The following is a 110,981-nucleotide window of genomic DNA, read 5'->3' as shown; positions in this document are numbered from 1 at the left end:
TTTGTCCAGTTCATGGCTGACATCCCGCACTACCCGCTGGAAGCGGTTGAAGGTATCGCCGATGGGCACCATGCGCAGACGCAGCGCCCCATCCCGGATCTCTTCGACCAGCATGGCAATGGTGGAGTTGGCCTCCTGCAACTGGCTGTCCCGTGAACGCTGAGCCAGCAGGTTGGCTCCCGAGCTGGCGACCACCAGTTCGCCCACCAGATTGATCAGATCATCCAGCTTGTCGGCATGGACCCGGACATAGCGCCCCTCCTTGTTTTTGCTCTCCTTGTTCTGGCTCTGCTTCTTGAGCGCGGCATCCACCACCACCTCGCTGACGGCACCCTGAGCAATCAGGATCTCTCCCAGTTTACCGGCGTCGGTCTGCGGCTGTTCATGCTGGGCTTGCAGCCCGAGTACCAGCTCGCTGGCCGTCAGGGCGCCGGTCTTGACCAGCAGCTGCCCCAGCATCTCGTTGTCTTCCGGCAGGGCATTGATGAGGTCGATGTACTCGGCCAGCTTGCTGTGGGGCGGGATAATGGTGATTCGGCAGTCATCGCGCACGAATTCGAACACATCGCTCAGGGCATTCTTGTCGGCCTGGGTATCCAGATCGAGTTCATAGCCCAAGTAGCAGCTCTCCGGATCGAAATGTTCCCAGTCGGGCAGAGCATGGTGAATGGTCTCGATGGCGCAGAGGGTACCCATGGTGCCGAGGTAGCGCAGAAAAGAGGTGGGATCCATGCCGTTGCGCAGCACATCCGGGCCAAAGCGCAGGGAGATGTGCCACAGAGACGTGGCGCTGACATGACCCTCCTCCTTGCTGACCGGGCTGGTCTCGGCCGGTGGGTTGTGTTCCGGCAGGCCGGCTTGGCTGGTGGTTTGATGGCGTGCCAGGTTGCTTCTCAGTTGCTCATCCTGAGCCTGCTCATCCGCACCGAGCGCTTCCCCTTGTTCGGCCACCAGGCTGACCAGGCGTTCGATGTGATCCCGGCTCTCCAGCAGATCCTTGATGAGTGCTTCACTGATCGCCAGCTGCTGGTTGCGCACCTGATCGAGCAGATCCTCGACTATGTGGGTGAAGCTGACGATGGGTTGCAGGCCAAACAGGCCGGCGGAGCCCTTGATGGTGTGGGCCGCCCGAAAGATGGCGCCGATGAGCTCGTTATTGTCCGGCTCGTTTTCCAGCGTCAGCAGTGCGGACTCCATCTCCTCGAGCAGCTCACGCGCCTCGGCGATGTAGGTTTGCAGGGCCTGATCAAGATTGATGCTCACGAATGACTCCTTGTCCGCGAAACCGGCTAGGCGTGATCGGGGTGGGGGATGAGGGTGGGATCGCCGAAGAAGGTTGCCAGCTGGCACAGCTCAAGGGCATCGAGTACCGCATGGCTGTGCATGACCAGATGCAGTGGATAGCCACCCAGCAGCGCCGTCTTCTTGGCGGCCATCAGCAGTTGCAGGCCGGCACTGTCCATTTCGCTGACCTGGGAGAGATCCAGCTCCAGCTCTTGCTGGCGATAGAGCAGGGGTGTGAGCGCCTGTTTGAGTTCGGCTGCGGTATAGATGGTCATCTCACCCGCAATGGCCACAACAGTCTTCTCTTCGCCCGTTTCGATATGCAGCGGCATGAATGCCTCCCGACTCAGGGCATGATGAGCTTGGCGACGGCAGCCAGCATCTGGTCCGGCTGGAACGGCTTGACCACCCAGGCCTTGGCTCCCGCAGCCTGTCCTTCCTGCTTCTTGCTGTCCTGGGATTCGGTGGTAAGCATGATCACCGGGGTGAACTTGTAGCTGGCCAGTTTCTTGGCCTCCTTGACGAAGCTGATGCCGTCCATGTTCGGCATGTTGACGTCACTGATGATGAGGTTGATCTTCTTGCCGTCGAGTTTCTTGAGGGCATCCTTGCCGTCGCAGGCCTCCATCACCTCGTAACCGGCACCCTTGAGCGTCATGCCGACGACCTGGCGTATGGTTGCCGAGTCATCCACGATCAGGACTGTTTTGGCCATATCTCTCTCCTAGAAAAAAGTGACATCAGCGTTGCTGGATGGGGTTGCCGTCTGGGTTTTGCGACCGTGATGGATATTGCGCTGCTCATCGGTGGCATATGAGAGTTCCATGTCTGCCAGCCAGCTTTCCGCATCGATCTGGATGGGGCCGGACTGGTGCGTTCTGGTGCGCGACGAGATCAGGTGATCGTTGAGGCTGTCCATGTTCTGACGAACATGGCCAAGGATTTGACTGACCCTATCCTGGAACTGTAACGAAACGATGACATCGGAAATCTCACGGTGGATCCCGGTACTCTCGCTCTGCAGCAGGGCAGCCGACTCGGCCAGGCTGGTGGTGGCCATCCGAAAGCGCTCCAGTACCTGTTCGATGGCGTGTTCGGCGTCGCTGACGGCTGCCTGATCCCGCCCTGCCGCACTCTCGGCAATCTGGAAGGCCCGGCCGATGCCGGTGTTGATGGTATCGACCTTGTCGGTCATCTTCTGGGCGGTCTCGCTGGAGAGGCGCGACAGGGTGCGCACCTCGTCCGCCACCACCGCGAAGCCACGACCCGCTTCACCGGCTCTGGCCGCCTCGATGGCGGCATTGAGGGCTAGCAGGTTGGTCTGGGAGGCTATCTTGGCCACGTCGAGCGCCATGGTGTTGAGCTCGATGGTGTAGGCGGTGAGGGTTTTTATCTCTGCCAGCATGGCGTCACGGTTGGCCTGGGTGGAGTGCATGATGGCGACGACCTGGTTGAGCTGGGCCTGACTTTCGGCCAGCACGGCGGCCATGCCGGCGGATTTCTCGCCGCCCAGATCGCCTGCGGCGTTGTGGGAGGCGGCGACCGCTTCTTCCAGCTTGGTGGTCAGCCCGGCAAAGCGCTGGGTGAGGTCAATCATGGCCCCTTCGGTTTGCTGGCGAGAGTTTTCAATCTGTTGCGACCAGATGGGCACGGCCTTTTCGCACACCTGCTCGAGCCCGATGATGGAGTGGTTGAGCCCGGCAGCGGACCATGGCGGAGTCTGTTCTTGTTCATCGGGCTTGCCGACAGGTTTGGCGTGGTAGTGGCGGGCACCCCACAGGGTGGCAGCCACGGCCAGCACCAGGTTGGCCAGCAGATACGGCAAGGGGCTGCCTGCAAGTACCAGCAGCAGGGTGCTGAACAGGCCCAGGCCAAGGCCGCAGGCCCAGCTGACAGGCTCCCAGAAAGGGGAGGAGTGTGCCCTTGTGTTGTCTGTCATACGCGAACTTGCCCCTGCATATGGATGGAAGAAGGTGAACCGCCGTCCCCTCAGGTAGGGACCCAAGCGCCAACTTTCTAGTTATCAATAGCTCAGTAAGGTTAGCGCAAAAAAATGGGCTGGTTACAAATTGGTCCTATTCGGGGGGCGCTACTGAGAAAACTGGAATATGGCGACTGTCACAGTGCCATCGTCGGGAGCCGAAGCCATGGGAGGGCCGGAGTCTGGGAGGAGGAGAGAAGTGCTGGACGCGGCAATAAAAAGAGCCTGCATTGGCAGGCTCTTGGTGCTGTATGCGTGGATTTACGCTTCGTCGGCGTGGGCCTTCTGGCACCCTTCCACGGCATGGGCGATAAGCTCCAGCGCGCTCTTGTCGCACGGCGGCAGTTCGGCCTCGCACGCCTTGATGGGAGTCACGCGATCGCCCCACTTGATGATGGCGGCGCCCCAGGTCAGGCCGGCACCGAAGGCGGCGGTCAGCAGATAGGAGTTTGGCTGGACGCGGCCTTGTTCGAGCGCCTCGCACAGGGCGATGGGCACGGTGGCGGCGGAGGTGTTGCCGTAGTGCTCGATGTTGACAATCACCTTCTCCATCGGCGCGTTCATGCGCTTGGCGAGGGTTTCGATGATGCGGATGTTGGCCTGGTGCGGCACGATCAGGTCGATCTGCTCCGGAGCGATGCCAGCCTGTGCCAGTACCGTGTTGGTGGCTTCGCCCATACCGCGTACGGCCCGCTTGAAGATCTCCTGGCCTTCGAAGTTGAAGGTAAAGAGGCCGTCGATGTCGGCAAAACGCACCCGGTCGGTACCGAAGTTCGGCACGTGCAGGATCTCGCGCGCCTCGCTGTCACAGCCCAGCTTGTTGGCGATCAGGCCGCTCTCTTGCTCGCTCGCCTCGATCACCACGGCGCCGGCGCCGTCGCCAAACAGCACGGCGGTATCGCGACGGGCCCAGTCCAGCAGATAGGTGAGTCGCTCGGCGCCGATCACCAGCACTTTCTTCATCATGCCGGTCTGTACCAGCGAGGTGGCGACCGAGAGGGAGTAGACGAAACCGGTGCAGGCGGCGTTGAGGTCGAACACGGCGGCATTGACGGCGCCCAGCTTCTTTTGCACCGCGGAGGCGGCGCTCGGCAGCAGGTTGTCCGGCGTGGCGGTGGCCAGGATGATGCCGTCGAGGTCGCTGGCTTCCAGCCCGGCACAGGCCAGTGCACGACGCCCTGCCAGGGTGGCCAGATCGGAGGTGCTGACGTGGGAGATGCGGCGAGCCTTGATGCCGGTGCGCGGGTAGATCCACTCATCCGACGTATCCATGATGGTGCTGAGGTCGTCGTTGGTCAGTACGGAGGGAGGCAGGCATTTGCCCCAGCCTGTGATATTGGCGTATTTCATCTTGTTACCGCTTCTCAAGTTGATCGCCCGCGGGCGGAAAATCGCGCAATTATGCCGCACGGGGCAACCACTGTCATCTTGTGGTCATGGTTATCTGGCAGCAGGGTCACGCCAGGTGGCGGGTGCCGACGGGAAATTTCGCTTAAACCACAGGGCTTGGCTGCCCTAAGATAGGGCTTTCGCCACTGGATGGAACCACCCCTTGCACAAAGCCAATCTCAACCTGCTGCCCACCCTCAAGGTGCTGCTGGAGACCCGCAACATCAGCCGGGCGGCGGAGCTGCTGCACCTGAGCCAACCCTCCATCAGCAAGCAGCTGGGCCAGCTGCGCAGCGAGTTTGGCGACGAGTTGCTGGTGCGGGAGGGGCAGCGCTGGCTGCTGACACCGAGGGCCGAGGCGCTGGCTGCCCAGCTGGCGGACTCCCTCGGTGCGCTGGAGCGACTCTACGAGGCCCCCGGTTTTGACCCGAGCCGCTGCGAGCGGGTGTTCCGGCTCGCCTCCTCCGATTACGTGGCCCAGCACATCCTGCCGGACATCTGCGCGGCACTGGCCAGGGAGGCGCCGCTGGCGGCGCTGGAGTACAGCCTGTGGGACAAGCGTCTGCTGCCGCAGCTGTGGCAATCCGAGCTGGACATGGTCTCCACCATCACCGAACTGGTGCCGGATCAGATCCGCGGCCTGCATCAGGGGGAAGATCGGCTGGTGGTGTTGATGGGTAGCCACCATCCGTTGGCAGGGCGCTCGCTCAGCCTCGATGACTACCTCGCCTGGCCTCACCTGCAGGTGAGCGGTGGGGGCGACAAGGACAGCCCGGTGGAACAGGTACTGGCACCGCAGGGGCTGTCCCGGCGCTGGTTTGCCCGGGTGCCCTTCTTTCAGGCGGCGGTGGAGGTGTTGCTGCGCACCGACTGCCTGCTGACCACCCCGGCCCACATCGCCTGGCAGCTCTCCTGCGAGCACGCCCTGCACTTTTGTGATCTGCCGTTTGCCAGCCGCAGCCAGCAGTATCATCTGCTGTGGCACCAGCGCCACCATCAGGATCCGGCCCACAAGTGGTTTCGCGAACTGGCCTATCCCTTCCTGCGCGAGCACCTGCAGCGCACGGTGGCGGCGAGCCGCAAGGTGTTGAATTCGCCCCGATAGCAACAGACGCTTGTGTCGGCCTATAGCCGTTGGCTATGGGTTCTATTCCCAACTTTCACTTCTGGCATAACCAGGGGCCCTTTACCCTGAGCGCAGACATTCATATTCCGCTTGAGACAAGGAACACCATGGAACTGACGAGTTGGCTGGCACTGGCCGCAATCTGCGTGATGGGCGCCATCAGCCCGGGGCCGAGCCTGGCGCTGATCATCCGCAACACGGTGCAGGGAGGGCAGGGGCACGGCGTGGCTACTGCGCTTGGCCACGGCTTCGGGGTTGGCATCTATGCGCTGATCACTGCTTTGGGTCTGGCCATCCTGATCACCCAGACCCCGCTGCTGTTTGACGTTATTCGCTACGGCGGCGCCGCGTTTCTTGCCTGGCTCGGGGTCAAGGCGCTGCTGGCCAAACCCGCCAAGGGGGAGGCGAGTGAAGAGGTGCATCAGCTGCGCGGTCGGCAAGGCGCCTTCGAAGGCTTTATGGTGGCCTTTCTCAACCCCCAGCTCGCGGTCTTCTTCATCGCTCTGTTCAGCCAGTTTGTGCATGCCGACACCGGCTGGCGCGAAGGTGGCATCATGATGCTGACCGCCGGCGGGATCGATGCTGTCTGGTACGTGCTGGTGGCGCTGGTGCTCTCTCGTGGCCCCGTGCTGGCCTGGCTCAAGGCCAAATCCTTCGTCATCGACAAGGTGAGCGGTCTGGTGCTGCTGGGGCTGGCCCTGAAGGTGGTGCTCTAGTCATTCCGCGGCACGATCTGCTGCTGGCCTGGCTCAAGGCCAAGTCCTTCGTCATCGACAAGGTGAGCGGTCTGGTGCTGCTGGGGCTGGCCTTGAAGGTGGTGCTCTGATCCAATCCTGTATTTTGCGGTGATCTTAAGCGGGATCAAGGCGGGGAGGGTGGCAATGTCCTAGAGTGGCGCCCATTTGCTGTCCGCCCTGATCCCGAGACCATGCACCAGAACAAGCACCCGTTAAGCCACACCAACCGGTTGGAGCTGCTGGCTCCGGCCAAGAACCTCGCCTATGGCATCGAAGCCATCAACCACGGCGCCGATGCCGTCTACATGGGCGGCCCCGCCTTTGGCGCCCGCAGCGCGGCGGGCAACTCCCTCGAGGATATCGAAGCGCTGGCGCGCCATGCCCATCGCTTCGGTGCCCAGGTCTTCGTCGCCTTCAACACCCTGCTGCACGATCACGAACTGGAGCAGGCCCGGCGGCTGACTCACCAGATCTACGAAGCGGGGGCCGATGCGCTGATCGTGCAGGACATGGGGTTGCTGGCGCTCGACTTGCCCCCCATTGCGCTCCATGCCAGTACCCAGACCGACAACCGTACCCCGGAGAAGGTGAAATTTCTGCAGGATGTAGGCTTCTCCCAGGTGGTGCTGGCGCGCGAGCTGTCCCTTTCGCAGATCCGCGATATAAGCGCCACGACCAATGTGCAGCTGGAGTTCTTTATCCACGGCGCGCTCTGCGTCTCCTACAGCGGCCAGTGCAACATCAGCCATGCCCGCACCGGCCGCAGCGCCAACCGCGGCGAATGTGCCCAGCTCTGCCGCCTGCCCTGCTCGTTGCAAAAGCCGGATGGCGAGGTGCTGGTGGCCGACAGCCACCTGCTCTCCCTCAAGGACATGGATCAGACCGACAACCTGGAGGCGCTGATCGAGGCGGGGATCCGCTCTTTCAAGATTGAGGGGCGTCTCAAGGGGCTCGATTACGTCAAGAACGTCACCGCCTGGTATCGGCAGAAGCTTGACGCCATTCTGGATAGCCGCAGCGATCTGGTGGCCTCCTCGGCCGGCCGTTGCAGCTACAGCTTCACGCCTGATCCCAAAAAGAGCTTTAACCGCGGCAGCACCGACTACTTCCTCCATGGCCGCCAGCCCGGTATCGACTCCACCAAGAGCCCGAAATACGTGGGCGAGCCGCTGGGCCGGGTCACCAGAGTCACCAGGGATGGCATCGAGATCGATGGCAAGCCCGTGAGCCTCAACAACGGCGATGGCCTTGGCTTCTTCAAGCCGAACAACGAGCTGGTGGGGATGCGCCTCAACAAAGTCGAAGGTAAGCAGTTACTCCTGTCAGAGCGCATGCCGGGCTTGAAGGTAGGCACCGAAATCTACCGTAACCACGATCAGGCATTCAGCAAGGTGCTGGAGAAGGCGAGCGCCGATCGCCGCATCCGGGTCGATATGGTGCTGGCAGAGTGCGATGAGGGCTTGCGCCTCACGCTTACCGACGAGCAGGGCATCAGCGCCGCCGTCGCGCTCCCCTGCGACAAACAGCCTGCTGACAACCCGGAGCGGGCGCTGCAACAGGCGCGCGACCAGCTTGGTAAACTCGGCAATACCCTGTTTGTGGCCCGCAAGGTTGAGTTGGCGTTTACTCACCCGCTATTCGTTGCCGCATCCATGCTCAACGGCTTGCGCCGGGATGCCATCGCCGCGCTGGAGGCTGCCCGTCTGGCCAGCTACCAGCGCCCCGAGCGACGCATCGCGCTGCGGGATGTCCACTATCCCCAGCACCGTCTCTCCTACCTTGGCAACGTGCTGAACAGCGCGGCCGAACAGTTCTTCCGCGAGCACGGGGTGGAGCGCATCGCGCCCGCTTATGAGGCGAACAAGGAGGAGCGGGAGGTGGTGCTGATGATCACCAAACACTGCATCCGCTACAGCCAGAACCTCTGCCCGAACGAGGTGCCGGGCCTCAAGGCCGAGCCGCTGGAGCTCAAGATGGGCAAAGATACCTTCCGCCTGCGGTTTGACTGCCACCGCTGCGAAATGCATGTGATGGGGAGTTTGAAGCGTTGATGAAGCTCACCTCTCCCGACATCTGATGCTTTACCTTCTCCCGGCGACAGGCTCTATCAAGGAGTTTTCACGGGGAGGAGAGGCGAGGATGACGCGATTCAATGGAGAGGGGGCGCTGGATTATGACCAGCGCATTACCCGGCTGGTGCCCGGTTATGAGCTGCTGCACCAGCTCAGCGCGTCCCAATTGATGGGACGGCTTGGGCCGGAGGCGCGCGTTCTGCTGGTGGGGGTCGGCACGGGCAGCGAATTGCTGTTGCTGGGCGGTTTGTGTCCCCACTGGCAGTTCATTGCTCAGGACATATCGGCCGACATGCTGGCGCAGGCCAGAAGGCAAGCCAAGCAGGCGGGGATGGCGGCGCGGATCACATGGTGGGAGGGGCCGTTGCCGGCCGACAGCATGGCGTGTGACGGTGCACTCTGTCTGCTGGTGCTGCACTTTCTGCCGCAGGAACAAAAGGCGGCACTGCTCGCCGACATCGCCCGCCAGCTCAGGCGCGGTAGCCCTCTGTTGCTGGCCGACCTGATGGCTGCGCAAGACGATGACGAGCGCACCGTGATGGGGTTGCACGCACACCGTGCCGGTCTGTCTCGGAGCGCCAGCGAACAGATGGTGCTGCGCCTGGCCCAGGACTTCTTTCCCCTCGATGAGACACAGACCCGGCACCTGCTGCAGGCGGCGGGCTTTGGCGTTGGGCGGCGCTATTTTCAGGCGCTCGGGTTCCACGGCTGGCTGGCCGAGTGCCTGTGAGTGGGCGCCGTGTCGTCAACCAGAGATACCCTCCAGCGTGAGCAGCGCCTGCTTGATGGGCAAGCCCCCCGCATAGCCGGTCAGGCTGCCGTTCTGGCCGATCACCCGATGGCAGGGGATGATGATCGAGAGCGGGTTGCGGCCGTTGGCGGCGCCCACTGCCCGCACCGCATTGGGCTTGCCGATGGCGCGGGCAATGTCGCTGTAGCTGCGGGTCTCGCCGTAGGGAATGTCGCACAGCGCCTGCCAGACAGCTTGCTGAAACGGCGAGCCTCTTGGTGCGAGCGGCAGGGTGAAGCGTTGCAGGCAGCCGGTAAAGTAGGCTTCAAATTGTGCGAGAAAAGGGGCCAGCGCCACTTTGTCCTGTAGCCAGCCGCGCATGTCGGGCAGCGCGCGCAGCCCCGCCACGAAGTCCACGTGCAGCAGGCCACGCTCGTCGATGGCCACCAGCAGATCGCCGCAGCGGCTGGGCAAGATATCGTAGCGGATCATGGGGTTGTCTCCTCTGCTTGGTTGTCGCTTGATGCGCCGCCTGGTGCTGATTTGGTCAACATTGCCGGTTCCTCGCTCATGGCATGCCACAGCCAGCTCGCCGCGTAGCCGCGCCAGGGCCGCCACCTTTCGCTGTGGGCCAATACCGCTTTCACCGGCAACTTGGTGCCGCCCCCCAGCGCCTTCAGTAGCACCAGATCCGAGGCGGGGAAGGCATCCGGATCCAGCCCGCAGCGCAGCCGCCAGTAGGCGACCGTCCAGGGGCCGATACCGGGCAGTGCCAGCAGCTGTTCATCGCTGGCGCTGATCAGGCTCAACTCGCCGCTGGCCAGCGCCTGTGCCAGCCCCTGCAGCGTTCTGATCCGGCTGCCGGGCATGCCGATACCGTCCAGGTTGAGCTCGCACAGCTGGGCAGGGGTGGGCAATTGCGCGACCCCGAATTGCGCCTCGGTGCGCGCCACCAGCCGTCCGAGTATGGTGATGGCCCCCTTGACCGACACCTGCTGGCCGACGATGGCGCGCAGCATCACCTCGTACTCACCCCAGCCGGCGGGCAGCCTAACTCCCGGCCAGCGCGCCTGCAGACGCGCCAGCAGCGGATCCTGCCCGAGCCGTGCACCGATGCGCTGCATGTCGGCATCGAGATCCCACATCCGGCGCACCCGATACAGCAGATCCGGCAGCGCGGCGGGCGGCAGATCATGGACGCTGAGCTGCAGGCTGTGCCCCTTGCCCTGGCTGATGCGCACCCGCGCGACCTGATCGCCGACCCGGTGCCAGCGTTCATAGACCTCGCCATCCACCCGCTCCAGCCCCGGAATGGCGCGCAGCCGATAGAACGCCAGCATGGCCGCCATGTCGTACGGGGGGCGGTAAGGCAGTTGCAGCGTGAGCATTGCCCTCTCCTCGGGCGCCTGCGTCAGGGCGGCGTCGTCGCCGGTTGACTCACACTGACGGCGCAGGGCCCGCGGTGCCAGCCCGTATGCCTGCTGCCAGGCGTCGTTGAAGCGGCGAATGCTGGCAAAGCCCGCCGCAAACGCGATGTCGGTGATGGGCAGCCGGGTTTCGGTCAGCAGCCGCTTGGCGAGCAGCAGCCGGCGCGTCTGCTCCACCTGTTTCGGCGAGGCGCCGAGGTGATGCTCGAACTGGCGGCGCAGCGTGCGCTCACTGATGCCGGCCTGTTCCGCCAGCGTGGTGAGTGAGCCTTCCGCCAGCTCGCCGCGATCGATCCGGGCCAGCAGGCGTGCCAGCGTCGGTGGCAGATCACCGGGGGCGGCGGGCGCGAGCTCAGGCCGGCAGCGCAGGCAGGGGCGCAGGCCGTGCTGCTCCGCTGCGGCGGCGCTTTGGAAGTAGCGCACGTTGTGCTCGTGCGGTGGCCGCGCCGGACAGACAGGCCGGCAGTAGATGCCAGTGGAGAGCACGCCGGTAAAGAAGCGGCCGTCGAAGCGCGCATCGCGGGCCAGGCGGGCGGCATGGCACTGCTCGGCGCTGAGCGGCAGGTCTGCCTCATCCTCTGTGGCCGGCGGCATCGTCATGGCGTGATCTGTTGGCATCGGTGGCTCCTTGCGCCGAAAACGGGGCGGGCGCGGCGGCCCGGATGAGTGAGAGACTAAGCAGGAACGAAGGCGATGACTAGCCAGAAACGGACAGCAATTGAAATAAAGCCGAGGCCGCGCCCGCGATCGCAGGGCGTGAAAAACAGATCGGTTTGGCGGGGCAAGTGTGCGAATCTGGGGTGACAACATCCAAGGAGGAGAGAGCCATGCCAGGACCCGCACGTGCCGGCGCCCTGATCTATGCCAGGGATCCCGGCCTGCTGAGCCACTTTTATCGCACCCTGCTGCAGATGGAGATCCGCAGCCAGAGTGACGAGCTGATCGTGCAGGAAAACGCCGACATCCAGCTGTTGCTGCACGCAATCCCCGCTCCCTATGCCGAGCAGGTGGTCATCACCACGCCGCCGCAGCTGCGTGAGCAGGGCGCCATCAAGCTGTTCTTTACCGTGCCGAGCCTCGCCTGGGCGGAGGCGAAGGCGGCCGATCTCGGTGGCGGCTTGCTGCCGCAGCAGTGGTCCGGCCCCGGTTTCGTGGTGCGCAATGCGTTTGACCCCGAGGGCAACATCCTGCAGTTGCGCGAGTTCACCGGCGTGCCGGACGGGCGCTGACGCGCCACGTTACCATGAAAAACGGGACCGCGAGGCCCCGTTTGTTATCTGCTGGCGGGTGCGCTGGCCCTACTTCAGATAGCGCTGCTCCAGATGGCGGCGCAGCCAGTGCGGGTTCAGCACCTCGCCGGTGGCACGGCTGACCAGCTCGTCGGTGCCGTAGCGGCTGCCCTGGGACCAGATGTGGCGGCCCAGCCAGGTGAAGATCTCCGGCAGGCGGCCCGCCGCGATCAGCTCGCCCATGTTGCCGAGCTCCCGCTCGAGCGCGAAGCGCAGCTGCGCCGCGTACATGGCGCCGAGCGTGTAGCTCGGGAAGTAGCCGAACGAGCCGTCGGTCCAGTGAATGTCCTGCATGCAGCCATTCTGGTAGTTGCCCTGGGTGGAGAGCCCCAGCCACTGCTGCATCTTGGCGTCCCACAGCGCGGGGATGTCCGCCACCTCGATGCGCCCCTCGATAAGGTCGCGCTCCAGCTCGTAGCGCAGGATGACGTGGGCCGGGTAGGTCACCTCGTCCGCATCGACCCGGATAAAGCCGGGCTCGACCCGATTGTAGAGCTTGACCAGGTTCGCCGGCGCCAACGCTGCCTGTTCGCCGAAGTGGGCGCGAATGTGCGGCGCCAGCAGCGTGAGGAAGGCGGGATCATGGCCGAGCTGCATCTCGCAGAACAGGCTCTGGCTCTCGTGAATGCCCATGGAGCGCGCCTCGGCCACCGGCTGGCCCAGCAACTGGCGCGGCAAGCCCTGCTCGTAACGGGCGTGACCTGTTTCGTGGACGATGCCCATCAGGCTGGAGACAAACTCCTGCTCGTTGTAGCGGGTAGTGATGCGCACGTCGGTCGGCACCCCGCCGCAGAACGGGTGGCTGCTCACATCGAGCCGGCCGTGGGCAAAATCGAAGCCGAGCAGCCCCATCACCTGCTGGCCGAGCGCCTGCTGGGCGGCGATGGGGAAGGGGCCTTGCGGGATCTGCACGGATTCGCGCTTTTGCTGCTCGCTCACGGTCTGGATCAGGTTTGGCAGCCAGCCGGTCAGATCGCCGAAGATCTCGTCGAGCCGGGCGCTGGTCATGCCCGGCTCATAGAGCGCCAGCATGGCGTCGTAGGGGCGGACCCCCAGCGCGTCGGCACGCAGGCGAGCCACCTCGCGCGCGAGCTTCACCACCTCGGTGAGGTTGGGGGCAAAGCCTGCCCAGTCGTTCTCCTTGCGCTGGCGGCGCCAGGCGTGCTCGCACTTGCTGCCGGCGAGCGACAGCGCCTCCACGAGATCCCCGGGCAGCAGGCTTGCATCCTGCCAGTGGCGCTTGATTTCGCGCAGGTTGGCGTGCTGGAGTTCGTCCAGCGGCTCGCTCTCGGCCTTGGCAATCCAGTCGCCCAGCTCGGGGGCGGTGCGCTTGTGGTGGATCAGCAGCCCCAGTTCGGCCATGGCCTCGGCGCGGGCTTCGTTGCCCCCCTCCGGCATCATGGCGGCCTGATCCCAGCCACAGATGGCCGAGAGGTGGGAGAGCCGGTGCAGCTGTTGCTGATGTTGTTCAAGTTTCTGATATGACATGGGATTGTCCTTGTTATCGTCCCTGATGGCGTGCACCCCGTACCTGGCATGCTCGGGGCCGAACGATGCTAACACTGCCCTCGAGCGTTTTACCACCCTGGCTTAGGATGACTGACCAGATGACGGGCGCTGGCTAGCCGAGCCGTTTCTGATGGCGTTCGCGGTTCTCTGCCTTCTTGCGCTCGCTCTTGCGCAGCAGCACGTAGAGGGCTCCGCCGCCACCGTGACGGCGCTCGGCGCTGTGCATGGCCATCACCGCCGGCAGTTGCGGGAGCCAGGCGCTGACATAGCTTTTGAGCAGGGCGCGCGGCGTGCTGCGCTCCCCCTTGCCGTGCAGGATCAGCAGGCAGCGGATGTCGCGCAGTTCGCAATCCGCAATGAACTGCACCAGGCTCTGGCGCGCTTCGTTCAGGGTCTTCTGGTGCAGGTCCAGGCTCGCCTGCAGCTCGTATTTGCCGAGTCGCAGCTTCTTGTAGACCCCCTCCTGCACCCCGTCGCGCTTGAAGCCGACGATGGCGTGGGGGTCGAGCATCTCGACCGCCTCCATGCTGAGGTGATCCAGGGCGAGTTGTTCGGCGGTGGCGGCCTGGCGCCGCGCCAGCTGGGCGTCGGTCGGGCTGCTGCCCGCCGTCTGGAGGCGGATATGGTCGTTGCGAATGGGGCGCACATCGGCCACTTCATTGCGAAACAGTGAGAGTTCGTCGTTATGAGACACGGCAGGCTCCCCGCAGGTGGAATGAGCAGCCATTATAGCGGGCGGGGGCGGATCTGAAAGTGGCGGGCGCGCTGGTGGCGCCGGGTTGCTCAGCCCGTGAGCAAAGGGGAGGCGAGGGCGGGATCAGGCGATCGGGGATCGCCTGACGCAGGCTTATTGGCCCTCTTTCGGCGGCTTGGCGTTCATCACCTTGTAGATGAAATAAGCCGCGTAGGAACTGATCAGCAGGAAGGTACCGATAATCACCAACATGGACATCAGTCCCACGCTGTTGCCGAACATCAGGTTCATCCAAAATTCCATCTCATGCACTCCAGTCATCCCATTGATGACAGGCATGATAGATACCTCTTTGGGAGCAAAGAGATGATCTCGATCAAGTCCTTCTGTGGTTATTAAATCGGCAGCCGGATCTGTGAGCGCCCTCCCATATAAAGACCCTGACGGGGCCGATGTGGCCCCGTCTGCGCCTTATTGGCGGGCCTGCTTGCGCGGACCCGGCTCGGTGAGCGGGGTGATGCGCCAGCCCTGCTGCTCCAGCAACGCGAGCAAGCCCTGGTCGCCGTAAAGATGCAGCGCTCCTACCACGATGAAGCTCTCGTTCGGCAGGGTGGACCATTTCTTCAGCCAGTTGTGGTTGCGCTCCGCCAGCAGGGTCTGCTCCAGCCAGGTCTGCAGCTTGGGCGGTGCCATCTCCGATTTGAGCAGGTTGATGAGGGTCGCCTCGTCCCCCTCTTCCCACGCTTTCATCACCTCGCGAAAACCGCGCTCGAGTTCGGGCAGCTCGTCCAGGGTGCTCTCCAGCATCAGGGTCTGGTTGTCACCGACGCTGGCGAGGTAGCCGAGCTGCTCGAGCAGGGTCTCGAAGCCGATGATGGGCTTGCCGCCGTCGGTGGCCTGTTTGGCGAAGTGCTGATCCACCCCGAGCGCGCTGCGAAAATCGGTGCGCTCCAGTGCCGCCTGGGTGAGGGTGACGGCGGCGAACCAGGGGCGCAGCGGGGCCAGCATGTTCTCGGTCAGGCCGTTCTGGCCGGCGGCGATGATGGTGCGCCGGTAGAGGTCGAGCGGTATGTGCTCCTTGAGGGTCTTGCCGTCCACCAGCCGGGTGATGGCCCCCATCTCTTGCCACTGCTGCTGGCTGATGTGGGTCAGGTCGACTTCCAGCACCAGGGCGCGGCTCTGCAGCCAGGCCCGCTCGATGGGGTCGGGCAGCGGATAGAGCGAGGGCTTGCCCGCGTGGATGGAGCCCAGCAGCCAGTGCTGCTGATCGCCCTTGCTGACCCGATAGAAGGCGGGGTCGGCAAAGGCGCTCAGCGGCAGCAGCAGGCAGAGCAGGAAGGGGAGCAGCAGGCGATGGAGTCTCATGGGGAACCTTATGTCAGCGGATGGCTTCTCTTCGTCACAATAACCCCTATGATAAGTCCTCATTTGTCACAGCCAAGAGGTTTTCCCATGCCCCATCTTCGTTTTCGGGCCGTCTCCGTCGACACCCTCAAGCAGATAAGCGCCTCCCTGCTGGAGGATCTCTGTGCCCTCACCGGGGGCAAACCGGAGTTCGTCACCCTGGAGAGCATCGACAGCCACTGGGTGCGCGAGGGGGAGGTCGAGGCCGGCTTTCCGTTCGTCGAGCTGGTCTGGTTCGAACGCCCGCAGGAGCTGCAGGACGCGGCTGCGGCGCTGATCACCCGCCACCTGAAAGCGGTGCTGGGGGAGCAGACCTATGTGGTGGTGCAGGTGCTGCCCATCGTCAAGAGCTGCTATTACAGCAACGGCCAGCACTACTGAGCGGGTACTGCCAGGGATGGCGGCTTGGCTGATTCAAGCCACTCTGGTGCCGCATTCTGGTGCCGGTTGGTGGTGATGAGACGAAAGGCGACGATGCTCGTCGTCGCCCCTGGCGGCAGGCTGCTTGCAGGCGTGCCGGGTGGCGAGGCGGTCGCCGTCAGGCCGACTTGGCGAGGATCCGGTCGAGCAGGCGACTGGGCAACAGGCGGCGCAGCACCCCGAACAGCCGGGTCGGGAAGGTGACCGGGTAGCGGTGTTTGGGGCGCGGGCTACCGAGTGCGTGCAGCAGCGGCGCGATGCAGGCCTCGCTTGGCAGGGTAAAACCGCGGGCACCCCCTTCACGCTCCAGCCGGCTCAGGGTCTGCTGGTAGGCGGCCTGATGGCGGCTGGTGGCGGGATCTATGTGACGCAGGAAGGCGGCGCGCGCATTGGCCCGAAAGCGGGTGTCGATGGGGCCCGGCTCGATCAGGCTGATCTGCACGCCGCTGCCGGCCAGCTCCAGGCGCAGGGTATCGGTGTACCCTTCCAGCGCGAACTTGCTGGCGTTGTAGGCGCCGCGATATTTCATGGCCACCAGCCCCAGCACCGAGCTGTTCTGCACGATGCGCCCCTCGCCGGCCGCCAGCATGGCCGGCAGCAGCTGACGAATGAGGTGGTGCCAGCCGAACAGGTTGGTATCGAACTGCTCGCGCAGCGCCTGGGTGGGCAAATCCTCCAGCGCGCCGGGCTGTCCGTAGGCACCGTTGTTGAACAGGCCATACAGGCGGCCGCCGGCCAGTGCCTGCGCCTCGGCCGCGCCCCGCTCTATGCTGGCCTCGTTGGCCAGATCCAGCTCGACCGCCAGCAAACCCAGCTGGCGCAGCAGCGCCACGTCCTCGGCCTTGCGGGCGGAGGCAATGACGGTGTAGCCGTGCTGGCCGAGTACCTTGGCGGCGGCCAGGCCGATGCCGCTGGAGCAGCCGGTGATCAGAACGAAGCGGGACATGGGGGCATCCTTGTGGTGACGGGGCAGGCAGCAGCACCTGCGGTTTTGCATGTTAACCCGCTGATCAGAAAAAAGAAAACCGGGCCAATCGGCCCGGTTTGCTAACTTCAACCACCTGCTTACAGGATGGTGAACGGCATGATGATGTGGAACTTGACGTCTTTCTCGGAGGCGAAGATGTTGGGGTATTCGGTCCAACCGCCGCTCTGGCTGATGTCGTTGTTGTAATCGGTGTAGTGCAGCTTGAACAGGGTGCCCTTCAGCTTGCCATCCTGCACTGTGTACATGACGTCGAAGTTGGCTGCCCATTCGGTATCTTCACCGTTGGTGGCCTTGGTGCCGTCGCCTTTCTGGATATCCCAGCCGTAGGCACCGGAGACACCGACGGACCAGCCAGGTGCACCCACCAGGTCATCCAGGGAACGGGTCACGCCGAAGTAGAGCGCTTTCTCGTTGTTGGCGTTCCAGTCGGAGCGGGAGTCCCACCAGATTTCGTTCGCGCCCTGGGAGTTGCCGTAGCCACGGGTCAGACGGGGCAGGTAGTTGCCTTCGTTACCCTCGGCCTTGGTCCACAGACCTTCCAGACGGAAGCCGTACGGGCCCATGCCCCAGGCGGCGGTCAGCGCTTGCTGCCATGCCAGGCCATCGTAAGTCTCGATGTCGGCACCACCCTTCTGATAGGTCTTGGTGTCGGAACCGTAGAACTGGTAGCTGGTGGAGAGGCCGTTCAGCACGTCGAATTTATGGGCCAGCTTGAAGTGGTAGCTGTCCATGTAGTTTTCGGAGTTACCGTAGGAACCTGTGATGGCGGTGCCGTTCTCGAAGGTGTAACGGGCGGCGACACCCTGGATGTAGTCGATGACGTTTTCATCGGCGAACGGATCCATCCATGCCTTGGCACGGGAGAACTTCTGGGTCTCTTTGTACCAGGGGGATTTGTACTCGTCGGCGATGGCGTAGGTCAGGTAGAGGCCACCGAAGTTACCCTCGATCTGGCCACCACGGTAGGTACCCGGCTGATAGGACCAGTTCACGCCGATCACGCCCGGTACGTAGAGCTGGGTCAGACCACCCTTGGCGGTGAGGGCACCGTCCAGCGCCTTGAATTTCAGCGAGGCGTTGGCCAGGCTGAAGCCGCCTTCCGGGGAGCCGTCCTTGTAGTTTTCGCCCCATTTGTTGCCGGCGAAGGAGAATTCGTTCTCCTGGTTGACCGGGTGGTTCTCGGTCACGGCCAGGTCATAGGCACCGAAACCGCCCACATCGATACCCACCACGTCCCAGGCGTAGCCGGAGTTGAAGTTCAGGGAGGCCTGGGTGGTGGCGTGGCTCAGGTTGGACTGGTACTTGCCTTCTTTGTTCTTGGCGGTGGGGTCGCCATCGATACGCTGACGGTCACGCTGGAAGTAGAAGAGGCCACCGTTGAGTTTGCCTTCTTCATAGAATTTGCTGGCAGCGGCTGCATAGGTGGGGCCGGCTTCGTCGGCAGCCAACACCATACCGGGGGCGAGCATGGCAGCAACGATGGCTGCGCTCAATGCGGCACGTTTGAAGATCACTTTTTCCATTTTGTATTGCTCCTGATTTTATGGACTTAGCTTTTTTTGTCCGGCAGTCAGGCAAGCGCCCGCCGCTCGGTATTGGCATTGCAATCAAGACCCCGAAGGGCAAAAAGTTCGAGTATGTCGGCTGCGGCCGCGACGTCTTGGCACATCTGCGGTGGTGCAGTTCTGTTCATCACATAGTTTGTTTTTTTGTGTTCCGATCCTTGGCTATCGGACAATCCAAGAGTACGTTCGCGGTGCGAAATATCAATGGAAAGTTCCCACCAAGTTTCAAAAATATGACCGAGTGCAAATAATCATGACGCTTGCTGTGGACACTCCCAGCCCGCTGATATCGGTGATGACAACGTTTTCAGATGAAATTGCCGGCCGATCCGGACGGATCGCACTGTGCAGAGGGATCTTTCTTCGTTAACCAGCGGATAACAGATAATTTTGTGCTACAAAAAAAGATAAACCCCTGCGCGATGGCAGGGGCCGGGTAGGGGACGCCGGCTAAACCGGCACGGCTCAGGCCTGGTGACCGAGGATGCGCGGGATCTGGCTGGCCTGGTGGTGGATGTGCTCCGACACCTGCACCGAGAGACGGCTGCCTTGGCGGGCGTGCTGGCTGATGCGGCCGATGAGATCGGCAAAACTGGCCAGCTTGTGCTCCTGGCTCTTGGCGTTGTCGGCCCCCTGCAGGGCGATGACCGCCGTGCTGCGCGCCATCTCCCGCACTGCCTGGGTGGTCTGGCGCAGTTGCTCCGCCTGCTGGCGCTGGGCGGCGGCTTCTGCGGTGATCCGCGCCAGCACGGTGCCGAGCTGCTCCCCCGCCTGGGTGAGTCTGGTCAGGATCTCGGTGATCTGGCCGAGGGAGCGCTGGGTATCGGCGGAGAGGTGGCGCACTTCGTCGGCCACCACCGCAAAACCGCGCCCCTGCTCGCCGGCCCGCGCCGCCTCGATGGCCGCATTGAGTGCCAGCAGGTTGGTCTGCTGGGAGATGTGGCCGATCACGTCGACGATGGCGGTCACATCTTCCACCGAGCGCTTGAGCTGGGCCAGGGCGCCGCCGCTCTCGTCGATGGCAAGCCCGGTCTGGGCGGTGGCCTGCAACATGCCGCCCACCAGCTGCTCGCTCTGGCTCATGGAGTGCTCGTTGTGCTGGGCGTGCTGCGCTATCTCGGCGGCCACCTGATGCACCTCGCCGGCCAGCTGGTTCAGCTCGCTCATCATCAGATCGCTCTCGTCCACCGCCTGTTCCGTGGTGCGGGTACTGTGATGGATCTCCTGCACCTGGTTGACCATCCCCTGCAGGCTTTGCGACACCGCCGACAGCTGACCCTCTTTCTGCTGCTGATCCTGCTGCAGCCGCAGGATGAGGCGGTTGTAGCTGGCGACGATGTCGGCCAGCTCGTTGCGCTCGCTCCCCTCTGGCAGGGTTTCGGCCTGCCCGGTCTCGTCGAGCTGCAGGAAGGCCGCGCGCAGGCGCAGCAGCGGCCTGGCCAGCCAGCGGCGCTGTACCAGCGCAAACAGCAGGGCGACCAGTACCAGACAGAGCGCCAGACTGCCGAGGATGGCGGCCAGCCGCTGGTTGACCGCCTGACGGGCGGCGGCCAGTTCGCTGCCGATGTGGCCGGTGGCTTGCAGCATCTGGCCTATGTCTTGTTGCACCGCGAGACGGCCCGCCTGCTGCTGTTGCAGCGCCTTGCGGCTGTTCTCCAGCTCCTGCGGGTAGCGCTTGAGCAGCGAGAGCAGTTCGGCCTTGGGCAGATCCCCGAGCTCCTTGCGCTCCGGTTCCCCCAGGGTGAACTCGTCGGCAGGAGGCGCCTCGAAAAGATCCAAACTCGGCAGGACCGCCAGCTGCTCGGCCTGTTTTTGCAGGGCCGTCAGCTCGAACTGCAACCCTTCCAGCAGCTTGGGGCTGGCCTGCTCCATGTAGTTCTGGCGCAGGTGAGCGAGCCCCGGCAGGGCCGCCAACAGGTCGCCGGCCAGCTGGCGATAGCGCTCGGCGCTGGCCGGGTCGCTCCCCGTCGCCCCTTGCTGGCCGTAACGCAGCAGCGCCCTGGCCTGATCGGTCAGCTCGTTCTCGGCATTTTGCAGCAGCCACTGGCTGTTGCCGGAGAGCTTGCCGGCCGCCAGATAGTCGCTGTCGATGCGCGCTCCCATCTGTTCGAGCAGGGTGCGCAGCGGCGCCGTGAGCGCCACATCCTGCTGGGAGAGCTGGGCTAGCGCCTGTTTGCGTACCCCTTCGGCCTCGGTCAGCCGCAGCGGATCGCCGCTGGCGAGGTAGTCGCGCAAGGTGCCCTGCAGGGTGCCGGTGAGCCGCTGCTGCAGCCGTTCGTGCTGGTACTGGGCCTGCTCGGCCTGGTTCAGCTGTTGCCAGCCGTGCCAGAGGGCACCGACCTGCACGGCGGCGACCAGCAGCAGAGCGAGGGAAGAGAGGGAGGCATAATGGGCAATTTTCACGGCAGCATTCCTGCTTGTTGAACCACGGCGATGGGCGTCGGCGTGAGCTTAAGCAGCAGAGATGGCGCTTTTATGACAGTCAGCCCGGCGGCCCGGACTGACTGTCGAGGGGGACTGGCTTACGGCTGCGGGGCAGGGGCTTCCTGCTGGTTGCGGGCAGGGGGCTTGCCCAGCATGCCGAGCAGGGCGCCACCCATGATGAGGGCGCCGGCCAGCAGGTGACGGGGGGTGAGCTGCTCGCCATTGAGCAGCACCAGCAGCAGCGTGCTCAGCAGCGGCGTCAGATAGGCCAGTGCCCCGATCCGGCGTGGATCCCCGTCCCGCAGCGCCAGATACCAGGTGACGAAGGCCGCCCCCATGGGGCCGAGCGCCAGCCCGATGATGAGGCCCCAGTCACCGGCCGGGATGCGTGCCACCGGCAGTGGTCCCTCCAGCAGCCAGGCCAGCAGCAGTGCCAGCAACCCGGCGGGCAGACAGGCCGCCGCCGTCATCACCGCCGGGGCTGGCGGCAGCCGGCGCGACAGCACCGAGTAGGCGCCCCAGACGATGGCGGCCCCCAGCGCCAGCAGATAGCCAGGCAGATAGGCCTGTTGCAGCTGCAGCTCGCCGTTCACCATCACCAGTACCGAGCCGGCCAGACCCAGGGCGCCGGCCAGCAGGTGACGACCGTGCAGCGGGTGGCCCGGCAGCAGCAATGGGGTGAACAGGATGATGCACAGCGGCCACAGGTAGTTGATGAGGTTCGCCTCCAGCACGGGGGCGTGGCGAAAGCTCATGAACAGCAGCAGGTGGTAGAGCAGCAGGGCGCTGATGGTCACCAGCCAGTTGACCGGACGGGCCCGCCACTGACGCCAGAACGGCAGGGCTCCCGCCCCGCAGAAAAACAGCACCAGCCCCACCAGTACCAGCGGTGACACGCTGGTAACCCGGGAGGTGAGCGCCGCCAGCGAGGCCCACAGCACTATGGTCAGCAGCGCCAGCCCGGTGGACTTGTCGCACCACGAAGCAGCAGACATCCGACACTCCTTTGCAGATGAATGAACAAAAAGAGGGCCAGTCTAGCAGACCGGCCCTCCCTGATGGCCATACCTCAGTGGTGTGGCGACGGGATTATTTGCTGTCAGCCACCGCGCTGCTGATGGCAGGCAGCTGCTGGCGACGCACGCCCCAGATGATGAGCGCCAGCACCAGCAGCGGCAGCACGGGGTCGAACCAGGTACCGCCGGAGCCAAACATCAGGTTCAGCAGGGCGACGCCGGTGCCGCCGATGGCCCAGGCGATGGTGGTCGGGATGGACCAGACGATCATCTGCTGCTTCACGTCCGAGATCCCCATCATCCGGTTGACCACCCAGAACAGGCTATCGTTGAAGTAGCCGAAGAAGAGCGACCCCATGGTGGCGGCCTGGGCGGCCAGCAACATGTTGACCCCTGGGATCTGCGCCAGGATGGGGGCCGAGATGGACGCCGCCGTCACCATGGCCACGGTGCCGGATCCCTGGATGAGGCGCACCAGGGTCGCCACGATGAAGGGGATCAGGATGGGTGAGATGGGCAGCAGGGCGATCTGCTCGGCCAGCTGCTGGCCTGCGCCACTGTCGCGCAGCACCGCCCCCAGCGCGCCGCCGGCACCGGTCACCAGCAATATGATGCCGGCCGACTGCAGCCCCTCTTCCAGGCGAGCGGCGGTGGCGTGCCTGTCCATGTGTGGCACCAGGGTGTAGACCGCCAGCAGCACGCTGATGGCGAGCGCGATGATGGGGGCGCCGATGAAGTTGATGCCCTGCACCAGCGGGTTCTCCATCAGGCCGTCCATCCCTTCCAGGGTGGCGAGGGTGGTGAAGATGGCCTTGAGGAAGATGAGCACGATGGGCACCAGGATCGGCAGCAGCGACAGGCTCAGGCTCGGCAGGGTCTTGCCCTCCTTCTCCTTGAGGTACTGCTCATAGGTGACCTGCAGCTCATCCGGGGTCTGGGCAGCCTGGGCGCCGAACTCGGGGTACTTCTTGTCGAGCCACTGGGCATAGAAGACGATGCCGAGCACGCAGGGGATGGCGAGGGCCATGCCGGTCAGCAGCATGGCGCCGATGTCCACCCCAAACAGGCCGGCAACCCCCAGCGGGCCCGGGGTGGGCGGCACGGTATGGTGAGTCACCACCAGGCCGCCCGCCAGCGCCACCCCCAGGGTGAGCAGGGAGCGCTTGCCGCTTTTCGCCAGCGCTTTGGCCACCGGATAGAGGATGACGAAGGCGGAATCCACAAAGATGGGGATGCTGACGATGTAGCCGGTGATGGCCAGCGCCCACTCCTCGCGGCGTTTGCCGAGCCACTTGATGAAGCTGTAGGCGATCTGTTCGGCGGCGCCGGAGACCTCAAGCAGGCGACCCATCATGACCCCGAGGCCGATGACGATGCCGATGCTGCCGAGGGTGGAGCCAAAGCCCTGAGTGATGACGGTGAGGGTCTTGTCGATGCTCATGCCGCCGGTGATCCCGGCGATACAGGCCGCCGCCAGCATGGCGATCAGGGCGTGCACCCGGGTACGGATGACCAGAAACACCAGCACGAAGACGGCGATGATGAGACCGATGATGGGGGTTGGGATGTCGCTCATGATGCCTCCTGCATGTCATGGGTGATGAAGCTGTCGATGATGTCGGCAAACGTCCTGTCTGCCATGAAACCGAGGGCGCTGGCGCGCTGGTTGTCGATGCGCCCCGGCCAGCTGGCCACAATGCGTTCGATGGCCGGATCGGCGGCAAATTGCACCCGATCCCGCGCCGCTTGGCCGCCTGCCTGAGTCAGCGCCGTCAGCATCTCGCCGACGGTCACACTGATGCCGGGCAGGTTGATGCTGCGGCCATCCCCCTTTGGCAGGGTGGCGGCCAGCAGGAAGTTGGCAACCACGGTGGTGGGGCTGGAGAGCCAGAGACGCAGATCTGGGCTCACCGGGCAGATGGCGCTCTCCCCTTGCAGCGGCTCGCGGATGATGCTGCTGACAAAGGAGGAGGCGGCGCGGTTCGGTTTGCCCGGCCGCACGCAGATGGTGGGCAGGCGCAGCGCCAGGCCGTCAACGTAGCCCTTGCGGCTGTAGTCGTTGACCAATAGCTCCCCCATCGTCTTCTGGGCGCCGTAGGAGGAGGTCGGAGTGAGGGCTGTGCCGTCATTCACCAGTTCCGGCAGCGGGCCGCCATAGACCGCCAGCGAACTGGTGAACACGAAGCGGATGCCCGGCCGGGCATGGCGGCACGCCTCCAGCAGGGTGCGGGTGGTGTTCAGGTTGACCTGCCAGCCCAGATCGAAGTCCTGCTCAGCGTGGCTGCTGACGATGGCGGCCAGGTGGTAGACCGCGGCGGTTCGCTCGCTGATGAGGGACTCGGCCACTCCGGGGGCGGTCAGATCCGCCTGCAGGCAGCGTACCCGTGGGTCGGCCAGGGCTGGTGGCGCCTGAATGTCCACCAGCAGCAGCTCGCTGAAAGGTAAGGAACTGTGCAACAGGGCACGGGCCAGCTTCTGTCCTAAAAAGCCGCCGCCGCCGGTGATGATGATCTGCATCTTGCTATCCTCAGACTCGTTCGTGTGTAGGGTCGTTATTGTTGTGCCAGCCAGGTCAAGCCTTGCCGGGTGTTGCCTCTGGGGTTGTATTCACAGCCGATCCAGTCGTGGTAGCCCGCCTGCGCCAGCACCTTGAACAGGTGCGGGTAGGCGATCTCCCCCTCGTCCGGCTCGTGGCGATCCGGTACCGAGGCGATCTGGACGTGGCCGATGGCCGGGCCCAGCTTGCCGATGAGACGGGTGAGATCCCCGTCCATGATCTGGGCGTGATAGAGGTCGAGCTGCACCCCCACGTTGGGTCTGTCTATCTCCTGCACCAGCGCCAGGGCGTCGAGTTGGTGAGCCAGGAAGTAGCCGGGCACGTCCCGATCGTTGAGGGGCTCCAGCAGCACCTTGATACCGTCTGCGGCCAGGAAGTCGGCGGCGAAGCGGATGTTGTCGATCAGGGTCTGGCGGTGGGCCGGGAGGCTATGAGCGGGGTCGACTATGCCGCTCATGGCGTGCACCTTGGTGCAACCGAGCGCCAGGGCGTAGTCGCGCACACTTGGCAGGTGGGCACGAAACTCGGCCTCCCGCCCCGGGATGGCGGCCATGCCGCGCTCCCCTGCCGCCCAGTTGCCCGGCGGCATATTGAACAGCGCCTGGGAGAGACCGTGCAGCTGCAGTTGGCGACCCAGCTCGGCGGCCGGCCACTCGTAAGGGAAGAGGAACTCCACCGCGCTGAAGCCTGCGTCGCGGGCGGCGGCGAAGCGCTCCAGGAACGGCACTTCGGTAAACAGCATGGTGAGATTGGCGGCAAACTTGCTCATGGTTTCATCCTCCTCAATTCATCAACTTCGGGTTCGTTCAGGTAGCGGATCCGCTGTCCGTGCAGCAGCAGGGCGAGGCGAGCCGTCTCCTCCAGCTCTTCCATGTTGTTGACCGCATCCACCAGATCCTTGCCCGTCACCACGGGGCCGTGGTTGGCCAGCAGGAAGGCGTTGCCTTCGGGAGCGCGGCGCCCCAGCTCCTCGGCGATGCGGGCATCCCCGGGCTTGTAGTAGGGGATGAGCGGCAGCTGGCCGACCCGCATCACGTAGTAGGGGGTGAAGGGACGGATGACGTTGGCCGGATCCAGTCCCTCCAGGCAGGAGAGGGCGGTCAGGTGAGTGCAGTGCAGGTGCACCACGGCTTGGCAGTTCGGGTTGTTGTGGTAGATGGCGAGGTGGAAGGCTACCTCCTTGGAGGGGCGATCCCCCCCCAGATGCTCGCCACTCATGCTCACCCGGGCGAGACGCATCGGATCGAGCCGGCCGAGGCAGGAGCCGGTCGGGGTCGCGAGTAGGGTGCCGTCCGGCAGTTTGGCGGAGAGATTGCCGGCGCCGCCGGTGGCATAGCCTCGCTGGAAAAGGGATGCGCCCAGCATCACCATGGTGTCGCGTAGTGCCTGTTCAGTCATGGAAAAACTCCTGTGCCCGGCTGAAGAAGGTCTCGTCACCAAAGTTGCCGGATTTGAGGGCCAGCGAGAGTGGGGTGTCAGTTGCACGCACCCAGGGCACACCGGGGGCGATCTGCGGGCCTATGTGGAAGGCGGCAATACCCAGCGCCTGGGTGATGCAGCTCGAGGTCTCGCCGCCGGCGACGATGAAACTGTCTATGCCTGCGGCGCGCAGCAGTACGGCGAGGCGAGCAAAGCACTGCTCCACCGCCTCGCTTGCAAGGTCGCGGCCATGGCGGGCCTGGATCTCGGCCAGCCGGTCCGGGCTGGTGGTGGCGTGGATCATGGGGGCGGGGGTTGCCGGCTGATCCAGAACCCAGCGTGCCAGTTCGGCCGGGTAGTCGGCTTGCGTCAGGCAAGCTGCCACGTCGAGGGCCAGTGCTGGCGCCACCTTCTGATAGCGGGCCACTTGGCGATTGGTCATCTCGGAGCAGGAGCCCGACAGCACCACGGCGCGAGTGCCCAGCGGTCTTCCCGCGGCGCGGGCGGCGGCCGGATTGCCGTTACCGAGCAACCGGGCCAGGCCGATGGCGAGCCCGGAGCCGCCGGTCACCAGCGGCATCTCGATGGCGGCCTCAGCGATATCCAGCAGGTGCTGCTCGGTGAGGGTATCGACCACGGCGTAGCGCACGTCATCACGCACCAGTTGCTCGAAGGCGTCGGCAATGGCTGCGGGGCCCTGCGCTATGGTGGTGAAGGGCACCAGTCCGGCGCGCCCCGAGCCCTGCCTCTCCATCAATCGCAGCAGATTGCTGTCGGTCATGGGGGTGATGGGATGGTGGCGCATGCCGGACTCGGCCAGCGGCTGGGCGCCGACGAACAGGTTGCCCTGATAGACGGTGCGACCGTTCACCGGCAGGGCCGGGCAGATCAGGGTGAACCGGCTCTCCAGCGCCGCCAGCAGGGCATCGGTGACCGGGCCGATATTGCCGGCCGCCGTGCTGTCGAAGGTGGAGCAGTACTTCTGGTAGATACGCGGGCAGCCGCGTGCCTTGAGCCAGTCGAGGGCGGCCAGCGAGTCGCGAACTGCTTCGCCCGCTGGGCAGGAGCGGCTCTTGAGGCTGATCACCACGGCATCGATGCCGCTGAGATCCACCGCCGGCGGGATGCCGGCAAGCTGGAGGGTGGCGAGGCCGTTTTCCACCAGAAAGCCGGCGATGTCGGTAGCCCCGGTAAAGTCGTCTGCAATCACGCCCAGTTTCATTGTGCCTCCTCCATGCCTGGCAGGGTAATGCCGTCGAAGATCTTGATGACGGCGCTGTCATCTTCCTGGCCGTGGCCGGCGTTGCTGGCGGTGAGGAACATGTTGAGGGCGGTGCTCGCCAGCGGCAGCGGGAAGCGCAGCTCTCGCGCCGTGTCGGCTACCAGGGTGAGATCCTTGACGAAGATGTCGACCGCCGAGCGGGCCTGGTAGTCGCCGGCCAGCACCCGGGCCATGCGGTTTTCGAACATCCAGGAGTTGCCGGCGGCATGGGTCACTACGTCGTACATCAGATCGAGCGAGATGCCAGCGCGGCTCGCCAGCGCCATGGCCTCGGCGGCCACGGCGATGTGCACGCCCGCCAGCAGTTGGTGAACGATCTTGACCGTGCTGCCCTGGCCCGGTTTGCTGCCGACTCGGTAGACCTTGCCGGTCACCGCATCGAGCACAGGGGCCAGCTTGTCGAAGGCGGCATCGGCGCCGGCGGCCATCACCGTCATCTCGCCGGCCTCGGCCTTGATGGCGCCGCCGGAGACCGGGGCGTCCAGCATCGGCAGGTCCAGCGTGGCCAGCTCGGCGGCTAGGGCGCTCGCCTCTTCTGCCGCTATGGTGGAAGAGACCATGACGGCAGTGCCCGGTTTGAGATGGCGAGCGAGCCCCTCTTCGCCGAGCAGGATGCGGCGCACCTGGGTGGCGTTGACCACCAGCAGCAGAACGGCGTCCAGGGTTTCGGCAAGCGGGCGGGCATCGGCCATGACGGCTGCTGCTCCGGCGGCCTGCAGCTGTTCCCGGGCGGTCGCACAGAGGTCGATGCCATAGGTGGTGAGTCCGGCCCGCAGGCAGGAGCGGGCGGCGCCCATGCCCATGGCGCCCAGGCCGATGACCGCAACGTGATAGGGTCTGCTCATCTCTCAGTTCCTCGATTACAACGAATGAACCGATAGTAGGGGCTTGTGGTGATGAAATATTAGGCAGGCGTCACAAAATTTAACTTTAATTGTGTTAATTTTTGTTATTTAAAGAGGTGTGGAGCCGATTGAGTGACTTTAATGGAGATGCTTATGTGATTTGTTGTGAATTGTGAGCCTTGATTTGCTTTTTTATCAAAACTTCCCATCCTGCTGGGGTAACATGGACGCTCATTTTAGCGTTACGGATTGCCCATGATCCCCGTAGAGAGACAGCAACAGATCCTGCACCTGCTGGCCGAGCGCGGTGCCGTCAGCATCACAGAATTGACCGAGCGCCTGCAGGTCTCCCACATGACCATCAGGCGCGATATCCAGAAGCTCGAAGATCAGGGGCGGGTCATCTCCGTGTCAGGGGGGGTGAGCCTTTCAGAACGGATCAAGAGCGAACCCTCCCACGCCACCAAGCGCAGTCTGATGCAGGAGGCCAAGCTCGCCATTGCGTACAGTGCTGCAGCCCAGGTGGCACTTGGCAGCTCCGTCTATCTGGATGCGGGAACTACCTCCCTCGAGCTGGCCCGGGAGCTGGCGCAGCGGGAAGATCTGATGATAGTGACCAACGACTTCATGGTCTGCGCCTACCTGATCGAGCACGGCCGTTGCCGCCTCTATCACACCGGCGGGCAGGTCATTCGGGAGAACCAGTCCTGCGCTGGCGAGGCCACCGCTCACTTCCTGCGCAATTTGCATCTTGATGTGGCCTTTTTGTCGGCCTCCTCCTGGGATGCCCTGGGGATCTCCACCCCCAGCGAGCAGAAGGTGCCGGTCAAGCGTGCCGTGGTGGAGGCCGCCGCGACCCGAATACTTATCTGCGACTCCTCCAAATACGGCAAGGTGGGTACCTTCAACGTGGTTGGCTGGGAAGCGATCGATCAGGTCATCAGCGATGGGCAATTGCCCGAAAGTGCCCGCGAGGTGCTGGCCCAGCATGGTGTCAGGCTCACTCTGGTCGCAGTGGGAGATGGCCCCACGGGGCTGGCAGGTTAGTTCGGGCAGGTACGCTTGTGGCGGGATGCGGGGCGGCCGACGTGCCCGCAATCGGCCGAATGGCTGCCTTGGCCTGGAACGACCAAGGGGTTGGCATCATGATGATGCCAACCCCTTGTTTTGTATGGCGCTCCCGACTGGAGTCGAACCAGTGGCCTGTCCCTTAGGAGGGGACCGCTCTATCCTACTGAGCTACGGGAGCATTGTGGCGGGCATTATACAAGAAGCCGCTCCCTTTTAAACCCTTGATTCTTATTCCAATACTGCCAGATCCCCGATCTGGATGTTAAACGGCGAATATTTGTTCTGGCTGCTGATGATGGCGCCATCCTCGAATACCTGCACCACTTCGAACAGGCCGTCGGCCGGGTTGCGCATCATGCGCGACTTGCCGTAGGGGTCGATGAAATCGGCATCGTGCTGGATGCGGAACTGATCCCCGAGCCGGACGCCGTTGCGGCGGCCCAGATTGATGTGGGGGCCGCGCTCGTTCTGGCCGATCACCCGGGCGGTGACTGGGGCGCAGCTGAGCTGGGCCACCAGATCCTGTACCGCTTCCTGCAACTGGTAGTTGACCTCCTGGCCGTAGCTCGACTGCCAGAACTGGCCGCTGCTGCTGCCCACCTGATCCCGCTTGGCGAAGGTCCAGTTGGCCCGGCCCTGGTACTCCTTGCGGCCGAGCAGGCTGCCGTTGATGCCGTCGAACAGATAGAGCTGCATGCGAAAGTTGCGGATGGGGTCTTCATACCAGCTGGTCAGCTGGTTGCCCTGCGGCTCGAGGGAGAGATCGTCGATGCTGCCGAGCACCAGATACTGGCTGTCGGTGCGCAGGCTGAGCGCCTTGATCTCCTCGAGGGCGCTGCGATCCCCCTGTTGCAGGTGGAGCGGGTCGATGCGCAGGTTCTCGTCCAGCCACTGGCGCACGGCTACCCCTTGCGGTGCGTTGGCCAGGGCCTCGAACATGCGGCGTGACAGGTTGGCGGGCATGTCGTCGAGGGCGCCGTAGCTCGCCTGCTCGGGGTAGCGCAGCCGCAGCCGCACCAGCGTCAAATCCTTGGCGTAGTGCTGGGTCTGGCAGATCTGGCGTTCGGCCTGGATGTCGGCCTGTACCGTAATGTACATGCGGCCGTTGCGCACCTCTTCCCGCTTGAGCCGGTACTGGCGAATGTCGCCGCCGGAACGGATCTGGATCTGCTCGGAGCGCAGGCTGCCGTTTTCCAGGCGCTGGATACTGGAGACGGCGGCGCCGCTCGCCAGCAGAGCCTGCCGCAGGGCATCGCGGGTCGCCTGCTCGCGGGCGTAGACCTCGTCTCCGCCCAGGATGGCGGCACTGCCCTGCGCCTCGATGATCTCGGCCCGGGCCGACAGACTGGCCAGCAGCAGGGTTAACAGCAGCGGTAATTTCATGACAAGCACCTTGAATATGCGGGTCGGCGCGATTCACCCCTGTCGAAGCGAGGTCGCCGGCCGATACAGATCACAGAACCGTGCCGGTTGCACAGCACTCGCGAATATTTAGCAAGATCCATGCCTCATTCCCGGCTCAAGCTTTGGCCGGTCGAACCGATAACAAATCAGGTGCAGATACAGGAAAGGTATCCATGAACAAACTCATCACGGCGTTGGCGCTCGCCCTGGCATTGGCCGGCTGCGGCTCCGACCCCATCAACCGGGAGCAGGGTGATCCTCGTCAGGCGGCGCAGGGGATGGAACTCAACTGGTTGGTGGCGCGCATGACCGATCAGCTGATGGAGCGCAAGTCGCTCTCCACTCTGACCGAACCCATTGCGGTCTCCTCTTTCGTCGATCTCGATACCCTGCAGGACACCAACTGGATGGGGCAGCAGATCGAGGAGAGCTTTATTTACGAGCTGAACCGGCGCGGGGAAGTAGTGGTGGATTTCAAGCTGACCGGCAGCATCAAGGTCACCCCGCAGGGGGACTTCGTGATGAGCCGCAACTATCGGGATCTCTCCCCCCGGCTGCCCATCTCCCGCATCCTGACCGGCACCTTCAGCCGCAACAAGCAGGGGATCCTGGTCAATGCCCGCATCATCGACCTGCGTACCAAGATGGTGGAGACCACGGCCCAGAGCCTGATCCCGCAACAATACCTGTTCGGTGCCAACAATTCGTTTGGCCGGGCCTCGCTCAACCGCGGTTACCTGATGCGTGACAGCCAGGCGCGTCCCGGCGGCCATCTGGTCAATTTGACGCCCTGACAAGGAGTAGATGCAATGAAAATCCTGTTCGGATGCCTGCTGGCCCTGCTGCTGACGGCGTGCAGCGGCGGCAATCGGGTGGTCAACTATGGCGGCGGCAACAACAAGCCGGATGACTTCCCGGTGCTCAAGGCGGTCGGCTACGCGGTGATCGACATCCAGCCCGGTCCGTCCCAGTCCGAGAAGATGCTGCAGGCCATCCGCGCCTCCAAGATGGATGCCTATCGGGAGCTGGCGGAACAGCTCAACGGCCAGCAGGTGCGCGGCCAGAGCAGCTACAAGGACTTGACCCAGACCTCCAACTCGCTGGACGTGTCGGTGGCCGGCATGGTGCGCGGCGCCAGGGTGGTGGCCTCCTATCCCCGCGGCAACACCTATGCCACCGAGATGGAGCTCGATACCCGCGCCCTCTACAACATCAACCAGTTGATGGCGGGCCAGTTCTGACGGCATATCTCAGGCGAATGGACGACAAAAAGGCGACCCCGGAGGGTCGCCTTTTTCATTGGTGGTGTCGGCCGCCCAGCCTGGCTGATTGCAGCGTTGGCTAGTTGCCCAGCAGCACCGGCGGTACGGCGGTCGGTTTGACGTCTTCGCTCGGGTAGCAACCCAGCACCTTGATGTAGCGGGTGATCTTGGTCAGCTCCATCAGCGCGGCCTGCATGGCCGGGGTCTGCAGGTTGGCGGAGACATCCAGGTAGAACATCTCCTCCCACGGGTTGCCCTGCACCGGACGGGACTCGAGCTTGGTCATGTTGATCTCGTTGCTGCGCAGCACCAGCAGCGCCTCCACCAGCGAGCCCGGTTTCTGGGAGGTGGACATGATGAGGGTGGTCTTGGCCGGGATCTGCGGTGCAACGTCGATGGGCTTGCGCGCCACCACGATGAAGCGGCTGTAGTTCTCTTTCTGGTTGGCCAGCTGCTCGGCCAGCACGTCCAGCCCGTACAGCTCGCCGCCGGCGGCGCTGCCGATGGCTGCCGCCTCCGGGCTCGCCAGTTCTTTCACCTTCATCATGGCGCTGGAGGAGGAGTCGCAGATCTCGTGGCGCGCCCCTTCCAGCTTGCTGAGGTAATGGGAGCACTGCTGGAATACCTGCGGGTGGGCATAGAAGGTCTTGATGCGGCCCAGCTCGGTCGGCACGGCGGTGAGGATGCAGTGCTCGATGGGGTAGGTCAGCTCACCGACGATGGAGAGGCTGGTGTGCTGCATCACGTCGTACACCTCGTTGATGGAGCCCGAGCTGGTGTTCTCGATGGGTAGGACCCCGAAGGCGGCACGGCCCGATTCCACCGCATCCAGCACCTCGCGGAAATTCTGGCAGTTCACCTCGATCACCTGATCCTTGTAGCGGGCCAGGTACTTGCGGGCGGCGAGGCTGGAGTAGGAACCGCGCGGTCCCAGGTAGGCGACGCTGGTCATCGGCTCCTGCTGCTCCGGGTTGAGCAGGCTCTGCAGATAGGCCTGCTGGGAGAGCACGGAATCTTCGATGATGGTGTGGTAGATGCGGGTGATGTACTGGGCGTCCAGCCCCAGCACACGCCCTTTCTGGATCAGGGCGACCAGCAGATCCTGCTCGCGCTGGGGATCGCGGATCGGGCGCGGGTTGGCCTGCTTGGCGCGGGCGACCTCGATGCTGAGGGTCTTGCGTTTGGCCAGCAGGGCGAGCAGTTCCTGATCCAACTGGGTGATGTCTTGTCTGATCTCGTCGAGCGTTGCCATGATGGTTCCCTATCCAAGTAATCGATTGTGGTGGCTGCAAAAAAAAACCTCCGCTAGGGGAGGCTCGATTCGTCTTTGCTTTCTGTTTACGCGAGTGCTTCACGTGACGACGGGCCTTCCCTCATGAGGGCCGGATAAACGAGAAAGCAAAAAAGAATGGTGCGTGCATGAGTGTGTCCTTGAGGTAACGCCATAACCATTAAGGGATTTGACCGTGCGATGCAAGTAAAACTTGCCCGGGGGAGGCGAACGGGGCAGGGTAGGGGCGTGAGCCTGCGGGGGAAAAACCGGGTAAAACGGACCCGCTTGCTGTCGTAATGACGTAGATAGCTGGAGGTGAAGATGGCGATTATTTTCGATCTGGGACGGGTGGTGGTGAGCTGGGATCCGGTCGGTATCGTGCGCTCGGTGCGCGGGGAGCACGGAGCGGAGCAGCTGGCGGAGCGGCTGTTCAACCACCCGGACTGGCTGGAGGTGGACCGCGGCACCCTGTCACTGCACACCATGGCCCGCCAGGCCGAGCATCGCACCGGGCTGAGCGCTGCCGAAAACCTGGCAATTTTGCAGGCGGTGCCCGCCTCGCTGGTGCCGGATCCCGCTATGCTGAGCCTGATAGAGAGCCTGCATGGGGCGGGTCATACCCTCTACGCACTCTCCAACATGGGGCATGCCAGCATCGACTGGCTGGAGCAGCATCAGCCCTTCTGGCGTTTCTTCAGTGGCAAGGTGGTATCGGCAAGGGTACGGATGATGAAGCCGGAGCCGGATATCTACCGCTATCTGCTGGTATCGTTCGACTTGCAGGCCGAGCAGTGCCTGTTCATCGATGACAGCCCGGTCAACGTGACTGCCGCACAAGCATTGGGGATCGGCGGCCTGGTGTTTACCGATGCATACAGTTGTCGCCAGCAACTGGTGGCGCAGGGTTACCTGCCCGCCTGAATGGCAGGATGTAGAGGGAGAGGGTATGGAGCATGGCCGGTTTCGCAATTGGCTCAGTCACTATCCGGATGCGGGGCTGCTGATCGCCTGTCTGGATGGCAGCGGGTATCAGCTCTGTGTCGAGGCCGACGGCGAGATGCAGTGTCTCACCGACAGCGGAGGGGGCCGGTTGACCTTTGCCTCCCTCGAACAGGCGGAGGGATTTCTGCGCATGCATCAGGTTCATCAGGCGAAACTTCGGATTTATGATGCTCAGTTGGATGAAAATGAAACTAATTGGCATGAAATTATCATTAAATTCTGATTTATCCCTGCCCTTTAAGGGTTTATTCAGGATTGTTGCAGCACAATGGCGCCCAATTCATCATCCGGTGCCGTCGTTATGGATGCCAATATCGTTGTGCTGAATCGGGGATACGATCAGACCTTTCAGACCAGGGAACAGTCACTTATCGAGACCCTGGCTGGCTACGGCGAACTGGCGGTCTCCTTCTCCGGTCGACTGGAATCCTGCTACAGCATGGATCTGTGCCGCGCCAGCGGTATCCGGATCCGGGCCATCACCCTGGACAGCCCGACCCGCAGCCGCAAGGAGGTGGCGCGCGCCAAGCGCTACTGCCAGCGTTACGGCATCGAGCAGCGGGTGATCAAGACCGATGAGATGATCTTCTGCGATCACCTGCGCCACCTCAACGAGGTGATCGACCCGGTGCGCTACATCTGCCACCTCACCGCGCTGGAAACCGACTGGAGCCATCTGCCCATGCTGATGCCCGCACCGGTCGAGGAGCTGCAGGAGTATCTGCGCCGTTTCGGCAGCCTGCCGACCAATACCCTCTGGCTGTTTGCCAAGCAAGGCATGACCCACAGGGACTTTCGCTACGGCTTCAACAAGCGCCAGCTTGGGCGCTGGGGCAAGAGTGCCCACGGCTGCCTGAGCTACCGTTTCTCCGACCCCGAGCTGGTGGAGCGCCGTCATCTGCGAATGGTGGACATGGCGGAGCAGATGCTGGCCGACATGGGGCTGGAGGAGGCCCAGGTGTTCTTTCATACCCTGGCCGATCGGGCCACCACCCTGGCCCGGGTGCGGGTGCCGGCTCGGCTGCGGGCGCAGGCCTTCGATCTGCAGCCGGATATCCTCACCGCCCTCAAGAGCACGGCCTTCGATCTGGTGACGCTGGACATGGCGGCGGAAGAGGAGCGGCAGGAGCTGGTGGTCTAGGCAACCGAGGGCAGGAACGTGAGTGCGGTCATAGGCAAGCCGGGACGGACTCTTTATACTGACGCCCTTTTCCATCGACGCCGAGTCATCACCCTATGAAACCCTTGTCCCGTCTGCTGGTTGCCCTCTGCCTCTCGCCACTGCTGGTGCAGGCCGCTCCGCTCACCCAAGTGACCCTGCCGGATGGCCGCCAGGTGCAGCTCAACGATGACTTCACCTGGGAATACCTGCTGCTCAAGCCCGCCGCCGACGGCAGCGCGGTGCAGGGCACGGTGGCCGTGCCGGTGCTGACCGAGCAGGCGATGAGCAACCCCGAGCTGCTGGCTCAGGCCGTCAAGGATGGGATCGGCGTCAAGCTGGCCAAGGTGGAGGGCTCGGATCCTCTGCAACTGCAGTTCATGGTGAGCAACACCGGCACCCGCAACGTGGTACGGGTGCGTGGCAGCGTGACCCTGTTCAGCGAGCAAGGGGCCCAGCTGGTCAAGCAGGAGGCCCGCTTCTGGGTCGGCGAGAACCGTCTGCCGGAGTCCTATCTGCGCAAGGGGCAGCAGCGCCCCTCCATGGTGCTGGAGGTGCCGCGCCCTGCCGGCCTCACCGGCAAGCCCCTGGTGCGGGTCGAGATTGAGGAAGTGGAGTTCCGCTGATCCCTCATGCAACAGGCTCCTTCGTGGAGCCTGTCTTGATTGTTAACCCGGTAACCACCTGCAACAGTTGCTTACATCTGACATGGTTTGGCAACAGCTTGCCGCTCGGCATTTCTCCCCACCCTCTGCACAATGACCCCATTCCAGCTAGGTCTCAACTAGCTCAACGATGGAGTCATCAAAATGAAAAAAGTTGCACTTTCAGTTCTGGTTCTGGCCGGTTTCGCTTCAACTTCCGCTCTGGCTGAGGATGCCTTCAGCTACGCCAAAGGCGGCCTGACCTGGGCGCACACCAAGTCCGATTACATCGGCGGCAAGGATAGCAACAACCGCGACTTCGGCGGTCTGAACCTGGACCTCTCCAAGAGCTTCGGTTCCAACTTCTACGGTCGTCTGGGCAGCGAGTACACCTCCCGCAACGATGGCAACGACAGCATGGGCATCTCCAGCCTGGGTCTGGGTGTCTACACCCCGCTCAGCACGGGTCTGAACCTGTATGGGGAAGCGGGCCTGATGGGTTACACCATGGAGCGTGAGCTCAAGTCCAGCGCCAAGAATAATGGTTGGGATGAGATCACCCGCAAGAGCAGCGGCAGCATGTACGGTGAGGCTGGCCTGCGCTACGACATCGGCGCGGTCGAGCTCTCCACCGGCTACCGCTACGCCAACATGACCGACAACATGCACGATTTCAAAGTGGGCGCCGCCTACAAGGTGAGCCAGAACCTGGCCCTCACCGCCGACTACACCTACCGCAAGTGGGACCTGCAACAGGGCTCCATCACCAGCCTGGGTGTGAAGTACAGCTTTTAATCATCCTTCCTGTAGTGTCTTCATTTTTACCCATGACCTCGGTCATGGGTTTTTTCATTTCCGGTTGATCCAACCTTCACCCTTGCGCCGTATCAGTCCGCAATAGTTATACAACTTCCAATTTTTTGTATAACTGCTATAACGGATTCAGACTTATACAAGGAGTGATGATATGTACAAGATCAAGGTTGGTATCAGCGCCTGCCTGCTGGGGCAGGAGGTACGGTTCGACGGGGGCCACAAGCGTTCCAGCTTCTGCGAGCGGGATCTCGGTGCCCACTTTGACTATCACCCCGTCTGTCCCGAGATGGCCATTGGCCTGGGGGCACCCCGCGCCGCGATCCGGCTGGTGAAGCGCCACGGCGAGATCCGTGCCGAGGCGAGCAATGGCAGCTTCGACGTCACCGACCAGCTCATCGCCTTCAGCGAGCAGAAGGCCCGCCAGCTCGACTTCATCTCCGGCTACATCCTCTGCGCCAAATCCCCCAGCTGTGGCATGGAGCGGGTGCGGATCTATGGCGCCAACAACGAGGGGAGTGCCAAGGAGGGGGTTGGCCTGTTTGCCAAGGCGCTGATGGAGGCTAATCCCCTGTTGCCGGTGGAGGAGGATGGCCGCCTGTGCGATCCCATCCTGCGGGAAAACTTCGTGCTGCGGGTCTTTGCCTACCACGACTGGCAGCAGCTCTGTGCGCGCGGCATCACCGCCTCTGCGCTGATCCGCTTCCACTCCCGCTACAAGTATCTGGTGCTCTCCCACGCCACCACCCACTACCGGGCGCTTGGCAAGCTGCTCGGCAACCTGGCCAAGGCCGACCTGCAGCAGGTGGCCGACAGCTACATCCAGGGGTTGATGGCGGCGCTGACCCTGCGGGCCAACCGACGCAGCCACACCAATGTACTGATGCACCTGCAGGGCTACTTCAAGCGGGTGCTGACCCCGGCCCAGAAGCAGGAGCTGTGCGACACCATCGACAAGTACCGCACCGGTGTCTTTCCACTGCTGGTGCCGCTCACCCTGATCCGCCACTACCTGCGGGAATACCCCAACCCCTATCTCGCCGAGCAGGTGTACCTCAATCCCCATCCCGACACGCTGAAACTGCGCTACGGGCTCTGAATATCCTGTGCAGGCCCCGGCGGATGGCCGGGGCCTCTCCCTCAACCTTTGCTGGATGCCGTTATGTCTGATTTACCGCACACCGCTTCTCCTTCGCCGGAGGAGGGGATCTACCCCATTCGCGAGGTCTCCCGCCTCACCGGCGTCAACGCCGTGACCCTGCGCGCCTGGCAGCGCCGCTATGGGCTGGTGCAGCCGGCCCGCACCGAGAAGGGCCACCGCCTCTACAGCGAGCAGGACATTCGCCAGATCGGCGAGATCCTGAGCTGGCTGGAGCGGGGAGTGAGCATCGGACAGGTGAAGGGGCTCTTGAGCGAACCCCAGGCCCAGCCGGTGAGCGATCACTGGCAGCAGACCCTGGAGCAGTTCAGTCAGGCGCTGCTCGCCTTCAACCAGCGCAAGGCCGAGGCCGAGCTCAACGACCTGCTGGCGAGCTACCCGTTCGAACTGGTGCGCAGCCGGGTGCTGCAGCCGCTGGTGGAGCGCTTGCTGGGGCTGTGGCGCGAGCGCCCCGATGGCGAGCTGCTGCAACAGGTGTGGCTGGGCTGGCTGCATACCCGCTTTGCCCGCCACCTCATCGAGCAGGAGAAGGGCATGCCGGTCACCTTGGCGAGCTGGGGACAGGTGGGCCCGCTCGATCTGGTCTGGGCTGCTTACGAGCTGATCGGTCAGGGTTATGAGGTGCAGCTGCTGGGGGCGGTGGAGCCGCGCCATGCCAGCCTGCTGGAGGGGCGCGCCGTCACTCCCTGGCTGGTCATGCTGGGGGCAGGGCTTGGCAAACAGGAGCTGGCTGCCGGCTGGCCCGCCGGCACGAGCCTGTTTGGCGAGCTGGGGCGCCTCTACGATGATGAGTGGCTTAAAGCCCACGGCTGGCAGGCGAGCCTTGCCGAGGCGATGGCGGGCATGCCTGCGGCGGCTGGCGCTGGCGGGCGCGGGAGGAAAAAATCATGAAGCTGGTCTGGTTTCGCAATGATCTGCGCCTGGCCGACAACCCGGCACTGCGGCATGCCTGCGCCGGTGATGAGCCGGTGACCGCGCTTTTTATCGTCTCCCCCACCCAGTGGCAACAGCACAAGCTGGCACCGGTCCGTCAGCGTTTTCTGCTGGCCCAGGTTGATGTGCTGGGCCGCGAGCTGGCGGCGCTCGGCATCCCTCTGCATTTGTTGCGGGCCGAGACTTTTAGCGAGGTGCCGGTAGCGCTGGCAGATCTTTGCCGCGAGCTGGGCGTGACCCAGCTCTACGCCAATCAGGCCATCGAGATCGACGAGCTGCGCCGGGATCAGGCCGTCACCGCCGCGCTGGCGGAGCAGGCGGTGGGTTGCCACTGGTTCAACGGCTGCTGCGTGCTGCCGCCGGGGCGGGTGCTGACCGGCTCTGGCGAGATGTTCAAGGTTTTCACGCCCTTCAGCCGCGCCTGGCTCAAGGCCCTCGACGAGGATGGCTTTGTCATTCATCGCGCGCCCACTGCGCGTGGCGAGCCGCTGCCGTGGCAGCCGCTGGCCGAACGGGACTTCATCGATGCCGCCCTTGGTGAGCTGACGGCAGACCCCCGCTGGTCGGTGGGGGAGGCCGAGGCCAGCCGCCGTCTGAATGACTTTCTGGAGCAGGCGGTGCTCGATTATGGCGAGACCCGGGATTTCCCTGCCATCGCGGGCACCTCCGTGCTCTCCCCCTATCTGGCGGCCGGCATCATCAGCTCGCGCCAGTGCGTGGCCGCGCTCCAGCAGCGGCTCGGCTACCGGCCCCAGTCCAAGGCTCAGCCCGGCTTTGTCTGGCTCAATGAGCTTATCTGGCGCGAGTTCTATCGCCACCTGCTGGTGCTGAGCCCTACCCTCTCCATGAATCGGCCCTTCAAGCCGGAGACGGCGGCCCTGCCGTGGAGCTGGGATCCGGATGCCTTCGCCGCCTGGTGTGAGGGACGTACCGGCTACCCCATCGTCGATGCGGCTATGCGCTGCCTCAACGCCACCGGCTGGATGCACAATCGGCTGCGGATGATAGTGGCGAGTTTTCTCACCAAGGATCTGCACATCCACTGGCGGCTCGGGGAGGATTACTTCATGAGCCGGCTCATCGACGGGGATCTGGCGGCCAACAACGGCGGCTGGCAGTGGGTAGCGGGGACTGGCGCCGATGCGGCGCCCTATTTCCGGGTGTTCAACCCCACCACCCAGGGGCAACGATTTGATCCGCAAGGGGAGTTCATTCGTACCTGGGTCTCTGAACTGGCTGATCTGCCTGCCGCCTATCTGCACCAGCCCCACGACTGGTTGCGGCTCAAGGGGCGGCACGATTATCCGGCCCCCATGGTGGACCACGCCGTTGCCCGGGTGAGAGCCATCGAGATGTTTCGCGCCCTGGAGAAATAGCATGGATGAGTCGCTGGCCCGCTTTGTGGCCCTCTATCAGCAGCTAAGCAGAGACGAGCTGCACCGTTTGCCCGAGGTTTACGCAAACGAGGTGGTCTTTACCGATCCTGCTCACCGCATCGAGGGGCTGGCGGCGCTCACCGACTATTTTGCCGTCCTCTATCAGCGCCTGGCCTACTGCCGCTTCATCATCACCAGTCAGCTGCTGCAGGGGCGTCAGGCCTGGCTCGGCTGGACCATGACCTTCTCTCATCCAAGGCTGCGCGGCGGTGCGGCGGTGACGGTGGAGGGGGCCACCCGCCTCGAGTTCGACGAGACGGGCAAGGTGTGCCTGCATCGCGACTACTTCGATCTGGGCGCCATGCTCTACGAACAGTTGCCGCTGATAGGCCCCCTGGTGCGCACCATCAAGGGGAGGCTGGGCGCATGAGCGGCGGCCGGGTGCTGATCACCGGTGCCACCTCCGGCATCGGCTTTCAGCTGGCGCTCGATTATCGGTGCGCCGGCTGGCAGGTGTGGGGTTGCGGGCGCGATGGTGAGCGGCTGCAGGCACTGGGTCGCCACGGCATCACGCCGCTGCAGTTTGACGGACGCGATGCAAGCGCAGTGAGCGAGACGGCCGCCAGCTTGCCGCAGGTTGATCTGGTGATCCTCAATGCCGGCAACTGCGAGTACATGGATGTCGCCGAGGGGTTTGACGGCGCCCTGTTTGCCCGGGTCATCGAAACCAACCTGGTTGCCACCGGTCATGCCCTGGCCGCCTTCTTGCCGCTGCTCGGGGCGGGCGGGCGCCTTGCCATCGTCAGCTCGTCGGTGAGCTGGCTGCCGCTGCCCAGGGCCGAAGCCTATGGCGCCTCCAAGGCTGCCCTCGATTATCTGGCGGATACCCTGCGCCTCGATTTGGCCGGCAAAGGGATCGGGGTGACCCTGATCCGCCCCGGCTTTGTCCAGACCCCGCTTACCGCCAAAAATGATTTTCCCATGCCCTGTCTGGTGACGGTGGAAGAGGCTTCCCGCACCATCATGGCGGGGCTCACCGCCGGTCGTCACCAGATCCACTTTCCCCGCCGTTTCATCTGGCTGTTGCGCCTGCTCGGCGCGCTGCCGACGGGGCTCTGGCTGCGCCTTGGCCGCGCACTCGTATCGAAAGGACGCTCTTCATGAAGAAAAAGATCGCCATCGTCGGTTCCGGCATTTCAGGTCTGACCGCCGGTTTCCTGCTCCACAAGTTGCACGACATCACCCTGTTCGAGGCGGCGCCGACCCTGGGTGGCCACACCGCCACCGTCGACGTCCACCAGGCGGGGCGAAGCTATGCCATCGACACCGGCTTCATCGTCTTCAATGACCGCACCTACCCCAACTTCCTGCGGCTGCTCGAGCGGATCGGGGTGGCGCGGCAGCCGGCCGAGATGAGCTTCTCGGTGAAAAGCCCGCAGGGGCTGGAGTACAACGGTCACAACCTGGATACCCTGTTTGCCCAGCGCAGCAACCTGCTGAGTCCCCGTTTCTACGGCTTCGTCGCCGAGATCCTGCGCTTTAACCGCGAGGCGCGGGCCTGGCTGGCCGATGGTCAACATCAGGGCGAGGGCCCCGAGCTGACCCTGGGGGATTTTCTGCAGGTGGGGGAGTTCAGCGACTACTTCGCCCGCCACTACATTTTGCCTATGGGGGCCGCCATCTGGTCGTCGACCCTGGCCGATATGCGCGCCTTTCCCCTTGGCTTCTTCCTGCGCTTTTTTGCCAACCACGGGCTGCTCGAGGTGGCCAACCGGCCTCAGTGGTACGTGATCCCTGGCGGCTCGCGGGAATATATCGGCCCGCTGACGGCCGGCTGGCAGGCTCACATTCGTCTGGCCTGTCCGGTGCAGGGGATCCGGCGCCAGGCGGACGGGGTGCTGATCCAGAGCAGCTACGGTGAGGAGCGGTTTGACGAGGCGATCCTCGCCTGTCACAGCGATCAGGCGCTGGCGTTGCTGGCGGATCCGGGCGAGCGGGAGCAGGCCATTCTGGGCGCCATGCCCTATCAGGCCAACGACGTCTGGCTGCACACCGATGTGCGCTGCCTGCCGGTGCGCCGCAAGGCGTGGGCCAGCTGGAACTATCAGCTGGGTGAGGATGACGGGGCGCGGCCGCTGGTGAGCTACAACATGAACATATTGCAGGGAGTGAGCTCGCCGCAGCCCTTCTGCGTCAGCCTCAATCCCGAGGGCAAGGTAGACGAGAGCAAGGTGCTGCGCCGCTTCGTCTACCACCATCCGGTGTTCAATCAGACCTCTATTGCCGCCCAGCAGCGGCGCGCCGAGATCTGCGGCCAGCAGCACACCCACTTCTGCGGCGCCTACTGGTACAACGGCTTTCACGAAGACGGGGTGCGCAGCGCCCTGGACGTGGCCAGACGGTTCGGGGCCGAGCTATGAAGGGTGCAGTCCTGAGCGGGCAGGAGGCGAGTGCCGAGGCCATGACCGGCACCCTCAGCGCCATCTGGCAGGGGTCGGTGCGCCACCGCCGCTTCGCACCGCGCGCCCATGCCTTCTCCTACAACCTTTTCATGCTGGGGCTGGATCTTGACGAGTTGGCCAGCCTCGGGAAGGGGGGCTGGTTTGGGGTAGAGCGGGCAGGGCTGCTCTCGTTTCGTCGCGACGACTACCTGCGCGGCAGCGAGGGGCCGCTCAAGCAGGCGGTGTGGCAGAAGGTGAGCGAACTGGGTGGCGATGCCGAGCCCGAGGGGCGGGTGCTGCTGCTTGGCAACGTGCGCTGTCTGGGCTTCTACTTCAGCCCGGTCAACTTCTACTTCTGCTACCGGCAGGGCGAGGCGCGCTATCTGCTGGCGGAGGTGTCGAACACCCCCTGGAACGAGCGCCACTACTACCTGCTGGATCTGGCGGCGCTGGCCCCCCACGACAAGGATTTTCACGTTTCCCCCTTCATGGGGCTGGCGATGCGCTACCACTGGCGCATTTGTCCGCCCGCGCAGGAGACCCTGATCCACATCGAGAGTCATCCCGTATCCGGGGAGGCCAAGCTGTTTGACGCTACCCTGGCGCTGCGCCGGGCACCGCTGTCGCGCAAGGGGCTGGTGGCCCTGCTGGCCCGCTGGCCCTGGATGACCATGAAGGTGCTGCTCGGGATCTACTGGCAGGCCCTGCGTCTTTTTATCAAACGAACACCCATCTTTACCCATCCGGAGAGCCGCTAATGGAATTTGTGCAATCAACCCTCTCTGCCTCTTTCATCGACAAGGGGGCCAGGCAACTGCTGCTCAATCTGCTGGGACGCCTTGAACATGGCCAGCTGCAGCTGCGGGATGGCGCTGAGCGCCACTGCTTTGGTGTGGCGGGCACCGATCTGCACGCCGAGCTGGTGGTGCAGGATCCGGCCTTCTATCGCCGTCTGTTGCTGGGGGGCAGCATCGCCGCCGGGGAGACCTGGGTGGAGGGGCTCTGGACCAGCCCGGATCCAGTTGCGCTGGTGCGCTTGCTGGCCCGCAATCTGGCGCTGCTCGACTCCCTCGAACGGCGTCTCGGCTGGCTCAGTTTTCCCTTCAACAAGGTGCGCCACTGGCTCAATCGCAATACCCTGACCGGTTCGCGCTCCAACATCGCCGCCCACTACGATCTCGGCAACACCCTCTATCAGGGGTTTCTCGACAGCCATATGCAGTACTCGAGTGCTATCTACCCCCATGCAGAGGCCAGCCTGGAGGAGGGACAGCAGGCCAAGCTGCGCACCATCTGCGAGCGGCTGGCACTGGGGCCTGACGATCACCTGCTGGAGATCGGTACCGGCTGGGGCGGCCTCGCCGTCTATGCGGCCCGTCACTACGGCTGCAGGGTGACTACCACCACCATCTCCCGGGCCCAGCACGATTACGCCAAGGAGTGGATTGCGCGGGAGGGGTTGGGGGATCGCATCACCTTGCTGCTGGAGGACTACCGCAAGCTGGAGGGCACTTACGACAAGCTGGTCTCCATCGAGATGATCGAAGCGGTGGGTCACGCCTTCCTGCCCGATTATTTCCGCCAGCTGTCGCGGCTGCTCAAACCCGGTGGTCGCCTGCTCATTCAGGCCATTACCATTGCCGATCAGCGCCATGCCCAGTATCTGCGCGGGGTTGATTTCATCCAGCGTTACATCTTCCCCGGCGGCTGCCTGCCGAGCATCTCCCAGATGGCGGGGCTGCTGGCGCGCGAGACCGACATGCAGCTGGTGCGGCTGCACGATCACGGTCACCACTATGCCCGCACGCTGGCTGATTGGTGCAAGCGCTTCCTGGCGCTGGCGCCCGAGCTGCCCGCTCTCGGCTACAGCCAGGACTTCATTCGGTTATGGCTCTTCTATTTCGCCTACTGTGAAGGGGGCTTCTGGGAGCGCACCATCAGCCTGGTGCAGCTGGAGGCGGCCAAACCGGGCCCACTCGGCTGGAGTGGGGATCTGCCCGTCGGCGGGCGCTGATCATGTGGCAGTGGGCCCATCTGCTGGGGTTCAACCTCTACTGGTTGCTGGCAGTGAAGTGGCAGCAGCCGGGCCCGCTGTTGGCACTGCTGCTGCTTCATTTTCTCTTCTCCCCCCGCCGCTGGCACGACTGGCGGCTCATCCCGGTCGCTCTTGCCGGCAGCCTGCTCGATGCCCTGCTCTGGCAACTCGGGCTGTTTTATTTCAACACCGGTTTTCCGCTCTGGCTGGTGCTGCTCTGGTGCGGTTTTGCCCTGACCCTCTCCCACGGTCTGCGCTGGCTGCGGCCCTTGCCGCGCTGGCAGCAGGGGCTGTTCGGCATGGTTGGGGGGGCCTCCTCCTATGTGGCGGGAGCCGCCATGGGGGCAGTACACTTACCTTGGGGCATCGGGATCAGTGCGGCACTGCTGGCGGTGATCTGGATGTGGTGGTTACCCGTACTCCTGTGGGTAACGGTCAAGCTGGAGGGTGAAGCGAGATGAACACCTTTTCGACCGACACCTTGTTGTTTTCCAAATGGACCAAAGAGAGCCGGCACGAGCTGACCGAGCGTTTCTATCTGGTGGTGGCCTGTCAGCGCGACGCGCAGGGGCAGCTGCAGCAGGTGGTGATGCAGGACATCAACACGCTGCTGGAACAGGAGATGGACTGGCATGAACTCGAAGATCCTGCCCATTGGCACATGGGGTGGAATTAGCCTGCTGCTGGCAGGCTTGAGCCTACCGCTGACCCCTTTCGCCCAGACCGGGCAAGCCCTGGTTACTCCCTGGCAGCAGCTGCAGCCGGTCGGGCGCGGCGAGATGAGCTGGCTCTGGTTCAAGCTCTATGACGCTACCCTCTACAGCGAGAACGGCCGCTATCGGCCGGGTCACTATCCTCAGGCGCTCAGCCTCACCTACGCCAGAGCCATCGAGCGGGACGATCTGCTGAGCGCTACCGCCGCCGAGTGGCAGCGACTGGGGCTTGGCAGCGAGCAGCAGCGTCAGGGCTGGCTTGGTCAGCTCGCTGCGCTCTGGCCCGATGTCCAGGCGGGTGACCGGCTTACCTTCTATGTCGACAGGGGCGGCGCGGGCCAGTTCTGGTGGCGGGACAAGCCGCTCGGCACCCTCGCCGATCCGCAATTTTCGGCGGCCTTTCTTGCCATCTGGCTGGCACAAGGGAGCCGCGATCCGACGCTTACCCGCCGCCTGCGGGGAGAGCGCTGATGCAAAAGGGATTCATGCAATACATCCACGCCTGGCGCTACCTGCTGTTGTTGCCACTGTTGCTGCTGGCTGGTTGCGGCAGCAGTCTGGAGGAGTATCGTGGTCAGGGCCCTGAGTGGGATCTCGCTCGCTTCTTCAATGGCAAGCTGACGGCGCACGGTCTGGTGACCGATCGCAGCGGTGAGGTGACCAGCCGTTTTCGGGTGGAGATGCGCGGGCACTGGCAGGGTGACAAAGGGGAGCTGTTCGAGCAGTTCTATTTTGACGATGGGCGCCAGCAGACCCGCACCTGGTTTTTGAGCAAGGGGGCGGATGGTCACTGGCACGGCACGGCGGCCGACGTGGTGGGGGAAGCGGTAGGCAAGACGGCAGGCTTTGCCCTCAACTGGCGCTATCAGCTCGATCTGGCGCTGCCTGACGGCAGCGTGGTGCGGGTGAGTTTCGATGACTGGATGTATCTGCTGGATGAAAGTCGCCTGCTCAACCGGGCTGCCATCAGCAAGTTCGGCATCCAGCTGGGGGAGGTGCTTCTCTACATCGAGCGTCATCCTGAATGAGCCGCCTAGTCCGGCCGACAGCAGAGATGATAGTCGCACTCTATCAATCAGTTAGATCTTAACTATTACCTTTTGAGTCTGATGGGTTCTAAGATGACCAGGTCGTCAAATCTGGAGGTGAAACATGAAGAGTCCGATTGGTCTTGATACCGTTCAATCACAAGCGCTGGCCGCCGAGCTGAACAAATTGCTGGCCAGCTACCAGATCCTTTACATGAACGTTCGCGGCTTCCACTGGAACATCCGCGGCAACCAGTTTTTCGAGCTGCACCTGAAGTTCGAAGAGATTTACAACGACCTGCTGCTGAAGGTCGATGCTCTGGCCGAGCGCATCCTGACCCTGGATGGCGTGCCGCTGCACAGCTTCAGCGACTACCTGAAAGTTTCCGCCATTCCGGAGCAGAAGGGACTGCATGACGGTCGTGCCTGCGTCGAATCCCTGTTGGAGAGTTTCCGCGAACTGCTGGTGGCCCAGCGCCGCATCCTGGGGCAGGCCGCCGATGCCGGTGATGAAGGGACTGCGTCCATTCTCTCCGACTACGTGCAGCAGCAGGAGAAACTGGTCTGGATGCTGCGAGCTTATTTAGCCTGATAGCCAACCAAGCCGGACGCTGCGAAGTATGCCGGCTTGATGAAGTGAAGGGCTGGATCTGCCAGACCAGAGGCCAGCCCGACCCGTTCCATTATCGTGTTCTGTTGCAAACCTGAGTTGTCTCTCCTTTTATCCACCCGCTTGCCGCCCTGTTTGGGCGGCTTTTTTGTTTTTGATCTGCATCAATGAAAATTGAATTGGCAAATTGAATGCCTATTAAGTTTTGAGCCGTAGGAATAGAATCGCCACAAAACAAACAACTGAAATGTCCAATTAGGAGAGGCATGATGTTTTGTGTGCAATGTGAACAGACAATTCGTACCCCGGCAGGCAACGGCTGCGCCTATGCACAAGGTATGTGCGGCAAGACGGCTGAAACCTCGGATCTGCAGGATGTGCTGATCTATACCCTGCAGGGGCTCAGTGCCTGGGCGCTGGCCGCCCGCGAGCACGGCATCGTCGACAGCGAGATCGACGCCTTCGTGCCCAAGGCCTTCTTTGCCACCCTCACCAACGTCAACTTCGACTCCGCCCGCATCGTGGCGTATGTCAACCAGGCGCTGAGCTATCGTCAGCAACTGGCCGCCAAGCTGGCACCGCTGGCGGTGCAGGTCGATGCACTGCCCGCTGCCGCCCGTTTCGAGCCGGGTGCCGATCTGCTGGCCCAGCTGGCCCAGGCGCCGCAGACCGCGGTCAACCGCGGCAAGAACGAGGTCAACGAAGACATCATGGGGCTGCGCCTGCTCTGCCTCTACGGCCTCAAGGGCGCCGCCGCCTACATGGAACACGCCCGGGTGCTGGATCAGCAGGATGCCGGAGTAGCCGCCGAATTCCATCGCATCATGAGCTGGCTCGGCACGGATCCGAGCGATCTGGATCCGCTGTTCAAGTGCGCCATGGACATTGGCCTGCTCAACTTCAAGATCATGGAGATGCTGGATCTCGGTGAAACCACCGCCTTCGGCCACCCCGAGCCGACTCAGGTGCGCGTCACTCCGGTTCCGGGCAAGTGCATCCTGGTCTCCGGTCACGACATGGTGGATCTCAAGCTCATCCTGGAGCAGACCAAGGACACCGGCATCAAGGTCTACACCCATGGCGAGATGCTGCCGGCGCTGGCCTACCCCTTCTTCAAGCAGTACCCGCATCTGGTGGGCAACTACGGCTCCGCCTGGCAGAACCAGCAGAAAGAGTTTGCCAACTTCCCGGGCGCGGTGGTGATGACCTCCAACTGCATCATCGACCCGAACGTGGGCAACTACTCGGATCGCATCTTCACCCGTTCCATCGTCGGCTGGCCGGGCGTGACCCACCTGGAAGGGGAAGATTTCTCCGCCGTGATCGCCAAGGCGCAAGCGCTGGAAGGCTTCAAGCACGTTGAGCTGGAGCACTTCATCACCATCGGCTTTGCCCGCAACGCCCTGATGCAGGCCGCCCCGGCGGTGATCGACAAGGTCAAGGCCGGCGAAATCAGCCACTTCTTCCTGGTCGGTGGCTGTGACGGTGACCGTGCCGAGCGCGCCTACTACACCGAGTTTGCCAAGGCGATCCCGCAGGACAGCCTGCTGCTGACCCTGGGTTGTGGCAAGTACAAGTTCAACAAGCTCGATTTCGGCGACATCGGCGGCATTCCCCGTCTGCTGGACGTGGGTCAGTGCAACGATGCCTACTCCGCCATCCAGCTTGCGCTGGCGCTCTCCGAGGCGTTCGAGTGCGGCGTCAACGATCTGCCGCTGACTCTGGTGCTCTCCTGGTTCGAGCAAAAGGCCATCGTCATCCTGCTCACCCTGCTGGCGCTGGGCGTGAAGGACATCCGTACCGGCCCGACCGCCCCGGCCTTCCTCACCCCGGCTCTGCTCAAGGTGCTGGAAGAGCAATTCGGCCTGAAAGGAACCACCACGGCCGAAGCCGATCTCGCCGAGATCTTGGCGGCCTGAGCGGCGCCACATCCGCCTTACACGCTCAGCATGTTGTAAGCCTTTGGCGAGCCTGATGGCTCGCCTTTTTTTAACGACACCTTTCCAACATTTTTCAGCAAGAGGAGCCTTGCGATGACCTCCACCTCTCTCACCCTCAGGTGCATCGGCCGCCGGGCGGATACCCACGACGTGGCGAGCTGGCAGTTCGTGCCGCAGACGGGCAGCCTGCCTGCCGTGCTGGCTGGCCAGTGCGTGACGCTGCACACCGAGATTGACGGCCAGCCCCACTGCCGTGCCTATACCCTCTCCTCCAGCCCGCAGGATGCCTGCTGGCAGGTCACCATCAAGGATGTCGGACTGGTCTCCCATCATCTGCATCAAACCCTGCAAGTAGGGGACGAGATCCGGGTGGATGGCCCCTTCGGCGACTTCAACCTGACTGCCTTGCCCTGCGAGCGGCCGCTGCTCTTGAGCGCCGGTTCCGGCATCACCCCCATGTGGGCCATGCTGCGCGACGAGCTGGCCAAACGGCCGGATGCCGACATTCGCTTCATTCACAGTGCCCGCTCGCCGGAGGATGTGATCTTCGCAGACGACCTGGCTGCGCTGGCCGCTGCTCATTCCGGTGTGCGCCACGCGTTAGTGCTGGAGAAAGTACGGGAAGAGGCACCGACGGCTTATCCCTGGGTTGGCCGGCTCACACCGGAGATGCTGAGGGAATTGGCGCCAGATTTGCTCGCACGCCACGTCTATCTGTGCGGGCCTGCCCCCTATATGACCGCAGTCTGCACCATGCTGGCGGAGCTGGGCCTGCCGGCAGCGCAGTTGCACCAGGAGTCGTTCGGTCTGCCTGCTGTTACATCGAGTGCGGCGCCAGTTGCGGCCGGCAGCGACCACTTCTGGCTAACCCTCAAAAAGAGCGGCAAGAAGGTGAAGATCCTGCCGGGTCAGACCCTGCTGGCGGCGCTGGAGGGGGCGGGGGAGACCATGATGGCAGCCTGCCGTGCTGGGGTGTGTGGGGCCTGTCGCTGTACCACGGAAGGTGAAATCGAGCGCCAGAGCGTGATGACCCTGAGCGCACAGGATCTCGAGCGCGGGGTGGCACTGGCCTGTTCCTGCACCGCCAGCGGGGATGTCAGCGTCGACTATTGAGGGGGCCATGAGCATCCCGCTCTTTTCGCAGCGGGGCCGGGCGGGTAGACTCAGCTCCAGTTTCAGTCGAACGCGGGATACAAAATGACAATTCTGGTCACAGGGGGCGCCGGCTATATCGGCTCCCATACCCTGGTTGAACTCTTGAACGTCGGGCAGCAGGTCGTGGTGCTGGACAACCTCTCCAACTCCTCCCCCGAGTCGCTCAAACGGGTCGAGCGGATCACCGGCAAGCCGGTCATCTTCGTCGAAGGGGATGTGCTGGACCGGCTCTGCCTGCAACAGCTGTTTGCCGCCCACCAGATCGAGTCGGTGATCCATTTCGCCGGGCTCAAGGCCGTCGGCGAGTCGAGCCAGATCCCGCTCACCTACTACCAGAACAACATCACCGGCACCCTGGTGTTATGCGAAGAGATGGCTAGGGCCGGCGTGTTCCGGCTGGTCTTCAGCTCCTCGGCCACCGTCTACGGCGATCCGGCCTCGGTACCGCTGCGGGAAGATTTCCCCACCAGCGCGACCAACCCTTATGGCCGCTCCAAGCTGATGGTCGAAGAGATCCTGCGCGATCTCGCCAAATCCGATCCCCGCTGGGCCATCGTGCTGTTGCGCTACTTCAACCCGGTCGGTGCCCACGAGAGCGGCCTCATCGGGGAAGATCCCAACGGCATTCCCAACAACCTGCTGCCCTATATCAGTCAGGTCGGCGTGGGCAAGCTCAAGGAGCTGGGGGTGTTTGGCAACGACTACCCGACGCCGGACGGTACCGGGGTGCGCGATTACATCCATGTGGTGGATCTCGCCATCGGTCACCTCAAAGCGCTGGCACGCATCGCGTCGGATACCGGGGTCTTTACCTATAACCTGGGTACCGGTCAGGGCTATTCGGTGCTGGAGATGATCAAGGCATTTGAAGCGGCCAGCGGTCGCACCATTCCCTATCAGATCAAGCCCCGTCGCCCCGGCGACATCGCCGAGTGCTGGGCCGAGCCGCACAAGGCCCGTGCCGAGCTGGGCTGGCAGGCCGAGCGCGGTCTGGAGCGGATGATGGTGGATACCTGGCGCTGGCAAAGCCAGAACCCGAACGGTTATGGCCCTGCTGCGAAGCCGTGATCAAGGATCATGCGCTGCTCGGGAACCTCATTTATTCATATAAACTCGGGTCCCTGCGCTGTTCTTCGCCTTGCTGACAGCTTCTCGCGGCGGCCCACCAGGCCTGATGGTTTGCAGCATGAATAGCAAAACGCCCCGGCATGCCGGGGCGTTTTTTTATGTGCCGGAGCGGGATTACTGAATGCTCTTGCCGGCGCGCACATCCTTGATGAAGCCTTTCAGGCTGGCCAGATCACGGGGGGCGCCGCGCAGGATCTGATCGCCGATGATGAAGGCCGGTGTGCCCGAGATGCTCATGGCTTCGGCCAGCGCCCGGTTGGTGCCGAGATTCTGATCGATGCTGCCATCCTTGATCTTGGCTTCAACCTTGCTCCAGTTGACGCCGGCTGCTTCCGCCAGCTGCTTCACCTGTGCCTCGTCGGCCAGCGGGCCCTGATGGGCGTACAGCCTCTCGTGGAAGGCCTGGTACTTGTCGGGCTGACCCAGCTGTACCGCCAGAGCGGCACGGGCGGCGAAGTAGGAGGTCTCGCTCAGGATCGGGAACTGCTTGTAGATGTAGCGAATGTCCTTGTCTTCCGCCAGCAGTTGCTTGATCAGCGGGTGGGCGCGTTTGCAGTAGCCGCAGTTGTAGTCGAAGAACTCGACCACGGTCAGGCTGCCCTTGGGATTGCCGCTCTCCGGATCCTGGTTGCTATAGAGCTGCTTGGCGTGTGCCTTGATCAAGGTCTTGTCGCTCTCGGCCTGCTGGCTCTCCTGCTTGGCGCGCAGGGCGTTGGACATCTCGACCAGGATCTCCGGGTTCTTGACCAGATAGTCGCGCACTATCTGTTCCACGTCGCTCTTGGTCAGTTCGCTCGCCTGAACCGGCGCCGCAAGCAGGGTGGCACCCGTCAGGGCGCAAAGCAGGGCATGTTTGATTTTCATAAGTCCATCTTGCTGGGGATTTCGTGATGCTGACTATAGTGGGTGAGTCTGTTTTCAAGTCAAGTTATCTGGTTGAAAAAGCGCTGGTTATGCTCAAATTGGCGGCTTTGTGCGTCATTTAGCCCAATAAATCGGCAAACGAGCGGCGAGGGGATTTACAAGGGCGATCGCCATGGGTAATATTCGCCGCACTGTCGCGGAGGGGTGGCAGAGCGGCTGAATGCACCGGTCTTGAAAACCGGCGATGGGCGACCATCCGTGGGTTCAAATCCCACCTCCTCCGCCATTTATTCAGCCAGAAAGGCCATCCGAAAGGGTGGCCTTTTTGCTATTCAAATCCTCGCGTTCATTCTGCCTGTGGTCGGACAAGCCATCTTTATCCACGTATATTCCGACTCTTGGCTAAGGCTTGCTGTCTTCCCGCCTGTTTTGCTCAGTGTTCACTGTCAGGCCATCACCGGACAACCAAGTGTATTGATCATCTCCGTCGGCCCTGATATTTGTGCAGGTCGGTGGGGAGCTCGTCTCGCTGGCTCCTCAGCCACGACTTGGACGCCTTCTGTTGCGTGATGCAGGAAGAAGCAGAGGGTTGTTGGCCGCCGGTGAAGGGGAGATCCATGACCAATGTTGCAATGCTTAACATCCGTAGGGTCACGACTGGTCGATGGTGGAACGTTTGAGGTTTTCTGTAGCATTTCATTACAAAAATTACGATTCTATAGCATAAAGTGTGGGAGAGTTCTGATTTTTAGACCTGCTGGGGTGTGTCATCTATTGACGCTTGTTAACATTCAGCATGTTTCCATGTTTGGCCAGCCTACCTTGTGCACAATCCCCATACCCCAGAGATGAATACCCTACACGCGATGGAGCTCATCGCCCAGCTCGAGACGGCCGCTGACGAGCGCACCATAGTGACCCTGCTGCGCGAGCTGAGCGGTCGCATGGGATTCGACTATTTTCGTCTGGCCCTGATCTTTCCCAGTACCATCCAGCGCCCGGACGTCATCATCTTCAACGGCTGTCCGCAGGCCTGGGTGGACACCTACACCAGCAGCGGCTTCTTTGCCATCGATCCCATCGTCAAATGCGCCATGACCAGGAGCACCCCCATTCTGTGGGCCGATGTGGTGAACGATGAGGAGCGTTGTGACGAGCAGGGCCGGGAGATGATGCAGCTGGCCAGCGAGTACGGCATTTGCGATGGCATCACCCTGCCCTGGCACGGTGCCAACGGTCATGTCGGCCTGCTCTCTTTTATCACCAGTACGCCTCGTACCAGCCAGCAATGGCTCTCTGCGGTGCCCTTTATCAGCTGGCTCTCCATGCATATTTTCGAGGCGGTGGCCCAGGTCTGTCTGGCCGGTCTGTCGCCGCACGATGCGTTGAGTTTGCGGGAGCTGGAAGTGTGTCGCTGGGCTGCGGAGGGCAAGCAGGTGAGCGATATTGCCCAGATCCTGGGGATCACTCCCCGTACCGTGACGTTTCATCTGAACAATGTGGTCAGCAAGCTGGGGGCCAGCAGCAAGAGCCAGGCCATTTCATGGGCATTGAAGCAGGGGATGGTCAGGTTGAACGTGGAGATGGCGCTGGTCGCCAATGTGGATGAAAAGCAGTGATTATGTTTGTTGCAAGCAACTTGTTGCGTAGGTGGCGAGATGTTCCACTGCGAGTGCAAGAACTAATGGTGCAATAGTCTGCTGGTTGCAACTTTTTGCGCCATGCATCCGATACGTCGGTTTTGTTTTTATTTAAGGTGTTGAAAAATAAGTAAAAAAAAGAGTGGCATGGTCGCTGCTAATTGGTTTGGTCGAGTGTCATTACCGTTCAACCAATCAGGAGCATACACATGCCAACTCCATGTTATATCAGCATCGAAGGTAAAACCCAGGGCAATATCACCGCTGGTGCCTTCACTTCCGATTCCGTCGGCAACATCTTTGTACAAGGCCACGAAGACGAGATGCTGGTACAAGAGTTCCAGCACGTCGTGACCGTCCCGACTGATCCGCAATCTGGTCAGCCTGCTGGTCAGCGTGTCCACAAGCCGTTCAAGTTCACCGTTGCGCTGAACAAAGCTGTACCGTTGATGTACAACTCGCTGGCCTCCGGCGAAATGCTGCCGAAAGTGACCCTGAAGTGGTACCGCACCTCTGTTGAGGGCAAGCAGGAGCACTTTTTCTCTACCGTGCTGACCGATGCCACCATCGTCGACATCGACTGCCAGATGCCGCACTGCCAGGATCCGGCGAAGTCTGATTTCACCCAGCTGATCCAGGTCTCCATGGCCTACCGCAAGATCGATTGGGAACACACCGTTGCCGGTACTTCCGGTGCAGATGACTGGCGCGCACCGATCGAGGCCTAACGCTCGATCTCTTATTGCCGTTATTCCTTGTAGTGCACCCCCATGGCCTGACGATGGCAGTGTCAGCTGTCGTCAGGCCCGTGCAAGTTTTCTCCGACCTGTTCAACTGGATGCGGTCGGAGCTTTTGTGTTTTGCCATAATGGCTGCGAGGCGACCTTATTGCAAAGCACAACAGAGGCCAGTCGTCATGTGTTCCACCATTACATCGTCCGGTGACGTGCTCATCGATCACGATGGGCTTTTCCCATCTCCCGTGATTTCAGTCAGCTCTGAGAGTTACCTCGGTGGCAAATTGGTGTCCCGGCAGGACGAGCCGCTGGCCCCTTACGATAAATCCGACAATCCCCTCCGTCCGCACAGCACCTCTGGTCGCCAGCGTACTTTGCGGTGTGGCGGCCAACCCATCACTGTGACCGGTACCGCCGTCGGCTGCGGCGGCGTGGTGATTGGCTCAGGCAGCGGACAGGCAGGTTAAGGAGCGCTTCATGGTAGACAGCACAGGATTACAATTTACCGTTAAGGTAGGGGCCCTGCCCGAGAGCACCTTCGTGGTGGCCGAGTTTGCGCTGGATGAAGCGCTCAACCGGCCGTTCCACCTGCGCCTGGAGCTGGCAAGTGCCCAGCCCGATATCGACTTTGGCGCCGTGCTGGACCAGCCGTGCGAGCTGCTGGTGTGGTACAACGGCGAGCTGCAACGTCGGGTGTGTGGGGTGGTCAGTGACTTTGCACAGGGTGATAGCGGTTTTCGCCGCACCCGCTATCAGTTGCTGGTGCAGCCGGCCCTGTGGCGACTCTCTTTGCGCCAGAACTCCCGCATCTTCCAGGCGCAAAAGCCCGATGAAATCCTCTCCATCCTGTTGCAAGAGCACGGCATCACCGACTACGCCTTTGCCCTGAAAAACGAGCACGCCAAGCGGGAATACTGTGTTCAGTACCGGGAAACCGACCTCGATTTCGTCAACCGCCTCGCCGCCGAAGAGGGGATGTTCTACTTCCACGAGTTTGAAGCGGGCAAGCACCGCATCGTGTTTGCCGATGACGCCGCCGCCCTGACCGCCGGCCCCGAGCTCTTCTTCAACCTCGGCAACCGTTCGCTGGAACAGGGGCCTTATGTCCGTCAGTTCCACTACCGGGAGGCGGTGCGCCCGTCGGATGTGGAGCTCAAGGACTACAGCTTCAAGACCCCGGCCTACGGCCTCTCTCACAAAAAGCAGGGTGCAGAGCTCGACCATCAACGGGATACCTACCAGCACTTCGACTACCCGGGCCGCTACAAAGCGGACCCGAGCGGCAAGGCGTTTGCCCAGCATAGGCTGGATGCCCTTCGTAACGACGCGGTGGTGGGCCAGGCTAAGTCCAACTGCGCCGCCTTGCTGCCGGGCCAGACGTTTTCACTCACTGAACACCCCAACGGCAACCTCAACACCGACTGGCAAATCGTCCATATCCGCCACACCGGTGAACAACCCCAGGCCTTGGAAGAAGAAGGCGGCAGCGGCCCCACCGTCTACCACAACGAATTCGGCGTGGTGAAGGCGAGTACTACCTGGCGGGTACGCATCGGCAGCCCGGAAGCCCCTCACAAGCCGATGGTGGATGGCCCGCAAATCGCCATGGTGGTGGGCCCCGAAGGGGAGGAGATTTACTGCGACGAGCACGGCCGGGTCAAGCTGCAATTCCCGTGGGACCGTTATGGCAGCTCCAACGACCAGAGCTCCTGCTGGGTGCGAGTCTCGCAAGGCTGGGCCGGCGGTCAGTACGGCATGATGGCCATCCCGCGCATCGGCCACGAGGTCATCGTGAGTTTCCTGGAGGGGGACCCCGACCAGCCCATCGTCACCGGTCGCACCTACCACGCCACCAACCGGCCGCCGTACGAGTTGCCGGCCAACAAGACCCGCACCGTGCTGCGCACCGAAACCCATCAGGGGGAGGGTTTCAACGAACTGCGCTTTGAAGATCAGGTAGGCAAGGAAGAGATTTATATCCATGGTCAGAAAGACCTGAACGTGCTTATCGAAAATGATGCCGCCTGGCACATCAAGCACGACGAACACAGAGACATCGACAATGAGCGGGTGACCCGTATCAAGGCCAATGACCACCTGACGGTAGAGGGTGAGAAGCGCGACCAGATAAAAGCCGACTACTCCCTCACCGTGGATGCCAGCATGCATCAGAAGCTGGGCCAATCCCTGCTGGTGGAGGCGGGAAGCGAGGTTCACCACAAGGCGGGCATGAAGATCGTGATGGAGGCCGGTGCTGAGCTGACCCTCAAGGTCGGCGGCAGCTTTGTGAAGCTGGATGCCGGTGGCGTCACCCTAAGCGGTGGCTCCATCAAGATGAATTCCGGCGGCAGCCCGGGTTCTGGCTCTGGTTGGGGTGGTAAGGCCCCCATCCAGCCAGGCAATGTCGAGGTGCCAACACCACCACCAGCAACATTGCCAGCCCCGGCCATTCACAAGAGCATGGAGTCCATGGCACCGCTGGCCAAGCCTTGTCCAGCCGCTCCACCACCTGTACCCCCTCCGCCTGCCGGGGGCCCACCAGCTCCACCGCCCGCCCCACCCCAGCTTGCCGGAGGCCCAATGATGCCACCGCCGCCACCTGTTGCGGCCACAGGGGAAGGCAAAAAGCCGGCAAAGAAGTGGGCGAGGGTAGAGATATCCAAAGCGGATGAAGCACTTAGATACTATTCGGCGCAAGGGTACACATTGCTCAATAACTATTTGCGTGATCGCCCCTACAAGCAACAAGAGGCCATCGATACCCTGCTTAGTCGCAGCTATTTGAATGATGAGCCGACATCCAGGAGCGAGTTTGACCAGGCAATGAAGGCCTATGTTGCCGATGTGGAGGCTGGTCTGGCGAAATTGCCGGTCTCACCCGATTTGGACTTCGTGTACCGGGGGTTGGCGCTGGACAAGCCGGAGCTTGCAGCCCTGAAAGATCAGTTCACAGGGGTGGGCAATATCGTTGTTGAGTCAGGATTCATGAGTACCTCACCGGACAAGGCCTGGGTCAACGATACCTTGTTGAAGATCCGCCTGCCTGCCGGTCATGGTGGTCGTCTGTTGGGAGACGCAGCGCACTTCAAGGGGGAAGCAGAAATGCTGTTTCCGACCCAGACCAGACTAAGGGTCGATCGAGTGGTTTCCTCCATGAGCGGAGATTTTGACTCCTTGCTCAATACGATTCCAACTTCTGACAATGCATCGGATAACCGCAGTAGGATCAAGCGACTGATAGAGGTTTCCGTAATATGACGTTATCTGATTGGCTCGCTGGCGAGCAAGCGGGTGAGAGGTATGTCGTCATCGATGGAGCACAAGCGGTGTCAGCCGTGGCGGATTTCTATACCTATGATGGAGAGAATGCCAATCCACTTTTTGCCGGTACCGCTTTCTATGAGCAGTCTGCGTTGGGGCCCTGGTTGCTGCCAGCGCCTTCCACTGAGTTCATGATGGCCAATCCCGCCCTGAGTGGCTTCTATCTGATCAGCGACCAATCAGTGGAGCTGATCCGCCGCCATTGGCAGAGCCTGATAGAAGCGATACGGGAGGGAGAAGCTGTCTGGTTTCGTTTCTCTGACCCACGCATTTTCCTGCCCATGCTCAGTGCCATGACCCCTGATGAACGCGATAGTGTGCTGGGGCCCTGTTCCGGGCTTTGGATCCATGGCAAGGCCTTCTCTCGCACGCCTCATGCCCGGTTCCAACCCGCATTGCAAACCCCCTGGTTTCATATCCGGTCTCATCATCTGGCTGGACTCTACGACGAGAACCGTCATGCCTACATCTTGCGGCGGCGGTTATGGCAGACCATGACGGCTATGATGGAGCGCCATCCTGACCCGGCCGGGGCTATTTTACTCACCCTCAAACAGGCCAATCAGAATGGGCTGCAAGAGGATGTGCGCGATGGTGTGGTGGCTGGCGTCTTGACTTTGCAGGCCAATTTGCCTCTTGAAGAGATACAGGGGCCTTTGATGCTGACCGACGATGAGCTGGTTCAGGTAGCCAACTGGCTGAACAAACATCACGAATTGACAGGAGTATCCTGATGGCGGCAGATCCCCATTGTATCCCTTGCGAACGTTATGATAACTGGATAGAGGTAGACATTCGCGATGAGCACAACCGTTCGTTCAAGGGGCTAAAGGCCACTTTGACTGACGAAACAGGCAAGTCAGAGACGATCACTCTGAAGGATGGACCCATCCTGGTGCGAGGGTTTGCAGTTGGCCCGGTGACAGTAAAAATCGAGACGCCAGCCTGGCTCAAGGCGGCGCAGTCCCGTGAAGCCCTCAAGGAGGGTGAGACCACACTGGTACCCGCTTATACTGACAAACTTTTCGGGCACTGCGACGTCAAACGAGAGCATATCAAGGTGACCACCGGCGACCTCTGCCTCACCAATCCCGAACAGCCACTACCGAAAGGGCATCAGGCAGGACAGGCCCAGCCTCCCCGCTTTTTCACCAAGCATTCCTATGTGATTGAAGTTAAAGGCTATCAGATCAATATCTTGCGGATTGGGGTCTTTTTCGATGGAACCTCAAACAACACTTTTAACCATTTGATTGGAAAGGATGGGATCGAGACATTTTTGGAGCAATGCGCTGCCCCTGAAGAACGTGAAGCACTGCGCAAACAGTGCGAGGCGGGGGATGTTCCTCTAAAGGTTGCAAGTCAAGCAAATGACATTACCAATATTGGTAAAGCCTATGAACTATATCGGGTGCCGAAAGGCAATGAGCTTTTAGCAAAGGTGTATATTGATGGGATCGGCACGGAGAATGCTGAAGAGGATGCTGGAGCTGGCCAAGCATCCGATTTAGGGAGTACTTCAAGTCTATCCAAAGTAGAAAAGGCCTGCGAGACAACGATTGTTGAAACAATAAATGAACAATTAGGCGAAGTTATTTCTAAGACTGACTGTATTCATAAAATTGAATTTGATGTATTTGGTTTTAGTCGTGGCGCTTCCGCCGCTCGGCAATTTATTAATTTTATTGATGGAAAAGCAGGGCATTTGTTAGCAAAGTCGATGGAAAAAGAGAGCAGAGTTCAGCTTAAGGCTGGTTTCGATTGGGCTAGTCGCGATGATTGTCGTATAAAATTTGCTGGATTATTTGATACTGTAACAACCTCTGCAAGGAAACGAAACGTAACTTTGTCCCCAGACTGCGCTGAGCGGGTGGTTCATCTTATTGCCGCCGATGAATGGCGTTTTTTCTTTGCCTTGACTCGCATCACCGATGATAAACTGGGTATCGAAATTGCGCCAAACTTTACAGAAGTCATAGTGCCTGGGGCTCACTCTGATGTTGGCGGTGGCTACTATAGCCGCTGGAGTTTGAGTAACCCCAATGGCGATCCCGCGATTACAGAGCAAGTTTCCATCAAGATCTGTAGAAGTGAAGAATCTGCTACGATATATGACCCTAAAAATAGTAGTGCCTATCGACGAGCCAAGAAGTATGCCGAGGAACAAGTGATAAAGGGTTGGGGTAATGAAGTCGTTGATTTACCAAATGTGGCGAGTGCGCCGGTAAGGAATAAAATCAGCCTGCGAGTGAGGAGCAGTCGACACCCCAAGACAGATAAAATGAATGTCGAAGTTGAAGTACTGATCAATCGCGTGGTTGAAGGTGAATACTCACGCATTCCACTACACATGATGGTTGAAGCGGCAAGAGATGTGGGGGTTCCATTTCAATTATGGGATGAAGCAAGAGCTGACTTGTCACTAGTACCATTGAGTATTCGGATTCCTCATTCCAATCTAGCCAAGCTAGATGAGCAATGGATTAATGCCGCTAAAGAACGAGGTATAGTTAAAAACTTAGCGAATAAATTAACATCAGATGCCTATCGTTATCTTCGTTTTGAATACTTGCATCATAGTGCAGACACTGGATTGGTCAATATGGCGAATAATATCGATGGTAGAGATGGACGTAAAATTTACAATAATCAGGAAGGCGGATGATGAAATTCAGTTGGATACAACTTCCTTTACTAGCGCTGGGTCTGCTTGGTTTTAGCGCTACAGGTGTGGCAAGCACTCCACAGACTATGGATTGGTCTTATATGGTGGGCTCCAACGCGGATGAAATATGGCACACAAAGGCCAATTTTTATCATGAGGGGAAGCTCATTCACAGCTCGTCAAACGGTGATGCTGGTTATGTTGGAGCTGAGGCTTTACGAGAAAAGGATTATCGCTGGCGCATAGGTGCAGGGCGAAAATTATACAATCAGCCAGTTCCTGATAAAGTTGATATTGAATGGGTTTCCTTCCATGACAAAAAACGCTACGGCATCACTCTGATGCTTCCATCAAATTTAAACTCTCAGATTGCACAAGGTTACTGGATATTGGATGCAGAAAAACGCCAAGAAGTACGAAGAAATATAATCGCACTTGGACTTGCTCCTGGGGGGTACGTTGAAGTATTTCTAACCAAATTCAAAGTTAAACCAGATGTTTTACTGGCAAGAGGCATAGCTAAAGAAATAAGGCCTTGGCAAGACGAAAAAGTGCCACTTTCCAAACAATTTAATAATGCTTTTGCAGCATTTGATAAGGATTATGGCCCCACTTACCTGCAGCACCCAATTCCGCAGGGTATGGACTGGGCGCCCATCATGGATGCTTACCGTGCCAAACAACCTCACACTGACAATGAACCAGTTAATTAATGCGCTGGATACTCTTACTGCTGCTGTTGCCGTTAGTCACATCCTGCCAAGCAGCCCCCACAGGCCCCAAACAACTGGACTGGCGCCATATGGTGGGCACCAATGCTGATCAGATCTGGGTGACAGAGGTGCACTTTTATCGTCAGGGCGAGCTGGTGGATGCCTCAACCAATGGCGCTGCCAGCCGAGTGGATAATGAATCGCTGCGTGAAAAAGATTATCGCTGGCTGATCACGGCTGGCCGCCGTGATATTTATCCCACCCCTGACCGGGTTGAGGTGGAATGGGTGTCATATCACGACAAGAAACGCTATCGCATCAGCCTTACATTGCCAGCAGAGCTGGAAAGCATGATCGCGCAGCATTACCGGGTAAAAGTGGGCAAAGAGTGGCGTGAAGAGAGGCGGGATAATATTGGCTTAGGCATGGCGACAGGTGGTTATGTTGAGGCCTTTTTAACCAGTGTCAGAGCCACGCCTGATATACTGCTGGCTAGGGGAATAGCCAAAGAGGTAACGGATGATCCCTTTGACAAGCGTTTCCCACTCTCAAGCCAGTTTGAAAATCGTTGGGCAGACTTTGATGCGAAGTACAGTAAAGTCTATCAACAGTACCCCGTTCCCAGCGGAATGGCTTGGGCTCCCATCATGGATGCCTATCGTGCCGCGCAACCCAAGACGGATACTGACCCCGTGCAATGATGACTTGTACGCGCTGGATTCTCTTATTGCTGCTGTTGCCGTTAGTCACATCCTGCCAAGCAGCCCCCACAGGCCTCAAACAACTGGACTGGCGCCATATGGTGGGCACCAATGCTGATCAGATCTGGGTGACAGAGGTGCACTTTTATCGTCAGGGCGAGTTGGTGGATGCCTCAACCAATGGGGCTATCCGGTCAGTTAGCGACCAATCTCTCAAAGGGAAAGATTATCGCTGGAGCATAGGCAAGGGCCGCCGTGATATTCACCCTGCTCCCGATCGGGTTGAGGTGGAATGGGTGTCGTATCACGACAAGAAACGCTATCGCATCAGCCTTGACTTACCCGCCGCGCAGCTGGAAAGGATGATAGCGCAGCCTTACCGGGTAAAAGTAGGCAAGGAGTGGCGCGAAGAGCGCCGCGATAATATTGGGTTGGGCATGGCAACCGGCGGCTATGTCGAGGCGTTTTTGAGAGATCCTCGTGTTACCCCCGATATCCTGCTGGCCAGAGGAATAGCAAAAGAGGTAACGGATGATCGAGATGAGAAACGTTTCCCCATCTCCAGCCAATATGAGAATCGTTGGGCAGACTTTGATGCCAACTATCGTGATCTCTATCAACAGTACCCCGTTCCAAGTGGCATGGCCTGGGCTCCCATCATGGATGCCTACCGTGCTGCCCAACCCGTCACCGATGTGAATCCTGTGTCTGAATAGCCATTCGTTTCATCTCAACCGGCGATAAAGGTGAGTTGAATTACTCAGCAGGCCAATATTTGTTCGCGAAATAATACGGTGCCAAAACCCCCATCAGCTTATGCCAATGGGGGTTTTTGTTTGTCTTTCAATGATGGTCGGGGATCAGCCCAATCAGGTGCTGCAGGCTTTTCTGGCGGGGATGGCGGCGGGTGGCGAGGCTGATGCGGGTGGTGAGCGGCTCGGTGGCGATGGGGTGATAGCTGACACCGTGGGGGTGCAGCTCGCTCACCGAGCGCGGGATGATGGCGACCCCGAAGCCGGCCTGCACCATGCCGACGGTGGAGATCACCTGCGGGCTCTGGCTGCCGAGGCGGGGGCTGAAGCCGGCCCGCTGGCAGCGCTGGGTGATGGCGTCGTGCAGCCCGGGCCCGAGCTCGCGAGGGAACAGGATGAAGGGATCCTGCGCCAGCGCCTCGATGGGGATGGCACCACTTTCGGCCAGCGCATGGTGCGGGGGCAGGGCAATCAGCATATCTTCCTCGTCGATGAGGTGGTGGGCCAGCGCCGAGCTGCTGCTGCAGGGCAGGCGCAGAATGGCGGCATCCAGCTCCTCGCTCACCAGATCGCGCACCAGGTTGGGCATGCTGTTCTCGATGGGGTGCAGGCTGACCTCCGGCCAGGCTTGACGAAAGTCGTGGATGAGTTGCAGCACGCTCGGGTGCAGCACGGTGGAGCCGGCAAAGCCGAGGCGCAGTGAACCCAGCTGGCCACGAGCGATGCGCCTGGCCTTCTGCATGGCCTGCTCGGTCTGCGCCAGTATCCCCTTGGCATCCTGATAGAGGCTCAGCCCCGCCTCGGTCAGCTCCACACTGCGGGTCAGCCGGTGAAACAGCGGCGTGCCCACCTCCTGTTCGAATTTGCGGATCTGCTGGCTGAGCGGCGGCTGGGCCATGCCCAATGCCTCGGCGGCGCGGGTAAAGCTCTGTTTGTCTGCCACGGCCACCAGGTAGCGCAGGTAACGGAATTCCATATCTGGTACGTCTCGAAGCTGATGGGTTTGGATATTGGTATCAAACTGTGATCTTGGTCACTATTGAATCCTGATTTGCCAACCTAACAGGATTGGAGGTGAAATCCAAATGGAAACCAATTCGTCATGTGACTGCGCCATCGAGATAAGCCAGCAGTTTGCCCGCTGGCAGGCTCGCCAGGGGGGCGGCGAGGTCTACCAGAGCTCCCTGATGAGCGCCCTGCTGGCGGGGGTTTACGAGGGGGAGACCACCATGGCCGACCTGCTGCGCCACGGTGACTTCGGCCTCGGGACCTTCAACCGGCTCGACGGCGAGCTGATTGCCTTCGAGCGCCAGATCCACCAGCTCAAGGCTGACGGCTCGGCCCGTCCGGCCCGCGCGGAGCAGAAGACCCCGTTTGCGGTGATGACCCACTTTCGCCCCTGCCTGCAGCGCCGCTTCGATCACCCCCTTAGCCGCGAGGAGATCCACCAGTGGGTGGATCGATTGGTGGGTACCGACAACGTCTTCGTCGCCTTTCGGCTCGACGGCCTGTTCGAGCAGGCGCAGGTGCGCACCGTTCCCTGCCAGCATCCCCCCTACAAGCCCATGCTGGAGGCCATCGAGGCCCAGCCGCTGTTCTCATTCAGCCAGCGGCGCGGCACCCTGGTCGGCTTTCGTTGCCCGCCCTTCGTGCAGGGGATCAATGTGGCCGGCTATCACGAGCACTTCATCACCGAGGATCGCCGGGGCGGCGGCCACATCCTCGACTACGCCATGGGCCACGGCCAGCTGCAGCTGTCGGTGGTGCAACACCTCAACATCGAGCTGCCCCGCAATTCGGCATTTCAGCAGGCCGACCTTAATCCCGCCGATCTGGACCGCGCCATCCGCGCCGCCGAAGGCTGAGCCCTTCGCTTAACAAGGAGTGACATCATGGAAAATCAACACTGGGCCTGTGGGGCCGAACTGGTGGTGCGCCATCTGGAGGTGCAAGGGGTCAAGCAGGTATTCGGCATTCCCGGGGCCAAGATCGACAGGGTATTCGATGCGCTGGAGGACTCCCCCATCGAAACCATAGTGGTGCGTCACGAGGCGAATGCCGCCTTCATGGCCGCCGCGGTCGGCCGGCTGACCGGCAAGGCCGGGGTGGCGCTGGTGACCTCGGGGCCGGGCTGCGCCAACCTCATCACCGGCCTTGCCACCGCCACCTCGGAAGGGGATGCCATGGTGGCGCTGGGCGGTGCCGTGCGGCGGGCTGACGGCCTCAAGCTGACCCACCAGAGCCTGGATACCGTCAGCCTGTGTCGGCCGGTCACCAAGTTCAGTGCCCAGGTGGGCACAGGATCCGCCCTCTCCGAAGTGATGGCCAACGCCTTTCGCAGCGCCGAGCTGGGGCGGCCCGGCGCCGCCTTCGTCAGCCTGCCGATGGACATCATCAACGAGCCGGCCGATGGCGCCATCCTGGTGCCGAGCGCCATTCCCGAGCCGGGGGCGGCCGACGAGCGTGGCATCGATCGGGCGCTGAGTCTGCTGGCGCAGGCCCGCAAGCCGGTGGTGCTGCTCGGCCTGCTGGCCAGCCGACCGGAGAACTCCCTCGCGGTGCGCGCCTTCCTCGACAAGAGCCGGTTGCCGGTGACGGGCACCTATCAGGCGGCCGGGGTGGTGGATACCCACCATTTCGATGACTTCGCCGGACGGGTGGGGCTGTTCAACAACCAGCCGGGGGACAAGCTGCTGCAGGATGCGGATTTGGTGATCTGCATCGGCTACAGCCCCATCGAATACGACCCCGTGCTGTGGAACGGCACCGGTGAGCGCCAGCTGCTGCACATCGATGCGCTGCCGGCGGAGATCGACAGCAGCTACTGCCCGGCGGTGGAGCTGGTGGGTTCCATCAGCGCCAATCTGGCGCGGCTGACCCGGATGCTGCACCAGCCGCTGGCGCGGGATCCGGCCATTACCGCGCTGCTCGGCGAGATCCGCGCCCAGCGCCATCAGCTCGCCGAACATGCCGGCCGGCTGGGGGGCACCCCCATCCATCCGCTGCGCATCGTCAAGGAGCTGCAGGACATCATCGGGCAGGACATGACCCTGTGCGTGGACATGGGCAGCTTCCACATCTGGATTGCCCGCTATCTGTACAGTTTCCGGGCCCGCCAGGTGCTCATCTCCAACGGCCAGCAGACCATGGGGGTGGCGCTGCCCTGGGCCATCGGGGCCGCCATGGTGCGGCCGGGGGAGAAGATCATCTCGGTGTCCGGTGACGGCAGCTTCATGCAGTCGAGCATGGAGCTGGAGACCGCGGTGCGGCTCAAGTCCAACATAGTGCACATCATCTGGGTCGATAACGGCTACAACATGGTGGCGATGCAGGAGGAGAAAAAGTACTGCCGCAGCTCCGGGGTGAGTTTCGGTCCTATCAACTTCAAGGCCTATGCCGAGTCGTTCGGGGCAGCCGGGTTTGCCGTTACCTGCGCCGAGGATTTGCGAGCGACCCTGCGCGCCGCCATGGCGGTGAGCGGGCCGGCGGTGGTGGCCATCCCGGTGGATTACAGCGACAACCATCTGCTGATGGAGCAGCTCAGACCCGAAATGCTCAGTTGAGCCGGATCTGAGGGAGGCTGTGAAGCGGTCCGCCCAACGCAGAGCGCCCCTTGCCAATCGGCAAGGGGCGCTCTGTCATTGCGAGAGGGCAGTTTACTCAAGGAGCGAGGGGGGGCAACACCATGGGGCCGGCCACCGCACGGGCGGCTTCGTCACCGCGCAGCACCCGCACCAGCTCGAGGGCGAACTCGATGGCGGTGCCCGGTCCCTGGCTGGTGATCAGGCGATGGGCCTGATCGGTCACCACCCGCGCCATGCTGAGCTGCGCCGCGGGCAGGCGGGCCTGAAAACCGGGATGGCAGGTGGCACTGGCATCCCCCAGCAGAGCATGGTGTTGCAGCACCACGGCGGGGGCTGCACAGATGGCTGCCCGCCAGCGCTGCGCTGCCGCCTGCTCCTTGAGCAGGGCGATGGCGCGCGGCGTATCACGGATAACCTCGCTGCCGGGCAGGCCGCCCGGCACGACGATGGCCTCGAACGCTTGGTCAGCCAGCTCGTCGAGGTGGCAATCCGCCACCAGCTGCACACCACGGGAGGCGCGGATCTGGCGCTGCCCGGCCGGGCAACAGGAGGCGAGCACCACCTCGATGGCCCCACGCACCAGGGTATCGACGATGGCGACCGTCTCGATCTCTTCCGATCCTGGGGCCACCAGTACCAGTACGCTCATCCTTTGCTCCTTGCGTTGGCGAGCCCGCCGGGCTCACTGCTTCTCTTTGATGGCCTGATAGAGACCCTGATTGACCGGCACCGCGATGCCGTGACTGGCAGCCCGGGCCAGCAGGAAGCCGGTGATGGCCTCGATCTCGGTCTCGCGCCCCTGCTCCATGTCCTGATACATGGAAGAGTAATTGTCGGCGGTGAGCTCCACCACCGTCATGACCCGGCGCAGCAGCTCGTCGCTGCCGGTGGGCTGGCCTTCGGCTTGCATCACGTCCGCCACTTCCACGCAGATCTGCTGCAGGGCATCGGCAAAGCGCGGGCCGGCCAGCTCGCCATTCTTGAGCTTGTAGAGCGCGGTGAGCGGGTTGATGGCGCAGTTGACCGCCAGCTTCTGCCACTGGCGCGCCTGGATCTGTTCATCCCAGCCGGCCTGGCCGAGGGCGGCTGCCAGATCGTCAGCCAGGGCGGCGTGGGCTCTGGCCGCCTCGTTGACCGGGCCGAGCCAGGTTTCGCCCTTGCCGGTGTGGCGGAACACGAAGTGGCCGCTCTGCATGGCGCCATGGCTGGTGACGCCGGCGATGACCGGATTGTGCGGGAACAGGGTGACTACCTGCTCGGCGATTCCCATGCCGTTGTGCAGCAGCACGATGGGCACGTCGGTCGCCAGCTGGCCCACCAGCGGAGTCAGCGCCTCGATGACCTGGCCAGCCTTGGTCATCACCAGCAGCCGTTTTACTTGGCCGGGCTGGCTGATGAAACCGCGCTCGATGTTGATGAGCTGGGTGTGGCCCTCCAGCGAGGTGAAGTCGATGCCTGGGTGCAGGGTGGAGCGGTGGCGCTCGCGCAGCAAGACGCGAGTGGCCTGGCCGCTTTGAGTCAACAGGGAGGCGAAGACGCCGCCCAGGGCGCCGCAGCCCAGCAGTGTCCATTGGGGGGAGGAGGTGTGTCGACTTTGTGTCAGGTTGTAATCGCGTGATCCGCTTGGCATGGAGAGACTCAATCAAGGTAGGGGCTGCATTCCAGTCAACCGCCTGCCGGGGATAAGTGAAGATGTCGCCTGGCGGACACCAGAAACGAGTTCATCATCTTGCTGCGAGGTCGTGATCAAGGCTTGTATGAGACTTGCTTATAGGGAACCGGTAGCTCACATATTCATATACATGCCGGCTCCTGCGCAGCGCCTTACCTTGTGGATGACCTCTCGCGGCAGATGTTGAACAGGTTCTAACGGGTCTCGCCATTCCTGTGCGCAGGGGATTCTAGCAGAGCAGCCCCATCGAAATCAGCAAATTTGCCGTAATTCTGGTAGATTTGCCCCCTTATAGCGCAACATGAGGAGCCCACTATGCCGTCATTCGATATTGTCTCTGAAGTCAAAATGAACGAGGTGTTGAACGCCGTCGACAACGCCAATCGTGAACTGGCGACCCGTTTCGATTTTCGTGGTGTCGAAGCCAGCTTCGAATTGAACAAGGAAGAGGTCAAGCTGGAGGCCGATGCCGATTTCCAGCTCAAGCAGATGGTCGAGATCCTGCGCGCTGCCCTGCTCAAGCGCAACATCGAGAACAGCTCCATGGACGTGGGTGACAGCGTTCACTCCGGCAAGCGCTTCCACCTGACCGTGAAGTTCAAGCAGGGTATCGACAAAGAGATCGCCAAGAAGCTGGTGAAGCTGATCAAGGACTCCAAGATCAAGGTACAGGCCGCCATTCAGGGTGACGAAGTGCGCGTCACCGGCAAGAAGCGTGACGATCTGCAGGAGACCATGGCTTTGGTGCGCGGCGCCGAGCTGGGTCAGCCGATGCAGTTCCAGAATTTCCGCGACTGATGATGGCCGGGGGAGGGCACGGCTCTCCCCTGTTGCCGGCAGCAAGCCATAAAAAAACCGGAGCAGCTGCTCCGGTTTTTTGTATCCCTGATACCCGTTCGATTAGAACTTGTAGGTAACGGAGAAGTAGTGGCTGAAGCCAGAGCTCTTCCACGGGGTACCGTCGTAGGCAGTGGAGCCATCTTTGGTGCCGTAGGCATCCATGAAGTACTTCAGGCCGTAACCGACGGCGTAGCGATCGGAGTGCCAGTAGATACCGTGGAAGGTAGCCAGGTTGTCGCTGGTACGGTCAGCACGGTTGTGGGTGTCCAGATCGAAGGCGTAGTCCAGGTAGCCCTGGTAGGAGACGAAGCTGCCGTTGCTGAAGGTGTAGAAAGGCTTGAACCAGTTCATGGCGAACCAGTAACCGTTCCACTCACCCTCTTCTTCGGTGAAGAACTGGTTTTCGGTGGCGTGACGAGCATACAGGTTCATGCCCACTTTGCCGAACCAAGGCACTTGTACATCAGCACCCAGACCGATCATGTTCTCCATCTGGTTGTCGCCGATGTTGTTCAGGGAGGCGATGTAGACCTCTTGCACCGGACCAAAGGAGAGATCTTTACCAGTCAGCGCATCCAGAGACATACGCGGCGCAAACTTCATGAACAGGTTCTGACCCTTGTGCTTGTCGCTGTGACGGGAGTCGAAGATATCGAAGACGTCGACGTAACCGTACAGGTCAAACAGGCCGGAGCGACCACCGAATTCCATTTCGAAGTAGGTGTCGTTGTAATCTTCAGCACCGGTGGTGAAAGGACGTTGGTCGATGGTGTGCATGACGTTGAACTGCATCCACTTGTAGTCATTCTTGTGGATGTCACCGCTGTAGTCAGCAGCGAAAGCCGGGGTAGCGGCGGCAGCCAGCAGACCGGCAGCGATCAGAGTCTTGGTAAATTTGGCCATTTTATTGGTCTCTTGTGCGTTAGTTGAGGTTTTCCGTAGCCTGCCCACAAGGAGCGGAAGGGATTCTAGCCAAATAAATTCATCGGAGAAACCAGCACCGGGGAACTTTATTCGGAAGTGTGAATCTAATCACCCCCAATTTTACGCAAACGCTTGCTATTTATCCGATTGCGATAGCAAGGATCTTCCTCGTTTGGCAACCAGCACGATCAGGATCAGCACCGGAATACCGAGCAGGCTGGTGCTGATGAAGAAGCTGCTGTAGCCGAACTGTTCGACAAAACGGCCGGAAAAACCCGCCAGCAGCTTGGGCAGCAGCAGCATCACCGAGCTGAACAGAGCGTACTGGGTGGCGGAGAAGGCCACGTTGGTCAGGCTCGACAGATAGGTCACGAAGGCGGCCGTGGCAATGCCGGCGCTGAGGTTGTCCAGCGAGATGATCAGGGTCAGCAGCTCCAGGTTGTGGCCCACCTCGTTGAGCAGGGCGAACAGCAGATTGGTGCTGGCGGTAAGCAGGGCGCCGAGAAACAGAATGCGCAGGGTGCCAAAGCGCATCACCAGCACACCGCCCAATGCGGCTCCCACCAGGGTCATGATGACCCCGTACACCTTGGTGATGGTGGCCACCTCGGTCTTGCTGAACTGCATGTCCACGTAGAAGCTGTTGGACATCACCCCCATCACCACGTCCGAAATGCGATAACAGGCGATGAGCCCCAGGATCAGCAGGGCCGAGCCGCCGTAACGGCGGAAGAAGTCGGCAAACGGGCACCAGATGGCTTCGTGGCTCCAGGCGCCGAGTCCGGCCAGCGAAGCGGGCCAGCCACGGGCAAGCAACAGGGCCTTGTGGGCCGCCTGCTGCTCATTCTGGCTGGCAAGGTCGATCACCGGTTCATGACAACAGAGGGTGGTGATGACGCCGAGGGACATCAATCCCGCCATCAGCAGATAGGTGAGTCGCCAGCCGTTGTAGTCATAACCGCTGTTGCTGCCGAGCCAGGCCGCCAGCGCCAGTGCGCCGGCGCCGGCCATGATCATCGCCAGCCGATAACCGGTCATGTAGGAAGCCGCCATGGCTGCCTGCAGCCGCTCGGGGGCCGACTCGATGCGATAGGCGTCGATGACGATGTCCTGGGTGGCGGAGGCAAACGCCACCAGCAGGGCGAACAGGGCCAGCTGGGCGAGCTGGGTCTTGGGATCGCAGAAGGCCATGCCCACCAGCGAGGCGGCGATCAGCAGCTGGGAGAACAGCATCCAGCTGCGGCGCCGGCCCAACCAGCGAGAGAGCAGCGGGAGCGGCAGCCGATCCACCAGCGGTGACCACAGCCACTTGAAGCCGTAGGCCAGCGCCACCCAGCTCATGTAGCCGATGTCGGTCAGGCTGACATCCGCTTCGCGCAGCCAGAACGACAGGGTGCCAAACACCAGCAGCAGCGGCAGGCCGGAAGAGAATCCCATGGCAAACAGGATGAGAACCCGAGTCTCAAGGTAGACGGCGAGCGAGTCTCGCCAGCTCGGTGTACGGACAGTGTTCAAATACCTGACTCCTCTGGGAAAATTGCGCCATTTTGTCAGGTTCGAGAGGGATAGCCAAGGCAAGCCGGGGGGGGCGTTGCGCGATTCAGGGGCGCAGGCCGATGCAGTGGCGCGGCAGCGGCCCGTCCGTGGTCAGGTAATTGGCGCACTCCATCAGCTGCAGGCGCAGCCAGACGTCGGCGATGATCTGCTGTTCATCCCATTGATGCAGGCTGTGCAGCAGGTGCCAGAATACGCCCTCCTGCTCGGAGGCCGGGGTCTTGTCGGCGGGAACCTGGGGCAGATCCTGCCAGTGGGACAACAGCTGCCAGCTCAGATCTTCCAGCTGTTGATAGGGGATCTCTCGTGCCAGAAAGTGACGAACCGTCTGGGCCAGCGGGATGGCATGCTGGGCGATGTAATCATTGCAGGTCACCGGAACCTCCTTCTCCTCTATGTGGGCCTAGTCCCGAACAGCGGGGCAAGGCCAGAGTATAGAAAGGGGCGCCGGCGACCCAGCGCGCGGGGTAGCGGAATGTGATCCGCTCCGCGTTATTTGTCTGCCAGCAGCACCACTTTCTTCAGGATGATGGGGCTGGTGGGAACGTCGTTGGCACGCAGGATCGGGCTGTAACCGGTCTGCACCTGGGCCAGTTTGTCCAGCACCTCCATGCCCTGCACCACCTGGCCGAACACGGTATAACCGGCGCCGGCATTGGCGTTGAGGTTGTTGTTGTCGACCAGGTTGAAGTAGAACTGGCGAGTGGCACTGTCGACCGCCTGGGTGCGGGCCATGGCGATGCTGCCGCGCTTGTTGGGCAGGCCGCCCTTGGACTCGTTGACCACGGGATCGAAGGTCGGCAGTTGCTGGAACTGCTGGTTGTAGCCGCCCCCCTGTACCACGAAGTCCTGGATCACCCGGTGGAAGATGCTGCCGTCATAGCTGCCATCCGCCACGTAGCGCAGGAAGTTCTTCACCGTCTGCGGCGCCTGTTTGGACGCCAGTTCCACCACGATATTGCCGTGGTTGGTCTCCATCCTGACCTTGGGGCCGGCGAACGCCAGCGGGGCGATCAGCATGGCCAGTAACCAGAGTTTTTTCATCTATCCGCTCCTCGCTCAGCTCGGCTGACCCTTGAGATAACCGCGCAGGGCGTTGTCCGCCATGATCTGCTGCAGCAGGCTGCCCAGCTGCTGGTTCAGGATGGATTCCAGCTCGGCCATGCTCGGCTCACCCGGGCCTTCCTTGCTGGAGGACATGTTGAACTGCTTGGTCAGCTTGCTGCCCTGGAAATCGGCGATCACCTGCAGGCTGACGCGGGACTTGGTGACATAGGTGAAGGTCTTCTCTTCCACCGTGACCGCGGCACTGGAGATGGCCAGGGTCAGGTTGGTGGTACCGCTGTTGCCCACTTCCAGCCCCTGGCTGCGCAGCCCTTCCGCCAGCTTTTCGGCCAGCAGGTTGTTGAGCGGCTGTTCGCTGTTGACCAGCACGGCAGCCTTCTCTTTCTTCTTGATGGAGAAGACGTAGGCGGCTTCACGCTTGTCCACCCCTTCCAGGGTGATGCGGTTGCCGGAGTAGTACTGCTGATTGGAAGGGATCACCTGCGGGTTGAGCAGGGCGGTCTCCGGCCAGTGAGTCGCACAACCACCCAGCATCAGGGCGGCCAGCAGCAAGAGTGACTTTTTCATCATGGGTTTCCTTTAGCTTTCTGTTTAGCGTTTGATGGCTTTCAAAATAACGAATTTGCTGTTCGACGCAACGACTTGTGCGTTGGCAAACAGGCGCTTGAGCTTGTTGTGATAATCCAGGTGACGGTTGCCTACTATCCAGAGTTCGCCGCCCTTGGGCAACACCCGATGGGCATCGCTGAACATCTGCCAGGCGATATGGTCGGTGATCGCCTGCAACTGGTGGAACGGCGGGTTGCAGAGGATCCGGTCCACCGAGCCGACCGCCACGCCGTCGAGACAGTTGTTGACCAAGAAGTGGGCACGGGGCAGGGCAGCCGGCAGATTGTGTTCGACGTTGAGCCGGGCCGAGGCGACCGCCATGTGAGACTCGTCGATGAAGGTCACCTCCACCTCGGCGTCTCGTGCCAGCAGGGAGAGCCCCAGCACGCCGTTGCCGCAACCCAGATCGATCACCTTGCGGGCGCTGTGGATCGGCAGGTTGTCCAGCATGAAGCGGGCGCCGATGTCCAGGCTGGTGCGTGAAAACACGTTGGCGTGGTTGTGGATGAGCATGTCGGTGCCCTCCAGCGGCCAGACCGTGGGAAAGGGATTGGCCAGCGCAGGGCGTTCGGCAGGCGTAGCCGCCGGGGTGCAGTGAATCAGGCGGGCCTTCTTCCAGGCCAGCGAGGTGCGGGTTGGACCCAGGTATTTTTCAAACAGCGCCAGAGTGGAGCTGTGAATGTCTTTGGCCTTGCCGGCGGCGATGACGCGGGTAGCGGGGGTGGCCACCTGGCGCAGGGCCAGCAGTTGCTGCTCCAGCAGCGCCTGATACTTGGAGACCTTGATCACCACCAGCGCGGGGGCATCGGGCAGGGGGGTAAGTGCATCCTGCAGGTGGATGGCATGGGGATCCAGGCCGTTCTCGGCCAGATTGGCCAGGGTGGCCCGCTCGCTGATATGGGAGTCGGTCACGCTGACGGGAGCATGGCCGTGCAGGTAGGCGGCCAGCGCGCCGAAGCCGTCGTTCATGATGATGACCGGGCCGTCGTGCTCTAGGGGCCCCTCTGCCAGGGTGTTGATCAGGTACTCGTCTGCGGCGTCCCAGGCCTGCAACGGATCCTGGAGCTGGCGTGGATAGCGATACAGGGTCAGGCGACAATGGGCCGTGTCGAGAAGGGTTTGCATAGGCGAAGTGTCCAGCTGATTCATGTAACGGGCGCCGACGGGGCGCAAAGTGGCGCTATTCTAGCGGGGGCGGAGAATTTCACCAGTCCCGGCCGCCACGGCAGCGGGGGAAAAGCGTGTCATTTTCCCGTTCTGGACGATTTCGTCATCCGGCCAACCCTGGCTACAATGGCCGGACATCCACTTTGGGAGTTTTGCTCGTGACCATGCAACAACAGATCGAGGCCAAGCTGGCCGCCGCCTTGTCCCCCAGCCATCTGGAAGTGATCAACGAAAGCTACATGCACCGGGTGGCGCCGGGCTCCGAGAGCCACTTCAAGGTGGTGGTGGTGAGCCAGGCGTTCGAGGGGCTGCGGCTGCTGGGGCGTCATCGTCAGGTCAACGGAGTGCTGGCCGAAGAGTTGGCGGGAGCCATTCATGCATTGGCGCTGCATACCTATACCGAGCAGGAGTGGCAACAACGGGAGCAGGCCCCGACCACCCCCAGCTGCGTCAGCAAAAACGGCCTCTCCTAAGGCTATTGACGAATTGATTACTCAATCTGCGACTAGTTAACAATTAATAAACGTTTTCCGGTGGCGTCCCTGGCTGTGGAACGGGACGCCAACCTCCCGCCCTGACATCAAGATTTCTAATCCTTTTTTGAACATAAAAACCATTACCCATTTTTAGGTAATAATGGCTAACTCGAAGCCGCGCCTGAGGTTTCGTGAAAAAAAGCCGCGTGATTAAATTTCGATGATTTTGTGATAGAGCGGGGATTTTCCCCATTTTGCATGGCAGGCAACTCGCCATAAGTGGTAAACTCAGGCGCTTTTGAATGACCCTGTATGTTGCTGATTTGTTTGTTTCTTCGACATCATCCCGCAACATCAACGGGCTCATTCAACAACTCGTCGTGATGTATTTCTCGGCGCTAACCAACCTGTCTTCCCTTAACGGTAGTGCAAGTGAGTATGATTACAATTAAAAGAGGACTGGACATCCCCGTGCTGGGTGCTCCGGAGCAAGTAATCTACGATGGCCCGGCCATCACCCGTGTTGCTACACTCGGCGAAGAGTTCGTGGGGATGCGTCCTACTATGTTTGTCAAAGTAGGTGATCGCGTCATTAAAGGTCAGGAGCTCTTCGAAGATAAGAAGAATCCCGGCGTTAAATTCACGGCCCCCGCCACCGGTGTGGTTTCAGAGATCAACCGGGGTGCCAAGCGCATTCTGCAATCCGTTGTCATCGATATCGATGGGTCCGACGAGCAGGTGACCTTCGAGCACTTTGCGTCCGCCGAGCTGGCCAAGCTCGAGCGCAGCAAGGTGCAGGAGATCCTGGTCGCGTCCGGCCAATGGACCGCGTTGCGTACCCGCCCGTTCAGCAAGGTGCCGGCCGTGGGTTCCACCCCGCGCGCCATCTTCGTCACCGCCATGGACACCAACCCGCTGGCTGCCAGTGCGGAGCTGATCATCAAGGAACAGGCCCAGGCTTTCCTCGACGGTCTGGCCGTGCTGACTCGTCTGACCGATGGCACCGTCTACGTCTGCAAGGGCGAGGCGAGCCTGCCGCACGCTTCCCTGGCGCAAGTCAAGGAAGAGGTGTTCGTCGGCCCGCACCCTGCCGGTCTGCCCGGTACCCACATCCACTTCCTGGACCCGGTCGGTGCCAAGAAAGTGCAGTGGCACATCAACTATCAGGATGTGATCGCCTACGGCAAGCTGTTCACCACCGGTCAGATCTTTACCGACAAGGTGATCGCGCTGGCTGGCCCGAACGTGGTCAAACCGCGTCTGCTGCGCACCCGCATGGGCGCCTGCATCAGCCAGCTGACCAACAACGAGCTGCGTGCGGACGAGAATCGCATCATCTCCGGTTCCCTGCTGAGCGGTGCCAAGGCCGAAGGGGTACATGACTACCTGGGTCGCTACCACAATCAGGTCAGCGTACTGGGTGAAGGTCGCGAGAAAGAGTTCCTGGGTTGGGTCAATCCCAGCGCCAGCAAGTTCTCCATCACCCGTACCACCCTCTCTCACCTGATGAAGGGCAAACTCATCAACTTCACTACCACCACCAACGGTAGTGATCGCTCCATGGTGCCTATCGGCAACTATGAGCGCGTGATGCCGCTCGACATCCTGCCGACCCTGCTGCTGCGGGATCTGGTCTCCGGCGACACCGACAATGCGCAAGCACTCGGCTGTCTGGAGCTGGATGAGGAAGATCTGGCGCTCTGTACCTTCGTCTGCCCCGGCAAGACCGAGTACGGCCCAGTCTTGCGTGAGTGCCTGACCAAGATCGAACTGGAAGGTTAAGCGATGAGTTTCAAGCAACTTCTTGAAAATATGGAACATCACTTCGAGCCGGGTGGCAAGTACGCCAAGTACTATGCCCTGTTCGAAGCGGCGTACACCCTGTTTTATACCCCGGGTTCCGTGACCCGCAATGCCGCCCACGTCCGTGATGCGATCGATCTGAAGCGCATGATGATCATGGTGTGGCTGGCCGTGTTCCCGGCCATGTTCTGGGGCATGTACAACGTCGGCAACCAATCCATCGCCGCCATCGCCCACCTGGGCACGGCTGCCGGTGCCGACACCTGGCAATACACCATCGCCACCCTGCTGGGCGCTTCGCTGGATCCGGCCGTTGCCGGCATCGGCAGCAAGATGCTGATCGGTGCTGCCCACTTCCTGCCCATCTACCTGACCGTGTTCCTGGTCGGCGGTTTCTGGGAAGTGCTGTTCGCCATGGTGCGCAAGCACGAGATCAACGAAGGTTTCTTCGTGACCTCCATCCTGTTCGCGCTGATCGTGCCGCCCGAGCTGCCCCTGTGGCAAGCTGCCCTGGGTATCACCTTCGGTGTGGTGCTGGCCAAGGAAGTGTTCGGTGGTACCGGCAAGAACTTCCTGAACCCGGCGCTGGCGGGTCGTGCCTTCCTGTTCTTCGCCTATCCGGGCCAGATCTCCGGTGATGCAGTCTGGGTTGCCGTCGACGGCTACTCGGGTGCCACCGCGCTGAGCCAATGGGCCCAGGGCGGCCAGATGGCGCTGATCAACGGTGCCACCGGCCAGACCATCAGCTGGATGGATGCTTTCCTTGGCAACCTGCCCGGTTCCATCGGTGAAGTCTCCACCCTGATGATCCTCATCGGTGCGGCCATGATCGTCTACATGCGGATCGCCTCCTGGCGCATCATCGCCGGCGTGATGATCGGCATGGTAGCGACCTCCCTGCTGTTCAACGTCATCGGTTCCGATACCAACCCCATGTTCAACATGCCGTGGCACTGGCATCTGGTGCTGGGCGGCTTCGCCTTTGGTATGGCCTTCATGGCGACCGATCCGGTCTCCGCTGCCTTCACCAACAAGGGCAAGTGGTGGTATGGCGCCCTGATCGGGGTGATGGTGGTGCTGATCCGGGTGGTGAACCCCGCCTTCCCGGAAGGCATGATGCTGGCCATTCTGTTTGCCAACCTGTTTGCCCCCTTGTTTGACCATTTCGTGGCGCAGGCGAACATCAAGCGGAGGATCGCTCGTGGCGTTTAATAAAGACTCTACTGTCGGCACCCTCACCATAGTGACCGGTCTGTGCCTGGTCTGCTCCATCGTGGTCTCCGTGGCCGCCGTGGGACTGCGTCCGGCCCAGCTGGAAAACCGGGCGCTGGACAAGCAAAGCAACATTCTGTCCGTCGCCGGTGTCGACATCAGCAGCGTGGCCAAGCGCGATCTGGCCCAGCTGTACGGTGACAAGATTGAAGCGCGTCTGGTTGACTTGACTACCGGTGAGTTCGTTGACGGCGATGCCGACAACTTCGATACCAAGCTGGCGGCAAAAGACCCGGCCAAGAGCATTCGTCTGGCCCCGGCCGACGACAAGGCCGGCCTGCGTCAAATCTCCAAACTGATCCCGGTGTTCTTCGCGAAAGATGCCGAGGGCAAGGTCGACAACATCATCCTGCCGATCTACGGCCAGGGTCTGTGGTCCACCATGTACGCCTTCGTGGCGGTCGCGGCCGATGGCCAGACCATCAAGGGCATCACCTACTATGACCACGGTGAAACCCCGGGTCTGGGCGGCGAGATCGAAAATCCGGCCTGGCGCGAGCTGTTCGTCGGCAAGAAGCTGTTCGATCAGGATGGCATGCCGGCACTGCGGGTGATCAAGGGTCATGCTCCGGCTGGTTCCGAGCATGAGATCGACGGCCTGTCCGGCGCGACCCTGACCGGTAACGGCGTACAGCATACCTTCGACTTCTGGATGGGTCCCAAGGGCTTCGGTCCTTTCCTGGCCAAGGTTCGTGCAGGAGAAATCAACAATGGCTGACAAGAGCGAAATGAAAAAGTTGCTGTTGACGCCTGTGCTCGGCAACAACCCCATCGCACTGCAGGTGCTGGGGGTCTGTTCCGCGCTGGCCGTTACCAGTCAGATGAAGACGGCGTTCGTGATGACGCTGGCCGTTACCGCGGTCACCGCCTTCTCCAACCTGTTCATCTCCCTGATCCGCAACCAGATCCCGAACAGCGTGCGGATCATCGCCCAGATGGCGGTGATTGCCTCGCTGGTTATCGTGGTTGACCAGGTGCTCAAGGCGTATGCCTACGACATCTCCAAGCAGCTGTCGGTGTTCGTCGGCCTCATCATCACCAACTGTATCGTGATGGGTCGTGCCGAAGCCTATGCCATGAAGAGTGCCCCGCTGCCCTCCTTCCTGGACGGTATCGGCAACGGCCTGGGTTATGGCGCCGTGCTGCTGACCGTGGCCACCGTGCGCGAGATCCTGGGCTCCGGTACCTGGTTCGGCATCGAACTGCTGCCGCTGGTGAACAATGGTGGCTGGTATGTGCCCAACGGCCTGCTGCTGCTGCCGCCGAGTGCGTTCTTCATCATTGGTCTGATCATCTGGGGCGTACGCACCAAGGATCCCAAGCAGGTGGAGGCGAAGGATTAAGGTATGGAACACTATATCAGTCTGTTGATTCGCTCGATCTTCATCGAGAACCTGGCGCTCTCCTTCTTCCTGGGGATGTGTACCTTCCTGGCGGTGTCCAAGAAGGTCAAGACCGCCATGGGCCTGGGGATCGCCGTTATCGTGGTTCAGACCGTGGCCGTCCCGGCCAACAACCTGATCTACAACTACGTCCTCAAGGACGGTGCCCTGGTTTCCGGCCTGGATCTCAGCTTCCTGAGCTTCATCACCTTCATCGGGGTGATCGCGGCACTGGTGCAGATCCTGGAGATGGCGCTGGACAAGTACTTCCCGGCTCTCTACAACGCGCTCGGTATCTTCCTGCCGCTCATCACCGTGAACTGCGCCATCTTCGGTGGCGTCTCCTTCATGGTGCAGCGTGACTACAACTTCGTTGAGTCCGTGGTCTATGGCGTGGGTTCGGGTGCCGGCTGGATGCTTGCCATCGTCGCGATGGCGGGGATCCGCGAGAAGATGAAGTATTCCGATGTTCCAGAAGGCCTGCGCGGCCTCGGCATCACCTTCATCACCGCGGGTCTGATGGCGCTGGGCTTCATGTCCTTCTCTGGTATTTCCCTGTAATCGGAAAGGAAATATAGATGGAAATTATTCTGGGTGTGGTCATGTTCACCGTGATCCTGCTGGCCTTGGTGGCAGTCATTCTGTTCGCCAAGTCCAAGCTGGTGACCGCCGGTGACGTGACAATCAGCATCAACGGCGACCCGGCCAAGGCTGTGACCAGCCCGGCGGGTGGCAAGCTGCTCGGCGTGCTGGCCGGCAGCGGTATCTTCGTCTCCTCCGCCTGTGGCGGCGGCGGCTCCTGTGGTCAGTGCAAGGTACGGGTAAAATCCGGCGGCGGCGATATCCTGCCGACCGAGCTGGATCACATCAGCAAGGGCGAAGCCCGTCACGGCGAGCGTCTGGCCTGTCAGGTCACCGTTCGTTCCGACATGGACATCGAACTGCCGGAAGAGATCTTCGGGGTGAAGAAGTGGGACTGTACCGTCATCTCCAATGACAACAAGGCCACCTTCATCAAGGAGCTCAAGCTGCAGATCCCGGATGGCGAGAGCGTACCGTTCCGCGCCGGTGGTTATATCCAGATCGAAGCGCCGGCTCACCACGTGCAGTACAAGAACTTCGATATTCCCGAGGAGTATCGCGGTGACTGGGATCGCTTCAAGATCTTCGAGCTGGAGTCCAAGGTCAACGAGCCGATCATCCGTGCCTACTCCATGGCCAACTATCCGGAAGAGTTCGGCATCATCATGCTGAACGTGCGGATCGCGACCCCGCCGCCGAGCAACTGGACTGCCCCTCCCGGCCAGATGTCCTCCTACATCTTCAGCCTGAAGGCTGGCGACAAGGTGACCATCTCCGGTCCGTTCGGCGAGTTCTTCGCCAAGGACACCGATGCCGAGATGGTGTTCATCGGTGGTGGTGCCGGTATGGCACCGATGCGTTCCCACATCTTCGATCAGCTGCGCCGTCTGAAGACCAAGCGCAAGATGAGCTTCTGGTACGGTGCCCGTTCCAAGCGCGAGATGTTCTATGTCGAAGACTTCGACATGCTGCAGGCCGAGAACGACAACTTCCAGTGGCACGTCGCCCTGTCCGATCCGCAACCGGAAGACAACTGGGACGGCTACACCGGCTTCATCCACAACGTGTTGTTCGAGAACTATCTCAAGAACCACGAGGCGCCGGAAGATTGCGAGTTCTACATGTGCGGGCCTCCCGTCATGAACGCTGCCGTCATCAACATGCTGAAAAACCTCGGTGTTGAAGACGAAAACATCCTGCTGGATGACTTTGGTGGTTAATCAATGCACAGTGTTGTAAAGACCTGGCTAGCCTTCGGGCTAGCCTTTTTCTTGACTGGGTGCGGTCAGGAACAAACGGTCCAATCGAAGCCGGAGATCCACATCACCGGCAGCACCATGGGTACCTATTACTCCATCAAGGTGGCGGACAGCGTCATCACGGATCCCGCCAAGTTCCAGGCCGAAGTCGATGTGCTGCTGGAGCGGGTCAACGATCAGATGTCGACCTACCGCCCGGATTCCGAGCTGTCGCGCTTCAACCAGCATCGCGGCTCAACGCCGGTGGTGGTCTCCCGCGATACCGCGCGGGTGGTGACCGAGGCCATTCACATTGGCCGTGAGAGCCGCGGGGCGCTGGACGTCACCGTCGGCCCCTTGGTCAATCTGTGGGGCTTCGGGCCCGATGCCAGACCGACCAAGATGCCCTCCGACGAGCTGATCACCCAGACCCGCCAGAAGACCGGGCTCGGCAATCTGCACGTGATCACCTCGGCCGATGCCGATACCCTGCAAAAGGACATCCCGGATCTCTATGTGGATCTCTCCGCCATCGCCAAGGGCTTTGGGGTCGACAAGGTGGCCGAGTATCTGGAGTCCATGGGCTCGCGCAACTATCTGGTGGAGATCGGTGGCGAGCTGCGGATCAACGGCGTCAACGGCAAGGGGCACCCCTGGCGCGTCGCCATCGAGAAGCCGACCGCCAACGCCGGTTCGGTGCAGGAAGTGATCGTGGCCGGTGACAACGGGGTGGCTACCTCGGGCGAGTACCGCAACTATTACGAGCTGGACGGCAAGCGCTTCTCCCACACCATCGATCCCATGACCGGCAAGCCGATCCAGCATCGGATGGTGTCGGTGACCGTCATTCACCCCTCCTGCATGACCGCAGACGGGCTGGCGACCGTGTTCATGGTGCTCGGGCCCGAGAAGAGCCTGGCCTATGCCAAGGAGCGGGGCTTGGCTATCTTCGTGATCACCAAGACGGATGATGGCTTCGAGGAGTCTTACTCCGATGCCTTCAAACAGTATCTGGTTAGAAAATAAGGGGCGGTAACATGCAGATTTTTTTGATCACCTTCGGGGTATTTCTGGCGGTAGTGGTGGCCATGGCCATCGGTTACATCTTCCAGAAGAAGACCATCTCCGGCTCCTGCGGCGGGCTCGGCAGCATAGGTATCGAAAAAGAGTGTGATTGCCCGGAACCCTGTGACAACCGCAAGAAGAAGATGGCCAAGGAAGAGGCCCGTCGCAAGATGCTGGCGGAGAACCGGATCATCTGAGCGGACAGGGCGCCGAGTCGTACTCGACCCCGTGCCGGATAACCGACGGGCTGACCTGATGGTCAGCCCGTTATTTTTTGCAAAAGACTCAGTAGTCGTATTGCTGGCAGGCTTTCTTTTTGAACTCAGCCCGCCAGCGTGCCAGCTCCTCCCGGGTGCCCAGCTCGTCCCCCTGTTTGATGGCCTGCTCCAGCGCCGCGATGCGGTCATACAGCCAGCTGCATTCGGCGGTCGGGTTGTCCTTGCTGCTGCCCGGCTGTGCCAGCAGGCAGATCCCCAATCCCAGCCAACCTATCTTCATCTCACCCTCCTTGCATGATGCGCTAACCAATGGTGCCTTAAGAGTCTATATCTGACCCTCATTTCATGCCGATGGCAGAAATGGCAGCACTGGGTTAGCATAGGCAGGTTACCTGTTTATTCGTACAGTGGTATGCGCAAGATCATTCACATCGACATGGACTGCTTCTATGCCGCGGTAGAGATGCGGGACAACCCGGCCTTGCGCGAGGTGCCGCTGGCCATCGGCGGCTCGGCTGACAGGCGCGGCGTCATCTCGACCTGCAACTATGTGGCGCGCCGCTTCGGGGTGCGCTCCGCCATGCCGAGCGGCCTGGCACGCAAGCTCTGCCCGCCGCTGGTGCTCATTCCCGGCCGGATGGCGGTCTACAAGGAGGTTTCCCGTCAGCTGCGGGCCATCTTCCTGCGCTACACCGAGCAGGTGGAGCCGCTCTCCCTCGATGAGGCCTATCTCGATGTGACGATGAGCCCCTGCTGTGGTGGCAGTGCCACCCTGATGGCCCGCGAGATCCGCGCCGCGATCAAAGCCGAGCTGGGGCTGACCGCCTCGGCCGGGGTGGCGCCGAACAAGTTTCTGGCCAAGCTCGCCTCCGAGCAGCGCAAGCCGGACGGCCTGTTCGTGATCCGCCCGCAGGAGGTGGATGAGTTCGTGCGCCAGCTGCCGCTTGGCAAGTTGCCCGGCATCGGCCGCAAGACCGCGGACCGGCTGGAGTCGCTCGGCCTTTACTCCTGCGAAGATGCCCGCCAGCTCGGCAATGAGGAGCTGATCGCCCGTTTCGGCAAGCTCGGGGAGATGCTGGCCGGGCGGATCTGGGGCCACGACGAGCAGCCGGTGCAGGCCCAGCGGGTGCGCAAGACCATAGGGGTGGAGACGACGCTCGCCAGCGACGTGCTGGATGAGGCCGCCTGCTGGCAGGTGCTCAGCCAGCTCATCCCCGAGCTGGAGCAGCGTTTCTCGGTCAGCCACGGCAAGGAGCAGCTGATGGGGCAGGGGATCAAGCTCAAGTTCGCCGATTTTCAGCAGACCACCGTCTACCGGCGCGGCGGTTACCAGCCGGAGCGGTTTCACGATCTGCTGCACGAAGGCTTGCTGCGGGCGCAGGGCAAACCCATTCGGCTACTGGGATTGGTGGTCGGCCTGCCCGCAGCTGGCGAAGTGAACCAACTTGCCCTGGATTTAGCGTGATAAGGTTAAGTTTTTGTTTCTAAAACCGATACACTGATCACATCTGTAAAAAGCTAGGAAATGGTGGCATGAGTTCTCTTTCTGTTCAGGGGCGGATCACCCTGATCGCCGGTTGTTGTTTGTTGGCCAGTGCCGGAGCCTTGGTGGCCTCTTCTCTCTTCAGTGCTGCCAACATGCAGGATCAGGTGCTGACCTCCACCACGGCGGAAGCCCAGAGTGCGGCCGAAAACTGGATGAAGGCGATGGGTTCGGAGCAGGCGGCCAAGGTGACCAGCTATCTGGACGAAGCCTACTTCCGGGCCACCCTGCTGGGGCAGGGGATCCTGTTCCAGCGCAAGAATGCGGCCGACAATTTCGGCTCCTCCGAAACGCTGCGTACCGCCGTCAATCAGCAGTTGCACGACGCGGCTGCTTCCTCTGACAACCTGCTCGGCGTCTATGCGGTGTTCGAGCCGGATCAGCTCGACGGTGAAGACAGCAATTATCACGGCTCCAGCGCGCTGGGCTCCAACGATCAGGGCCGTTTCTCCACCTACTGGGCGCGGGTCGACGGCAAGATAGAACCCGAGGTACAAAACGAATCCGTGCTGGCGGACGAGAGCCGGACGGCGGCCGGCGGGGTGGAGAACGAGTGGTATCGCTGCAGCATCCGCAGCAAGGTGCTCTGCCTGCTGGAACCTTACCTCGATGATGTGGGCTCGCAGAAGGTGTTGATGACCTCGGTGACCGTGCCCCTGCTGGAGCAAGAGAAGCTGCTCGGCATGCTCGGCGTCGATATCTCGTTGACCGCCTTGCAAAGCCTGGTCAAGGAGATGGATCAGGAGCTCTACGAGGGGCAGGGCAAGGTGCTGCTGGTCAGCAGCCAGGGCCGTGTCGCCGGCGTGGACGGCTTCGACGTCACCCTGGGCAGCCCGCTCGGCCAGCAGTATCAGCCCCTGGCCGGCGAGCTGCAGGGCTGGCTGGGTCAGGGACAGGTCAGCAGCCGCTGGAGTCCCGATGGCACCCTGTTGCAGACCTTCGTGCCGGTCAAGATGCGGGGTACCGAGCAGAAATGGGGCATCTACATCGAACTGCCGCGCAGCGTGGTGCTGGCATCGGCCCTCCAGCTGCAGGACGATCTCTTCGGTCAGGCCAGCCGCAGCGTGATGACCCAGCTGCTCATCGGTGGCCTCATCTCGGCGGTCGCGCTGATCTGCATCTGGCTGATGGCCCACCAGATAGTGGCCCCCATCCGCGCCGTGGTGGCCCGCCTCAAGGACATTGCCAGCGGCGAGGGGGATCTCACCCAGCGCATCGAGCTGCGCCGTGACGACGAGATTGGCGAGCTGGCCAAGTGGTTTAACAGCTTCTTGAACAAACTGCAGAGCACCATCAGCCAGGTGATCGATACCGTGGCCGGGACTCGTGCCAGCGCCGAACAGGCCGCCAGCGTCGCCGAACGCACCAGTGCCGGCATGCAGGCCCAGTATCAGGAGGTGGATCTGGTGGCGACCGCATTCGAGGAGCTGAGCGCGACTGCCCTGCAGGTGGTGGGCAATGCCAATTCGGCGGTGGCCGCGGCCAACCAGGCGGATACGGCGGCGCAGGAGGGCAAGTACGTGGTGGCCGATACCCAGGAGGCGATGCGCAAGCTGATGGCGGTGATCAGCGACGCCAAGCCGGTGGTGGAGCACCTGTCGGCCAACAGCGAGAACATCAACGACATCTTGGTAGTCATTCAGGGGATCGCCGAGCAGACCAACCTGCTGGCGCTCAACGCCGCCATCGAGGCGGCGCGGGCCGGTGAGCAGGGCCGTGGCTTTGCGGTGGTGGCGGACGAGGTGCGCAATCTGGCGGGTCGCACCCAGAACGCCATCGTCGAGATCCAAACTCTCATCGGCCAGCTGCAGTCCGGTACCGAGGCCGTGGTGAAGGCGATCATGACTGGCCACAGCCAGGCGGATCTGACGCTCACCAAGGTAGACTTGTCGGTCAGCGTGCTGGAGCAGATCATCCACGCGGTGGCGACCATCCATCAGATGAACGAGCAGATTGCCAGGGCGGCGCAGGAGCAGAGCGGGGTGGCGGACGAGATCAATCGTAACGTCAGCAACATTCGCGATGTGAGCCACACCATCCGCGCCGAGGCGGCCAGCTCCGCCGAAAACGGGCGCGAGTTGTCGGCGCTGGCCGACAAGCAGCAGCAACTGGTGGGGCAGTTCAAGGTATAGGGATAAGAAAAAAGGCGCCATCCAACCGGAGGCGCCAAACACATTCAGATGACAGACTGGGTTAAATCGGTCCGATTTAAACCCCTCTTCCCGCAGAGGAAGAAACACAACACCACAATCGCAGCCCAGTGACTCACAAAAATCACATGTAAACCAACATGGAAGAGAAAAAGTGAGCCATATGACAACGGATTGCGAAGCGAATTATGTTTATTCACTGGTCGACCCGCAACCGACAAATTATAATGCGGCCCATTAGAAAAACTCATCGTCGGCTGGTCTCATGTCTCGTCGTTTACCCCCGCTCAATGCACTGAAAGCATTCGAAGCCGCGGCTCGTCATTTAAGCTTCACCCGGGCTGCGGAAGAGCTTTTCGTGACCCAGGCTGCCATCAGTCACCAGATCAAGGCGCTGGAAGAGTACCTCGGCATCAAGCTGTTTCGCCGCAAGAACCGCTCCCTGCTGTTGACCGAGGAGGGGCAGGGCTACTTCCTCGACATCAAGGACATCTTCACCTCCATCTCGGAGGCGACCGACAAGCTGCTGGCGCGCAGCGCCAAGGGGGCGCTCACCGTCTCTTTGCAGCCGAGTTTCGCCATCCAGTGGCTGGTGCCGCGGCTGGTCAAGTTCAGCGAGCGCCACCCCGACATCGATGTGCGGATCAAGGCGGTGGACATGGACGAGGGTTCGCTCACCGACGATGTGGACGTGGCCATCTATTACGGCCGTGGCAACTGGCCTGGGCTGCGCGCCGACAAGCTGCACACCGAGTATCTGATCCCGGTCTGTTCACCGCTGCTGCTGACCGGCCCCAAGCCACTGCGCACCCCGGATGATCTGACCCGTCATACCCTGCTGCACGATACCTCCCGCCGTGACTGGAAGGCCTGGTTTCGCCAGCTCGACATAGATGCCCCCAACGTCAATCAGGGGCCCATCTTCAGCCACTCGACCATGGTGATCCAGGCGGCGATCCACGGCCAGGGGGTGGCGCTCGGTCACAGCGTGCTGGCCCAGCCCGAAATAGAGGCCGGCCGCCTCATCTGCCCGTTCGAGCAGGTGCTGGTGAGCAAGAACGCCTTCTATCTGGTGTGCCAGGAGCAGCAGTCCGATCAGGGCAAGATAGTCGCTTTCCGCGACTGGATGCTGGAGCTGGTGGAGCAGGAGGAGGCCCGTCGCCGGGCACGGCTGGCCGATGCCTGAGGTGATCCGGGAGGGGGCTGTCGATGCCCCCGTCCGCATTCTGCTGGCCCACGGTGCCGGCGCGGGCATGGAGCACGCCTTTCTGGCCGAGCTGTCACGCCTGCTGGCCGGGCCGGACATCGAGGTGGTGCGCTTCAACTTCCCCTACATGAGCAAGCGCGCGCTGGATGGCAAACGCAGACCGCCGGACAGGCAACCCGTGTTGCTGGCGCACTGGCGCCAGATGGCGAAGGAGTTTGCTCATCCCCGGCTGTTTCTGGCCGGCAAGTCGATGGGCGGGCGGATGGCGGCCGAACTTTATCAGGATGGCGAGGACGAGATGAATGCTGCAGGATTGCTCATTCTCGGGTATCCTTTCCACCCCCCGGCCAACCCCGACCGCTGGCGGGGTGACGTGCTCAAGCAGATCAAGACGCCGACCCTGCTGTTGCAGGGGGAGCGCGATACTTTCGGCACCCGTGCCGAACTGGCTGATTTTCCCTTCTCACCCGCCGTATCGGTCCATTGGCTGACCGATGGTGATCATGGCTTCAAACCGCGCAAGAGCAGCGGGGTGAGCGAGCAGGAGAACCTGCGGCAGGCGGCCGGGCAGATCAAGAACTTCATCGCGATCATCCCGACACGAACATGAGGATGGGAAGCGAAACGACGAGGAGGCAAGGGATGCAATTCCATCGACATTGGCTGGTGCTGGCGGGCGTTTTCGGCCTGACGGCAACCATGCTGGGGGCCTACGGTGCCCATGGTCTGGCGGCCAGCGGGATCGAGCCTTCGCGTCTGGCGGCGTTCAATACCGCCGTGCAGTATCAGTTTTTCCACGCCTTGGCCCTGCTGGTGCTGGGGTGGTGCGGTGTGCGCAGCAAGGTCATCACCTTTGCCGGCACCGCCTTCGTGCTGGGGATCCTGGGATTCTCCGGCAGTATTTATGCCATGGTGCTGCTTGGCAGCAAGGGGCTGGGGCTGATTACCCCGGCCGGTGGCCTCTGTTTTATGTTGGGATGGGCGGCTCTGATATGGGCTGGCTGTCGTCTTGGAGGAAAAAATGAATAATCTGCTGCTTTATTGCCGCCCCGGTTTTGAGAAAGAGGCGGCGGCAGAGATCACCGAGCGTGCCAGTAACATGCAGTGCTACGGTTTCGCCCGGGTCAAGGACGACAGCGGTTACGTGATATTCGAGCTGTATGACGAGGAGCAGGCCGATCTGCTGGCGCGCAAGCTGCCGTTTCGCGAGCTCATCTTCATTCGTCAGATGCTGGTGGTGACCCATGAGCTGAAGGATCTGGATCTGTCGGATCGCATCACCCCCATCCTGGAGGCGACCCAGGGTTACGCTATCTGCGGCGATCTGCGGGTGGAAACCGCCGATACCAACGAGGCAAAAGAGCTGTCGGCCTTTTGCCGCAAGTTCACTGTGCCGCTGCGCCAGGCGCTGCGCGGCAACGAGTTGCTGACCAAGAAGGAGACCCCGCACCGGCCGGTGTTCCACGCCTTCTTCCTGGCCAATGATCACGTGTTGCTGGGCTACTCCTACTCCTTCAACAACTCCGAATTCCACATGGGCATCCCGCGTCTGCGCTGCCCGGCCGATGCCCCGAGCCGCTCCAGCCTCAAGCTGGAAGAGGCCTTCTACGTGTTCGTGCCGCGGGAAGAGTGGGACCTGCGCCTCACCTCCGGCATGAAGGCCGTCGATCTGGGCGCCTGCCCGGGTGGCTGGACCTATCAGCTGGTACGTCGCGGCATGATGGTGACGGCGGTGGACAACGGCATGATGGCCCAGTCCCTGATGGATACCGGTCAGGTCAAACACATCCGCGATGATGGTTTCGTGTGGCGTCCGAGCAAGAAGAACACCTATTGGTTGGTGTGCGACATGGTGGACAAGCCGGCGCGGGTCACCCACATGATCGCCGACTGGTTCCGGGAGAGCGATTGCCAGGAGGCAATGTTCAACCTCAAGCTGCCGATGAAGAAGCGCTACGCCGAGGCTGTGCACAACATCGAGGTGCTGCGCGAGCTGCTCAAGGAGATCGACAACGCCTTCGTGATCCAGGCCAAGCAGCTCTATCACGATCGCGAAGAGATCACGGTGCACGTCTACAACAAGTACTGGGTGTCCAAGCTCTCCGCCAAGGAGTAATTGCTGGCGATGAGCCACTGACCACAAGACCGACAACCCACGGGTTGTCGGTCTTGTCATTTCTGCGTCATCAGAAACGGTAATCGAAACGCAGCGAGGATTCGCCATCGGTGAGCTTGAGCTCGATGTCGAGCGGTATGGTGCGATCGGTCGGGCTGAACTCCAGCTTCACCCCGTTGCCACGCAGCTTGATGGAGGTGTTCATGCCGGCGGTCTTGAACTTGATCCTGGGTTTGTGCTGCTCGAAGGAGAGGCTCACGCTCTTCTCGGCAGTCAGGTTCAGTTTCTGGTAGGGAGTGACCTGACTGTTGCCATCGCTGTCGGTCACGACATCCATCCCGAAGGAGAGCGGTTTGGGTGCCTTGAGCAGGTCGTTGGTATCCACGTTGGAGCGCCAGACCTGGCTGGCCTGCTGGGCAGAGGGGGGCAATTGCGGCCAGGCATTCTCGACCGGTCTGTCTACTGCCATGGCGTTGCTGCTGATGAGCAGCAGGGGAACGATAGCGCGCATAATGGATCTCCTTATCCCTTATCTATTGAACATAGTAGCCAATCGACAAAGGGGGGAGAGCAGCGCGAGATAAAACAAAGGGAGCCCAAGCTCCCTTTTAAAATCAATATCTTGGGTGTGATTACAAACGTTCGATGATGGATTGGGTGAACTCGCTGGTGGAAGCGGTACCCCCCAGATCCCGGGTCACCCGGTCGCCTGATTCGATGGTGGCGCGCACTGCTTCGCGGATCCGTTCGGCCTTGTCCTGCATGCCCAGATACTCCAGCATCTGGATGGAGGCGAGGATCACCGAAGTGGGGTTGGCGATGTTCTTGCCGGCGATATCCGGTGCCGAGCCGTGCACCGCTTCGAAGATGGCGGCGCCATCGCCGATGTTGGCACCCGGTGCCATCCCTAAGCCCCCCACCAGACCGGCGCACAGGTCCGACAGTATGTCGCCGAACAGGTTGGTGGTGACCATGACGTCGAAGCGCTCCGGGTACATCACCAGGTTCATGCAGGCGGCATCGACGATCATCTCTTCGCTCTGGATGTCCGGGTAGCGGCTGGCCACTTCACGAGCCACTTCCAGGAACAGGCCGGAGGTGGACTTGAGGATGTTGGCCTTGTGGATGATGGTGACTTTCTTGCGCCCTTCCTGGCGAGCCAGCTCGAAGGCGAACTTGACGATGCGTTCCGCCCCTTCGCGGGTGATGATGCTCATCGCCTCGGCGCTCTTGTTGTCATCGCTGCGCTTCTGACCGGCGCCCGAGTACATGCCTTCGGTGTTCTCGCGTACCGTGATGATGTCGATGTTGTCGTAACGGCTGCGAGTCCCCTTGAAGGAGAGCACCGGTCGGACGTTGGCGTAGAGGTTGAATTTCTTGCGCAGGGAGACGTTGATGGAGGTGAAGCCACCGCCGACCGGGGTGGTGAGCGGGCCCTTCAGGCTGACCTTGTTCTTCTCGATGAGATCCAGCGTCGCTTGGGGCAGCAGCTCGCCGTGCTTCTCCAGTGCCACCAGGCCGGCGTCCGCGTATTCGTATTCGAAGTCACAACCGGCGTGGGTCAGGATCTGGATGGCGGATTCGATGATGCTGGGGCCGATGCCGTCGCCCGGGATGACGGTAATTTTTCTTTTTGACATGAGACGTATCCACTTCTAGGGAACAGAGGGGGAGGATTCGGCGGTTTTATACCATTTCTACACCTAACCCTCCATGTTTCTTTACATTTTATCTGTTTTTGTCAACAGCGAGAGTGAGTCCGGTCATGCTTGGCGGTTTCGCTTGCTCAGGCATCGGGAGCCGGTGGGTAGCGGATCTCCCGCAGGTTGAAGCCGAGCGGAATGTCCCGCTGCAGCCGCACCAGCCGTTGGGCCAGCAGGGCCTCATCCTGGTGCTGGCGCAGCTTGAGCAGCGCCTTGGCGGCGTCTTCCTGCTGGCAGGCCGCCAGCAGGCTGGCCAGATCGCCGTATTGCTGCAGCAGCTGGGTGGCGGTCTTGGGGCCGATGCCGGGTACCCCCTTGATGTTGGAGCCGCCGATGCCGGTCAGCGCCCAGAAATCCACCAGTTGTGCCGGCGCCACCCCGTACTGCTGCTCGACGAAGGCGGCATCCAGCCAGCGCTTGTTGAAGTAGTCGCGGATCTGGATCTGCGGGCAGATGAGCTGGCAGAACCCCTTGTCGGTGGAGATGATGGTGGCTCTGGCTCCGTGCTGGGCAATGCCGCTGGCCAGGGTGGCGATGAGATCATCCGCCTCGTCGGTCTGGGAGAGCAGGGCGTCCACGCCGCACTCCCAGAAGGCATCCTGCAACTCGTTCAAGCCCTCGCGCAGCTCGGTCGGCATGGGGGTTCGCCCCTCCTTGTAGGCCGGGTAGACCTCCTTGCGCCAGCTGTGCACCTCGCCGTCGAACACCGCGATGACGTGGGTCGGCTCGCTGGCGGCCAGCAGCTTGCGGCAGGTGTTGATGAGGTTGGCACGGGTGGCGATCAACGCCTGGGCCGGGGTCAGCGCCTGCTGGGCCTGAACCGCGTGCAGCCGGCGAATGAGATTGAGGGCATCGATGATGAGCAGGTGTGGCCTTGGGTTTGACATGGGGCACTCTTGGCAGTCGGGACGCCCCATTGTAACAAACCAGCGGGCTCGATGGGGGATTGATGGCCGCGGGCATCCCCTGCGACAAAAAAGGGGCGCCATGCGCCCCTCGTTTCAGCTGTGCTGTCCGTCAGCGCACGATTTCATAGCAGGGCACATACTGGCTGCCCGGCAGCTTCATGCGCTGCTGCTTGACGAAGCTCTCCAGCAGCTTGTCCATCAGGTGCATCAGCTCCTTGTCGCCGTGCAGCTTGAAGGGACCCTTCTTCTCGATGGCGCGGATGCCCCCTTCCTTGACGTTGCCGGCGACGATGCCGGAGAAGGCACGACGCAGGTTGGCCGCCAGCAGCTGGGGTGGCTGGTTGCGGTGCAGGTCGAGGCTGGCCATGTTGGCGTGATCCGGTTCGAACGGCAGCTGGAACTCCGGCTCGATCTTGAGGGACCAGTTGAAGGAGTAGGCATCGCCGACCGATTTGCGGTATTCGCGGATCTTCGGCATCGCCTCTTTCATGACCCGGGCCACTTCCGGGGCATCGCCGACGATGATCCGGTAGAGGCTGGTAGCCGGCTCACCCAGTGTCGCCTTGACGAAGTCGTCGATGGCGCGGAAGTAGTCGGCGCTCTCCTTCGGGCCGGTCAGGATGATCGGCATGGGCTGCCGCTCGTTGGCCGGGTGCATCATGATGCCGAGCAGGTAGAGCAGCTCTTCGGCGGTACCGACTCCGCCCGGGAAGATGATGATGCCGTGGCCAAGGCGCACGAAGGCCTCCAGCCGCTTCTCGATGTCCGGCAGGATCACCAGCTCGTTGACGATGGGGTTGGGCGGCTCGGCGGCGATGATGGAAGGCTCGGTGAGGCCGATGTAGCGGCCGTTGCGCACCCGCTGCTTGGCGTGGCCGACGGCGGCGCCCTTCATCGGCCCCTCCATGGCACCCGGACCGCAGCCGGTGCAGATGTTGAGCTCACGCAGGCCCAGCTCGCTGCCCACCGCGCGGGTGTACTGGTACTCGATCTCGTTGATGGAGTGACCGCCCCAGCAGACCACCAGATTGGGGTCGGCGCCCGGCAGGATCGCCTTGGCGTTGCGCAGGATGGCGAACACCACGTTGGAGATGTGGGTGGAGCTGGTCAGGTTGACCAGCCGGTTCGACTCCAGCTGGGTCGACACATAGAGGATGTCGCGCAGGACAGAGAACAGGTGCTCCTGAATGCCGCGGATGATCTCGCCATCGACGAAGGCGTGCTCGGGGGCGTTGAACAGCTCGAGCTTGACCCCGCGCTCGCGCCGGATCACATGAATATCGAAGGATTTGAAGCGCTCCAGTATCTCTTTGGAGCTGTCGGTATGGCTGCCGGAGTTGAGTACCGCCAGCGAGCAGTTGCGAAACAGTTGATAGATATCGCTGGAAGCGGTTTGCTTGAGGCGGTCCACCTCGAGCTGGGACAGCAAGTCCATGCTGCCGACTGGATTGATGTGCGTAATCATAGGTTCCCCTTTCACTCGCTTGTTATCGTTGTGCTTTTCCCTGGGGAGAAAACGGGATGCCCTGTGGCATCCCTTGAATTTGATAGTAGATGTAAGCGGTGGGGCAGGGGAATAGGGGGAAAGTGCGTTTGCTGCTTTTTTAGTCGCCATTCAGGCCAGATTGACCTGATCCCGACCCGAGTTCTTGGAGCTGTAGAGTGCCTTGTCGGCCCGCTCGAACGCGTCCGTGGTGTGATCCCCTTCCCGGAAAAGGGTGGCACCGATGGAGATGGTGATCTCGACCCTGGCATCGCGAAAACGGAACGGAATGCTCTTGATGGTCTGGCGCAAGGTCTCCAGCGGCTTCTGGAACTTGTCCGGGTTGATGTTCGGCAGCAGCACCACGAACTCCTCGCCGCCGAAGCGGGCGATGAAGTCGGTGTCGCGCAGGGCCCCCTGCAGCGCCTTGGCCACCACCTTCAACGCCTTGTCGCCGGCCATGTGGCCGTAGTTGTCGTTGATGTGCTTGAAGTGGTCGATGTCGATGATGGCCAGGCACAACGGCGTGTTGTAACGCAGCCAGCGCTTGTATTCGAGCTCGAGCCGCTCGTCGAGGGCCGCCCGGTTGTGCACCTGGGTCAGGCTGTCGAGGAACAGCTTGTGTTTCTGGATGGTGAGCCGCTTCTTGTATTCGGCGGTCTCCTCCTTCATCAGCCGCAGCTTGGCCTCCATGGTGGAGAGGCGGGTCAGCAGATGGCGCTCGCGGGCGGCCATGGCCTCCCTGTCCTGCAGCAGCAGGTTGATGGCCCCCATGTGCCCGGAGATGGCCCCCTTGAGGTCATCAATGGTGTCATGGCTGGCCAGGGTGTGGTCGATGGCCTTCAGCTCCCTGTCGATGGCCTTGCGGGTATCCAGGGTGGCGCTTTGCAGGGCGCGCCCCTCGTCGAGGGATTCGGTGAAGCTGAAGTGGACCGCCGAGAGGCTCTCGTTGAGGGTGCTCAGAAACGCCTGGGAGGCTTTGCGCTCCTCGCGGGTGCCCTCGATGATGAGCTCGATCACCTGCAGGCAGATCTCCGCCAGCAGGGGAGGGGTGATGCCATTGAGCAGCTGGCGGCGAATGTCCGCCAGGCTCTCGCCGACGGCGCCGGCAAAGTCGAGTTCGGTGATGAGCCGCTGCAGCTCGTCGGCGATGTGGGCGTGCACCTTGACGTCAAAGGGGGCCCCTGGCTCCGGCGCGGCAAGGTCGGTGACCGTTTCGGTCTGGTTGCCGGCGGGCGTGCTCTGGGCCAGCAGGGGCTGGGTGGGCAGCAGCTGGATCTTGATGGCCTGCTGGTAGAACTCCAGCAGCCGGATCACCTTCTTCTGGTGATCGCCGATGCCATAGCCATCCGGGCTGGCCAGAAACTCCTTGAGGGATTTGCGGGTATCTTCCGGGAAGCCCTTGAGAGCCTTGAGCTGTTTGCTGCCGAGCTCGATGGCGGATTTGGTCAGGGAGATGGACTCTTCCAGCGCGTTGCCGTGCTGCTGCAACAACTTCTCGATGACGGCGAGGTCGGCATCGAGGGAGGAGAGCGGCGGGTTGCCATCGAGTTTCTGCTTGAGCTTGGCGAGCTTGTTGTCCAGCTCGCGATCGTGGCCGCGACAGGCCTGCATCAGCTTGGCGATGAACTGGATGCTGCGGGCGCGTTCGGTGTCGGAGAAAGAGACGACGCCGTCCAGCTCCAGCTGCTTTTGCTGAAGGGATTCCCTGAGTCTGGCCAATTGTCCGGCTACGGCAGCGATATCATTCATTATTCAGGTCGCCCTGTTGTCATTATCGTTGTTGTGTTGGATAGCAACAGCGGTCGAACCCAGTTCCAGACCCAGTTGATTATCTATTTGTCATTGATCAACCGGCGCTTTCGTCCGTGAAAGTCGAAGCCAATTAACCCATTGCTTTTCATGAGAAGAATTTACTTTTACCAGTCCCTTGTCAATTGCCATCAAGCAGCATTGCCACACATCCCCATTAAAAAATGCGGCCTGCTGGCAATCGATGGCGGCCAGCTCCAGCCAGACGCTTTGCTGGTGTTTTTCGCTGAGCTGAATGGCTCCTGCCAGCGCCAGATAACAGAGGTCGAACAGGCCGTGATGATCGAGGGCGGTGGCCGCCTTGGGCAGGAAGGGGTGGCTGACGATGCCGAGGCTGATGTGGCGATCGAGCGGGTGCTGGCAGGGGAATTCGGCCAGTGCCGCAAGCAGCTCGCGGGCCAGTCGGTGCAGGTCTTCCACATGGCGCTGGGGCACCACATAAAGCAGGTGGCCTTCGCGCAGGTCGTAGATGCGGCCATCCTGCGGGGTTAGGCCGTTGACGTAGGCGCCGAAGGCCTGCTCTATCTCGCGGCTCACCTGATAACCGTGCTGTTCCAGGCTGTTGACCAGGAAGGGCACCCGAAACAGCAGGTAGTGCAGCTTGTCGTCGAACTCGCTGGTGGGCAGCTCGCTCAGATACCAGCGCTCGGATTTTTGCTGGCGCTTGGCCATCTCCCGCGGCCAGCGGCTCATCAGTCGCTGCCAGTTGGCCAGCCCGGTGCGTGGTTCGAGCAGCAGCGCCTCGCCCAGCTGTTTACCCTGCAGCCGGGCGACCCGCAGCTTGAGCCAGAGGGTGAAGAACAGATAGATGAACAGGGTCAGCAACAGACCGGTCACCACGCTCGACCAGAGGTAGCGATCCTGCTGATGCTTGCTGGTGCTCAGCTGCTGCTGCAGCTCCTTGATCTGCTGCTCCCGCTCCACCTGGGCGTAGTTGTCGCGGATCGCCTCCTGCTCCAGATCGACCTGCTGCTGGCGGACCTGCTCGCTGCGCTGGTGGAAATTCTTGTAGCTGTCCAGCGCCTGCTGCAGATAACCCTTCTGCTCGTAGGCCGCCGAGAGCAGGCGGAAGATCTCGAACTGGCGCTGGGCGTCCCCGATCTGGTTGGCCAGTGCCAGCGCGTTTTCCAGCTGCAGGATGGCGATGCCCGCCTCCTTCTGCTTGAGATGCAGCTCACCCAGCAGCAGCAGGGTATCGATCAGCGGCTCCTTGTCGTCCCCCAGCTCGTGGGACTGGCGGGCCGCGGTGAGGTAGTTGCGGGCCAGGGTCAGGTTGCCGGTTTCCAGATAGGTTTTGCCTATCTCGTACTTGAGGTGGGCGATGCGGGTGCGGTTGTTGCCCTCGTCCAGCAGATCCAGGGCATTGAAGAAGTAGACCAGCGCCATGTTCATCTCGCCCTGTTCCCGGTTGAGGCGGGCCAGCACGATGAGGGCGTCGCTCAGCAGGGAGGGATTGCCGAGGGCATGGAAGTAGTTGGCCGCCTCGTTGGCGTATTGCAGTGCCTTCTGCGGCTCCTGCTCCTCTTGATAGAGGTTCACTATCTGGTTCGACAGCAGGCCGAGGAACAGCGGATCCTGCAACCCTCTGGCCTGCTGCTGGGCATCGATGTAGTCGCCCAGCGAGAGCTGGGGCTGCTTGAGGGCGTGATAGAGGTCGCCGCTCACCGCGCTGACCCAGGCGCTGGCCAGCGGATTCTTGGTCTGATCCGCCCAGCGACGGGCTTCGGCCAGCTGGCGCTTAGCCTCGTCGAACTGGTGCGCCTCTATGCTGGCGTTGGTGCGCAGCAACCGGCTGTACACCTGCAGCTGACTCTCTTTCAGGCTGGGGGTGCTGAGCAAGGTCTCCAGCTGGCCGAGCAGGCCGCCGCTGGCGCCGTGGGAGCGCTCCTGCAGGTTCTGGCTGCGGATCTTCAGATAGAGGCCGTGGGCCTGCAGCTCCAGTTGCTGCTCCTTGGCCGCCATGGCGATGCCCTGATCGAGGGATTTCTGCGCCGCCTGGAACTGGCCAAGCTGCAGCAGGCACTCCCCCTTGAGCAGGTGAGCACCGGTGGCCTGGGCGGCGGTGCCATAGCTCAGCAGTGGCTCGCGGTAACCGTACTCCTGGCGATTGCTGATGATTTGCTTGGGATTATTGGCCGTGCGGGTGAGGAAGGCGGAGGTGATCTGCACACATCTGGCGGGATCGGTCAGCACCAGGGTCTGGGCCTGTTGCAGATCGATGGACAACTGCTCCTTGGCCAGATCCAGATCAGGAGCCGACAGGGAGGACATCATCATTGCCAGAAAAAACAGTTGATTCATTGGATTAAGGGCAGCACGGGAGTGAGGGCATGTTATCCAAGCCCGCCCCCGTGCGTCCAGAGTTTACTGACAGATTGCGTGCCGGCCCCGCGATCCGGGCCGTGGCCGCGCTGCAGGCCCGGCGGGGTGACGGATTATTGCCGGATCAGGCGCAGGTTGGCCGGCACCACTTCCCAGTCGCTGCGAAACGGGTTGATGTCCAGGCCGCCGCGACGGGTGTAGCGGGCATAGACGGTCAGCTGGCTCGGGCGGCAGAAGTGTTTGAGATCGGTGAAGATCCGCTCGATACACTGCTCGTGGAACTCGTTGTGCTGGCGAAACGAGATGAGGTAGCGCAGCAGTTTTTCCCGGTCCAGCTGCGGGCCGCGATAGTGGATCACCACGGATCCCCAGTCCGGCTGGCTGGTCACCAGGCAGTTGGACTTGAGCAGATGGCTGTGCAGGGTCTCCTCCACCTCCTGGCTGCCGGCCGCGCCTTGCAGCAGGTCGGCATCGAACTCGTAACAGTCCACGGCGATGTCCTGCTCGTCGATGCACTCGCCCGGCAGGGCGGCAATGTGGTGCGGAGCCTGGGCTAGCGGGAATAGGGTGACGCTCACGTCGCTACCGGCACAGGCGCTCAAGTCCTTGACCAACATGGCCTGCACCGCTTCCAGCGAGTCGCAGCGGGTCTGGTTGAAGGAGTTGAGGTAGAGCTTGAACGACTTGGATTCGATGAGGTTCGCGCTGGTGGCGGGCACCGAGACCTCGCCGACGGCGACCATGGGCTTGCCCCGGGCATTGAGCCAGGAGAGCTCGTACAGGGTCCAGACGTCGCAACCCTGGAACGGCAGCTCGCCGCCAAGGCCGAGGTCGTCGCGGTTCAGGCTGCGGGGCACCGGCTGCAGCAGGGCCGGGGTGTACTGGCTGATGTAGGCCGACTGTTGACCCAGGCTCAGCCCCTGCAGGGCGCTGGCTCCGGCGTATCTCTCTTGTTTGCTCATGTGTGCTGACTCGAACGTTGAATGGGCGATGGCAGAGCATGCGCCCGATGGGGGCGGCAAGGCGGGGAGCGCCGGCTGGCGATCCGCGCTGCACCTTGTCTGCTCATGGCTTTGATGGTGCAATAGCGAACTTTGGCAGCAATTGTGGGGAATTTCGATGTCGGATCAAGTCTTGTCTGCCCTGGAATACTTTTTTTTGCGCTGGCAGCGCGACGGCGAGGCGAGGCGAGGGCTGCCCCTGTGCGAGTGGGAGGCAGACTGGCGCTCCCCCTGCGAGCTGGATGACCCCAAGGAGGGTCGGGTGGCCTGGCGCCCGCATCGGCGCGCCGAACCCGCCGATTTCACGGCGATGAACGAGGCGCTCGAGCTGACCCTGCATCCGGCCGCCCAGGCCCTGTTTGGTGGCTGGTTCAGCCGCCCTGTGCCCTGCCTCTACAAGGGGTTGCGGCTCGAGTTTGTGCTGCCCTGGAACGAGGCGGATCTCGACTTGCTCAAGGAGAACCTCATCGGCCACCTGCTGATGCTGCGCAAGTTGAAGCGCTCACCCTCTTTGTTCATCGCCACCACCCGCAACGAGATGACACTGGTGTCGCTCGACAACGAGAGCGGGCTGGTGTGGTTGGAGTGGCTCGATTCGGGTCGCCGGTTGGTGCTGGCACCCTCATTGCCGGCGTTCCTCGAGCGGCTGGAGACTTTGCCGCAATAAACAGCGTCAGTTGCAATGAAAAACGCCTTGCCGACCGGCAAGGCGTTTTTGTTTGGTTCACCGACGGGCTCAGTCCTTGAAATCCCAGGAGAGGTTGGCGACCAGCCGGCAGGGATCGCACTTGAAGTCGAAGATCTCGTGCAGGGGTTCGGCCAGTGCCCACTCGCCGCCGCAGCTCGGACAGGGGCGAGCCTTCTCCTCGGCGGCGCTCAGCCCGCCCACCCGGTAGAGGTAGTAGTAGGTGGGGATGCCGGTGAGGGCTTCCAGCCGCTTGCCAAGATCGCTGCCACGGCGCTGGAGCCGGCTGCCCACCTCACCGATCTCATGCAGCGCCGCATGCTCGGCGATGGAGCCGTTCATCTGCAACTGATCGCACGCCTCCCAATCCTCCTGCCACTTGATGATCTGCTTGTGGTCGCCGTTGGCGACGGCCGGCAGCCGATAGAGCGGGATGGGGGCGAAGTGGTCACCGCAGCGCAGCGGCGAGCAGGTGTGCAGGAAGCTGGTGTAGAGCAGCATCCAGCTGGGGCGCTCGCCATCATGACCGCAAGGGTCGGTGCTGTCGGAGAGCAGATCCGCCCCCTGCAACTGGAGTTTGGGGGCGAGCAGGCCGGCTTGATTGAGCTGCTGCTCGGCCAGCTTGACCTGCTCGCTCTGGTTGTCCGGGTGCAGGCTGTCCTGCTCCGGGCAGACCACCCGGCTGACGAAATAGCCCTCGTGCATGCTGGTGGGAAACTCCCGGCCGAGGATCTGGCCCTGATAGCGCAGCATGTCGAGGTAATTGACGATGGCCCGCTCGGCCTCGACTAGCGAAGTGTCGCGATAGCACTCAAAGCAGAGTTCGAGGATGTACATGGCTTACTGCTTCCCCTGCTGGAGCAGCAGCTCGGTCAGCCGATCCACCTTCTGTTCGAGGCGCTCTAGCCGTTCGGCAAGCTGCAGCAGGGTGGGTTCGGCGGCGGGAGCGGGGACCATCTGCGCTGTGCTTCCGGCTTCCGGGGCGCTGGCGGGCTGCTGCTTCCACTGGCTCAGCACTTTGAGCAGCTCGGCCATGGGGACGGGCTGGCTGAGGCGGGCCTTGACCATGGCGGTGGAGGGGGTGATCCCCTTGGCGGCCAGTTCATTGGCGATGCGGATGATCTCTTGGGCTGACATGGGACTCCTGCGCAGGATGAAAAGTGGTTCGGGCTGGACGGGCAGAGAGCTTAACCAAAGCGCAGGGCGCTGAACAGCGGGGCAAGGGTCAGTCGGGCCGGCGCAGCAACACATCCAGTTCGTCGATGGCTTCCGACCAGTCCGCATCGTTCCACAGGGCATCGCGCAGAAAGTCGGCCTGGGCGCGGCTCCAGAAGGGGGCTTCCGGCAGCAGGGTCTGGTTGTCCAAGCGGTGCTCGTGAATGAAGCGGTGCAGGCTCAGCTCGTCGTTGGCCAGCCCCAGCTGGGCAAACAGGGCGGCCAGATCGTGGGTCAGGAATTCCATCTCATCTCTCCCAAGAGGCATTCCTGAACATTATAGGCTCGCCCCGTGGCGGCAGATTTACAGGGTGGGCACCCGGTGGGGTGGCAGCTCGACGCCAACCACCTGCAGCCCCTGCATGCGCAGTTGCCCCAGATAGTGGCTCTCGCCATCGCTGGAGAATTCAAACTCGTAATAGGTGAGCAGCCGCAGCGGCTGGTGGACCAGCGCACGGTGGCTACGGGCCAGCGACAGCAGTTGCAGGTCGTGATGCTGGCAGTAGCGGCGCATGTATTGCCAGGCGAGCTCGGCCTGACGCCGCTGGTGCCAGAAGGCACCGGCACCGAGGATAAGCAGCAAGATTGCGAACATTTCACCCATCGCGGGCTCCTTCCGGGGTGTGATCCGTGTCGACAGGCGACCCGCCATGGTGACGGGTCGCCGACATCATCAGGCCGAGGCGAACAGGCGACCGATGGCCTGGCCCAGGGCATCGCTGCGCTCGGGGTCGCGCAGCCTGGCCAGCATATCATTGCGCAGGGCCGGCAGGGTCACCAGCTCGGCAAATACCTGATTGAAGAACTGGGTCGGCTGCAGGGCCAGCTGTTCCAGGAACAGGCTGAGCAGGCTGGCATCCTTCAGATCGGGCCAGAGCCGGCCGGCGATGGCCAGCAGCAGGGCCGGGCTCGGCTGGGTTTGCAGCAGGGTCAGCAGCTTGTTGGTGCGCATGCTGCTGCCGTTGCAGGAGGCCAGTGCCCGGCACAGGTAGGCCAGGGTCTCGGCATTGGGTTCGGCACACTCCTGCTCCTTGCCGATGCGCTCGAACAGGGCGCCCTGCACGGCCGGCGGCAACGGGGCGTTTTCCAGGCTCTGACAAAGGGCGTAGAGCGGCTCTTGCGGCAGTTTTGGCAGCGCCTTGCACACCAGCGCCAGGTTGCGTTCATCCTGCAGCCGCTCAGCGAGATCGGCAAAACCCTGTACGCCGAGGGTCTGCCATCCCTCTGGCGCCGGGGCCGCCAGATAGTGGCAGAGCCCCTCGAAGTAGGTCGAGGGGGCCTGCTCCAGCTGACGGGCCAGTTTGGCGTGCAGGCTGGCCATCTTGGCCTCGGCCGGGCGGAAGGTGTAGGGGTTCTCCGCCAGACGCTGGGCCTTCTCTTCGTCGAGCTCGCCGGTCAGCTTGTAGCCCAGGGTTTCCACCACCTGATCCATGAAGTGTTTGGGGCCGCTGGCGATGAGCAGACCGCGCTCGTCGAGGGCAAACTTGAGAAACCACAGGTAGTGACGGGATTCGGCCGGCTGGAAGAAGTGGACGCCGAGCCAGGCGTGCTGCTGCAGGGGCCAGGGGTAGGGCTCCTGCTGCTGTTCGATGCGCTCGAAGGTGTCGCTCGCCAGCGGTCGCACCTGGCGGCCCATGTCGAACAGTTGAAACTGGGTGTCGGCCTGGGTCAAGAATTCGGTCAGCGTATTGATGGTGGACATGAGGTGATCCGGCTAAGGGTGATGCGGGCCGATTATAAGGAGGTTGTACAAGATAGCCAGTGGGGGCGCGCCGCCCGGCATCTGGCCCGGTACGCCTAGAGCAGGAGCCGCCATGGTTTTTCGCCCGTGTTGTCGGCCGCAAGGGGCATGGCAGAGGATAGGGGGGAGGGTGTATAGTAACGCCCTTTTTTGCAAAGTTCGGCCTGCCGCCAGCGACACAGGATTGGCGGCGGACGGTGTGTGGTGATGAGGAAGAGAACGCAATGAATCAATATCTGCTGGTAGCCGGCCTGTTGGGTGAACTGACCGCCGAGCTGCAACGTCTGGAACGCTGGCAAGCGGCCCATCCGGGTGAAGAGGCCCTGGCCAGCGAGCTGCCATTTTGCGTCGATACCCTGAGCTTCGATCAGTGGCTGCAGTTCGTGCTGATCCCGCGCATGGAGCAGCTGGTGCTGCTGCAGGCGCCGCTGCCCAGCAGCGTCTCCCTCTATCCCATGGCCAGCGAAGTCTACAAGGAAGAGCTGGCCGAGGTCGAAGCCCTGCTGCGCCTGATCGCCCGCTTCGATCTGCTGCTCTCCGGCAAAGTGGTTGAGCAATGATGCGTGAGCAGGCACAGGAAGAGAACGCCTTGCAACTGACCCTGCTTTATCAGGATGACTGGCTGGTGGCGGTCAACAAGCCCTCCGGCCTGCTGGTGCACCGCAGCTGGCTCGACAAGGCCGAGACCCGTTTCGCCATGCAGATGACCCGGGATCTCATCGGCGGTCGCCACGTCTACCCGGTGCACCGGCTCGACCGGCCCACCTCGGGGGTGCTGCTGTTTGCCCTCGATCCCGCCGTGGCCCGCACCCTGACCGAAGCCTTTGCCGCCCGTCAGGTGCACAAGGAGTATCTGGCGCTGGTGCGCGGCTGGGCCCCCGAGCAGGGGCTCATCGACTATCCGCTCAAGGAGCAGCTGGACAAGATCGCCGATGCCATGAGCGACCCGGATCGTCCGGCCCAGGAGGCGGTGACCGCGTTTCGTCGCCTGCATCAGGTCGAGCTGCCCCATGCGGTCTCCAAGAAACACCCTACCAGTCGCTACAGCCTGGTTCGGCTGTTCCCCAAGACAGGCCGCAAGCATCAGCTGCGCCGCCATCTCGATCATCTGTTCCACCCCATCGTCGGTGACACCACCCATGGCGATGGCCGCCACAACCGCTTCTTTCGCGAGCATTATGGTTGTGATCGTTTGCTGCTGGTGGCTCGCACCCTCAGCTTTGAGCACCCGGTGCTGAAGGTGCCGATGCGGATCCAGGCGCCGCTGGGACAGGAAGTGTTGCAGCTGTTTGCCGAACTGGGCTGGCCTGCCAGCGAGAGCGACTACTGAGGCTGACGATCGCGGGGTGTTGCCCAAGCTGTTGCTGTGGCATGCTGGGCATCCATGTTGGTCAAAGGGGTCCGTGATGGCGCAGATAGACATAGTGGTGGGTACCGTATACGGCGCGGCCATGCTGGTGGCCGAGACGCTGGCGGCGCAGCTGGAGCAGGCGGGGCACGGCTGCCAGGTGTTCGAGGAAGCCGAGCTGGCAGATCTGGATGCGAGTCGATTCTTGCTGGTCATCACGGCTACCACGGGGCAGGGCGATATTCCGCCCAATCTGCAGCCACTGGCCACCGCCCTGGCTGACCGGGCCCCCTACATGAAAGGGTGGCGTTATGCGCTGGTCGCCATGGGGGACAGCAGCTACGAGCACTTTTGCGGTGCCGGTCGTCACCTCGATGCGCAGTTGCAGGAGCTTGGCGCCAGCCCTCTGCTGCCCCGACTGGAGATAGATGTCACCGTCGACGATGAGCCGGAAAAGGTGGCGCTGGCCTGGCTCAATGGCTGGCTAAATAAACTGTAGCGATCGTCCGTTTTTATCTTTTATTCATCCCCGCTCAGCCCGTCTGGCGGGGATGTTTATTTTGCGGTAATCAGCAGTCTCAACTGACCATATTTGCCCGATATTTATCCGGTTATTTTCCACGTCATCCTCGCTTTGCTCAGCGATTTATTTCGGGGGTAGCCGACATGCCTCAAATTTAAAAGTTCCCCATTGAAAGCGATTTCAGTCATGTTTTTGTCATCAATTTGAATATTTATAACTTATTCATCGAAGCGAATTAATGGTTGGTAGCGGTTTCATGGTGGATCTTTTCGCTTTTAAGTCCGCATGGGTGGTGAGTTATTGCATGGTTAGGTTGATTATCATCGTACAAAACCCTCCACGGCCAATGCTGGGCGATTTGTCGCCATTTTGTGAATCAGCTCATGTTTGTCCCGAAATTGGCTACCTATAATCGGCCTCGGTTATCACCTAAACGTTTTTATGGTGATAAGAACTTGGATATTCAGGATCACACTCCTCTCAGCGGGAATAAGGAAAATGAAAATGAAAGCAAAGTGGCTCCCGATCGCTGCAGCAGTAACCGCAGCCCTGGCTTCCCAAGCCGCCTTCGCCGTTGATTTCCACGGCTACTTCCGTTCAGGTGTCGGCGTTTCCGGTGACGGCGACATGGTGAAATACAACGTGAACAAGGTTGGTCGTCTGGGTAACGAAAATGATACCTACGGCGAAGTTCAGCTGGGTCAGGAAGTATTCAACAAAGACGGCAAGACTTTCTACGTTGACTCCATGTTTGCCATGGCTTCCAACGGTTCAAACGACTGGGAAGGTACCGGTACCGTTTGTAACTTTGATGCCAAACAGTGCAGCGGCGACTCCGATTTCGCGCTGCGCCAGTTCAACGTGCAAGCCAAGGGCCTGCTGGGCTTCGCGCCGGAAGCTACCCTGTGGGCTGGTAAGCGTTACTACCAACGTCACGACATCCACATCTCTGACTTCTACTACTGGAACATCTCCGGTGCCGGTGCCGGTATCGAAGGCATCCAGGCTGGTCCTGGCAAGATCTCCTTCGCCTGGATTCGCAATGACCGCAGCGCAAAAGACGTATTCGGTGAGTACACCAACACCGGTACCAGCGCAGCGCCGAACTATGTGAAGAACGAAGATCTGAACGTCAACACGCTGGACCTGCGTTATGCCGGTATCCCGCTGTGGAGCGAAGCCTCTCTGGAAGTCGGCGCCATGTATGCTCTGGTCAATGAGACCGAAGCTCAGAAACCGCTGAAAAACAACAACATGAAAGACGGCGTCATGCTGACTGCCGAACTGACCCAAGGCATCCTGGGTGGCTTCAACAAGACCGTGCTGCAGTACGGTACTGAAGGTTACTCCAAGACCATGGCCTTCTACGGTGACGGTTCCTGGTACGGTGCCGAAGCCAAAGACGGTGCTGACGGTTTCCGTATCATCAACTGGGGTGTTGTCCCGATGGGCAACAACTTCGAGATGGGTCACCAACTGGTCTACGGTGTAGGCAACGAGATGTGGGATGGCAACGACAAGTGGGAAACCATGTCTGCCGTGGTTCGCCCGATGTACAAGTGGGATGACTTCAACAAGACCATCTTCGAAGGCGGTTACTTCAAGGACAAGAACAAGTCCACCAACGGTACTACCGAAGATGATTCCGGTTACAAGCTGACCCTGGCTCAAGCCTGGTCTGCCGGCTCCAGCTTCTGGGCCCGTCCTGAAATCCGTGTGTTCGCCTCTTACCTGGCCAACGACGAAGACAAGAAAGTCTTCGAAAGCGGTACCTCCAAAGACACCTACCAAGTTGGTGTTCAAGCGGAAGCTTGGTGGTAAGCAGCTGTTTAAGTTAAGTTAGTCACTGCCCCCGTATGGGGGCAGTTTTGTTTCGCCGGGTAACGGCAACCGGGTTATGGAGATAAGAAGAATGAAACTGGTAAAGATGTCTATCGCAGCCGTGGTTACTGCGCTGTTGGCCGGTTGTTCCGGTAGCATGTTGGTCCCCGTGCAGGATCATGCATCCATCCTGAGTAATGCCGATCAGGCCAAGCAGGCGCTCTCGCAGGCGACCAGCTGCTGCGCCGCTTTCAGTGATTTCAATTATGTGGCGTTGCCGGAGGGCGACACTCTGCTGGCCCTCGACAGCAAGCAACCCAGTTTTCAGTTTGACGAGGGGATGAGTTATTTCGCCGCTTATCGCCTGCCGGCCAATACCGGCAATCTGGCCATCAGCATCGCATCCCAGGTGAGCAAGACGGTGCTGATCCCGCAGGTCATCATGCTGGATGCCCAGTTCAAGGTGACGCGCGTGCTGGGTGAGTCGGTATTTACCTATCAGCCGGCCCATCTGCTCGATAACGACAGGATTGATGGCAAGTTGTTCGTCGACCGCAGCATGCCGGGCAATCCGGCGGCCGAGACCTATATGATTGTCTATGCTCCGGCCGACAAGCTGGCAGGCAGCACCACCATACTGCACCCCTCCAAGGCGTTTGCCAGAGCCAACGGGACGGTTGAACCGGATATCAAGGACCCCGTGATCCCGCACTCCCCATGGGGCCTGGTACAGATCAAGGTGGCCGACATGGCAAAAGGGCAGGGGCTGGAAGCGGTCTTCAAGCCTGAATATGCCGACAAGGTAGCAATGAGCAAGGCTGCACCGGCGGCGACGGCCGTTGCGGCAGGCACTGTGGCGACCGCTGCGGTAGCCGCGCCTGCCAAGCCTGCGCCCGCCATGCTGAGCGAAACCGAGGCCTTCTACCAATCCCAGATCGAAAAAGCGGTGAAAGCCGGTGACATTGACAAGGCGATGCAACTGGTCAGCGAGGCTGAACGAGCGGGCTCGACCAAGGCGAAATCGATCTTTATTGATGCGGTGAAGCGCTCCCAAAAGGGCTGAATATTGCCCGGTCTTTAAAATATAATATTTATTTGAGGCCTCCCTTGTTGGAGGCCTTTTTAATCGGTAGACTAAAATAGAAAAAACAGCAAATGGTTACATTAAGTTACAATGCGTTTCGTTGAGTATTAATTTGATTGGCTAAAATACAATGCGAAACAGCACTTTTCATATTTATGGCTTAGCATGAAGATGCCGGAATATATCCGTAATTAGCCGAAAATTCCCGCCGAAATTATCTTGTGATCTCCCCTCCAAATTTTTTATTCGCTTACCCCTGATGGAAGATATTTGCGATCTGCTGGGTTATATTCAGCTGGTCAAAATAAACAAACCCGCGTCGAATTCATGCCGATGAGAGATGATGTTGATGATCGTCTATAAATTGGACTGAAGCGTCTACGGTAAGACATTCCATTCAGGAGCGCACACATGTTAAAAAATGCTTTCTCTAATCTGCAAAAGGTCGGTAAGGCGCTGATGCTGCCAGTATCGGTCTTGCCCGTTGCAGGTATTCTGCTGGGGGTGGGCGCTGCCCACTTCAGCTGGTTGCCGGAAATTGTCTCCCAATTGATGGAGCAGGCCGGTGGTTCCGTATTTGGTCAGATGGCCCTGCTGTTTGCAGTGGGCGTGGCCCTCGGCTTTACCAATAACGACGGCGTGTCCGGTCTGTCAGCCATCGTTGGCTACGGCATCATGGTCGCCACCCTGAAGGTCATGGCGCCCGTGATGGGCGTTGAGACCATCGAAACCGGCGTCTTGGGCGGTATCCTCGCCGGTGGCGTGGCCGCATGGGCGTTCAACCGCTTCTACAAGATCCAGTTGCCCGAGTATCTGGGCTTCTTCGCCGGCAAGCGCGCCGTGCCCATCATCACCGGTTTCGTCTCCATCGGCCTGGGCGTGATCCTGTCCGTCATTTGGCCGCCGGTGGGCGCTGCCATCGGAGCCTTCTCCGACTGGGCTGCCAACCAGAACCCGGTACTGGCCTTCGGTATCTACGGCGTGGTTGAGCGCTCCCTGATCCCGTTCGGTCTGCACCACATCTGGAACGTACCTTTCTTCTATCAGGCTGGTACCTGTGTCAACGCTGCCGGTGAAACCGTACACGGCATCATGACCTGCTTCCTGACTGCTGACGACGCTTCCCGCGCTGCCGGCAACGGCTTCGGTCAGCTGGCCGGTGGTTACCTGTTCAAGATGTTCGGTCTGCCTGCCGCCGCGTTTGCCATCGCGCACTCCGCCAAGCCGGAAAACCGCGCCAAGATCGTAGGTATCATGGCCTCTGCCGCCCTGACCTCTTTCCTGACCGGTATCACCGAGCCGATCGAATTCTCCTTCCTGTTCATCGCCCCGGTACTGTACGCCATCCACGCCGTGCTGGCTGGTCTGGCCTACGTGCTGACCAACTCCCTGGGCGTGGTACACGGTCACACCTTCTCCAACGGCTTCATCGACTTCGTGGTGCAATCCCCGCGTGCCGATCACATGCTGCTGCTGGTGGGTCTGGGTCTGGTCTATGCCGTCATCTACTACGTGGTCTTCACCGTGGTCATCCGTGCCATGAACCTGAAAACCCCGGGTCGTGAAGACGAAGCGGCCGAAGAGAGCGTTGGCCAGAGCAAGGACGAGATGTCTGCCGCACTGGTCTCTGCCTTCGGTGGCAAAGAGAACATCGCTTCGCTGGACGCCTGCATCACCCGTCTGCGGGTCGGTGTGAAAGACGTGGCCAAGGTTGACCAGGCTGGTCTGAAGAAACTGGGTGCTGCCGGTGTGGTAGTGGCAGGTTCTGGCGTACAAGCCATCTTCGGTACCAAGTCCGACAACCTGAAAACTGACATGGACATCTGGATGAAGAGCAACTAATCCTGTTGCCTGAATACCAGAGTTGTTGAAAAGGGAGGCACAAGCCTCCCTTTTTGCTGGGCGTCATAGGGCAGCCGGATGCGGTGCTGCATGTTTCGACCGACGCGGTATCAATGTTGCCATCGGTCTTCAGCTCAAAGAAAAAGGCGCCCATGGGCGCCTTTGCTGCATCAGACCGGTTTAGAGCTTTTCCAGATCCCGCTCGATTTCGCTGATCTTGTTCTGCACCACTTTTTCCAGGTGGCGCAGGTCGCGCAAGATCTTCTGCTTGATGTCCGGGTCGGCCTGCACGTGCACGCCCTGGGTCAGGTTGTCGAGCTCATCCACCACGTACTTGAGGTTGGCGTTGATCTCGGTGACATCCTTGTACTCGTGGGTGCCCGAATCGACCAGCATGGTCTTGCGCTGGCGCGGATATTTGAACTTGACGCTCTTGGCGAAGAACTCGCCCTTCTGTTTCTTGAAGTAGATCTTGAGGATGTCGTGATTGGCTTCCTGGCGCAGGGTATAGCTGTCCACTGAGGTGGGTTCCTGGATCCCCAGGCTCTTCAGATTCTCGTACATCGGGCTTCCTCGGTTTGAAACGATCCTGACCAATCTATCTTAACCGAGTCGGTGTGGCTTGCCTGTGACAGGGGCGCCAAAATCAAAAGGGCGCCATCAGGCGCCCTTTAAAATCACCGCAAACCGCTTACTCGTCGATGGAGCGCAGCAGGGCGTTGATGCCGACCTTGGCGCGGGTCTTGGCATCCACCTTCTTGACGATGACGGCGGCGTATAGGCTGTACTTGCCGCACTTGGAGGGCAGGGAGCCGGAGACGACCACCGAGCCGGCCGGGACGCGGCCGTAGTGGATCTCGCCGGTTTCACGGTCATAGATGCGGGTGGACTGGCCGATGAAGACGCCCATGGAGATGACGGAGCCCTCTTCCACGATCACCCCTTCCACCACTTCGGAACGGGCACCGATGAAGCAGTTGTCTTCGATGATGGTCGGGTTGGCCTGCAGCGGCTCCAGTACGCCGCCGATGCCGACGCCGCCGGAGAGGTGCACGTTCTTGCCGATCTGGGCGCAGGAGCCCACGGTGGCCCAGGTGTCGACCATGGTGCCTTCATCGACGAAGGCGCCGATGTTGACGTAGGAGGGCATCAGCACGGTATTGGGCGCGATGAAGGAGCCTTTGCGGGCGGTGGCCGGCGGCACCACGCGCACACCTGCTGCCTTGAACTGCTCGGCGCTGTAGTCGGAGAACTTGAGGGGAACCTTGTCGTAGTACTGGGCGTCGTCACCCTTGATGATGCCGTTGTCATTGATGCGGAAGTAGAGCAGTACCGCCTTCTTCAACCACTGGTGTACCACCCACTCGCCGGCAATCTTCTCGGCAACGCGAGCCTTGCCGGAGTCCAGCAGGTCGATGGCTTGCAGGATGGCGGCCTTGGTGGCGGCATCGACGGAGCCGGGAGTGATGGAATCACGGCGCTCGAAGGCCGCTTCGATGATCTGTTGCAACTCGGTCATGACAGGTTTCCTTTAAAAAATTCCGTTTGTTGTATCACACTTTTCCAATTGTTTTTAAGGGCTCGGGCCGATTTCTTCACGGGAACGCCGATTTATTGTGCTGGTGTGGTCCAACCATTTGTTCTGCTTGATAAATCAGGGACAGACTCGGCGTCTTGTGAAGCCTTCACGGGCCCGGCCTGCCCTCATCATCGGCCGACTCTTGCGGGTTGAGCTGGTTGACCAGCCGCTCCTCCAGCGCCTGCTGCTCGGCCTGGGTCAACGGCTCGCCGGCCAGGGTGGTGAGGCTGAAAAAGTCCTCCACCCGCTCGCCGATGGTGGTGATCTTGGCGGCATGGAGCGACAGGCCGCACTGCTGGAACACGGCGCCGATGCGGGCCAGCAGCCCCGGGGTATCGAGCGCGGTCAGCTCCAGCAGGGTGTGGCGGGTCTCCCCTTTGTGGGGCAGAAAGACCACCCGGGTCGGCACGCTGAACTGGCGGTGGCGCCGTGACAGGGGCTTGCTGCGCAGCACCAGCTTGCCCGGCTCCTGCAGTGCCTTCTCCAGCGCCTTCTTGATGGTGGCGGTGCGGTTGGGGCTGATGGGCTCGCCGTTGGGCTCGAGCACCACGAAGGTATCGAGCACGTAGTCGCTGCGCGAATTCATGATCTGGGCGTCGTGGATGTTGAGGTTCTTCTGATCCAGCGCAGAGGCCACGGTAGCGAACAGATTCGGGGTGTCGCGACAATAGATGAACACCTCGCTGCCGCCGCGGGTCGGGTGCTTGCCGATGATCACCAGCGGCGCCGGGTTGTCGCCGTGTTCGATGA

At 61.5% G+C, this 110,981-nt stretch carries 113 protein-coding genes, 2 tRNA genes, 1 pseudogene and 1 other annotated feature (2 of these 117 cut by a window edge); of the genes and pseudogenes, 66 read left to right on the top strand and 50 right to left on the bottom strand.

The genetic code is table 11. The features are described 5' to 3' along the window. From QLG02_RS13605 to QLG02_RS13585, 5 genes are all read right to left on the bottom strand, one after another. Window positions 1-1,263: the 5' portion of a chemotaxis protein CheA gene (locus QLG02_RS13605; RefSeq protein WP_282465404.1), read on the bottom strand. The gene continues 951 nt to the left of window position 1, outside the view; only the first 1,263 of its 2,214 coding nucleotides appear in the window; it begins with the start codon at window positions 1,261-1,263; its stop codon lies beyond the left edge, outside the window. A gap of 26 nt (window positions 1,264-1,289) precedes the next feature. Then, window positions 1,290-1,616, bottom strand: coding sequence for an STAS domain-containing protein (locus QLG02_RS13600; RefSeq protein ID WP_282465403.1), 327 nt, complete (start codon window positions 1,614-1,616; stop codon window positions 1,290-1,292). A 14-nt stretch (window positions 1,617-1,630) separates the two neighbouring features. Then, window positions 1,631-1,999 (bottom strand): response regulator, encoded by a 369-nt coding sequence (locus QLG02_RS13595; RefSeq protein WP_011704967.1) that lies wholly within the window; start codon window positions 1,997-1,999, stop codon window positions 1,631-1,633. A 9-nt stretch (window positions 2,000-2,008) separates the two neighbouring features. Next, entirely contained in the window at window positions 2,009-3,223 is a 1,215-nt protein-coding gene (locus QLG02_RS13590) for a methyl-accepting chemotaxis protein (protein WP_282465402.1), read from the bottom strand. Window positions 3,224-3,526: 303 nt separating this feature from the next. Continuing rightward, window positions 3,527-4,615 (bottom strand): ketoacyl-ACP synthase III, encoded by a 1,089-nt coding sequence (locus QLG02_RS13585; RefSeq protein WP_282465401.1) that lies wholly within the window; start codon window positions 4,613-4,615, stop codon window positions 3,527-3,529. A gap of 202 nt (window positions 4,616-4,817) precedes the next feature. Here QLG02_RS13585 and QLG02_RS13580 point away from each other — a divergent pair, with 202 nt between their 5' ends. From QLG02_RS13580 to QLG02_RS13565, 4 genes are all read left to right on the top strand, one after another. Beyond that, window positions 4,818-5,759, top strand: coding sequence for a LysR family transcriptional regulator (locus QLG02_RS13580; RefSeq protein WP_282465400.1), 942 nt, complete (start codon window positions 4,818-4,820; stop codon window positions 5,757-5,759). A 128-nt stretch (window positions 5,760-5,887) separates the two neighbouring features. Next, window positions 5,888-6,496, top strand: a complete 609-nt coding sequence (locus QLG02_RS13575) for a LysE family translocator (RefSeq protein WP_016349742.1) — start codon at window positions 5,888-5,890, stop codon at window positions 6,494-6,496. Between the two features lie 212 nt (window positions 6,497-6,708). Further along, complete coding sequence (locus tag QLG02_RS13570) at window positions 6,709-8,568, top strand: U32 family peptidase (RefSeq protein WP_282465399.1); 1,860 nt, start codon at window positions 6,709-6,711, stop codon at window positions 8,566-8,568. Between the two features lie 88 nt (window positions 8,569-8,656). Next, window positions 8,657-9,319, top strand: a complete 663-nt coding sequence (locus QLG02_RS13565) for a class I SAM-dependent methyltransferase (RefSeq protein WP_282465398.1) — start codon at window positions 8,657-8,659, stop codon at window positions 9,317-9,319. Between the two features lie 15 nt (window positions 9,320-9,334). Here QLG02_RS13565 and QLG02_RS13560 read toward each other — a convergent pair whose 3' ends face one another. After that, a complete protein-coding gene (locus tag QLG02_RS13560) occupies window positions 9,335-9,811 on the bottom strand; it encodes a methylated-DNA--[protein]-cysteine S-methyltransferase (RefSeq protein ID WP_282465397.1) in 477 nt (158 codons plus the stop codon). Next, on the bottom strand, window positions 9,808-11,364 hold the full coding sequence (locus QLG02_RS13555; protein WP_282465396.1) for an AlkA N-terminal domain-containing protein: 1,557 nt from the start codon (window positions 11,362-11,364) through the stop codon (window positions 9,808-9,810). The genes QLG02_RS13560 and QLG02_RS13555 overlap by 4 nt, the downstream gene beginning before the upstream one ends. A gap of 209 nt (window positions 11,365-11,573) precedes the next feature. Between QLG02_RS13555 and QLG02_RS13550 the strand changes: the two genes are divergently transcribed. Beyond that, entirely contained in the window at window positions 11,574-11,975 is a 402-nt protein-coding gene (locus QLG02_RS13550) for a VOC family protein (RefSeq protein WP_017787743.1), read from the top strand. Window positions 11,976-12,044: 69 nt separating this feature from the next. Here the strand turns inward: QLG02_RS13550 and QLG02_RS13545 are convergent, their stop codons facing one another. The 4 genes from QLG02_RS13545 to QLG02_RS13530 form a co-directional block, all read right to left on the bottom strand. Next, window positions 12,045-13,523, bottom strand: a complete 1,479-nt coding sequence (locus tag QLG02_RS13545; RefSeq protein ID WP_282465395.1) for a carboxypeptidase M32 — start codon at window positions 13,521-13,523, stop codon at window positions 12,045-12,047. A gap of 133 nt (window positions 13,524-13,656) precedes the next feature. After that, window positions 13,657-14,238, bottom strand: coding sequence for a DNA endonuclease SmrA (smrA, locus tag QLG02_RS13540; RefSeq protein ID WP_029301641.1), 582 nt, complete (start codon window positions 14,236-14,238; stop codon window positions 13,657-13,659). 153 nt (window positions 14,239-14,391) lie between these two features. Further along, window positions 14,392-14,541, bottom strand: a complete 150-nt coding sequence (locus QLG02_RS13535; RefSeq protein WP_064773827.1) for a DUF3149 domain-containing protein — start codon at window positions 14,539-14,541, stop codon at window positions 14,392-14,394. A 168-nt stretch (window positions 14,542-14,709) separates the two neighbouring features. Continuing rightward, window positions 14,710-15,603 (bottom strand): TraB/GumN family protein, encoded by an 894-nt coding sequence (locus QLG02_RS13530; RefSeq protein ID WP_282465394.1) that lies wholly within the window; start codon window positions 15,601-15,603, stop codon window positions 14,710-14,712. Window positions 15,604-15,690: 87 nt separating this feature from the next. On the opposite strand from QLG02_RS13530, the gene QLG02_RS13525 reads away from it, so the two are divergent. Then, on the top strand, window positions 15,691-16,023 hold the full coding sequence (locus QLG02_RS13525; protein ID WP_282465393.1) for a DUF1904 family protein: 333 nt from the start codon (window positions 15,691-15,693) through the stop codon (window positions 16,021-16,023). A 157-nt stretch (window positions 16,024-16,180) separates the two neighbouring features. On the opposite strand, the gene QLG02_RS13520 is transcribed toward QLG02_RS13525, so the two are convergent. The 10 genes from QLG02_RS13520 to ltnD form a co-directional block, all read right to left on the bottom strand. After that, window positions 16,181-17,008: an SDR family oxidoreductase gene (locus QLG02_RS13520; protein ID WP_282465392.1), complete on the bottom strand. Its 828-nt coding sequence runs from the start codon at window positions 17,006-17,008 to the stop codon at window positions 16,181-16,183. A 119-nt stretch (window positions 17,009-17,127) separates the two neighbouring features. Continuing rightward, window positions 17,128-18,573 carry an OprD family outer membrane porin gene (locus tag QLG02_RS13515; RefSeq protein WP_011704981.1) on the bottom strand — a complete coding sequence of 482 codons (1,446 nt, stop codon included), beginning with the start codon at window positions 18,571-18,573 and terminating at the stop codon, window positions 17,128-17,130. Between the two features lie 507 nt (window positions 18,574-19,080). Beyond that, window positions 19,081-21,018 carry a methyl-accepting chemotaxis protein gene (locus QLG02_RS13510; RefSeq protein WP_282465391.1) on the bottom strand — a complete coding sequence of 646 codons (1,938 nt, stop codon included), beginning with the start codon at window positions 21,016-21,018 and terminating at the stop codon, window positions 19,081-19,083. 119 nt (window positions 21,019-21,137) lie between these two features. After that, window positions 21,138-22,034, bottom strand: coding sequence for a DMT family transporter (locus tag QLG02_RS13505; RefSeq protein ID WP_282465390.1), 897 nt, complete (start codon window positions 22,032-22,034; stop codon window positions 21,138-21,140). Between the two features lie 94 nt (window positions 22,035-22,128). Further along, on the bottom strand, window positions 22,129-23,631 hold the full coding sequence (locus QLG02_RS13500; RefSeq protein WP_076362294.1) for a gluconate:H+ symporter: 1,503 nt from the start codon (window positions 23,629-23,631) through the stop codon (window positions 22,129-22,131). Beyond that, window positions 23,628-24,572: a D-erythronate dehydrogenase gene (gene denD / locus QLG02_RS13495; protein ID WP_282465389.1), complete on the bottom strand. Its 945-nt coding sequence runs from the start codon at window positions 24,570-24,572 to the stop codon at window positions 23,628-23,630. The genes QLG02_RS13500 and denD overlap by 4 nt, the downstream gene beginning before the upstream one ends. A 35-nt stretch (window positions 24,573-24,607) precedes the next feature. Continuing rightward, a complete protein-coding gene (gene otnI / locus QLG02_RS13490) occupies window positions 24,608-25,381 on the bottom strand; it encodes a 2-oxo-tetronate isomerase (protein ID WP_282465388.1) in 774 nt (257 codons plus the stop codon). Next, on the bottom strand, window positions 25,378-26,010 hold the full coding sequence (locus QLG02_RS13485) for an aldolase (RefSeq protein WP_282465387.1): 633 nt from the start codon (window positions 26,008-26,010) through the stop codon (window positions 25,378-25,380). The genes otnI and QLG02_RS13485 overlap by 4 nt, the downstream gene beginning before the upstream one ends. After that, window positions 26,003-27,253, bottom strand: a complete 1,251-nt coding sequence (gene otnK, locus QLG02_RS13480) for a 3-oxo-tetronate kinase (RefSeq protein ID WP_282465386.1) — start codon at window positions 27,251-27,253, stop codon at window positions 26,003-26,005. Before otnK ends, QLG02_RS13485 begins: the two co-directional genes overlap by 8 nt. Further along, window positions 27,250-28,158 carry an L-threonate dehydrogenase gene (ltnD, locus tag QLG02_RS13475; protein ID WP_282465385.1) on the bottom strand — a complete coding sequence of 303 codons (909 nt, stop codon included), beginning with the start codon at window positions 28,156-28,158 and terminating at the stop codon, window positions 27,250-27,252. Before ltnD ends, otnK begins: the two co-directional genes overlap by 4 nt. Window positions 28,159-28,413: 255 nt before the next feature. Here ltnD and QLG02_RS13470 point away from each other — a divergent pair, with 255 nt between their 5' ends. Then, on the top strand, window positions 28,414-29,205 hold the full coding sequence (locus QLG02_RS13470) for a DeoR/GlpR family DNA-binding transcription regulator (RefSeq protein WP_282465384.1): 792 nt from the start codon (window positions 28,414-28,416) through the stop codon (window positions 29,203-29,205). A gap of 125 nt (window positions 29,206-29,330) precedes the next feature. Here the strand turns inward: QLG02_RS13470 and QLG02_RS13465 are convergent. Then, window positions 29,331-29,407, bottom strand: a tRNA-Arg gene (locus tag QLG02_RS13465). Between the two features lie 50 nt (window positions 29,408-29,457). After that, window positions 29,458-30,612, bottom strand: a complete 1,155-nt coding sequence (locus QLG02_RS13460; protein WP_273761391.1) for a flagellar assembly protein FlgT — start codon at window positions 30,610-30,612, stop codon at window positions 29,458-29,460. 194 nt (window positions 30,613-30,806) lie between these two features. On the opposite strand from QLG02_RS13460, the gene QLG02_RS13455 reads away from it, so the two are divergent. Then, complete coding sequence (locus QLG02_RS13455) at window positions 30,807-31,427, top strand: FlgO family outer membrane protein (protein ID WP_252452388.1); 621 nt, start codon at window positions 30,807-30,809, stop codon at window positions 31,425-31,427. 15 nt (window positions 31,428-31,442) lie between these two features. Continuing rightward, window positions 31,443-31,874 (top strand): LPP20 family lipoprotein, encoded by a 432-nt coding sequence (locus QLG02_RS13450; protein ID WP_011705018.1) that lies wholly within the window; start codon window positions 31,443-31,445, stop codon window positions 31,872-31,874. A 100-nt stretch (window positions 31,875-31,974) separates the two neighbouring features. On the opposite strand, the gene pheA is transcribed toward QLG02_RS13450, so the two are convergent. Beyond that, a complete protein-coding gene (gene pheA, locus QLG02_RS13445) occupies window positions 31,975-33,147 on the bottom strand; it encodes a prephenate dehydratase (RefSeq protein WP_011705019.1) in 1,173 nt (390 codons plus the stop codon). A 38-nt stretch (window positions 33,148-33,185) separates the two neighbouring features. After that, window positions 33,186-33,320 (bottom strand) — a sequence feature (Phe leader region). Between the two features lie 169 nt (window positions 33,321-33,489). On the opposite strand from pheA, the gene QLG02_RS13440 reads away from it, so the two are divergent. The 21 genes from QLG02_RS13440 (at window position 33,490) to galE (ending at window position 51,244) form a co-directional block, all read left to right on the top strand. Further along, a complete protein-coding gene (locus tag QLG02_RS13440) occupies window positions 33,490-34,089 on the top strand; it encodes an HAD family phosphatase (RefSeq protein WP_273761392.1) in 600 nt (199 codons plus the stop codon). A 25-nt stretch (window positions 34,090-34,114) separates the two neighbouring features. Next, entirely contained in the window at window positions 34,115-34,393 is a 279-nt protein-coding gene (locus tag QLG02_RS13435) for a DUF6482 family protein (RefSeq protein WP_011705022.1), read from the top strand. Window positions 34,394-34,438: 45 nt separating this feature from the next. Beyond that, complete coding sequence (locus tag QLG02_RS13430; protein ID WP_282465383.1) at window positions 34,439-35,311, top strand: hypothetical protein; 873 nt, start codon at window positions 34,439-34,441, stop codon at window positions 35,309-35,311. A 95-nt stretch (window positions 35,312-35,406) separates the two neighbouring features. Then, the gene (locus QLG02_RS13425) at window positions 35,407-35,955 is read left to right on the top strand and encodes a DUF3157 family protein (protein ID WP_016349812.1); all 549 of its coding nucleotides are present in this window, start codon (window positions 35,407-35,409) and stop codon (window positions 35,953-35,955) included. A gap of 183 nt (window positions 35,956-36,138) precedes the next feature. Next, window positions 36,139-36,768 (top strand): autotransporter outer membrane beta-barrel domain-containing protein, encoded by a 630-nt coding sequence (locus tag QLG02_RS13420; RefSeq protein WP_282465382.1) that lies wholly within the window; start codon window positions 36,139-36,141, stop codon window positions 36,766-36,768. Between the two features lie 172 nt (window positions 36,769-36,940). After that, window positions 36,941-37,885, top strand: coding sequence for a DUF523 and DUF1722 domain-containing protein (locus QLG02_RS13415; RefSeq protein WP_282465381.1), 945 nt, complete (start codon window positions 36,941-36,943; stop codon window positions 37,883-37,885). A 63-nt stretch (window positions 37,886-37,948) separates the two neighbouring features. Next, entirely contained in the window at window positions 37,949-38,836 is an 888-nt protein-coding gene (locus QLG02_RS13410) for a MerR family transcriptional regulator (RefSeq protein ID WP_282465380.1), read from the top strand. Then, the gene (gene phrB / locus QLG02_RS13405) at window positions 38,833-40,254 is read left to right on the top strand and encodes a deoxyribodipyrimidine photo-lyase (RefSeq protein ID WP_282465379.1); all 1,422 of its coding nucleotides are present in this window, start codon (window positions 38,833-38,835) and stop codon (window positions 40,252-40,254) included. Before QLG02_RS13410 ends, phrB begins: the two co-directional genes overlap by 4 nt. 1 nt (window position 40,255) lies before the next feature. After that, entirely contained in the window at window positions 40,256-40,684 is a 429-nt protein-coding gene (locus QLG02_RS13400; protein ID WP_282465378.1) for a nuclear transport factor 2 family protein, read from the top strand. Further along, window positions 40,681-41,418 carry an SDR family NAD(P)-dependent oxidoreductase gene (locus tag QLG02_RS13395; RefSeq protein WP_282465377.1) on the top strand — a complete coding sequence of 246 codons (738 nt, stop codon included), beginning with the start codon at window positions 40,681-40,683 and terminating at the stop codon, window positions 41,416-41,418. Before QLG02_RS13400 ends, QLG02_RS13395 begins: the two co-directional genes overlap by 4 nt. After that, on the top strand, window positions 41,415-42,674 hold the full coding sequence (locus QLG02_RS13390) for an FAD-dependent oxidoreductase (protein WP_282465376.1): 1,260 nt from the start codon (window positions 41,415-41,417) through the stop codon (window positions 42,672-42,674). Before QLG02_RS13395 ends, QLG02_RS13390 begins: the two co-directional genes overlap by 4 nt. Further along, window positions 42,671-43,453 (top strand): DUF1365 domain-containing protein, encoded by a 783-nt coding sequence (locus QLG02_RS13385; RefSeq protein ID WP_282465375.1) that lies wholly within the window; start codon window positions 42,671-42,673, stop codon window positions 43,451-43,453. The genes QLG02_RS13390 and QLG02_RS13385 overlap by 4 nt, the downstream gene beginning before the upstream one ends. Beyond that, on the top strand, window positions 43,453-44,709 hold the full coding sequence (locus QLG02_RS13380; RefSeq protein ID WP_282465374.1) for a cyclopropane-fatty-acyl-phospholipid synthase family protein: 1,257 nt from the start codon (window positions 43,453-43,455) through the stop codon (window positions 44,707-44,709). Before QLG02_RS13385 ends, QLG02_RS13380 begins: the two co-directional genes overlap by 1 nt. A gap of 2 nt (window positions 44,710-44,711) precedes the next feature. Further along, the gene (locus tag QLG02_RS13375; protein WP_045529309.1) at window positions 44,712-45,191 is read left to right on the top strand and encodes a DUF2878 domain-containing protein; all 480 of its coding nucleotides are present in this window, start codon (window positions 44,712-44,714) and stop codon (window positions 45,189-45,191) included. Next, window positions 45,188-45,406: a TIGR02450 family Trp-rich protein gene (locus QLG02_RS13370; protein ID WP_011705034.1), complete on the top strand. Its 219-nt coding sequence runs from the start codon at window positions 45,188-45,190 to the stop codon at window positions 45,404-45,406. The genes QLG02_RS13375 and QLG02_RS13370 overlap by 4 nt, the downstream gene beginning before the upstream one ends. Next, entirely contained in the window at window positions 45,363-45,914 is a 552-nt protein-coding gene (locus tag QLG02_RS13365; protein WP_282465373.1) for a chalcone isomerase family protein, read from the top strand. The genes QLG02_RS13370 and QLG02_RS13365 overlap by 44 nt, the downstream gene beginning before the upstream one ends. Continuing rightward, complete coding sequence (locus QLG02_RS13360; RefSeq protein WP_282465372.1) at window positions 45,914-46,471, top strand: DUF3833 domain-containing protein; 558 nt, start codon at window positions 45,914-45,916, stop codon at window positions 46,469-46,471. Before QLG02_RS13365 ends, QLG02_RS13360 begins: the two co-directional genes overlap by 1 nt. A 124-nt stretch (window positions 46,472-46,595) precedes the next feature. Continuing rightward, entirely contained in the window at window positions 46,596-47,063 is a 468-nt protein-coding gene (locus tag QLG02_RS13355) for a Dps family protein (protein ID WP_011705037.1), read from the top strand. A 287-nt stretch (window positions 47,064-47,350) separates the two neighbouring features. Continuing rightward, window positions 47,351-49,000 carry a hydroxylamine reductase gene (gene hcp, locus QLG02_RS13350; RefSeq protein WP_282465371.1) on the top strand — a complete coding sequence of 550 codons (1,650 nt, stop codon included), beginning with the start codon at window positions 47,351-47,353 and terminating at the stop codon, window positions 48,998-49,000. A 114-nt stretch (window positions 49,001-49,114) separates the two neighbouring features. Next, window positions 49,115-50,134, top strand: coding sequence for a hybrid-cluster NAD(P)-dependent oxidoreductase (locus QLG02_RS13345; RefSeq protein ID WP_282465370.1), 1,020 nt, complete (start codon window positions 49,115-49,117; stop codon window positions 50,132-50,134). Window positions 50,135-50,218: 84 nt separating this feature from the next. Then, the gene (gene galE, locus QLG02_RS13340; protein ID WP_282465369.1) at window positions 50,219-51,244 is read left to right on the top strand and encodes a UDP-glucose 4-epimerase GalE; all 1,026 of its coding nucleotides are present in this window, start codon (window positions 50,219-50,221) and stop codon (window positions 51,242-51,244) included. Between the two features lie 174 nt (window positions 51,245-51,418). Here galE and QLG02_RS13335 read toward each other — a convergent pair whose 3' ends face one another. Further along, window positions 51,419-52,168 carry a DsbA family protein gene (locus QLG02_RS13335; protein WP_077095292.1) on the bottom strand — a complete coding sequence of 250 codons (750 nt, stop codon included), beginning with the start codon at window positions 52,166-52,168 and terminating at the stop codon, window positions 51,419-51,421. A gap of 198 nt (window positions 52,169-52,366) precedes the next feature. Between QLG02_RS13335 and QLG02_RS13330 the strand changes: the two genes are divergently transcribed. The 11 genes and pseudogenes from QLG02_RS13330 (at window position 52,367) to QLG02_RS13280 (ending at window position 62,661) form a co-directional block, all read left to right on the top strand. Continuing rightward, window positions 52,367-52,454, top strand: a tRNA-Ser gene (locus QLG02_RS13330). 562 nt (window positions 52,455-53,016) lie between these two features. Beyond that, on the top strand, window positions 53,017-53,787 hold the full coding sequence (locus QLG02_RS13325; RefSeq protein ID WP_282465368.1) for a LuxR family transcriptional regulator: 771 nt from the start codon (window positions 53,017-53,019) through the stop codon (window positions 53,785-53,787). Between the two features lie 230 nt (window positions 53,788-54,017). Beyond that, window positions 54,018-54,536 carry a type VI secretion system effector Hcp1 gene (hcp1, locus tag QLG02_RS13320; protein WP_005332563.1) on the top strand — a complete coding sequence of 173 codons (519 nt, stop codon included), beginning with the start codon at window positions 54,018-54,020 and terminating at the stop codon, window positions 54,534-54,536. A 188-nt stretch (window positions 54,537-54,724) separates the two neighbouring features. After that, the gene (locus QLG02_RS13315; protein WP_282465367.1) at window positions 54,725-55,012 is read left to right on the top strand and encodes a hypothetical protein; all 288 of its coding nucleotides are present in this window, start codon (window positions 54,725-54,727) and stop codon (window positions 55,010-55,012) included. Between the two features lie 10 nt (window positions 55,013-55,022). Further along, window positions 55,023-56,927 (top strand): annotated as a pseudogene (locus QLG02_RS13310) (type VI secretion system tip protein VgrG); the annotation flags it as partial. 78 nt (window positions 56,928-57,005) lie between these two features. After that, complete coding sequence (locus tag QLG02_RS13305; RefSeq protein WP_320206105.1) at window positions 57,006-57,803, top strand: ADP-ribosyltransferase; 798 nt, start codon at window positions 57,006-57,008, stop codon at window positions 57,801-57,803. Next, complete coding sequence (locus QLG02_RS13300) at window positions 57,800-58,600, top strand: DUF4123 domain-containing protein (RefSeq protein ID WP_282465366.1); 801 nt, start codon at window positions 57,800-57,802, stop codon at window positions 58,598-58,600. Before QLG02_RS13305 ends, QLG02_RS13300 begins: the two co-directional genes overlap by 4 nt. Further along, window positions 58,600-60,531, top strand: a complete 1,932-nt coding sequence (locus QLG02_RS13295; protein WP_282465365.1) for a DUF2235 domain-containing protein — start codon at window positions 58,600-58,602, stop codon at window positions 60,529-60,531. Before QLG02_RS13300 ends, QLG02_RS13295 begins: the two co-directional genes overlap by 1 nt. Beyond that, window positions 60,528-61,244 carry a DUF2931 family protein gene (locus tag QLG02_RS13290; protein ID WP_282465364.1) on the top strand — a complete coding sequence of 239 codons (717 nt, stop codon included), beginning with the start codon at window positions 60,528-60,530 and terminating at the stop codon, window positions 61,242-61,244. The genes QLG02_RS13295 and QLG02_RS13290 overlap by 4 nt, the downstream gene beginning before the upstream one ends. Then, on the top strand, window positions 61,244-61,945 hold the full coding sequence (locus tag QLG02_RS13285) for a DUF2931 family protein (RefSeq protein WP_282465363.1): 702 nt from the start codon (window positions 61,244-61,246) through the stop codon (window positions 61,943-61,945). The genes QLG02_RS13290 and QLG02_RS13285 overlap by 1 nt, the downstream gene beginning before the upstream one ends. Then, entirely contained in the window at window positions 61,942-62,661 is a 720-nt protein-coding gene (locus QLG02_RS13280) for a DUF2931 family protein (protein ID WP_282465362.1), read from the top strand. The genes QLG02_RS13285 and QLG02_RS13280 overlap by 4 nt, the downstream gene beginning before the upstream one ends. Before the next feature lie 127 nt (window positions 62,662-62,788). Here the strand turns inward: QLG02_RS13280 and QLG02_RS13275 are convergent, their stop codons facing one another. Then, window positions 62,789-63,673 (bottom strand): LysR family transcriptional regulator, encoded by an 885-nt coding sequence (locus QLG02_RS13275; protein WP_282465361.1) that lies wholly within the window; start codon window positions 63,671-63,673, stop codon window positions 62,789-62,791. A 109-nt stretch (window positions 63,674-63,782) separates the two neighbouring features. On the opposite strand from QLG02_RS13275, the gene budA reads away from it, so the two are divergent. Further along, the gene (budA, locus tag QLG02_RS13270) at window positions 63,783-64,562 is read left to right on the top strand and encodes an acetolactate decarboxylase (RefSeq protein ID WP_005303601.1); all 780 of its coding nucleotides are present in this window, start codon (window positions 63,783-63,785) and stop codon (window positions 64,560-64,562) included. 27 nt (window positions 64,563-64,589) lie between these two features. Next, the gene (gene alsS, locus QLG02_RS13265) at window positions 64,590-66,260 is read left to right on the top strand and encodes an acetolactate synthase AlsS (RefSeq protein WP_282465360.1); all 1,671 of its coding nucleotides are present in this window, start codon (window positions 64,590-64,592) and stop codon (window positions 66,258-66,260) included. A 97-nt stretch (window positions 66,261-66,357) separates the two neighbouring features. Here the strand turns inward: alsS and QLG02_RS13260 are convergent, their stop codons facing one another. After that, window positions 66,358-66,930 carry a DJ-1 family glyoxalase III gene (locus tag QLG02_RS13260; protein WP_253626663.1) on the bottom strand — a complete coding sequence of 191 codons (573 nt, stop codon included), beginning with the start codon at window positions 66,928-66,930 and terminating at the stop codon, window positions 66,358-66,360. A gap of 33 nt (window positions 66,931-66,963) precedes the next feature. Next, on the bottom strand, window positions 66,964-67,911 hold the full coding sequence (locus QLG02_RS13255) for a 2-dehydropantoate 2-reductase (protein ID WP_039214334.1): 948 nt from the start codon (window positions 67,909-67,911) through the stop codon (window positions 66,964-66,966). A gap of 357 nt (window positions 67,912-68,268) precedes the next feature. Here QLG02_RS13255 and QLG02_RS13250 point away from each other — a divergent pair, with 357 nt between their 5' ends. Next, the gene (locus QLG02_RS13250) at window positions 68,269-68,751 is read left to right on the top strand and encodes a YajQ family cyclic di-GMP-binding protein (protein ID WP_016349839.1); all 483 of its coding nucleotides are present in this window, start codon (window positions 68,269-68,271) and stop codon (window positions 68,749-68,751) included. A gap of 102 nt (window positions 68,752-68,853) precedes the next feature. Here the strand turns inward: QLG02_RS13250 and QLG02_RS13245 are convergent, their stop codons facing one another. From QLG02_RS13245 to QLG02_RS13220, 6 genes are all read right to left on the bottom strand, one after another. After that, a complete protein-coding gene (locus QLG02_RS13245) occupies window positions 68,854-69,696 on the bottom strand; it encodes an outer membrane protein OmpK (RefSeq protein WP_011705056.1) in 843 nt (280 codons plus the stop codon). Window positions 69,697-69,852: 156 nt separating this feature from the next. After that, the gene (locus QLG02_RS13240) at window positions 69,853-71,232 is read right to left on the bottom strand and encodes an MFS transporter (protein ID WP_017408629.1); all 1,380 of its coding nucleotides are present in this window, start codon (window positions 71,230-71,232) and stop codon (window positions 69,853-69,855) included. Window positions 71,233-71,317: 85 nt separating this feature from the next. Next, complete coding sequence (locus QLG02_RS13235) at window positions 71,318-71,647, bottom strand: hypothetical protein (RefSeq protein WP_017408628.1); 330 nt, start codon at window positions 71,645-71,647, stop codon at window positions 71,318-71,320. Window positions 71,648-71,763: 116 nt separating this feature from the next. Beyond that, a complete protein-coding gene (locus QLG02_RS13230; protein ID WP_005303575.1) occupies window positions 71,764-72,315 on the bottom strand; it encodes a peptidylprolyl isomerase in 552 nt (183 codons plus the stop codon). Between the two features lie 15 nt (window positions 72,316-72,330). Further along, window positions 72,331-72,903 (bottom strand): YajG family lipoprotein, encoded by a 573-nt coding sequence (locus QLG02_RS13225; RefSeq protein ID WP_011705058.1) that lies wholly within the window; start codon window positions 72,901-72,903, stop codon window positions 72,331-72,333. Window positions 72,904-72,927: 24 nt separating this feature from the next. Further along, complete coding sequence (locus tag QLG02_RS13220; protein ID WP_282465359.1) at window positions 72,928-74,070, bottom strand: methyltransferase; 1,143 nt, start codon at window positions 74,068-74,070, stop codon at window positions 72,928-72,930. A 206-nt stretch (window positions 74,071-74,276) separates the two neighbouring features. Between QLG02_RS13220 and QLG02_RS13215 the strand changes: the two genes are divergently transcribed. The 9 genes from QLG02_RS13215 (at window position 74,277) to nqrM (ending at window position 82,127) form a co-directional block, all read left to right on the top strand. Continuing rightward, complete coding sequence (locus QLG02_RS13215) at window positions 74,277-74,585, top strand: BolA/IbaG family iron-sulfur metabolism protein (protein WP_257684784.1); 309 nt, start codon at window positions 74,277-74,279, stop codon at window positions 74,583-74,585. 441 nt (window positions 74,586-75,026) lie between these two features. Continuing rightward, window positions 75,027-76,370 carry a Na(+)-translocating NADH-quinone reductase subunit A gene (locus QLG02_RS13210; protein WP_011705061.1) on the top strand — a complete coding sequence of 448 codons (1,344 nt, stop codon included), beginning with the start codon at window positions 75,027-75,029 and terminating at the stop codon, window positions 76,368-76,370. Between the two features lie 3 nt (window positions 76,371-76,373). Then, complete coding sequence (locus QLG02_RS13205; protein WP_011705062.1) at window positions 76,374-77,603, top strand: NADH:ubiquinone reductase (Na(+)-transporting) subunit B; 1,230 nt, start codon at window positions 76,374-76,376, stop codon at window positions 77,601-77,603. After that, on the top strand, window positions 77,593-78,381 hold the full coding sequence (locus tag QLG02_RS13200; RefSeq protein ID WP_011705063.1) for a Na(+)-translocating NADH-quinone reductase subunit C: 789 nt from the start codon (window positions 77,593-77,595) through the stop codon (window positions 78,379-78,381). Before QLG02_RS13205 ends, QLG02_RS13200 begins: the two co-directional genes overlap by 11 nt. After that, on the top strand, window positions 78,374-79,006 hold the full coding sequence (locus QLG02_RS13195; protein ID WP_005303545.1) for an NADH:ubiquinone reductase (Na(+)-transporting) subunit D: 633 nt from the start codon (window positions 78,374-78,376) through the stop codon (window positions 79,004-79,006). Before QLG02_RS13200 ends, QLG02_RS13195 begins: the two co-directional genes overlap by 8 nt. A 3-nt stretch (window positions 79,007-79,009) precedes the next feature. Beyond that, on the top strand, window positions 79,010-79,606 hold the full coding sequence (nqrE, locus tag QLG02_RS13190) for an NADH:ubiquinone reductase (Na(+)-transporting) subunit E (RefSeq protein WP_005303538.1): 597 nt from the start codon (window positions 79,010-79,012) through the stop codon (window positions 79,604-79,606). 17 nt (window positions 79,607-79,623) lie between these two features. After that, the gene (gene nqrF / locus QLG02_RS13185; RefSeq protein WP_011705064.1) at window positions 79,624-80,847 is read left to right on the top strand and encodes an NADH:ubiquinone reductase (Na(+)-transporting) subunit F; all 1,224 of its coding nucleotides are present in this window, start codon (window positions 79,624-79,626) and stop codon (window positions 80,845-80,847) included. A gap of 3 nt (window positions 80,848-80,850) precedes the next feature. After that, entirely contained in the window at window positions 80,851-81,891 is a 1,041-nt protein-coding gene (locus QLG02_RS13180; RefSeq protein WP_011705065.1) for an FAD:protein FMN transferase ApbE, read from the top strand. Window positions 81,892-81,902: 11 nt separating this feature from the next. Next, on the top strand, window positions 81,903-82,127 hold the full coding sequence (gene nqrM, locus QLG02_RS13175) for a (Na+)-NQR maturation NqrM (protein WP_011705066.1): 225 nt from the start codon (window positions 81,903-81,905) through the stop codon (window positions 82,125-82,127). Between the two features lie 88 nt (window positions 82,128-82,215). Here the strand turns inward: nqrM and QLG02_RS13170 are convergent, their stop codons facing one another. Further along, window positions 82,216-82,428: a hypothetical protein gene (locus tag QLG02_RS13170; protein WP_282465358.1), complete on the bottom strand. Its 213-nt coding sequence runs from the start codon at window positions 82,426-82,428 to the stop codon at window positions 82,216-82,218. Window positions 82,429-82,560: 132 nt separating this feature from the next. On the opposite strand from QLG02_RS13170, the gene dinB reads away from it, so the two are divergent. The 6 genes from dinB to rlmM all read left to right on the top strand — a co-directional run bounded on the left by dinB (window position 82,561) and on the right by rlmM (window position 89,164). Then, window positions 82,561-83,613: a DNA polymerase IV gene (gene dinB, locus QLG02_RS13165; protein WP_029303729.1), complete on the top strand. Its 1,053-nt coding sequence runs from the start codon at window positions 82,561-82,563 to the stop codon at window positions 83,611-83,613. A 68-nt stretch (window positions 83,614-83,681) separates the two neighbouring features. Beyond that, entirely contained in the window at window positions 83,682-85,823 is a 2,142-nt protein-coding gene (locus QLG02_RS13160) for a methyl-accepting chemotaxis protein (RefSeq protein ID WP_282465357.1), read from the top strand. 283 nt (window positions 85,824-86,106) lie between these two features. Beyond that, complete coding sequence (locus tag QLG02_RS13155; RefSeq protein ID WP_005303519.1) at window positions 86,107-87,027, top strand: transcriptional regulator GcvA; 921 nt, start codon at window positions 86,107-86,109, stop codon at window positions 87,025-87,027. Then, on the top strand, window positions 87,020-87,658 hold the full coding sequence (locus QLG02_RS13150) for an alpha/beta fold hydrolase (protein ID WP_282465356.1): 639 nt from the start codon (window positions 87,020-87,022) through the stop codon (window positions 87,656-87,658). Before QLG02_RS13155 ends, QLG02_RS13150 begins: the two co-directional genes overlap by 8 nt. A 32-nt stretch (window positions 87,659-87,690) precedes the next feature. Continuing rightward, window positions 87,691-88,077 (top strand): DUF423 domain-containing protein, encoded by a 387-nt coding sequence (locus QLG02_RS13145; protein WP_139703306.1) that lies wholly within the window; start codon window positions 87,691-87,693, stop codon window positions 88,075-88,077. After that, complete coding sequence (gene rlmM / locus QLG02_RS13140) at window positions 88,070-89,164, top strand: 23S rRNA (cytidine(2498)-2'-O)-methyltransferase RlmM (protein WP_016349849.1); 1,095 nt, start codon at window positions 88,070-88,072, stop codon at window positions 89,162-89,164. Before QLG02_RS13145 ends, rlmM begins: the two co-directional genes overlap by 8 nt. Before the next feature lie 70 nt (window positions 89,165-89,234). On the opposite strand, the gene QLG02_RS13135 is transcribed toward rlmM, so the two are convergent. The 7 genes from QLG02_RS13135 to queF form a co-directional block, all read right to left on the bottom strand. Continuing rightward, window positions 89,235-89,675, bottom strand: a complete 441-nt coding sequence (locus QLG02_RS13135; RefSeq protein ID WP_282465355.1) for a hypothetical protein — start codon at window positions 89,673-89,675, stop codon at window positions 89,235-89,237. A 121-nt stretch (window positions 89,676-89,796) separates the two neighbouring features. Then, window positions 89,797-90,804 (bottom strand): isocitrate dehydrogenase, encoded by a 1,008-nt coding sequence (locus tag QLG02_RS13130; protein WP_024945720.1) that lies wholly within the window; start codon window positions 90,802-90,804, stop codon window positions 89,797-89,799. Window positions 90,805-90,950: 146 nt separating this feature from the next. Next, window positions 90,951-91,754, bottom strand: coding sequence for a flap endonuclease Xni (gene xni / locus QLG02_RS13125; RefSeq protein ID WP_253626669.1), 804 nt, complete (start codon window positions 91,752-91,754; stop codon window positions 90,951-90,953). A gap of 130 nt (window positions 91,755-91,884) precedes the next feature. After that, window positions 91,885-93,240 carry a nucleotide 5'-monophosphate nucleosidase PpnN gene (gene ppnN / locus QLG02_RS13120; RefSeq protein ID WP_011705076.1) on the bottom strand — a complete coding sequence of 452 codons (1,356 nt, stop codon included), beginning with the start codon at window positions 93,238-93,240 and terminating at the stop codon, window positions 91,885-91,887. A 150-nt stretch (window positions 93,241-93,390) separates the two neighbouring features. Continuing rightward, complete coding sequence (locus QLG02_RS13115) at window positions 93,391-95,010, bottom strand: GGDEF domain-containing protein (protein ID WP_017408617.1); 1,620 nt, start codon at window positions 95,008-95,010, stop codon at window positions 93,391-93,393. A 90-nt stretch (window positions 95,011-95,100) separates the two neighbouring features. Further along, window positions 95,101-97,371, bottom strand: coding sequence for a hypothetical protein (locus QLG02_RS13110; protein ID WP_017408616.1), 2,271 nt, complete (start codon window positions 97,369-97,371; stop codon window positions 95,101-95,103). A 134-nt stretch (window positions 97,372-97,505) separates the two neighbouring features. Then, on the bottom strand, window positions 97,506-98,354 hold the full coding sequence (gene queF / locus QLG02_RS13105; RefSeq protein ID WP_164927568.1) for an NADPH-dependent 7-cyano-7-deazaguanine reductase QueF: 849 nt from the start codon (window positions 98,352-98,354) through the stop codon (window positions 97,506-97,508). A 157-nt stretch (window positions 98,355-98,511) separates the two neighbouring features. On the opposite strand from queF, the gene QLG02_RS13100 reads away from it, so the two are divergent. Next, on the top strand, window positions 98,512-99,060 hold the full coding sequence (locus tag QLG02_RS13100; protein ID WP_106551975.1) for a SecY-interacting protein Syd: 549 nt from the start codon (window positions 98,512-98,514) through the stop codon (window positions 99,058-99,060). Between the two features lie 69 nt (window positions 99,061-99,129). Here the strand turns inward: QLG02_RS13100 and QLG02_RS13095 are convergent, their stop codons facing one another. The 5 genes from QLG02_RS13095 to QLG02_RS13075 form a co-directional block, all read right to left on the bottom strand. Beyond that, window positions 99,130-99,915, bottom strand: a complete 786-nt coding sequence (locus QLG02_RS13095) for a Zn-ribbon-containing protein (protein ID WP_282465354.1) — start codon at window positions 99,913-99,915, stop codon at window positions 99,130-99,132. 3 nt (window positions 99,916-99,918) lie between these two features. Next, window positions 99,919-100,215 carry a hypothetical protein gene (locus tag QLG02_RS13090; RefSeq protein ID WP_044799412.1) on the bottom strand — a complete coding sequence of 99 codons (297 nt, stop codon included), beginning with the start codon at window positions 100,213-100,215 and terminating at the stop codon, window positions 99,919-99,921. 88 nt (window positions 100,216-100,303) lie between these two features. Next, entirely contained in the window at window positions 100,304-100,540 is a 237-nt protein-coding gene (locus QLG02_RS13085; RefSeq protein ID WP_041217210.1) for a DUF2789 domain-containing protein, read from the bottom strand. Between the two features lie 57 nt (window positions 100,541-100,597). Continuing rightward, window positions 100,598-100,897: a DUF3301 domain-containing protein gene (locus tag QLG02_RS13080; RefSeq protein WP_029303721.1), complete on the bottom strand. Its 300-nt coding sequence runs from the start codon at window positions 100,895-100,897 to the stop codon at window positions 100,598-100,600. Between the two features lie 69 nt (window positions 100,898-100,966). After that, window positions 100,967-101,995: a DUF3549 family protein gene (locus QLG02_RS13075; protein ID WP_282465353.1), complete on the bottom strand. Its 1,029-nt coding sequence runs from the start codon at window positions 101,993-101,995 to the stop codon at window positions 100,967-100,969. A gap of 263 nt (window positions 101,996-102,258) precedes the next feature. Between QLG02_RS13075 and QLG02_RS13070 the strand changes: the two genes are divergently transcribed. The 6 genes from QLG02_RS13070 (at window position 102,259) to ptsG (ending at window position 108,652) form a co-directional block, all read left to right on the top strand. Continuing rightward, the gene (locus QLG02_RS13070) at window positions 102,259-102,594 is read left to right on the top strand and encodes a YqcC family protein (RefSeq protein WP_011705085.1); all 336 of its coding nucleotides are present in this window, start codon (window positions 102,259-102,261) and stop codon (window positions 102,592-102,594) included. After that, a complete protein-coding gene (gene truC, locus QLG02_RS13065; protein WP_016349861.1) occupies window positions 102,591-103,364 on the top strand; it encodes a tRNA pseudouridine(65) synthase TruC in 774 nt (257 codons plus the stop codon). Before QLG02_RS13070 ends, truC begins: the two co-directional genes overlap by 4 nt. Before the next feature lie 76 nt (window positions 103,365-103,440). Beyond that, window positions 103,441-103,881: a flavodoxin gene (locus QLG02_RS13060; protein ID WP_282465352.1), complete on the top strand. Its 441-nt coding sequence runs from the start codon at window positions 103,441-103,443 to the stop codon at window positions 103,879-103,881. Between the two features lie 528 nt (window positions 103,882-104,409). Beyond that, a complete protein-coding gene (locus QLG02_RS13055) occupies window positions 104,410-105,726 on the top strand; it encodes a maltoporin (protein WP_026080163.1) in 1,317 nt (438 codons plus the stop codon). 91 nt (window positions 105,727-105,817) lie between these two features. Further along, window positions 105,818-106,789 (top strand): MalM family protein, encoded by a 972-nt coding sequence (locus tag QLG02_RS13050; RefSeq protein WP_282465351.1) that lies wholly within the window; start codon window positions 105,818-105,820, stop codon window positions 106,787-106,789. A 432-nt stretch (window positions 106,790-107,221) separates the two neighbouring features. Further along, window positions 107,222-108,652: a PTS glucose transporter subunit IIBC gene (gene ptsG, locus QLG02_RS13045; RefSeq protein ID WP_016349865.1), complete on the top strand. Its 1,431-nt coding sequence runs from the start codon at window positions 107,222-107,224 to the stop codon at window positions 108,650-108,652. Window positions 108,653-108,832: 180 nt separating this feature from the next. Here the strand turns inward: ptsG and QLG02_RS13040 are convergent, their stop codons facing one another. From QLG02_RS13040 to glnD, 3 genes are all read right to left on the bottom strand, one after another. Then, window positions 108,833-109,216, bottom strand: a complete 384-nt coding sequence (locus tag QLG02_RS13040) for a DUF3461 family protein (protein WP_011705091.1) — start codon at window positions 109,214-109,216, stop codon at window positions 108,833-108,835. A 127-nt stretch (window positions 109,217-109,343) separates the two neighbouring features. Continuing rightward, entirely contained in the window at window positions 109,344-110,171 is an 828-nt protein-coding gene (dapD, locus tag QLG02_RS13035; RefSeq protein WP_005303473.1) for a 2,3,4,5-tetrahydropyridine-2,6-dicarboxylate N-succinyltransferase, read from the bottom strand. Window positions 110,172-110,337: 166 nt separating this feature from the next. After that, a protein-coding gene (gene glnD, locus QLG02_RS13030) for a bifunctional uridylyltransferase/uridylyl-removing protein GlnD (protein WP_106551984.1) crosses the window boundary here: on the bottom strand, window positions 110,338-110,981 show its 3' end. The gene runs 2,011 nt beyond the window's last position; 644 of the gene's 2,655 nt are visible here — the last part of the coding sequence; the start codon falls outside the window, past its right edge — the gene reads right to left on this strand; it ends in the stop codon at window positions 110,338-110,340.

Origin of the sequence: Aeromonas sp. V90_14, from assembly GCF_029967615.1 — a bacterium.
Taxonomy (GTDB): Bacteria; Pseudomonadota; Gammaproteobacteria; order Enterobacterales; family Aeromonadaceae; genus Aeromonas; species Aeromonas hydrophila.
The sequence above is the reverse complement of the archived record's forward strand: the minus strand, read 5'-3'. Positions and strand labels throughout refer to the sequence as shown.

Bases quoted from the DNA above. Each gene is read 5' to 3' on its own strand.
- QLG02_RS13515 (WP_011704981.1), bottom strand. From the start codon at position 18,573: ATGGAAAAAGTGATCTTCAAACGTGCCGCATTGAGCGCAGCCATCGTT.
- QLG02_RS13110 (WP_017408616.1), bottom strand. From the start codon at position 97,371: ATGAATCAACTGTTTTTTCTGGCAATGATGATGTCCTCCCTGTCGGCT.
- QLG02_RS13135 (WP_282465355.1), bottom strand. From the start codon at position 89,675: ATGCGCGCTATCGTTCCCCTGCTGCTCATCAGCAGCAACGCCATGGCA.
- denD (WP_282465389.1), bottom strand. From the start codon at position 24,572: ATGCAGATCATCATCACCGGCGGCGGCGGCTTTTTAGGACAGAAGCTG.
- QLG02_RS13245 (WP_011705056.1), bottom strand. From the start codon at position 69,696: ATGGCCAAATTTACCAAGACTCTGATCGCTGCCGGTCTGCTGGCTGCC.
- phrB (WP_282465379.1), top strand. From the start codon at position 38,833: ATGAAGCTGGTCTGGTTTCGCAATGATCTGCGCCTGGCCGACAACCCG.
- QLG02_RS13150 (WP_282465356.1), top strand. From the start codon at position 87,020: ATGCCTGAGGTGATCCGGGAGGGGGCTGTCGATGCCCCCGTCCGCATT.
- queF (WP_164927568.1), bottom strand. From the start codon at position 98,354: ATGAGCAAACAAGAGAGATACGCCGGAGCCAGCGCCCTGCAGGGGCTG.
- QLG02_RS13530 (WP_282465394.1), bottom strand. From the start codon at position 15,603: ATGAGACTCCATCGCCTGCTGCTCCCCTTCCTGCTCTGCCTGCTGCTG.
- QLG02_RS13255 (WP_039214334.1), bottom strand. From the start codon at position 67,911: ATGCCAAGCGGATCACGCGATTACAACCTGACACAAAGTCGACACACC.
- QLG02_RS13220 (WP_282465359.1), bottom strand. From the start codon at position 74,070: ATGCAAACCCTTCTCGACACGGCCCATTGTCGCCTGACCCTGTATCGC.
- QLG02_RS13440 (WP_273761392.1), top strand. From the start codon at position 33,490: ATGGCGATTATTTTCGATCTGGGACGGGTGGTGGTGAGCTGGGATCCG.
- QLG02_RS13285 (WP_282465363.1), top strand. From the start codon at position 61,244: ATGCGCTGGATACTCTTACTGCTGCTGTTGCCGTTAGTCACATCCTGC.
- QLG02_RS13450 (WP_011705018.1), top strand. From the start codon at position 31,443: ATGAAAATCCTGTTCGGATGCCTGCTGGCCCTGCTGCTGACGGCGTGC.
- QLG02_RS13280 (WP_282465362.1), top strand. From the start codon at position 61,942: ATGATGACTTGTACGCGCTGGATTCTCTTATTGCTGCTGTTGCCGTTA.
- QLG02_RS13395 (WP_282465377.1), top strand. From the start codon at position 40,681: ATGAGCGGCGGCCGGGTGCTGATCACCGGTGCCACCTCCGGCATCGGC.
- QLG02_RS13325 (WP_282465368.1), top strand. From the start codon at position 53,017: ATGAATACCCTACACGCGATGGAGCTCATCGCCCAGCTCGAGACGGCC.
- QLG02_RS13520 (WP_282465392.1), bottom strand. From the start codon at position 17,008: ATGTCCCGCTTCGTTCTGATCACCGGCTGCTCCAGCGGCATCGGCCTG.
- nqrE (WP_005303538.1), top strand. From the start codon at position 79,010: ATGGAACACTATATCAGTCTGTTGATTCGCTCGATCTTCATCGAGAAC.
- QLG02_RS13420 (WP_282465382.1), top strand. From the start codon at position 36,139: ATGAAAAAAGTTGCACTTTCAGTTCTGGTTCTGGCCGGTTTCGCTTCA.
- dapD (WP_005303473.1), bottom strand. From the start codon at position 110,171: ATGACCGAGTTGCAACAGATCATCGAAGCGGCCTTCGAGCGCCGTGAT.
- QLG02_RS13080 (WP_029303721.1), bottom strand. From the start codon at position 100,897: ATGGGTGAAATGTTCGCAATCTTGCTGCTTATCCTCGGTGCCGGTGCC.
- QLG02_RS13410 (WP_282465380.1), top strand. From the start codon at position 37,949: ATGTCTGATTTACCGCACACCGCTTCTCCTTCGCCGGAGGAGGGGATC.
- QLG02_RS13415 (WP_282465381.1), top strand. From the start codon at position 36,941: ATGTACAAGATCAAGGTTGGTATCAGCGCCTGCCTGCTGGGGCAGGAG.
- QLG02_RS13500 (WP_076362294.1), bottom strand. From the start codon at position 23,631: ATGAGCGACATCCCAACCCCCATCATCGGTCTCATCATCGCCGTCTTC.
- QLG02_RS13470 (WP_282465384.1), top strand. From the start codon at position 28,414: ATGATCCCCGTAGAGAGACAGCAACAGATCCTGCACCTGCTGGCCGAG.
- QLG02_RS13315 (WP_282465367.1), top strand. From the start codon at position 54,725: ATGTGTTCCACCATTACATCGTCCGGTGACGTGCTCATCGATCACGAT.
- xni (WP_253626669.1), bottom strand. From the start codon at position 91,754: ATGTCAAACCCAAGGCCACACCTGCTCATCATCGATGCCCTCAATCTC.
- otnI (WP_282465388.1), bottom strand. From the start codon at position 25,381: ATGAGCAAGTTTGCCGCCAATCTCACCATGCTGTTTACCGAAGTGCCG.
- QLG02_RS13115 (WP_017408617.1), bottom strand. From the start codon at position 95,010: ATGAATGATATCGCTGCCGTAGCCGGACAATTGGCCAGACTCAGGGAA.
- QLG02_RS13565 (WP_282465398.1), top strand. From the start codon at position 8,657: ATGACGCGATTCAATGGAGAGGGGGCGCTGGATTATGACCAGCGCATT.
- QLG02_RS13305 (WP_320206105.1), top strand. From the start codon at position 57,006: ATGGAGTCCATGGCACCGCTGGCCAAGCCTTGTCCAGCCGCTCCACCA.
- QLG02_RS13050 (WP_282465351.1), top strand. From the start codon at position 105,818: ATGAAACTGGTAAAGATGTCTATCGCAGCCGTGGTTACTGCGCTGTTG.
- QLG02_RS13600 (WP_282465403.1), bottom strand. From the start codon at position 1,616: ATGCCGCTGCATATCGAAACGGGCGAAGAGAAGACTGTTGTGGCCATT.
- QLG02_RS13390 (WP_282465376.1), top strand. From the start codon at position 41,415: ATGAAGAAAAAGATCGCCATCGTCGGTTCCGGCATTTCAGGTCTGACC.
- QLG02_RS13300 (WP_282465366.1), top strand. From the start codon at position 57,800: ATGACGTTATCTGATTGGCTCGCTGGCGAGCAAGCGGGTGAGAGGTAT.
- QLG02_RS13130 (WP_024945720.1), bottom strand. From the start codon at position 90,804: ATGTCAAAAAGAAAAATTACCGTCATCCCGGGCGACGGCATCGGCCCC.
- QLG02_RS13585 (WP_282465401.1), bottom strand. From the start codon at position 4,615: ATGAAATACGCCAATATCACAGGCTGGGGCAAATGCCTGCCTCCCTCC.
- QLG02_RS13095 (WP_282465354.1), bottom strand. From the start codon at position 99,915: ATGTACATCCTCGAACTCTGCTTTGAGTGCTATCGCGACACTTCGCTA.
- ptsG (WP_016349865.1), top strand. From the start codon at position 107,222: ATGTTAAAAAATGCTTTCTCTAATCTGCAAAAGGTCGGTAAGGCGCTG.
- hcp1 (WP_005332563.1), top strand. From the start codon at position 54,018: ATGCCAACTCCATGTTATATCAGCATCGAAGGTAAAACCCAGGGCAAT.
- QLG02_RS13180 (WP_011705065.1), top strand. From the start codon at position 80,851: ATGCACAGTGTTGTAAAGACCTGGCTAGCCTTCGGGCTAGCCTTTTTC.
- QLG02_RS13555 (WP_282465396.1), bottom strand. From the start codon at position 11,364: ATGCCAACAGATCACGCCATGACGATGCCGCCGGCCACAGAGGATGAG.
- QLG02_RS13170 (WP_282465358.1), bottom strand. From the start codon at position 82,428: ATGAAGATAGGTTGGCTGGGATTGGGGATCTGCCTGCTGGCACAGCCG.
- QLG02_RS13275 (WP_282465361.1), bottom strand. From the start codon at position 63,673: ATGGAATTCCGTTACCTGCGCTACCTGGTGGCCGTGGCAGACAAACAG.
- QLG02_RS13400 (WP_282465378.1), top strand. From the start codon at position 40,256: ATGGATGAGTCGCTGGCCCGCTTTGTGGCCCTCTATCAGCAGCTAAGC.
- QLG02_RS13060 (WP_282465352.1), top strand. From the start codon at position 103,441: ATGGCGCAGATAGACATAGTGGTGGGTACCGTATACGGCGCGGCCATG.
- QLG02_RS13155 (WP_005303519.1), top strand. From the start codon at position 86,107: ATGTCTCGTCGTTTACCCCCGCTCAATGCACTGAAAGCATTCGAAGCC.
- nqrF (WP_011705064.1), top strand. From the start codon at position 79,624: ATGGAAATTATTCTGGGTGTGGTCATGTTCACCGTGATCCTGCTGGCC.
- QLG02_RS13360 (WP_282465372.1), top strand. From the start codon at position 45,914: ATGCAAAAGGGATTCATGCAATACATCCACGCCTGGCGCTACCTGCTG.
- QLG02_RS13525 (WP_282465393.1), top strand. From the start codon at position 15,691: ATGCCCCATCTTCGTTTTCGGGCCGTCTCCGTCGACACCCTCAAGCAG.
- QLG02_RS13435 (WP_011705022.1), top strand. From the start codon at position 34,115: ATGGAGCATGGCCGGTTTCGCAATTGGCTCAGTCACTATCCGGATGCG.
- hcp (WP_282465371.1), top strand. From the start codon at position 47,351: ATGTTTTGTGTGCAATGTGAACAGACAATTCGTACCCCGGCAGGCAAC.
- QLG02_RS13250 (WP_016349839.1), top strand. From the start codon at position 68,269: ATGCCGTCATTCGATATTGTCTCTGAAGTCAAAATGAACGAGGTGTTG.
- QLG02_RS13195 (WP_005303545.1), top strand. From the start codon at position 78,374: ATGGCTGACAAGAGCGAAATGAAAAAGTTGCTGTTGACGCCTGTGCTC.
- QLG02_RS13230 (WP_005303575.1), bottom strand. From the start codon at position 72,315: ATGAAAAAACTCTGGTTACTGGCCATGCTGATCGCCCCGCTGGCGTTC.
- QLG02_RS13365 (WP_282465373.1), top strand. From the start codon at position 45,363: ATGAACTCGAAGATCCTGCCCATTGGCACATGGGGTGGAATTAGCCTG.
- QLG02_RS13225 (WP_011705058.1), bottom strand. From the start codon at position 72,903: ATGAAAAAGTCACTCTTGCTGCTGGCCGCCCTGATGCTGGGTGGTTGT.
- QLG02_RS13425 (WP_016349812.1), top strand. From the start codon at position 35,407: ATGAAACCCTTGTCCCGTCTGCTGGTTGCCCTCTGCCTCTCGCCACTG.
- QLG02_RS13505 (WP_282465390.1), bottom strand. From the start codon at position 22,034: ATGTCTGCTGCTTCGTGGTGCGACAAGTCCACCGGGCTGGCGCTGCTG.
- QLG02_RS13590 (WP_282465402.1), bottom strand. From the start codon at position 3,223: ATGACAGACAACACAAGGGCACACTCCTCCCCTTTCTGGGAGCCTGTC.
- QLG02_RS13380 (WP_282465374.1), top strand. From the start codon at position 43,453: ATGGAATTTGTGCAATCAACCCTCTCTGCCTCTTTCATCGACAAGGGG.
- QLG02_RS13335 (WP_077095292.1), bottom strand. From the start codon at position 52,168: ATGAAAATCAAACATGCCCTGCTTTGCGCCCTGACGGGTGCCACCCTG.
- QLG02_RS13260 (WP_253626663.1), bottom strand. From the start codon at position 66,930: ATGAGCGTACTGGTACTGGTGGCCCCAGGATCGGAAGAGATCGAGACG.
- QLG02_RS13575 (WP_016349742.1), top strand. From the start codon at position 5,888: ATGGAACTGACGAGTTGGCTGGCACTGGCCGCAATCTGCGTGATGGGC.
- QLG02_RS13040 (WP_011705091.1), bottom strand. From the start codon at position 109,216: ATGTACGAGAATCTGAAGAGCCTGGGGATCCAGGAACCCACCTCAGTG.
- QLG02_RS13085 (WP_041217210.1), bottom strand. From the start codon at position 100,540: ATGGAATTCCTGACCCACGATCTGGCCGCCCTGTTTGCCCAGCTGGGG.
- nqrM (WP_011705066.1), top strand. From the start codon at position 81,903: ATGCAGATTTTTTTGATCACCTTCGGGGTATTTCTGGCGGTAGTGGTG.
- QLG02_RS13430 (WP_282465383.1), top strand. From the start codon at position 34,439: ATGGCGCCCAATTCATCATCCGGTGCCGTCGTTATGGATGCCAATATC.
- QLG02_RS13100 (WP_106551975.1), top strand. From the start codon at position 98,512: ATGTCGGATCAAGTCTTGTCTGCCCTGGAATACTTTTTTTTGCGCTGG.
- dinB (WP_029303729.1), top strand. From the start codon at position 82,561: ATGCGCAAGATCATTCACATCGACATGGACTGCTTCTATGCCGCGGTA.
- QLG02_RS13210 (WP_011705061.1), top strand. From the start codon at position 75,027: ATGATTACAATTAAAAGAGGACTGGACATCCCCGTGCTGGGTGCTCCG.
- QLG02_RS13550 (WP_017787743.1), top strand. From the start codon at position 11,574: ATGCCAGGACCCGCACGTGCCGGCGCCCTGATCTATGCCAGGGATCCC.
- QLG02_RS13485 (WP_282465387.1), bottom strand. From the start codon at position 26,010: ATGACTGAACAGGCACTACGCGACACCATGGTGATGCTGGGCGCATCC.
- QLG02_RS13595 (WP_011704967.1), bottom strand. From the start codon at position 1,999: ATGGCCAAAACAGTCCTGATCGTGGATGACTCGGCAACCATACGCCAG.
- QLG02_RS13145 (WP_139703306.1), top strand. From the start codon at position 87,691: ATGCAATTCCATCGACATTGGCTGGTGCTGGCGGGCGTTTTCGGCCTG.
- rlmM (WP_016349849.1), top strand. From the start codon at position 88,070: ATGAATAATCTGCTGCTTTATTGCCGCCCCGGTTTTGAGAAAGAGGCG.
- QLG02_RS13290 (WP_282465364.1), top strand. From the start codon at position 60,528: ATGATGAAATTCAGTTGGATACAACTTCCTTTACTAGCGCTGGGTCTG.
- alsS (WP_282465360.1), top strand. From the start codon at position 64,590: ATGGAAAATCAACACTGGGCCTGTGGGGCCGAACTGGTGGTGCGCCAT.
- ltnD (WP_282465385.1), bottom strand. From the start codon at position 28,158: ATGAGCAGACCCTATCACGTTGCGGTCATCGGCCTGGGCGCCATGGGC.
- QLG02_RS13455 (WP_252452388.1), top strand. From the start codon at position 30,807: ATGAACAAACTCATCACGGCGTTGGCGCTCGCCCTGGCATTGGCCGGC.
- pheA (WP_011705019.1), bottom strand. From the start codon at position 33,147: ATGGCAACGCTCGACGAGATCAGACAAGACATCACCCAGTTGGATCAG.
- QLG02_RS13205 (WP_011705062.1), top strand. From the start codon at position 76,374: ATGAGTTTCAAGCAACTTCTTGAAAATATGGAACATCACTTCGAGCCG.
- QLG02_RS13215 (WP_257684784.1), top strand. From the start codon at position 74,277: ATGCAACAACAGATCGAGGCCAAGCTGGCCGCCGCCTTGTCCCCCAGC.
- QLG02_RS13570 (WP_282465399.1), top strand. From the start codon at position 6,709: ATGCACCAGAACAAGCACCCGTTAAGCCACACCAACCGGTTGGAGCTG.
- QLG02_RS13160 (WP_282465357.1), top strand. From the start codon at position 83,682: ATGAGTTCTCTTTCTGTTCAGGGGCGGATCACCCTGATCGCCGGTTGT.
- QLG02_RS13295 (WP_282465365.1), top strand. From the start codon at position 58,600: ATGGCGGCAGATCCCCATTGTATCCCTTGCGAACGTTATGATAACTGG.
- QLG02_RS13375 (WP_045529309.1), top strand. From the start codon at position 44,712: ATGTGGCAGTGGGCCCATCTGCTGGGGTTCAACCTCTACTGGTTGCTG.
- QLG02_RS13370 (WP_011705034.1), top strand. From the start codon at position 45,188: ATGAACACCTTTTCGACCGACACCTTGTTGTTTTCCAAATGGACCAAA.
- otnK (WP_282465386.1), bottom strand. From the start codon at position 27,253: ATGAAACTGGGCGTGATTGCAGACGACTTTACCGGGGCTACCGACATC.
- QLG02_RS13460 (WP_273761391.1), bottom strand. From the start codon at position 30,612: ATGAAATTACCGCTGCTGTTAACCCTGCTGCTGGCCAGTCTGTCGGCC.
- QLG02_RS13055 (WP_026080163.1), top strand. From the start codon at position 104,410: ATGAAAGCAAAGTGGCTCCCGATCGCTGCAGCAGTAACCGCAGCCCTG.
- QLG02_RS13345 (WP_282465370.1), top strand. From the start codon at position 49,115: ATGACCTCCACCTCTCTCACCCTCAGGTGCATCGGCCGCCGGGCGGAT.
- QLG02_RS13355 (WP_011705037.1), top strand. From the start codon at position 46,596: ATGAAGAGTCCGATTGGTCTTGATACCGTTCAATCACAAGCGCTGGCC.
- QLG02_RS13545 (WP_282465395.1), bottom strand. From the start codon at position 13,523: ATGTCATATCAGAAACTTGAACAACATCAGCAACAGCTGCACCGGCTC.
- ppnN (WP_011705076.1), bottom strand. From the start codon at position 93,240: ATGATTACGCACATCAATCCAGTCGGCAGCATGGACTTGCTGTCCCAG.
- QLG02_RS13075 (WP_282465353.1), bottom strand. From the start codon at position 101,995: ATGTCCACCATCAATACGCTGACCGAATTCTTGACCCAGGCCGACACC.
- QLG02_RS13535 (WP_064773827.1), bottom strand. From the start codon at position 14,541: ATGGAATTTTGGATGAACCTGATGTTCGGCAACAGCGTGGGACTGATG.
- budA (WP_005303601.1), top strand. From the start codon at position 63,783: ATGGAAACCAATTCGTCATGTGACTGCGCCATCGAGATAAGCCAGCAG.
- QLG02_RS13560 (WP_282465397.1), bottom strand. From the start codon at position 9,811: ATGATCCGCTACGATATCTTGCCCAGCCGCTGCGGCGATCTGCTGGTG.
- QLG02_RS13385 (WP_282465375.1), top strand. From the start codon at position 42,671: ATGAAGGGTGCAGTCCTGAGCGGGCAGGAGGCGAGTGCCGAGGCCATG.
- truC (WP_016349861.1), top strand. From the start codon at position 102,591: ATGATGCGTGAGCAGGCACAGGAAGAGAACGCCTTGCAACTGACCCTG.
- QLG02_RS13070 (WP_011705085.1), top strand. From the start codon at position 102,259: ATGAATCAATATCTGCTGGTAGCCGGCCTGTTGGGTGAACTGACCGCC.
- QLG02_RS13090 (WP_044799412.1), bottom strand. From the start codon at position 100,215: ATGTCAGCCCAAGAGATCATCCGCATCGCCAATGAACTGGCCGCCAAG.
- galE (WP_282465369.1), top strand. From the start codon at position 50,219: ATGACAATTCTGGTCACAGGGGGCGCCGGCTATATCGGCTCCCATACC.